At 37.7% G+C, this 115,343-nt stretch carries 90 protein-coding genes and 6 pseudogenes (1 of these 96 running past the window's edge); 60 read left to right on the plus strand and 36 right to left on the minus strand.

Annotated elements, in window-relative coordinates; all coding sequences use genetic code 11:
* Positions 1-940: 940 nt before the first annotated feature.
* The gene (locus COD92_RS10430; RefSeq protein WP_098531898.1) at positions 941-2,095 is read left to right on the plus strand and encodes a ParM/StbA family protein; all 1,155 of its coding nucleotides are present in this window, start codon (positions 941-943) and stop codon (positions 2,093-2,095) included.
* Positions 2,096-2,111: 16 nt separating this feature from the next.
* A complete protein-coding gene (locus COD92_RS10435; protein WP_098531899.1) occupies positions 2,112-2,828 on the plus strand; it encodes a hypothetical protein in 717 nt (238 codons plus the stop codon).
* 255 nt (positions 2,829-3,083) lie between these two features.
* Here COD92_RS10435 and COD92_RS10440 read toward each other — a convergent pair whose 3' ends face one another.
* Positions 3,084-4,496: a PQQ-dependent sugar dehydrogenase gene (locus tag COD92_RS10440; RefSeq protein ID WP_098531900.1), complete on the minus strand. Its 1,413-nt coding sequence runs from the start codon at positions 4,494-4,496 to the stop codon at positions 3,084-3,086.
* 446 nt (positions 4,497-4,942) lie between these two features.
* Between COD92_RS10440 and COD92_RS10445 the strand changes: the two genes are divergently transcribed.
* The 10 genes from COD92_RS10445 to COD92_RS10485 all read left to right on the plus strand — a co-directional run bounded on the left by COD92_RS10445 (position 4,943) and on the right by COD92_RS10485 (position 12,997).
* Positions 4,943-5,491 (plus strand): DUF2179 domain-containing protein, encoded by a 549-nt coding sequence (locus COD92_RS10445; protein WP_098531901.1) that lies wholly within the window; start codon positions 4,943-4,945, stop codon positions 5,489-5,491.
* Positions 5,492-5,523: 32 nt separating this feature from the next.
* On the plus strand, positions 5,524-6,150 hold the full coding sequence (locus COD92_RS10450; protein WP_480254093.1) for a DUF2238 domain-containing protein: 627 nt from the start codon (positions 5,524-5,526) through the stop codon (positions 6,148-6,150).
* Positions 6,151-6,928: 778 nt separating this feature from the next.
* The gene (locus tag COD92_RS10455) at positions 6,929-7,315 is read left to right on the plus strand and encodes an STAS domain-containing protein (protein ID WP_098531902.1); all 387 of its coding nucleotides are present in this window, start codon (positions 6,929-6,931) and stop codon (positions 7,313-7,315) included.
* The gene (locus tag COD92_RS10460) at positions 7,294-7,710 is read left to right on the plus strand and encodes an anti-sigma regulatory factor (RefSeq protein WP_098531903.1); all 417 of its coding nucleotides are present in this window, start codon (positions 7,294-7,296) and stop codon (positions 7,708-7,710) included. The genes COD92_RS10455 and COD92_RS10460 overlap by 22 nt, the downstream gene beginning before the upstream one ends.
* A 3-nt stretch (positions 7,711-7,713) precedes the next feature.
* A complete protein-coding gene (locus COD92_RS10465; protein ID WP_098531904.1) occupies positions 7,714-8,718 on the plus strand; it encodes a PP2C family protein-serine/threonine phosphatase in 1,005 nt (334 codons plus the stop codon).
* Between the two features lie 144 nt (positions 8,719-8,862).
* Positions 8,863-9,462 carry a PP2C family serine/threonine-protein phosphatase gene (locus tag COD92_RS10470; RefSeq protein WP_098531905.1) on the plus strand — a complete coding sequence of 200 codons (600 nt, stop codon included), beginning with the start codon at positions 8,863-8,865 and terminating at the stop codon, positions 9,460-9,462.
* Positions 9,463-9,552: 90 nt separating this feature from the next.
* Positions 9,553-10,374, plus strand: a complete 822-nt coding sequence (locus COD92_RS10475; protein ID WP_098531906.1) for an STAS domain-containing protein — start codon at positions 9,553-9,555, stop codon at positions 10,372-10,374.
* A gap of 225 nt (positions 10,375-10,599) precedes the next feature.
* Positions 10,600-10,776: a hypothetical protein gene (locus COD92_RS31905; RefSeq protein ID WP_176541309.1), complete on the plus strand. Its 177-nt coding sequence runs from the start codon at positions 10,600-10,602 to the stop codon at positions 10,774-10,776.
* A 358-nt stretch (positions 10,777-11,134) separates the two neighbouring features.
* Complete coding sequence (locus COD92_RS10480) at positions 11,135-11,962, plus strand: electron transfer flavoprotein subunit beta/FixA family protein (RefSeq protein ID WP_098531907.1); 828 nt, start codon at positions 11,135-11,137, stop codon at positions 11,960-11,962.
* Positions 11,963-12,997 carry an electron transfer flavoprotein subunit alpha/FixB family protein gene (locus COD92_RS10485; protein ID WP_098531908.1) on the plus strand — a complete coding sequence of 345 codons (1,035 nt, stop codon included), beginning with the start codon at positions 11,963-11,965 and terminating at the stop codon, positions 12,995-12,997.
* 914 nt (positions 12,998-13,911) lie between these two features.
* Here COD92_RS10485 and COD92_RS31550 read toward each other — a convergent pair.
* From COD92_RS31550 to COD92_RS10495, 3 genes and pseudogenes are all read right to left on the minus strand, one after another.
* The gene (locus tag COD92_RS31550; protein ID WP_141561091.1) at positions 13,912-14,058 is read right to left on the minus strand and encodes a BH0509 family protein; all 147 of its coding nucleotides are present in this window, start codon (positions 14,056-14,058) and stop codon (positions 13,912-13,914) included.
* A gap of 171 nt (positions 14,059-14,229) precedes the next feature.
* Complete coding sequence (locus COD92_RS10490; protein WP_098531909.1) at positions 14,230-16,236, minus strand: catalase; 2,007 nt, start codon at positions 16,234-16,236, stop codon at positions 14,230-14,232.
* 493 nt (positions 16,237-16,729) lie between these two features.
* Positions 16,730-17,764: pseudogene (locus tag COD92_RS10495) on the minus strand (LLM class flavin-dependent oxidoreductase).
* A 135-nt stretch (positions 17,765-17,899) separates the two neighbouring features.
* Here COD92_RS10495 and COD92_RS32770 point away from each other — a divergent pair.
* Positions 17,900-18,037 (plus strand): annotated as a pseudogene (locus COD92_RS32770) (electron transfer flavoprotein subunit beta); the annotation flags it as partial.
* A gap of 18 nt (positions 18,038-18,055) precedes the next feature.
* Positions 18,056-18,172: pseudogene (locus COD92_RS31555) on the plus strand (FAD-binding protein); the annotation flags it as partial.
* A gap of 25 nt (positions 18,173-18,197) precedes the next feature.
* On the opposite strand, the gene COD92_RS10510 reads toward COD92_RS31555, so the two are convergent.
* Positions 18,198-19,076: an AraC family transcriptional regulator gene (locus tag COD92_RS10510; RefSeq protein WP_176541310.1), complete on the minus strand. Its 879-nt coding sequence runs from the start codon at positions 19,074-19,076 to the stop codon at positions 18,198-18,200.
* A 256-nt stretch (positions 19,077-19,332) separates the two neighbouring features.
* On the opposite strand from COD92_RS10510, the gene COD92_RS10515 reads away from it, so the two are divergent.
* The 4 genes and pseudogenes from COD92_RS10515 (at position 19,333) to COD92_RS10525 (ending at position 25,308) form a co-directional block, all read left to right on the plus strand.
* Complete coding sequence (locus COD92_RS10515; protein ID WP_098531911.1) at positions 19,333-21,732, plus strand: hypothetical protein; 2,400 nt, start codon at positions 19,333-19,335, stop codon at positions 21,730-21,732.
* Between the two features lie 149 nt (positions 21,733-21,881).
* A pseudogene (locus COD92_RS10520) lies at positions 21,882-23,107 on the plus strand (glycoside-pentoside-hexuronide (GPH):cation symporter).
* Between the two features lie 376 nt (positions 23,108-23,483).
* On the plus strand, positions 23,484-23,624 hold the full coding sequence (locus tag COD92_RS31910; RefSeq protein ID WP_176541311.1) for a hypothetical protein: 141 nt from the start codon (positions 23,484-23,486) through the stop codon (positions 23,622-23,624).
* A gap of 31 nt (positions 23,625-23,655) precedes the next feature.
* Entirely contained in the window at positions 23,656-25,308 is a 1,653-nt protein-coding gene (locus COD92_RS10525) for an ABC1 kinase family protein (protein WP_176541312.1), read from the plus strand.
* Between the two features lie 51 nt (positions 25,309-25,359).
* Here the strand turns inward: COD92_RS10525 and COD92_RS10530 are convergent, their stop codons facing one another.
* Positions 25,360-25,629 carry a DUF2188 domain-containing protein gene (locus COD92_RS10530; RefSeq protein WP_098531913.1) on the minus strand — a complete coding sequence of 90 codons (270 nt, stop codon included), beginning with the start codon at positions 25,627-25,629 and terminating at the stop codon, positions 25,360-25,362.
* A gap of 543 nt (positions 25,630-26,172) precedes the next feature.
* Between COD92_RS10530 and rfbF the strand changes: the two genes are divergently transcribed.
* The 10 genes from rfbF (at position 26,173) to COD92_RS10580 (ending at position 40,361) form a co-directional block, all read left to right on the plus strand.
* Positions 26,173-26,958 (plus strand): glucose-1-phosphate cytidylyltransferase, encoded by a 786-nt coding sequence (rfbF, locus tag COD92_RS10535; protein WP_098531914.1) that lies wholly within the window; start codon positions 26,173-26,175, stop codon positions 26,956-26,958.
* Positions 26,959-26,995: 37 nt separating this feature from the next.
* Positions 26,996-27,919, plus strand: a complete 924-nt coding sequence (locus COD92_RS10540) for an NAD-dependent epimerase/dehydratase family protein (protein ID WP_098531949.1) — start codon at positions 26,996-26,998, stop codon at positions 27,917-27,919.
* Positions 27,920-27,930: 11 nt separating this feature from the next.
* The gene (locus tag COD92_RS10545; RefSeq protein WP_098531915.1) at positions 27,931-29,031 is read left to right on the plus strand and encodes an NAD-dependent epimerase/dehydratase family protein; all 1,101 of its coding nucleotides are present in this window, start codon (positions 27,931-27,933) and stop codon (positions 29,029-29,031) included.
* Positions 29,028-30,281 (plus strand): UDP-glucose dehydrogenase family protein, encoded by a 1,254-nt coding sequence (locus COD92_RS10550; RefSeq protein ID WP_098531916.1) that lies wholly within the window; start codon positions 29,028-29,030, stop codon positions 30,279-30,281. The genes COD92_RS10545 and COD92_RS10550 overlap by 4 nt, the downstream gene beginning before the upstream one ends.
* A 44-nt stretch (positions 30,282-30,325) precedes the next feature.
* Positions 30,326-31,117 (plus strand): DUF707 domain-containing protein, encoded by a 792-nt coding sequence (locus COD92_RS10555; RefSeq protein ID WP_098531917.1) that lies wholly within the window; start codon positions 30,326-30,328, stop codon positions 31,115-31,117.
* Between the two features lie 68 nt (positions 31,118-31,185).
* Positions 31,186-32,160, plus strand: a complete 975-nt coding sequence (locus COD92_RS10560; RefSeq protein WP_176541313.1) for a phosphotransferase — start codon at positions 31,186-31,188, stop codon at positions 32,158-32,160.
* A gap of 432 nt (positions 32,161-32,592) precedes the next feature.
* Positions 32,593-33,666 carry a Wadjet anti-phage system protein JetD domain-containing protein gene (locus COD92_RS10565; RefSeq protein WP_255286742.1) on the plus strand — a complete coding sequence of 358 codons (1,074 nt, stop codon included), beginning with the start codon at positions 32,593-32,595 and terminating at the stop codon, positions 33,664-33,666.
* On the plus strand, positions 33,657-35,168 hold the full coding sequence (locus tag COD92_RS10570; RefSeq protein ID WP_255286744.1) for a hypothetical protein: 1,512 nt from the start codon (positions 33,657-33,659) through the stop codon (positions 35,166-35,168). Before COD92_RS10565 ends, COD92_RS10570 begins: the two co-directional genes overlap by 10 nt.
* Entirely contained in the window at positions 35,168-35,914 is a 747-nt protein-coding gene (locus tag COD92_RS10575; protein ID WP_098531921.1) for a DUF6063 family protein, read from the plus strand. Before COD92_RS10570 ends, COD92_RS10575 begins: the two co-directional genes overlap by 1 nt.
* Positions 35,892-40,361, plus strand: coding sequence for a hypothetical protein (locus COD92_RS10580; protein ID WP_098531922.1), 4,470 nt, complete (start codon positions 35,892-35,894; stop codon positions 40,359-40,361). Before COD92_RS10575 ends, COD92_RS10580 begins: the two co-directional genes overlap by 23 nt.
* An 88-nt stretch (positions 40,362-40,449) precedes the next feature.
* Here COD92_RS10580 and COD92_RS10585 read toward each other — a convergent pair whose 3' ends face one another.
* Complete coding sequence (locus COD92_RS10585) at positions 40,450-41,289, minus strand: AraC family transcriptional regulator (RefSeq protein ID WP_098531923.1); 840 nt, start codon at positions 41,287-41,289, stop codon at positions 40,450-40,452.
* A gap of 136 nt (positions 41,290-41,425) precedes the next feature.
* Here COD92_RS10585 and COD92_RS10590 point away from each other — a divergent pair, with 136 nt between their 5' ends.
* Positions 41,426-43,444, plus strand: coding sequence for a beta-galactosidase (locus COD92_RS10590; protein WP_098531924.1), 2,019 nt, complete (start codon positions 41,426-41,428; stop codon positions 43,442-43,444).
* A gap of 174 nt (positions 43,445-43,618) precedes the next feature.
* Here COD92_RS10590 and COD92_RS10595 read toward each other — a convergent pair whose 3' ends face one another.
* A complete protein-coding gene (locus COD92_RS10595) occupies positions 43,619-43,957 on the minus strand; it encodes a replicative helicase loader/inhibitor (protein ID WP_176541314.1) in 339 nt (112 codons plus the stop codon).
* Between the two features lie 316 nt (positions 43,958-44,273).
* Between COD92_RS10595 and COD92_RS10600 the strand changes: the two genes are divergently transcribed.
* The 6 genes from COD92_RS10600 to COD92_RS10625 all read left to right on the plus strand — a co-directional run bounded on the left by COD92_RS10600 (position 44,274) and on the right by COD92_RS10625 (position 49,908).
* Complete coding sequence (locus COD92_RS10600; protein ID WP_098531926.1) at positions 44,274-45,182, plus strand: AEC family transporter; 909 nt, start codon at positions 44,274-44,276, stop codon at positions 45,180-45,182.
* A 151-nt stretch (positions 45,183-45,333) separates the two neighbouring features.
* Positions 45,334-46,113, plus strand: a complete 780-nt coding sequence (locus tag COD92_RS10605; RefSeq protein ID WP_098531927.1) for a Cof-type HAD-IIB family hydrolase — start codon at positions 45,334-45,336, stop codon at positions 46,111-46,113.
* 251 nt (positions 46,114-46,364) lie between these two features.
* The gene (locus COD92_RS10610) at positions 46,365-47,162 is read left to right on the plus strand and encodes a C39 family peptidase (RefSeq protein ID WP_255286745.1); all 798 of its coding nucleotides are present in this window, start codon (positions 46,365-46,367) and stop codon (positions 47,160-47,162) included.
* 212 nt (positions 47,163-47,374) lie between these two features.
* A complete protein-coding gene (locus COD92_RS10615) occupies positions 47,375-48,355 on the plus strand; it encodes an ABC transporter ATP-binding protein (RefSeq protein ID WP_098531928.1) in 981 nt (326 codons plus the stop codon).
* Positions 48,345-49,118, plus strand: a complete 774-nt coding sequence (locus tag COD92_RS10620) for an ABC transporter permease (protein ID WP_098531929.1) — start codon at positions 48,345-48,347, stop codon at positions 49,116-49,118. Before COD92_RS10615 ends, COD92_RS10620 begins: the two co-directional genes overlap by 11 nt.
* Before the next feature lies 1 nt (position 49,119).
* Positions 49,120-49,908: an ABC transporter permease gene (locus tag COD92_RS10625; RefSeq protein ID WP_098531930.1), complete on the plus strand. Its 789-nt coding sequence runs from the start codon at positions 49,120-49,122 to the stop codon at positions 49,906-49,908.
* Positions 49,909-50,178: 270 nt separating this feature from the next.
* Here COD92_RS10625 and glsA read toward each other — a convergent pair whose 3' ends face one another.
* The 4 genes from glsA to COD92_RS10645 all read right to left on the minus strand — a co-directional run bounded on the left by glsA (position 50,179) and on the right by COD92_RS10645 (position 54,814).
* Positions 50,179-51,108, minus strand: coding sequence for a glutaminase A (gene glsA, locus COD92_RS10630; protein ID WP_098531931.1), 930 nt, complete (start codon positions 51,106-51,108; stop codon positions 50,179-50,181).
* A 232-nt stretch (positions 51,109-51,340) separates the two neighbouring features.
* On the minus strand, positions 51,341-53,092 hold the full coding sequence (locus COD92_RS10635; protein ID WP_098996284.1) for a SulP family inorganic anion transporter: 1,752 nt from the start codon (positions 53,090-53,092) through the stop codon (positions 51,341-51,343).
* Positions 53,089-53,313, minus strand: coding sequence for a hypothetical protein (locus COD92_RS10640; RefSeq protein ID WP_098531933.1), 225 nt, complete (start codon positions 53,311-53,313; stop codon positions 53,089-53,091). The genes COD92_RS10635 and COD92_RS10640 overlap by 4 nt, the downstream gene beginning before the upstream one ends.
* 583 nt (positions 53,314-53,896) lie before the next feature.
* The gene (locus tag COD92_RS10645) at positions 53,897-54,814 is read right to left on the minus strand and encodes an AraC family transcriptional regulator (RefSeq protein ID WP_098996285.1); all 918 of its coding nucleotides are present in this window, start codon (positions 54,812-54,814) and stop codon (positions 53,897-53,899) included.
* A 205-nt stretch (positions 54,815-55,019) separates the two neighbouring features.
* Here COD92_RS10645 and COD92_RS10650 point away from each other — a divergent pair, with 205 nt between their 5' ends.
* From COD92_RS10650 to COD92_RS10670, 5 genes are all read left to right on the plus strand, one after another.
* Positions 55,020-56,003, plus strand: a complete 984-nt coding sequence (locus COD92_RS10650) for an aldo/keto reductase (RefSeq protein WP_098996286.1) — start codon at positions 55,020-55,022, stop codon at positions 56,001-56,003.
* A gap of 36 nt (positions 56,004-56,039) precedes the next feature.
* A complete protein-coding gene (locus COD92_RS10655; protein WP_098996287.1) occupies positions 56,040-56,891 on the plus strand; it encodes an aldo/keto reductase in 852 nt (283 codons plus the stop codon).
* Positions 56,892-57,238: 347 nt separating this feature from the next.
* Positions 57,239-58,462, plus strand: coding sequence for a sugar efflux transporter (locus tag COD92_RS10660; RefSeq protein ID WP_098996288.1), 1,224 nt, complete (start codon positions 57,239-57,241; stop codon positions 58,460-58,462).
* A gap of 346 nt (positions 58,463-58,808) precedes the next feature.
* The gene (locus COD92_RS10665) at positions 58,809-59,219 is read left to right on the plus strand and encodes a helical membrane plugin domain-containing protein (RefSeq protein ID WP_098531951.1); all 411 of its coding nucleotides are present in this window, start codon (positions 58,809-58,811) and stop codon (positions 59,217-59,219) included.
* A gap of 36 nt (positions 59,220-59,255) precedes the next feature.
* Positions 59,256-60,434: an NAD(P)/FAD-dependent oxidoreductase gene (locus COD92_RS10670; RefSeq protein ID WP_098531938.1), complete on the plus strand. Its 1,179-nt coding sequence runs from the start codon at positions 59,256-59,258 to the stop codon at positions 60,432-60,434.
* 181 nt (positions 60,435-60,615) lie between these two features.
* On the opposite strand, the gene COD92_RS10675 is transcribed toward COD92_RS10670, so the two are convergent.
* Positions 60,616-61,491: an AraC family transcriptional regulator gene (locus COD92_RS10675; protein WP_098531939.1), complete on the minus strand. Its 876-nt coding sequence runs from the start codon at positions 61,489-61,491 to the stop codon at positions 60,616-60,618.
* 152 nt (positions 61,492-61,643) lie between these two features.
* Between COD92_RS10675 and COD92_RS10680 the strand changes: the two genes are divergently transcribed.
* The 4 genes from COD92_RS10680 (at position 61,644) to COD92_RS10695 (ending at position 68,217) form a co-directional block, all read left to right on the plus strand.
* The gene (locus COD92_RS10680) at positions 61,644-62,657 is read left to right on the plus strand and encodes a zinc-binding alcohol dehydrogenase family protein (RefSeq protein ID WP_098531940.1); all 1,014 of its coding nucleotides are present in this window, start codon (positions 61,644-61,646) and stop codon (positions 62,655-62,657) included.
* Between the two features lie 62 nt (positions 62,658-62,719).
* The gene (locus tag COD92_RS10685; RefSeq protein ID WP_098996329.1) at positions 62,720-63,985 is read left to right on the plus strand and encodes an MFS transporter; all 1,266 of its coding nucleotides are present in this window, start codon (positions 62,720-62,722) and stop codon (positions 63,983-63,985) included.
* A gap of 520 nt (positions 63,986-64,505) precedes the next feature.
* Positions 64,506-66,431, plus strand: coding sequence for an FUSC family protein (locus tag COD92_RS10690; RefSeq protein ID WP_098996289.1), 1,926 nt, complete (start codon positions 64,506-64,508; stop codon positions 66,429-66,431).
* 316 nt (positions 66,432-66,747) lie between these two features.
* On the plus strand, positions 66,748-68,217 hold the full coding sequence (locus COD92_RS10695) for an NCS1 family nucleobase:cation symporter-1 (protein ID WP_255286746.1): 1,470 nt from the start codon (positions 66,748-66,750) through the stop codon (positions 68,215-68,217).
* Between the two features lie 330 nt (positions 68,218-68,547).
* Here COD92_RS10695 and COD92_RS10700 read toward each other — a convergent pair whose 3' ends face one another.
* Both COD92_RS10700 and COD92_RS10705 read right to left on the minus strand, forming a co-directional pair.
* Entirely contained in the window at positions 68,548-68,985 is a 438-nt protein-coding gene (locus COD92_RS10700; protein WP_255295270.1) for a hypothetical protein, read from the minus strand.
* A 140-nt stretch (positions 68,986-69,125) separates the two neighbouring features.
* On the minus strand, positions 69,126-69,821 hold the full coding sequence (locus COD92_RS10705; protein WP_098996290.1) for a response regulator transcription factor: 696 nt from the start codon (positions 69,819-69,821) through the stop codon (positions 69,126-69,128).
* Positions 69,822-70,101: 280 nt separating this feature from the next.
* On the opposite strand from COD92_RS10705, the gene COD92_RS10710 reads away from it, so the two are divergent.
* The gene (locus COD92_RS10710) at positions 70,102-71,748 is read left to right on the plus strand and encodes a flavin-containing monooxygenase (protein WP_098996291.1); all 1,647 of its coding nucleotides are present in this window, start codon (positions 70,102-70,104) and stop codon (positions 71,746-71,748) included.
* 58 nt (positions 71,749-71,806) lie between these two features.
* Positions 71,807-72,751: an alpha/beta hydrolase gene (locus COD92_RS10715; RefSeq protein WP_176550424.1), complete on the plus strand. Its 945-nt coding sequence runs from the start codon at positions 71,807-71,809 to the stop codon at positions 72,749-72,751.
* A gap of 51 nt (positions 72,752-72,802) precedes the next feature.
* On the opposite strand, the gene ndk is transcribed toward COD92_RS10715, so the two are convergent.
* Together ndk and COD92_RS10725 are read right to left on the minus strand one after the other, a co-directional pair.
* Positions 72,803-73,264, minus strand: a complete 462-nt coding sequence (ndk, locus tag COD92_RS10720; protein ID WP_098996292.1) for a nucleoside-diphosphate kinase — start codon at positions 73,262-73,264, stop codon at positions 72,803-72,805.
* Between the two features lie 201 nt (positions 73,265-73,465).
* On the minus strand, positions 73,466-74,236 hold the full coding sequence (locus COD92_RS10725) for an IclR family transcriptional regulator (protein WP_098996293.1): 771 nt from the start codon (positions 74,234-74,236) through the stop codon (positions 73,466-73,468).
* Between the two features lie 336 nt (positions 74,237-74,572).
* On the opposite strand from COD92_RS10725, the pseudogene COD92_RS10730 reads away from it, so the two are divergent.
* Positions 74,573-75,735, plus strand: a pseudogene (locus COD92_RS10730) (Gfo/Idh/MocA family protein).
* A gap of 159 nt (positions 75,736-75,894) precedes the next feature.
* Here the strand turns inward: COD92_RS10730 and COD92_RS10735 are convergent.
* Positions 75,895-77,376 (minus strand): S8 family peptidase, encoded by a 1,482-nt coding sequence (locus COD92_RS10735; protein WP_255295271.1) that lies wholly within the window; start codon positions 77,374-77,376, stop codon positions 75,895-75,897.
* Positions 77,377-77,838: 462 nt separating this feature from the next.
* Here COD92_RS10735 and COD92_RS10740 point away from each other — a divergent pair, with 462 nt between their 5' ends.
* Together COD92_RS10740 and COD92_RS10745 are read left to right on the plus strand one after the other, a co-directional pair.
* Positions 77,839-79,416, plus strand: coding sequence for a bifunctional metallophosphatase/5'-nucleotidase (locus COD92_RS10740; protein ID WP_098530537.1), 1,578 nt, complete (start codon positions 77,839-77,841; stop codon positions 79,414-79,416).
* Positions 79,417-79,710: 294 nt separating this feature from the next.
* Positions 79,711-80,541, plus strand: a complete 831-nt coding sequence (locus COD92_RS10745; RefSeq protein ID WP_098996294.1) for an alpha/beta fold hydrolase — start codon at positions 79,711-79,713, stop codon at positions 80,539-80,541.
* A 113-nt stretch (positions 80,542-80,654) separates the two neighbouring features.
* On the opposite strand, the gene COD92_RS10750 is transcribed toward COD92_RS10745, so the two are convergent.
* Positions 80,655-81,794, minus strand: a complete 1,140-nt coding sequence (locus tag COD92_RS10750) for an MGDG synthase family glycosyltransferase (RefSeq protein ID WP_098996295.1) — start codon at positions 81,792-81,794, stop codon at positions 80,655-80,657.
* Positions 81,795-81,926: 132 nt separating this feature from the next.
* On the opposite strand from COD92_RS10750, the gene COD92_RS10755 reads away from it, so the two are divergent.
* The gene (locus COD92_RS10755; RefSeq protein WP_176550425.1) at positions 81,927-83,327 is read left to right on the plus strand and encodes an MFS transporter; all 1,401 of its coding nucleotides are present in this window, start codon (positions 81,927-81,929) and stop codon (positions 83,325-83,327) included.
* A 449-nt stretch (positions 83,328-83,776) separates the two neighbouring features.
* Positions 83,777-84,700, plus strand: a complete 924-nt coding sequence (locus COD92_RS10760; protein ID WP_098530540.1) for a phosphate ABC transporter substrate-binding protein — start codon at positions 83,777-83,779, stop codon at positions 84,698-84,700.
* A 318-nt stretch (positions 84,701-85,018) separates the two neighbouring features.
* Here COD92_RS10760 and COD92_RS10765 read toward each other — a convergent pair whose 3' ends face one another.
* Positions 85,019-86,008: a metal-dependent hydrolase gene (locus COD92_RS10765; RefSeq protein ID WP_176550426.1), complete on the minus strand. Its 990-nt coding sequence runs from the start codon at positions 86,006-86,008 to the stop codon at positions 85,019-85,021.
* A 478-nt stretch (positions 86,009-86,486) separates the two neighbouring features.
* On the opposite strand from COD92_RS10765, the pseudogene COD92_RS10770 reads away from it, so the two are divergent.
* Positions 86,487-86,733: pseudogene (locus COD92_RS10770) on the plus strand (alkaline phosphatase); the annotation flags it as partial.
* A 302-nt stretch (positions 86,734-87,035) separates the two neighbouring features.
* Here the strand turns inward: COD92_RS10770 and COD92_RS10775 are convergent.
* From COD92_RS10775 to COD92_RS10810, 8 genes are all read right to left on the minus strand, one after another.
* Positions 87,036-88,640 carry an amidohydrolase gene (locus COD92_RS10775; protein ID WP_255295272.1) on the minus strand — a complete coding sequence of 535 codons (1,605 nt, stop codon included), beginning with the start codon at positions 88,638-88,640 and terminating at the stop codon, positions 87,036-87,038.
* Positions 88,641-88,805: 165 nt separating this feature from the next.
* Complete coding sequence (locus COD92_RS10780) at positions 88,806-90,632, minus strand: hypothetical protein (RefSeq protein WP_098996297.1); 1,827 nt, start codon at positions 90,630-90,632, stop codon at positions 88,806-88,808.
* Between the two features lie 392 nt (positions 90,633-91,024).
* Positions 91,025-92,203 carry an acetylornithine transaminase gene (locus tag COD92_RS10785; RefSeq protein WP_098996298.1) on the minus strand — a complete coding sequence of 393 codons (1,179 nt, stop codon included), beginning with the start codon at positions 92,201-92,203 and terminating at the stop codon, positions 91,025-91,027.
* On the minus strand, positions 92,200-92,973 hold the full coding sequence (gene argB / locus COD92_RS10790) for an acetylglutamate kinase (RefSeq protein WP_098530544.1): 774 nt from the start codon (positions 92,971-92,973) through the stop codon (positions 92,200-92,202). The genes COD92_RS10785 and argB overlap by 4 nt, the downstream gene beginning before the upstream one ends.
* A gap of 16 nt (positions 92,974-92,989) precedes the next feature.
* Positions 92,990-94,219 (minus strand): bifunctional ornithine acetyltransferase/N-acetylglutamate synthase, encoded by a 1,230-nt coding sequence (gene argJ, locus COD92_RS10795; protein WP_098530545.1) that lies wholly within the window; start codon positions 94,217-94,219, stop codon positions 92,990-92,992.
* Positions 94,220-94,231: 12 nt separating this feature from the next.
* Positions 94,232-95,266 carry an N-acetyl-gamma-glutamyl-phosphate reductase gene (argC, locus tag COD92_RS10800; RefSeq protein ID WP_098530546.1) on the minus strand — a complete coding sequence of 345 codons (1,035 nt, stop codon included), beginning with the start codon at positions 95,264-95,266 and terminating at the stop codon, positions 94,232-94,234.
* 78 nt (positions 95,267-95,344) lie between these two features.
* A complete protein-coding gene (locus COD92_RS10805) occupies positions 95,345-97,333 on the minus strand; it encodes a hypothetical protein (protein ID WP_255286655.1) in 1,989 nt (662 codons plus the stop codon).
* 14 nt (positions 97,334-97,347) lie between these two features.
* Positions 97,348-98,568: an ATP-grasp domain-containing protein gene (locus tag COD92_RS10810; RefSeq protein WP_098530547.1), complete on the minus strand. Its 1,221-nt coding sequence runs from the start codon at positions 98,566-98,568 to the stop codon at positions 97,348-97,350.
* Between the two features lie 203 nt (positions 98,569-98,771).
* On the opposite strand from COD92_RS10810, the gene COD92_RS10815 reads away from it, so the two are divergent.
* The 4 genes from COD92_RS10815 to COD92_RS10830 all read left to right on the plus strand — a co-directional run bounded on the left by COD92_RS10815 (position 98,772) and on the right by COD92_RS10830 (position 101,745).
* Positions 98,772-99,335: a GNAT family N-acetyltransferase gene (locus COD92_RS10815; RefSeq protein ID WP_098530548.1), complete on the plus strand. Its 564-nt coding sequence runs from the start codon at positions 98,772-98,774 to the stop codon at positions 99,333-99,335.
* 378 nt (positions 99,336-99,713) lie between these two features.
* Positions 99,714-100,616, plus strand: a complete 903-nt coding sequence (locus COD92_RS10820) for a LysR family transcriptional regulator (protein ID WP_098530549.1) — start codon at positions 99,714-99,716, stop codon at positions 100,614-100,616.
* Positions 100,617-100,832: 216 nt separating this feature from the next.
* On the plus strand, positions 100,833-101,348 hold the full coding sequence (locus tag COD92_RS10825; RefSeq protein WP_098530550.1) for an acyl-CoA thioesterase: 516 nt from the start codon (positions 100,833-100,835) through the stop codon (positions 101,346-101,348).
* Positions 101,349-101,373: 25 nt separating this feature from the next.
* Positions 101,374-101,745, plus strand: a complete 372-nt coding sequence (locus COD92_RS10830) for a hypothetical protein (RefSeq protein WP_098530551.1) — start codon at positions 101,374-101,376, stop codon at positions 101,743-101,745.
* Between the two features lie 113 nt (positions 101,746-101,858).
* Here COD92_RS10830 and COD92_RS10835 read toward each other — a convergent pair whose 3' ends face one another.
* Both COD92_RS10835 and COD92_RS10840 read right to left on the minus strand, forming a co-directional pair.
* Positions 101,859-102,263: a DoxX family protein gene (locus tag COD92_RS10835; RefSeq protein ID WP_098530700.1), complete on the minus strand. Its 405-nt coding sequence runs from the start codon at positions 102,261-102,263 to the stop codon at positions 101,859-101,861.
* A gap of 268 nt (positions 102,264-102,531) precedes the next feature.
* The gene (locus COD92_RS10840; protein WP_141561093.1) at positions 102,532-102,753 is read right to left on the minus strand and encodes an SHOCT domain-containing protein; all 222 of its coding nucleotides are present in this window, start codon (positions 102,751-102,753) and stop codon (positions 102,532-102,534) included.
* Positions 102,754-103,012: 259 nt separating this feature from the next.
* Here COD92_RS10840 and COD92_RS10845 point away from each other — a divergent pair, with 259 nt between their 5' ends.
* From COD92_RS10845 to COD92_RS10855, 3 genes are read left to right on the plus strand one after another with little or no spacing between them, the layout of a single operon-like run.
* Positions 103,013-104,476, plus strand: a complete 1,464-nt coding sequence (locus tag COD92_RS10845; RefSeq protein WP_098996300.1) for a sensor histidine kinase — start codon at positions 103,013-103,015, stop codon at positions 104,474-104,476.
* Positions 104,473-105,162: a response regulator transcription factor gene (locus tag COD92_RS10850; protein ID WP_098530554.1), complete on the plus strand. Its 690-nt coding sequence runs from the start codon at positions 104,473-104,475 to the stop codon at positions 105,160-105,162. The genes COD92_RS10845 and COD92_RS10850 overlap by 4 nt, the downstream gene beginning before the upstream one ends.
* 59 nt (positions 105,163-105,221) lie before the next feature.
* The gene (locus COD92_RS10855; protein WP_098996301.1) at positions 105,222-105,890 is read left to right on the plus strand and encodes a DUF2306 domain-containing protein; all 669 of its coding nucleotides are present in this window, start codon (positions 105,222-105,224) and stop codon (positions 105,888-105,890) included.
* 88 nt (positions 105,891-105,978) lie between these two features.
* On the opposite strand, the gene COD92_RS10860 is transcribed toward COD92_RS10855, so the two are convergent.
* Positions 105,979-110,403, minus strand: coding sequence for a pullulanase X25 domain-containing protein (locus COD92_RS10860; protein ID WP_176550427.1), 4,425 nt, complete (start codon positions 110,401-110,403; stop codon positions 105,979-105,981).
* 417 nt (positions 110,404-110,820) lie between these two features.
* On the opposite strand from COD92_RS10860, the gene COD92_RS10865 reads away from it, so the two are divergent.
* Positions 110,821-111,852 carry a LacI family DNA-binding transcriptional regulator gene (locus COD92_RS10865; RefSeq protein WP_098530557.1) on the plus strand — a complete coding sequence of 344 codons (1,032 nt, stop codon included), beginning with the start codon at positions 110,821-110,823 and terminating at the stop codon, positions 111,850-111,852.
* 95 nt (positions 111,853-111,947) lie between these two features.
* On the opposite strand, the gene COD92_RS10870 is transcribed toward COD92_RS10865, so the two are convergent.
* The 5 genes in view from COD92_RS10870 to COD92_RS10890 are tightly spaced (at most 9 nt apart) and all read right to left on the minus strand, a layout consistent with a single transcriptional unit that may run on beyond the window.
* Positions 111,948-112,967, minus strand: coding sequence for a thiazole biosynthesis adenylyltransferase ThiF (locus COD92_RS10870; RefSeq protein WP_098530558.1), 1,020 nt, complete (start codon positions 112,965-112,967; stop codon positions 111,948-111,950).
* The gene (locus COD92_RS10875; RefSeq protein ID WP_098530559.1) at positions 112,964-113,731 is read right to left on the minus strand and encodes a thiazole synthase; all 768 of its coding nucleotides are present in this window, start codon (positions 113,729-113,731) and stop codon (positions 112,964-112,966) included. Before COD92_RS10875 ends, COD92_RS10870 begins: the two co-directional genes overlap by 4 nt.
* A gap of 1 nt (position 113,732) precedes the next feature.
* Complete coding sequence (gene thiS / locus COD92_RS10880) at positions 113,733-113,936, minus strand: sulfur carrier protein ThiS (protein ID WP_098530560.1); 204 nt, start codon at positions 113,934-113,936, stop codon at positions 113,733-113,735.
* Positions 113,937-113,945: 9 nt separating this feature from the next.
* The gene (thiO, locus tag COD92_RS10885; RefSeq protein ID WP_483295674.1) at positions 113,946-115,073 is read right to left on the minus strand and encodes a glycine oxidase ThiO; all 1,128 of its coding nucleotides are present in this window, start codon (positions 115,071-115,073) and stop codon (positions 113,946-113,948) included.
* A protein-coding gene (locus COD92_RS10890) for a thiamine phosphate synthase (protein ID WP_255295273.1) crosses the window boundary here: on the minus strand, positions 115,057-115,343 show its end. It continues 355 nt past the right edge of the window; the window shows 287 of its 642 coding nt (coding positions 356-642); the start codon falls outside the window, past its right edge — the gene reads right to left on this strand; the stop codon is at positions 115,057-115,059. Before COD92_RS10890 ends, thiO begins: the two co-directional genes overlap by 17 nt.

A 115,343-nucleotide genomic window follows, 5' to 3' on the forward strand; every position in this document is an offset into this window, starting at 1 on the left:
CTTTATGGGTTACAGTTCAAGTCTGGGAGTTCTCTTTTTAATCCTCTTTCCACCAAGAGCAAATTACTCTGCTGATAGTTGCATTATAAAAGCCCTGAAAATCCTTGTTTTATGCGGATTCAGCACACGCCAAGTTCGTTCCATTTCCGTGCTTGTGCGAACTTGAAATTATAATTCATTTTATTACATTTGATGAAATGGCTTAATATCAAGGGTTTGATAGTCTTTTTTATAATTCATTTTATGCCGTTTAAGGCAAAATTAATCAAGTTCGAAATGGAAGGTTCTATTAGGTAACAAAGAAAAAACTTTTTACTACATCAACAGGGTTAAATCTTAACATGTTATTGTGGGTCTTGGTTTCCGCTTTACGGCTGATTGGATAATATTTTTAATGGTAAGAAGTAAATATTTATCCTAAAATGGAGACTGTAGAGGTTGAGGGAAAACGGTCTAAAAAACTATTAAGAGACTGCCGAGACCCCTTGATATTACTGAGGAATTTGAAGCTGTTTTGACCACTGGTCCCATAGACAGTCTTCAAAACTGCTTGAGACCTGCGTGCCAGGTCTGGTGGGTTCGATTCCCACGCAGTCCCGCCAAATAAAAATTAAATCAATTACATAACTTCCCACCTCAACAGCTTTTTATCTCGTTTTTAAGATTTAACTGTGTAAAACCGAGATATGAAACTGTGTGTGTTCAGAGCCTTCAAATTATATATTTGGAGGTTTTTTGTGTGCGCAGAAGTGTGAAGAAATAAGAAGAGTTGTAACAACGTGAAAGGTATCTGAAGGCTTTACAATATGTGAGATTGCTTTTGAATAATAATGTTGCATATTAAATTATCGTAATCTAAAAAAATATCAACATATTTAGACAAATACAAGAGAAGAATATATACTTATTATAAGGAAAAAACATGAAAAGAGGAGAAAAAATGGATATAAAACGTCAGAATGTCGATTTTGGTAATTCTATCTTTCAAACCCTTGTGGATGGTTATTATTTTGAGATTCCTACAAATGTAGTAGAAATAACGAAGGAAAAAGCAGACGGTCACTTTCCGTCTACTTTTAATGACTCCCAATTCCTTCTTCAAAATATGCTCATTCAAACTACAATAGACGGTGTAGAGAAATATTATCTAGTGGGCGATTCAGCAGAAAAACAGGTGTTAGGAAACATTCATATCAACAAGCTTCATGATAAAACACAATCTGAGATTCCCTATGTGATGTTCCTGGCATCAGTTGCCTATTACAATGTATTAAAAGGAAACAGCAAAGAAGATAACCGAGTGAACATTAATTATTTTTCAACCATGCTTCCAATTTGGTTACTTAAGAAAACGAATAAGTTCAGTGATATGCAAAATAAAATGGCTAGCAGATTCGAAGGGGAGCACCAAGTAGCGATTTTAACTCCCGGATTAGAAAGAGTTGTAACCATTCACGTCGAAACAAGCAAATGCCGGATTGAAAGCGAAGTTGCTCGCTGGGCAATAAAAAAAGATTTTGATTTGCAGGACCGTGAGGAAGCAAATTCATTTAAAAACTATGAAACCCTAATTGTTGATTTAGGGGGAGGGACCGTTGATCTTGCCTTGCTCCAAGCAGGACTTCAAGCTCCTAAGAGCAGGGATTCATTGAACTGCTTCACTGACATTTCGTACTTAAAACACATCGAAAAACTGAGAAATGAAAAGTTATTAGAGTACTTTGATGATGTTCGCTCACTAGAAGAATTCATTATCAATAACATAGAGAAAACAAAAATGGAGCAACGGGATGGCAATAGCGGTAAAAAAGTTGATCTTACAGAGCAAATCCATGAGTCGTTAAGGGAGTATACGCAAATTTTATTAACGAAAATTGAAACCACATTCCCATCACCTAAAGATAAGGTCTATAAATATGTTTATATAGGTGGAATTGCCGGAATCCTTAAACGATTCATTGAAGAATCGATTGATACAAGGTATGGCGTCGAAATAAGAGAGCAAAATCATCTATTCCTACCTGATGCAAGAAAGTTAAATTTATATGGTCTAGAAATTTTAAGCAGGCATGAAACAAACGCAGTTTTCGCATAAGAAGGGAGAAGAACGTATGAGCAACAAAGATCATCTTCTGGGTGATAAGTCCGCTTTCGGATTAAACAGTATGTATTCAGATCTGGGTCAACAAATGTTTGCGCCATTTTACGCTCTATCAAACTTTTTTTTAACTGCTTCTAATCTACAAACGGATGTGTTCAAATTAATGAATTTGGAATCTGGACGTAAAAACGAACGTGTAAGGTTGACTTTAAATACATCGAAAATCTCTCCAAAGGTGTATGCATTTCTTGAGCAAAAAGCACAGGCAAATGAGCTGGAGGATTATATTACGAAGCTTGTCGAGCAGGATTTGGATAAATCAGAAAAAGAAGAAACAATTACCTTAATAGATACACTTCGTGAAGAGTTTTTAGGTAAGATCAATTTACTTAAACAAGAATTTGCCTCTGGTCTCGCAGCTGATCCTATTGGGAGGGGGTCCCTCCAAGCAAACGAGATACGGGATTTTATCACGAAACTCGGTGAGAAAAAATTGGATAAGGATCAATTTCAAACGTTATTAAAGTCCTTTCGCAGCGAGCTATTAAGTGAGATTAATCTACTTAAAAATGAACTTACTTCTCGTCCTGTTGATCCTGCTAATTCAAATAACACAAAGCCTGCTATGGAACACACTAAAGAAGTGAACGATTTGAAAGAAGGGCAATTACTTAAAAGTGATCAAGTTACAGGGACTATTAAAGAAGTTATAGATATCGATTTTTAAAATATGAAGTAGCAGAATGATGTTCTGTTACTTTTTTTTTTCGTTATCCTTTTGTTCCAATTTTCTTAGACCTCTCACGTAATTTTTGTTATTGGAAGAGAATTACAAATATTCGGGGCGAAATCAAGGTGTTTAGCTGTTAAATTCCCGAGAAAATAATCAAACGAGGGAGTATGATTATTTTCTTGTTTGTTTAATATTTCGATTCAATAAAATCCAAGAAAGAGGTTTATTGGATTAAGTCGAATATATGAATCATGGAACAATCTCAAAAACAGTACCCTGGTTAAAATCAGTCACTTTCATAGAGCCATAAACCCCTAAATATAGTCTGGTTTGATCCTGATTCGTTCCCAAATTAACATAATAAGCTGATTGAGCTCCAAAATTATAATCCGTTTCAATCACACTAAAATCATTTAGGTTACCATCGGCTCTAACCCTGGTATAAGCTAAAACTCCTCTAACTGGAGGTCGAGCTTCTTCAACACGGGCAAGGTCGGTAAACACAACACTTCCGGTTAAATCGGGGATTCCATTCCCCATAAAGGCTTGCACTCCTGTAAGTGCTGTTCCTGCAAACTTATCGGGGCGGGGATCTTTATGAAAATAACTAGTTAGAGGCTGAAGACGCCTCACAGAAGTGTTTACAGCTTCATTGTAATAAGCAATTGTTTTCTCATCCAAAGTCGGATTTGCAGAACAGCCCCTTATTATCGACGTAGGAAAAGCCCCTTCCCACCCTCGCCAGCCAAAGTTAATAAAGCCTTCTTTGTCAGGTTCAGTGTTTCTTAAGGAAGCTTGAACAAGTTGGGTAACCGGTATTGGTTTATAATGAACGAATGAAAAAATCGACTCTACTAAATCCTGTCCGACATTTCCTACATATTTGATATATTGATTATAAAACTTTTGAAATGAAATGCCTGGTATGTTGCGAACCCCTTTAGCTATGACCGTAAGCGTTTCCTGAGTAGTTGCAGGCAGTTCATTAAAACGTGTGACTACAGGTGGATTATTGATTGTATTCTTACCTACGTCAATTTCAATGATTTTACCGGCAATTTCCAAATTATCCTGGCTTAAATTAAATGGATCATAGCCTGATCCACCATCTCCGGTTGTTAAAACAAGTTTTCCTGTTTCAGGTGAAAAGTTTAAGCTATTGACACCATTATGATTTAAAAAGGGTCTTCTTAAGTTGAGTAATGTACGTCTTTTTTGAGGTTGACCATTCGATTGTAAACTCCATTCTTCCACTGTATCAATATGATCAAATTGAGTTTCTCTATTTATCCACTTTCGGTTTAAGGTTTTGGGATCACATGGGTTAGGACTAAAATTTTCAGAAAGAGCCCCTGGACCTTGTGTTCCAGCTACTGAATAATGAAGATAAAACAGACCATTATAATAAAATTCGGGATGAAACGCTAACCCTAGCAATCCCCGTTCATCATATCCACCACTAGAACCGCCTAGTTTTATGATTTGCGGGCGAATATCTAAAAAAGTTCTTATAACTCCGTCTCCTATGTAAAAAATCTCTCCTACCTGGGTTGCAATAAATAATCTTTCAATTGAGTCACCCGGAAGTATTGTTGTTTTCACAACAGTGGGTAAATTTATCCTACTAACAATGGGCCGTAAACCAACCTTAACTTTTATCACCTAACTTTCCACTCCTTCGTATAGTTTTCTTTTATAAGGATATGATTAGAACGGTTTCATTAGTACCCAAGTAGGGCTGGGGAATCTGATAAGGAAATAGCACCATTTTCCACACCAGCGTCTGAGTACAAAGATTCTCTATACTGCGGAAAGATCTTCAAGCACGTCCCAACTAACGCCCTGGATGATAACTTCAAAAGAACTTAGAAAATATATAAAAGAAAATCAAAAGCACAGTAGTTGTGGTTGTTTTTAGCTGGATTAATAAATCAATTAACCATTGCTCTAGATAAGGTTTTAGATTCAAAGCTTTTTAACCCCTTTAAGGGGTAAAAAGTTGGAATTTTATAATAGATAATGTCTCTTACTTTTTTACATGATAAAATAAATGAGCTGATCATGAAACATGACTACATAAATGATAAATCAACGGAGAGGAGTTACTAATGCTAATGAATATTATTTTAATTTTTGCTCTTCAATTACTGTATGTCCCTATCTTGACACTTCGGACTATTTTTTTAGTGAAGAATATGAGTGTTGCAGCTTCATCATTTGGAATACTGGAGGCCCTAATTTATGTATTCGGTCTTTCCTTAGTTTTTTCGGGTCACCAAAGCATTGCTGAAATGGTCGTTTATGCTGTAGGTTTTGGAGTAGGATTATATATTGGTACACGTATAGAAAATAAGTTAGCCATTGGCTACACTTGTTTAGTTGTGAATTTAATGGAAATGAATGAAGAACTGATTGCTTTATTAAGAAATAAAGGATTCGGAGTTACCGTCTTTGAAGGAATGGGGCGTGATAGTAAAAGATTTCAATTAGAAATACTGACAAAACGAAACCGCGAAAATGAAGTGATGGATTTAATCGAAGAATATGAGCCAAAAGCATTTATCATCTCTTATGAACCGCGTAAATTTAAAGGAGGATACCTCATTAAAGCGATGAAAAAGCATTTGAAAAAAGGTAACACTGTTAAACAAATGTAAGAGAAGTATAATTTTCCACATGGTAAAAGGTGGTGATTTTACTGATCAAGGAGCAACATTACCTGATTGCTTTCTTACTCTTGTTCTCTACTGTGCTCGTTTGGTCTGCCATCAATCCACATGATCAGTTTACATGGTGGCTCGAGGTGATCCCGGCTTTAATAGGAGTATTAATTTTGTTTTTTACCTACAGGTTGTTTCGCTTTACGATTCTTGTTTATTTTTTGGTTCTTATACACTCTGCCATATTATTCATTGGTGGGCACTATACTTACGCTGAAATGCCACTGTTCAATTGGCTAATGGATATTTGGGGCTTAGAGCGAAATTATTATGATAGGCTTGGTCATTTTGCACAAGGCTTTATCCCTGCCATCATAATTCGAGAACTTCTGATTAGGACTTCTCCTTTAAAGGGTTCCAAATGGCTTCCCGTATCAGTGGTATGTATGTGTTTAGCGATCAGCGCAGCATATGAGTTAGTTGAATTTTTGGTTGCTCTCCTAACGGGAGAAGCAGCTGAAGCTTTCCTTGGGACTCAGGGAGATATATGGGATACGCAATGGGACATGCTGATTGCCCTTATTGGTTCCATCATTTCATACATTTCTCTTAGTAAAATTCACTCTCAGCAACTAAACCGTTTAATTAATAATTAAATGAGGAAAACAAAAGAGGTCTTCAAAATTACTTGATACCTGCACAACATGTCTGTTGGGTCCGATTTCCACGCAGTCACTACAAAGAAATTCAATTTTATCCAACGGTTTGAACAATTTTTGAAAACTGTGATTTAACGGTTATTTAAAACCTTTAAACTGCGAAAAAGTAATGACAGCTTTTTGTTTAACTTTTAAAAATGCGGGTATATAATAATTAGCTACTTTCCCCCGTATCCTTATTTTGCTATTAACTTTGACTATCTTAATTGATAGTCCTTTTTTTTGATTACTTTTAGTACCGTTAACCTTGCCTTTGTCGTTCTAGGATAGATTCTCTTTCAGATTTAATATGATGTAAATAGCCTATATAATAATCATATAATACGGTGTACTTTAAATAGATTAAACACATATCTTTTATTATTTTTCTAAAACTAGCGCTTCCTAGAGCCACCGCTTTTCTTAATATTTGTGTTATTGGTATAATACTAAAAAGCGTAATTATCAAAGTAAAGGAGGATTAATATGGGGGAGTACTATATTCTTGAATATATCCCCCAAAATAGGTAGTAGCTGTTCGATGAGTAATTAGATAAACTAAACAGTTTACATAAGAAAAATGTATCAAATATCGGACAAAGGTATATCAATATTTGTAATGAATATATAAATCTATCAATTTATGAAGTAATAAATTTCAAGCTACTGTAGTCTAAGGGGATTATGGCTGTATTAGAAATGACAAATCGAAAGATTGTAACAATGGAGGAATAGAATGAATACAAGAATACCAATTCTAAAATTATATGATTGTCTGTTTGTTTCTATTCAGTGGGAGCTGGATGATAAAACCGCAATAGAATTTCAAGAATCATTGCTTCAAAGAATACATGAAACCGGTGCTAGCGGTGTTGTTATTGATTTAACGTCTGTAGATATGATTGATTCATTTATTGCTAAGGTGCTAGGTGATGTTATTAGTATGGCCAAATTGATGGGTGTAAAAGTTGTTATAACTGGCATTCAACCAGCTGTAGCGATTACTCTAGTTGAACTTGGAATCCACCTCCAAGATGTCCATACAGCATTAGATTTAGAAAAGGGGTTAGAAATATTACAAGGGAGTTGGGGGATTAAAGCATGGAAAACGAATCCTCTGTAAAAATATTATCAGAATGGGATATCGTTGCAGCTAGGCAACTAGGAAGAAACATTGCCAAAGAGCTAGGATTTGGAATAGTTGATCAGGCAAGAATTACCACTGCCATTTCTGAGTTGGCACGTAATATTTATTTATATGCAGGTAAGGGAGAAATTCATTTTGATCCTGTCAATAATTTTGAAAAAAAAGGTTTAAAAGTAATTGCTGTTGATCACGGCCCAGGAATTCCAGATATTAGGAGAGCGATGGAAGATGGGTTTTCAACATCTAATGGTTTAGGGGCAGGATTACCAGGAGTCAGACGTTTAATGGATGAATTCGATCTGATCTCATCACTTGGGGAAGGGACAACCATTCGGGTAGTAAAATGGCTTCGAGAAAGGAAGTTTGGTTAGAAGATGGATTTTAAACTGATTTTAGAATCAAGTTATCGGGAAATACTTCGTAGATATATAGAAGAATCTTCCGAAACTGCACTGTATCAAGGACAAATGTTTAGCAGGAAATCCATTGAACAGCAAGTACCCCCTGAAGAAATTATTAGTATTCATTGTAAAGTCTTAAAGGATCTATTTCCAGATATTAGTGATGAAATTTTAGCTTCGTTTGATTTCCTCATTGAATTTATGATGAACTATGGCTTAGCCTATCAAGAACATCAAAGCTTACGGGACAAGCAATTTGAAATTAAATCTGAAATTGAAATCGCCGCCAGCATACAAGAAAACTTATTGGAAACGCCAATTCCGAAGCTAGATGGAGTAGATATTGGTGCCATAAGTATACCGGCAAAGAAAATGAATGGAGACTTTTATCGCTTTGTTGAGGATGAAAAAAATATTAGTATTGCCATTGCCGATGTAATTGGCAAAGGAATACCTGCTGCACTTTGTATGTCTATGATAAAGTATGCAATGGATAGTTTACCAAAGTCCCGAAATAATCCCAAGGATGTGTTAACAAATTTAAATAGAGTAGTAGAAAATAATGTTGATTCAAGTATGTTTATTACTATGTTTTACGGAATATATGATGTCATTAAGCATTCATTTACTTATGCTGCTGCAGGGCATGAACAAGGGTTCTATTATCACGCCTCTTCTCAGTCCTTTGCGGACCTGGAAACAAGAGGTATGGTGTTAGGTGTAGAACAGAATATTACATATGAGCAATATGAAAAACAGGTTAAACCCGGAGATATGATCGTTTTGCTATCTGACGGTGTGACTGAATCAAGGACGGAAAATGGATTTATCGAACGTTCGGTAATTACCGATTTAATTCAAACCTTTATGCATTTATCCGCACAAGAAATGGTGGAAAACATTTATCGTCATATTGAAAGACTTCAGAATTTTGAGTTAAGGGATGATTTTACGCTAATCATTATAAAAAGAGTTTAAAACTTTCTTAATGGGGTAGTTTTTATTAAGACTTTTGAGTGTAACGTATGCCCAGGTATATAGATAATAGCTAGTATTTAAAGATAACTAAAAAAGAAACCAAAAATTTATGAAAGGCACTTGGTAAAGATGCAGGGTAAAAGAATGCTTGAACTTGACTTTAACCAACATATTCAGGCAATAGCCTATCAGGTTCCAAAGGAAGGTAATGTATTTAACGGGGATAGCTTTTATATGAAAGTAAATGACGATTACTTTATTTGTGCGGTTGCCGATGGTTTAGGGAGTGGGGAGCATGCCTATCATTCGTCAAACGCGATTCGTCAAGAGGTGAAAAATAACCATGATAAAGAGGTAGAGGTATTAATCGATAGTTGCAATCGGGTCCTCAAGAATAAAAGGGGTGCAACGATATCAATTTTAAAGGTACATTTTTTACAAAAGACATTCACCTATAGTTCGGTGGGAAACATTCAATTTGTTCTTTCTTGCCCCTCTGGTCGGTTTATCTATCCACTACCTGTCCTAGGATATTTATCTGGAAAGCCTCAAAAATACCGATGCGAAACATTTTCTTATGAAAAGGGGTCAAAATTTATTCTTCATACGGACGGTATTGCGATTCCCAGTATTAAGTCATTAGTAAGTTCCTCCTGTTCGATTGAAGAAATCTCTAACCATTTGGAGATCTATTCGAAAACAGGAAAAGACGACCTGACGTATATCGTAGGTCAACTTTTTTAACAAAATATGTTTATTTATTTTATTTAACGGGTATTTACATGTTGATACCTCTGTGAAGTGTAAAAGAGACTTACCTTAGGAGGAGCAAAATTGGAAAAGTTCTATAATACTGAAAATATTTCAGAATATATCAACAATCATAAGGATGAATTTCAGGAGAAACTATTATCTGAGGCTGTCAATGTTGCCTCTAATATTGAAGGAATTTTAAAAGAGGGTAATATTGATTTATTGAAAAATGCTCAAAAGCTAGTTCTTTATGTTATAGAAAATAGAAAAGATGATCTTATTGCTTTTGCTAATGAAGAAGGAATTGCATGGGCGAAACATTCGCTAACTCTTGCGTTCAAATTAGAATGGGTACATGCAATAAGACGTTCAATATGGTATTTTATCAAGCTTTATGATCGAATAAATGAGAATATTAATTTTGTTGAAAATTTTTTCGAATTGGAAGAGAGGGTTAATGATGGAATTGATGAGTTTCTAAACTCGTTTTTCATTAGCTATTCCCATTATAAAGATGAATTAATCCTTTCCCAAAGGAAATTAGTCGAACATCTTTCTGTACCGATCATACCAGTTAGCCAAACGGTAGCTGTATTGCCATTGATTGGTACGTTTGATTCTTATCGAATGGAAATTATTGAAGAAAAAGTATTAACAGATATAGCAAAATTCAGGCTTCTAACATTAATTATCGACTTATCAGGAATATCCGATATGGACGAAGTAACCATTGCTCATTTTCAAAAAGTGTTGATTGGTATCACGTTGATGGGAGCTAAATCAGTTATAACCGGATTACGCCCAGAACTTGTTAGGAAAATGGTACATTTAGGAATTGATCTTACTAGTTATACTGAAACAAAAGCTACCTTACAGCAAACATTAAATAATTATCTTGGTTAATATATACATATTTCTAACTGTTAGCGTTAAATAAGAAATTTTTTTACCGGTTTGGATCACAAGGACCAATCCCCCTCCTGTCCGAAGTGGGAGGGATTCTTTAACCTCCTGATATCGGCTGCAATAACTTGCGGCCCTTGATAAATGAGAAGAAGCGCTCATAATTATGGGTGCTTTTTTGTTATTTGGACACACTATGGAAAAGAGGATTAGGTGGGATGTAAATTGTCCAATTGGATCTATTTACACATCATTAACACGAGCTGGTTTATATTATTTGGTATTTCGATGCCTGGTCTATTTGGGTTATTTATTATTTACAAACTTTATATGCTTTCTAAAGAGCAAGGTAATCAAAGTAATCAAGACAATCAAGGGAATCAAGGGAATCAAAGTAATTAAGACGACGGTGCAGTACCAGAGCAATAGTATATTTCTTAAAACAGAGATTGAATTAGTTAGTCTCTGTTTTTTTAGTATCTTGTGTTTATCATCAATATAATCATCTCTTTTTTTATGAAGTGACTTATTTTGCTGCTATCTTTTGACTATCATTTGGATAGTCTTTTTTTGTTTCTAACGTGCCGCTTTTTCTCAGTTGGATTATCATTTGCAACATTTGCATAGATATTTGTCAGAAAATTCGCATGTAAGGACATCTTCTTTAATAAAGTAAATGTAAACGGGCGTAAAAAGGCTTTCAGCCGGAAAGTTTTAAATAAAGGAACCATGTTCTTTTTAATTATTAGGGAGGGGTTAAATGCTGCATATTGTAGCCTGTATCAAACAAGTACCTGACACCAAAATTATCAAGATGAACCCGAAAACAAACACGATGGATCGCAGGACGGCGCCTGCAATATTGAACCCGTATGATGCCCATGCTGTTGAAGAGGCGGTTCGTCTAAAGAATAGGTATGGGGGAATCGTATCTGTTGTAACAATGGGGCCGCCTCCAGCGGTTACCGCAATTAAAAAGTGTATTGAAATAGGCGCCGATGAGGGATATTTAATCACGGACCGGCGGTTTGCGGGAGCGGATACATTGGCAACGAGCTATGCCGTGACAAAGGCGATTGAAAAAATAGCAAAACAACAGCCCGTAGATTTGATCATTTGCGGAAAAATGTCCATTGATGGAGATACCGGGCAAGTCGGACCCGGAATTGCACGAAGGCTGGATATTCCACCGCTGACTTCTGTGAACAAAGTAGCGGAAATTAATCAAGAAGAAGGATATGCCATTGTTCATCGCAAGTTGGAGGACGGATATGAAGTCGTAAGGTCCACATTGCCGTGTTTGTTTTCCGTTGAAAAAACAATCAATGAAGTGCCGTATTCTCCGTTTCCAAACATGATAAAAGCTGCCAGATATAAACCTCATATCTGGTCTGTTGATGACCTGGAAGAGGTTGATGTGAAGCAGCTTGGTTTGAAGGGATCTCCAACGATTGTCTCCAAAGTTTGGGCTCCACAAAAGCCGGCAGGGGGAACGTTCCTTGAAGGAAACCCAATGGCACAAGTAGATCAGTTGGTCTCTGTCCTGATTGATAAGAAAGAATTGTTTGAATCAAAGGAGGAAATGTAATTGGATTTCCGAGATTATAAAGGTGTTTGGGTGTTCATTGAACAAAAAGATGGAGTGGTTGCTTCCGTATCCCTTGAACTATTGGGTGCAGGCAGAAAGTTGGCAGACAAACGGGGAGTGGAATTGGCCGGTATTCTAATCGGAGAAAATGTTAAACATTTAACGAATACCGTTTTTGAATACGGAGCAGATACAGTGTATGTATATGATCAACCCATCTTTCAACATTACAGGACTGAGCCCTACATGAAGGCGCTGCTGGAATGTACGGATAAATATAAACCAGAAATTATCCTCTACGGGGCCACCTCAACAGGAAAAGACCTGGCAAGTGCGGTTGCCACCGATATGCCGACAGGTTTAACGGCGGATACGACGGAGCTGGATGTTGAAGAGGAAACAGGGTTACTATTAGCGAGCAGGCCGGCTTTTGGCGGAAATATTATGGCGACCATTCTATGTAAAAAATATCGGCCCCAAATGGCTACAGTACGTGCCAAAGTCATGAAGGCGCTGACCCCAGAGTCTGGGAGAACTGGCAAGATCATTGAAGAAATAATATCCCTAAAGGAAGAAGATATTCGGACAAAAGTTTTGGAAATTGTAAAGGATACGGTAAAGAAAGTAAGAATCGACGAAGCAGATATCATTGTTGCAGGTGGAAAAGGATTAGGGAGCTTCGAGGGATTTCAGCTAATACACCAATTGGCGGAAACACTTGGGGGAGCGGTTGGTGCAAGCAGGGATGTGGTGGAAGCGGGTTGGATTGAACATGCTCATCAAGTAGGGCAAACCGGTGTGACAGTAACGCCAAAAATTTATTTTGCAATAGGTATTTCGGGTGCAATTCAACATATAGTGGGAATGAAAAATTCCGGTTTAATAATTGCCATTAATAAGGACAAAGAAGCCCCCATTTTTCAGTCCTGTCATTATGGAATTGTTGGCGATGCCTTTGAAATTGTCCCAATTCTAATTGAACAGTTTCAAAAAGCTCTATCCAAAGAGAAGGTAAGCAACACCAGCAAAGGTTGATAAATGATGGCATAGTGGTACCAGCTGGAAATTACCTTAATATGTAAAATTCAGTCTATAATTGAAATCAAAAGAATCCCAGTTTAATAAAATGGGATTCTTTTTTTATGAACAGTCAACCTAACCTAAAAGGAAAAAGCTTATTAATTCAACCTTTTCCTTTTATGCTCCTCATATGCTGTTTCCGATAGTTAAGTGAGCTTAAAAATCGTGGACTAACGGAGAAGTATAATGAGATCAGTTCGTTATGGTCACAGATTGCGCAGAATGTATCTAATGATAGCCATACCTATAAATCGGCAGTAACCGAGCATTTCTATGATAATGCTGGATTTGGCCCGGCAACAGGAGCTTTAGCAAGCACCCATTATATCAATGCAGCCAAAAAATATGGGGAATTAGTCCTTGTAAATATTGACTTTTCAATTGATTTCCGTGCGCAAAGCCCTGATCACTGGTGGGAAGCTTTATTCATATGATTCATTCCTTATGGGGAGGAGTGACAGCTGCAGCATGTTTAAAAGCTTATGAAGAATTACATGATAGTCGATACTTAAAAGCCGCCTTTCGTGCAACTATCGGTATTCTTTACTGCTATGATAAATACAAAAGCTACAGATACGAAACTAACAACTGGGGTAGCAGCTTCAACCTATAGTATAGCAGGACCTCATATCAATAGGCCTGACTCGAAACAGATTCGGCCAGTCGACTTTCTATAAAGATGGGGGCATCTTTACTCGTTTATTTACGAAAGAAAAAGAAGCGGCTGTTTGGGACATGGGCGAAGACCTAGTTGCCTATTTAGATGGATAAATAGGAAAACCCCTGTCAAAAGTTGTAGACCATCCTTCGACAGAGGTTATTGGAACAGCTTCAAGAAGCTGAATTAAAATATTTTAATTTATTACTACTTACATATAATCATACACGGAATCTTCAAAATAGAGCCAATGATAATATTCAATCTGTGAATCTGTCATGACCGCAATTTCTTTCTCACTGAATTTTTGTTTTTCTAATAAATGTTTCACCTTGTAATTTCTTTCGATTTGGCTCATCTTAAATCCTCCTTATATATAGAAGTAGCGAAGTGACTACAATGATAACGCTTTCTTTATTTGATTATATATCTAAAAACAAGATTAAACCAATATAAAATTTAGATAGATTTTTAAGAGTTAATACAAACAATAAGACCCTAAACAATTTAATGTTCAGGGCTTATTGCATTATAACGGACGTTCCCAGAAACGTCCCTGAGCGATTCCCTCTATGAATAGAGGTATATCCGCTTTTGATAAATCATAAACACCAGGTGCTTCTAACTGCACTCTACTTCGTTCTAGTACCTTGTTATCTTTTAAGGCCAGTGCTAAAGGTTTAAAGTGTTTGAAGGTAGTTTCAACAAATTCCAATACAGGCGGCTCGACTTGAGAACTCGTACTAATCAATAGTGCTGCATCAAAAAGACAGGAATCTGCCGTATCAAATGTATCTGTCACTTTTAGGACAGGACTAATCGTAAACACCTTTTTTGCAACAATACTATAATTGATATTAAATTGTGCTAGGGTTCTAATCCAATCGATTAATTTTTCATCATCGGGTTCACCGTTTAATAATATTGCTACGGATTTAGTAGTCGGTTGTCTAACCGTGTTTTCTATACTAAGGGCAGGGGACTTTTTATGTGATTTTACTTCATGATTTTCCTCAGGAAGTTCCGCACCAATATTGTCAGCCACTTCTTCCGCTACTAGCCGATCGATATGATTTAAAAGTGCCACAACGTTATTTTTAACCATATCCGATTTGCATTTCCCAAGCTCGAAGCTTAGTGCTTCTTTCAGATGCTGCTGTTCGATTGGAGTAAGACTGTTATAGAATAACTTCGCTTGAGAGTAGAAATCGAGAAAACTCTTACTTCTGCCTCTAATTTTACGTCCCTCGATTTTTTCCTGATAAGATTCATAGCCTCCTAGTTCAATCGGCGCCGGTTCAGGCTGATTGGCATTTAAACCGTTTCGATGATAGCTTGTTTGCCCTTGATGAATAGTCATTTGATGCATTCCATCCCGTTGATTGTTATGGAATGGACAGACCGGCTGATTAATCGGAATCTGATGGAAATTGGGACCTCCCAGGCGGGAAAGCTGTGTATCTGTATAGGAAAATAATCGTCCTTGTAAAAGAGGGTCGTTTGAAAAATCAATGCCGGGTACTACATGACCGGGATGAAAAGCGACTTGTTCAGTTTCTGCAAAAAAGTTTTGAACATTGCGGTTTAAGGTCATTTTACCAACGATTTTTACAGGTACCTCTTCTTCTGGCCATAATTTTGTTGGATCTAAAATGTCAAAATCAAAGTTGAATTCATCTTTTTCAGGAATGATCTGCAAGCCAAGCTCCCATTCAGGAAAATCTCCTTTTTCAATCGCTTCATACAGATCTTGGCGGTGGAAGTCAGGATTTTTACCTGCAATCCTCTGTGCTTCATCCCAAACTAGTGAATGAACACCAAGTTTTGGCTTCCAGTGGAATTTGACAAAATGTGCTTCACCATCTGCATTGATCAATCGGAACGTGTGCACACCAAATCCCTCCATCATCCGTAAGCTGCGCGGGATGGCACGATCACTCATTGCCCACATAACCATATGGGCTGATTCGTGATTTTGGCCAATGAAATCCCAAAACGTATCGTGAGCGCTCGCCCCTTGTGGAATTTCTGTATGAGGTTCAGGTTTAAGAGCATGTACAAAGTCCGGAAACTTAATCGCATCTTGAATAAAGAAAACAGGCATATTATTACCAACTAAATCAAAGTTGCCTTCATCTGTATAAAATTTGGTCGCAAATCCTCGGACGTCGCGAACGGTATCACTTGACCCTTTAGAGCCCTGTACCGTTGAGAAGCGTACAAAAACTGGTGTCGTTTTGGAGGTATCAGTGAGAAAGTCAGCTTTCGTATATTCAACCAAAGATTCATAGAGTTGAAAGATTCCATGGGCCCCTACTCCACGGGCATGAACCACCCGTTCTGGAATCCGTTCATGGTCAAAATGGGTCATCTTTTCGCGAAAATGAAAATCCTCCATCAATGTCGGTCCTCTTAACCCAGCCTTTAAAGAAAACTCGTCTTCAGACACTTTTAGCCCTTGGTTAGTAGTCAAAGGAGCCTTTTCTTCATTATTAATAGAAAAATTATTTAATTGAACAGCCTTCTTATTTTCCATAGTGATCCTCCTCACGAAAATATGTACACACATAAAAAAGAAAGAGCGGTTAAATGAATTACCCACTCCTTCGGTACCCTTTTTAAAGGTAAGTGAAACGTTTTGAACAAGGCAATTGACAATCTGTTTGGTGAGTTAAGAACCACATAACAGCAGCATTGAAACAGTATATCCTGAAGTAGTAAAAATAAGTCAACAATTAGAAAAGGTGAATTAGTCACTCTTGTTGCTGAAGGGATTGATGAAAAACATGCTTTTCTATCACTAGAAGAATTCCTTCTAAATTATTAGATTAAACCTTGAATATTCTTGATTTAAATAGACAAAATCCCCTTTGGCTATTAAATTGCGGAAGGGGATTTTTATTTTCCAATAGGGATCTATCTACTTAATCGACATGCTGAGAATGCCTCAATTCCTTAGTTCTGTATTTCATAAACACATCGAATTCAATGATAATTTCACAGGAAGAATAAGTATTTTAATAGTAAAATCATTTCCTTGTTTCCTTTCGTATAACAGGCGCAATTTCAGTTGCTAATCGTTCAATGTTCTCAGCAACCTTTTTATAAGGCATACCACCAATATCCATTTGTGCCATAAACCGTTGGTGACCAAACATCTCGTATTGGCGCATGATTTTTTCAATTATCTGCTGTGAGCTGCCAACAAAAAGGGCGGTTTCATTTCCAGAAACCTGTTCAAATTTTGCTCTTGAGAAAGTCTTATTTACCCCATGCTGAAGGTTAAGATGGTGCCAATATGAATGATACAGGTAAAATTCTAATTTTGCCTGTTGATTTGTTTTTGAAATATAAGCGTGTCCTGTAACTGCAACCTTCAAATTTTCTGGAGCATGACCGGATTCAGCAGCTGATTCTCGATATCGGTCAATAAACGGCTTATACAAGCTTGGATCGCCGCCTAGTATCGCTAGTGCCAATCCAGTGCCTAATTTACCCGCTCGTTCTGCACTTTTGAGTGTCCCTCCAACGCCAACCCATATTGGAATCTTCTGTTGAATAGGGCGCGGTGCGATTTCAGCATGCTTTAATGATGGACGATAGCGACCATTCCACGTAACTATTTCCTTCTCATTTAGCTTTAGAAGAAGGTCTATGTGTTCTTGGAATAATTCATCATAATTATTTATATCGTATCCGAAAAGAGGATAGGAGTCTAAAAAAGCTCCCCGCCCTGTAATAATTTCTGCTCGGCCATTTGATATAAGATCTAGTGTTGCAAAATCCTCGAATAAATGAACAGGATCAACGGTATTTAATACGGTCGTAGCACTTGTCAGTTAAATTCGCTTTGTGACTTGTGAAATCGCTGACAAGACGACAGGCGGAGATGACACGGCATAATCTAAACGATGATGTTCTCCTATACCAAATACATCTAGCCCAGATTCATCTGCCATTTTTGCCGCATTAATTATTTCTTCAATTCGCTGCTTTGCACTGATGGTTTTTCCAGTTAGTGGATTTGGGTATAAATCGGCTAATGAATAAACTCCAATCTCCATACTATTTGCAGACTGCAAATTACTCTCCTCCAAATGGTTTAAATTAGCTTTTTGCTTATTTTATTCAGATTTTTTTAAAAAGGAATTATTTAACTCAGAATCTTATTGACTATCAAAAAGTCTTGGTGTTAAATTCAAGTACCGTATTCTCCACTTCCTAACATGCTAAAAGCTGCTAGATATAAGCCTCATATCTGGTCTGTTGATGACCTGGAACAGGTCGATGTGAAACAGCTTGGTTTGAAGGGGTCTCCAACGATTGTCTCCAAGGTATAGGCGCCACAAAAACCGGCAGGTGGAAAAGGATTAGGGAGCTTCGAGGGATTTCAGTTAATACACCAATTGGCGGAAACACTTGGGGGAGCGGTTGGTGCAAACAGGGATGTGGTGGAAGCGGGTTGGATTGAAACCTAAAAGGAAAAAGCTTATTAATTCAACCTTTTCCTTTTACGCTCCTCATATGCTGTTTCCGATAGTTAAGTGGCGAAATACCATAAGTTTTTTTAAAAGCGCTTGAAAAATAGGGGCCAAAACTGAAACCACACTGTTCTGCGATTGATTGAATGGAATAATCTGTTTTTAAAAGCAAAATTCGTGCTTGCTCTAGACGATAAGTATTTAAATAATCTAGTGCAGTTACTTTATAGAATCTTTTCATATACTTAGCGATTGTGTTTTCATGAATATTAAATTGTTCTGCTAACATCGTATTTGTAATTGGCTTATGATAATGATCTCTTATAAATTGGGCCACTTTTTCTGAAATAATGTAACCGCTATCCTTTGCCATTCCTTGAGACTCCAATAGATTGATGAGAGAAAAAAAGCTAATCTGTATATCCCAAAATGATAATTCTTTATTTTCATTCGTCGTAGCCAATAAAAGCTGATCTATTTTTTTGTAAATCTCCTCATAATCTACTAATTTACACTTTTTTTGTAACTGAAGGGTATAGTTGTGATTGTGAAAGTGTAAAGATGGGATTGGAATGTCTGATTTTAGTTTCCTCGGTTCATCACCTTCTGTATAGTAACTATTTGTATAGAAATGCAGCCAATAAAATTCTGTTTCTTCATCTGTCGGGCGGGTCGAAAAATGGTGCTTCAAAGGCAGTAATACTAACATTTCGTTTTTATTTACAGTAAAATCTTTCCCATTCTCCGTTAAGTAAAGCTTCCCCTTTTTTACAAAAATAATATCGAAATACTCCAAATCACTTCTATTCGGATGCGATGTCCCTTTTTCATATTTTGTGATATTCCCTTCTATAAAGATTGGGAAAGGAGGCACTGCAATTGACACGATTTCCATACAAATCACCTCTATTTTTTCATCCTCTAACATTTATCTAAAGGCTTCCATATTTCAACATGTTCATTAGGAAAATTTTAAACCGTGTGAAATATCTTAAAAACTGATTAGAATACTTTATTTTCATTCCATCTATAGTTTGATATATTTTAGTAGCGGTTAACGCTTACAAATTATTATACCTTTGAATACTTATTAAAAACACAGTTAATTAGCCGTTTTCTTTTAGTAAACTTTTGAAAAGGAGGTAATTTTTTTGGAGAATAAACAATTCAGATTAGAAATTTCACCGAGTGGAAATTTGACAAATTTAGTATTAAAAGAGGATATTCATCAAATGAATTGGGTGATGAATTCATCATATCTTGACGATAGTGGATATGAAGAAAATGATAAATTGTTTGGAAATTTTTCTCTAAAAATAGATGGAAAAATACTAAGTAGTGTAGATATGTTCCCGACAATATCACGAGATGATGCACAAGCTACAGTCACTTATGCTTTTGAACAAATAGAAGTCAACATGAAGTACGATTTAACACATTCACAAGATCGTCTTGTTTGGAATATCACTCTAAAAAATAGTACAGAAAACGAATTGAATATTACAGATTTTGCAATATGGTCCTCTTTTTCTTATGTGATGTACCGTATCAATGATCTGAACTTACAAACAAATCATTCTGCTGCTGTCTTTCCTTCGATCTCACACGACTATTCTAAGTTGGCGTGTGTTCGCAGAAGTAATGAGGCACCCCATTTAGGGATGTATCAAACGAAGGGACAAACGTTATCAGTAGGTACTTATTGTTCGTATAATAATCTATTTTTCGAAAGCGTTTCCCCTTCTTTAGATGGGCTGCTATTTCATCAATTAATTCTAGCAGGAGGATATCCAGAGAAGTTCGAAAATGCCGATTGGTTACATGAAAAAAAGGGGTTTATTCTTCCAAGTTTAAGCGAAAAAGAATGGGAATACTCATTAGAGCCTTTTAAAAATCAAAGCGATTTTTATCTGATTGGACAAAAGAATTATGGTCATCCTATTTTTGATTTCGAACCACTTGCCATTGCGGATCAAAATTATAAATTAGCTTTCGAATTACCAAAAGATAAGGATTTAACCGATGCCTATTTCGAATATTTGGATGAGGCTGGTGAAAGAAAAAAAGAAAATATCTTTGCAGATATTAAACATGAAAAGGATAAACATCATGCTAACCTCATCTTCACTACACCTGGGGAGCATAAAATTACGATTGAAGTTGATAATCAAAATTATGATAGCGTTATCCTTAATGTAATGGAACCAATCAAAAGAACAATTGAAAATCGTTCCTACTATATTAGTAATGTGTTGTTTAATGGGGAAAACAGTGAAACCCCTTACAGTTACTCACCTATTTCCAATCAGGGTGAATCTTTAGGGAAATTAAGTCTAGTGTTAAAAAATAATCTATTAGGAACGACGAATATCAAGGAAGTTCAAAAAGTAGAAGCAAGCTGCGTCTATTATATTCGTCAAAAGTGGTTCCAAAACGGTGATTTTACAAAACCAAACAAGTTATATGGTGATTTCTACCGTTGCATGGATTTCGAATATATTGCTCATGTCTTTTACCTTCTTTCACAGTTTGAAGAGAATATTTTACAGTTAAACCATCCGGATACTTACTTATCCTGGGCAGCTGACGTGTTCTCTTTACGGGTGAATCCTGATTTACATGATAACCACCGAGGAAAAGAAGAAGCAGGAATGTTAGGCGTGTTTTTCTTGTACATTGATGAATTAATGGAAGAGCTTAAAACTCGTGGACTAACGGAGAAATATGAGGAAATCAGTTCTTTGTGGTTAAAGATCGCGCAGAATGTAGCTATTAATAGCAAAACTTATAAAGCGGCAGTTACTGAGCATTTCTATGATAATGCTGGATTTGGGCCTGCAACAGGAGCATTAGCTAAGACAAATCATTTCGATGCAGCCAAAAAATATGGGGAATTAGTCATTGCAAATATCGGCTTTTCAAATGATTTCCGTGCGCAAAGCCCTGATCGCTGGTGGGAAGCCTTATCTTATATGATTCATTCCTTATGGGGAGGAGTGACAGCTGCAGCATGTTTAAAAGCTTACGAAGAATTACATGATAGTAGATACTTAAAAGCTGCCTATCGTGCAACTATCGGTATTCTTTACTGCTATGATACAAATGCAAAAGCTACAGATACGATACTAACAACTGGGGAAGCAGCTTCAACCTATAGTATAGCAGGACCTCATATCAATAGGCCTGACTTATCTCGAAACAGATTCGGCCAGTCGACTTTCTATAGAGATGGGGGAATCTTTACTCGTTTATTTACGAAAGAAGAAGAAACGGCTGATTGGGACATGGGCGAAGAACTAGTTGCCTATTTAGATGGATTTGGAAAGAAGACATTCCTATATGAAGAAAATGGAATCGTTTCCATTGTGAATGGCTCTATCGAAGAGACTGACGAAGGACTTTTAATTACTAGTTATGCACCTTACCCGACTGAATATCACTTTTATGACGGAAATTTACATTTTACTTCAGAAAATGGAGAATCTATACCACAGCTATTATTAGTCGATGGGGAATTTAAAAAAATAAAAGAATTACTAACTAGGGAGTGAGATGAATGATGGAGGGAAACACAGCGAAAAAATTAGAAATCGGTATAAATGAAGAGACTAACTCCAAATTGTCTTTAAATCGAGTATTAGCTTACGCTAGTACAGACACGGCTGGTAATTTACTATATTGTACACTTACTAGTTTTATTATGTATTTTTATACGGATGTTTTTGGAATTTCGATCGCTTCAGCCGGATTAATTCTGCTTATTGCGCGTATCTTTGACGCTTTGGATGCACCTATTTGGGGATTAGTCATAGACCACACACGAACAAAATGGGGAAAAATCGTCCCTATTGGCTATGGCTATCCGTTCCTTTTGGGCTCATGGTATTTTTAGCTTTTTTAGCTCCAGATTTATCAGCTAGTGCCAAGTTTACCTATGCTTTAATCACTTACATTCTTGCTGGAGTCGTCTATACAGGTATTGGAACACCTATCACTGCGATTTTACCAAATTTAACAAATAACTCTACTAAACGTGTTCGTTTAAATTCTTGGAGAAGTAATGGTGGAATGATTGGTTATTTAATTACTGCTTCATTCACTTTACCACTTGTCGAGTTTTTTGGTAAAGGGAATGATAAATTCGGTTTTCAAGTCACCGTAGGCATTTCCGCCGTGATTGCGATTGCCTTACTGCTCTTTGCTTTTGCTGGAACGAAAGAAATCAATACAAAAAGTATCAAATCGATTCCTATTAAGCAAAGCTTCGGAGCAGTGAAGGGAAATTGGCCTTGGATTACTTTGGTTCTTGCTTTTATCTTCTATTGGTTAGGTAATACAGCTAGAACTTCAACAGTTATATATTATTCAGAATATAATCTTGGTAATAAAAACTTAGCATCAATCTTAAACGGGCTTGTCGTTTTTCAAATGGTATCGATCACGATTCTCCCATTTATTGTTAAAAGATTTCTGAAAACGCATACCCAGATCATAGGATTTGCGATTGCGGCCATAGGCCAAGTTATTATTGCTTTTGCTGGAAGTAGTGCATCGATGATAATCTTTGGATGGGTAGTAGCATCTCTTGGAACGGGTATTGCTGTAACATTACCATTTGCCATGTTATCTGATACGGTTGATTACGGAGAATGGAAAACAGGTATTCGTGCAAGCGGATTCTTAACTGCCATCGGCAGCTCGTTCTGTATCAAATTAGGATCTGGATTAGGCAGTTTTATCCCTTCTATCATTATGGAAAAAGCAGGCTATGTGGCAAATGTAACTCAATCGGCTACTTCTTTAGCTGCAATTAAATTTTGCTTTACCTGGTTGCCGGCTATCTTCTTTATTGTTGGAGCGATTATTATGCTGAACTACACCAAATACGAAAAGAATGAAGCGAATGTTCGCAATCAGTTGTCATAGGGGATGGCTTTCTGTTCTTTTAGGAGCAGGGGGTGATTCCCTGTTCTTGTTTGAAACATATATTGTAATTCTTGAAAATAATTTGATAACAAATTTGCATATTTAATTTCACTTTTTCTATACTAGTTTTACCTTATGACATGAGAATAGTAATAAAAAACAGACAGAATTTTATTACTTCTGTCTGTTTCTATTCGGCTACTAAGCATTACGCACACATCAGAGATAGAGACTCTACGGCACTCCCCATCAGTTGTTTGAAGATAAATGGAGGGAAAAGGCCCTCCAATTTTATTAATTTTAATACTTATTTTATGATATACCTCCTTCATTTAAGGGTATTTAATAGTAAAACATTCTTAAGGAGGATTTATCAATGCAAGAACTATTTAACTATGGTTTTCTATTCGGACCTGGAGATAATCTATATGGAAAAGATAAACAGGCTGATCAAGTGAAGAATAGGATTGAAAAAGGGATGTTAATCAATAACAAAACAAACGCAGAACAGATATAGGTTGCATATGGGGACAAATGGAATTAGACGTTTGAATCGATATAGAGAAATAGTTTCCTTGTTGGTTAAACACGGGTTTGGTTACATCGTCCAAGAAGTCGGTTTAACCGATACCCTTACGTTAAAAGACCGGTTAATGGCAGATTTTAAACAGGGGAATTCGAAGGAAATGGGATACCGCTTACGCCATTTATTAGAGGAGCTTGGCCCGACGTTTATTAAGTTAGGCCAGCTCCTTAGTATTAGGAGTGACCTATTACCAGTTGAAGTTATTCGTGAATTGGAACTGCTTCAGGATCATGTCAATCAAGTTTCAATTAATGAGATTAAGGATAAAATCCAGCTCGAATTCGGACAGTCGGTGGAGGATGTATTTGTTCGCTTTAATGAAACACCGGTCGGGTCTGCTTCCATCGGCCAAGTTCATGAAGCGGTACTGCCAACCGGCCAGGAGGTAATGGTAAAGGTACAGCGGCCAAAAATAACCGAAACGGTTTTTGCGGACCTTGAATTAATAAAGGACCTATCTAAGATGATGGAAAACCACTACGATTGGGCGGAACAATACCATATAACAGATTTGATGGATGAGCTGTCAGAATCGATCAAAAATGAACTGGATTACATGGAGGAAGGCCGGAATACCGAAACAATTCAGCTTCAATTTGAAAACCATAACGGCATAAAAGTCCCCGAAATTTATTGGGATTACACTACAGCCAAAATACTTACTATGGAACGGATCGAAGGAATAAAAATTACCGAGATCCAGCAGCTTAACCTAAACCAGGAGGAAAAAAGACAGATTGCTGATAGGTTAGTAGAATCGTTTGTTACCCAAATTTTAAGGGAGGGTTTCTTTCATGGAGACCCTCATCCTGGTAACATTCTTTACAATCCTAATACACAGCAGCTGGGGTTCATTGATTTAGGGCAGATAGGCAGATTATCTTCGAGAAAAAGATATGATGTGACCACATTGATGATCGGTCTTATGAACGAAGATACTGATTTAATAGTGAAGGCTATGTACAGGCTTACCTATGTCCCCTTATCGGTGGATGATAAACAATTTTATGATGATATGGACAGAATCAGAAAAAAATTCAGCCATACCCCTTTAGGAGAATTGAATTTTGGTTTGACGATCAACGAACTCTTTTCGGTTGCACATAATCATCAGATTTATATCCCAACTGACTTCATGATGCTGGGTAAAACTTTAATAACGTTAGAGGGAATTGCTTCAGATATTGATCCTTCATTAAACCTGCTTGAACTGGCCAAGCCTTACGCTCAACAACTTTTGGTAGAACGCTATAATCCTGTCAAATTTGGAAAAAGGCTTTTGACCGATGCAGAGGATATGGCTGAAAGCTTTACGAAAATTCCTGGCCAGCTTGAGGAAGTTCTTCAGAAAACTTCCGAAGGGGACTTAAAGGTGAAAATTAGTGTACATGAGCTTGATGATATTTTTACAAAAATTGATCGCTTAAGCAACAAATTTTCGTTTAGTTTAACACTGCTCGCCTTTAGTATCGTGGTTTTGGGTCTAATCGTTGGGGCCACTTTTGGATCCAACACCATTCTAACCAGTATACATGCTCTCGAGGTTGGCTTTGTGATTGCGTTCTTAATGTTTTTATGGATTATTTATTCCATCATTAAAACGGGCCGCTTTTAACTGCTCTTCTTCGCATTAAAATACCCGGGAAGGCTAACTTCCCGGGGCATTTTAAGATTCCATGTAATTATGCTGTTGTTCAATTTTACCGTCATCATCATGAATGTATGCGATTGTTTTAGATTCTTCTGCCATCCGTTTGGCTTCTTTTATAGCCTCACTCTTTGAATCTTTTGTGCAGGCTGGTTCCTGCCTGCCCTCAATCTTCACCGCCCAGCTCTCTTCGTCATGGGGAACTACATGGAACCTTGCATCATCGGTCCCAGCTCTCTCTTTAAAATATTGGTCACGGTCAATTTGGTTATCTCTTTTATTTGTCATGGGTTTACCTCCAAGTATAATTTTTTCTTATACCTTACATTTACCCGATTGACGAAATCAGAAACCTAACCATCATTCCTAAAAAACGATAATAAGGTCAGTTACGATAGAGAATTATGAGTTAAGTCAGGAAATGGGCATTCGGTCTTTTTTCTATTTATTAGTCAAATTGAGTCGTTTAACCTATAAGAGTCCTTGATAATCTTTATTATCAAGGACTTTTTTTATAACAGAAATATTGGGAAGAAATGGCACAGGTGAATAGGTGGCATCTTCTTCTAGTTTATCGTGATCAGATTCCCAAAAGACTTTTTTTAGAATTTGTAAAATTTAAAAGGTTACACACCCATTCAAAATATACAAATAAACATAAAATATATGGAGTTTTTAAAAGAAACTTTTCGAAGTTGTATGAAGACAAGCTGCGATAAAGTATTAAGTAACTATTTACATTCCTTTTGAATTCTTTGAGCAGATATCATCTGGTGTAAAAGATTATTTAATAACATCCACTTTAAGGATGGATGCAAAAGGGGGACGATGATGAAAGTAGTCATTTTAGCGGGAGGATTCGGCACTAGAATAAGTGAAGAAACAAAATTAAAACCAAAACCTATGGTTGAAATCGGAGACAAGCCAATACTATGGCATATTATGAAGTTATACTCCAGTTATGGTTTTAATGAATTTATAATCTGTTTAGGTTATAAAAGTCATGTGATTAAAGAGTATTTCTCCAATTATTTTTTATTTAATTCCGATATTACCTTTGATTTTCAAAAGGAAAACAAATGTACCATTCACCAGCACTCTACTGAACCATGGAAGATTACCTTAGTTGAAACTGGTTTAAATACCTTGACAGGGGGCCGGATTAAGAAAATACAGAGGTTTATAGGGGACGAGCCTTTTATGCTAACGTACGGAGATGGAGTGAGTGATGTTAATTTAAAAGAATTAGTTCAGTTTCATCACAACCATGGAAAGATTGCTTCAGTAACAGCTACACATCCACCAGGCAGATTTGGCATTCTAACTTTGTCTTCTGGACAAAAGGTAGAAAATTTTCAAGAAAAAATAGAAGGGGACATGGACTGGATCAATGGAGGCTTCTTTGTATTACAGCCAGAAGTATTTAATTATTTAAATGGTGGGGATCAAACAGTGTTTGAAAAGGAGCCATTGGAGAACCTTGCTAAGGATGGTCAGCTAATGGCCTTTAAGCACACGGGATTCTGGCATCCAATGGATACTTTAAGGGATAAAGTGTATTTGGAAGAGCTTTGGAATAAGGGAAATGCTCCTTGGAAAATATGGGATAAAAAATAAGCGGCAAAAAGTAATCCTTTTAAACCAGGAGGAAAGTATGAAAATTCTAATTACTGGTTCAACTGGCTTCTTAGGAAGTCATCTAACCAAAGCACTGGTCAATGAAGGTCATGAGGTCATTATTTTAAAAAGAAGCTTTTCAGATACCTGGAGAATTGCAGATATTTTATCAAGTGTGACAGTTTTTGATGTTGACCAAAGTCCGCTTGAGCAACCTTTTACAGAGTGCGGGCCGATTGATGTTGTTATTCACACAGCAACGAAATATGACCGTAATGGGGAAAACGCTTCACAATTACTTCATACCAATGTCTTGTTTCCATTAAAGTTATTGGAAACAGCAGCTGCATTCCAAACAAAAATGTTTATTAACACGGATTCTTTTATTCATAAGAACGATTTAGGCTATCGATATTTACAAGGATATGCATTAACTAAAAAACAATTTTTAGAATGGGGAAAGGAGTTTGGTAATTCAGAAAAAATTCACTTTATTAACGTAAGGTTGGAGCACATTTACGGCTCATTCGATAGCCAGACAAAATTTGTCCCATATATTATGAGAAGCTGTTTAAATAATCTCCCCGAATTACATCTTACTCCAGGGGACCAAAAAAGGGATTTTATTCATATCAACGATGCAGTTACTGCTTATTCACTGTTAATAAGGCAAAAGATTACGGATGTTCCCTGGTTTAAGGAATATGAATTGGGCACCGGAGAAACTGTAACCGTTCGTAAATTTGTAGAAACTATTCATCAAAAGTCTCTTTCTAGAACGGTACTTAAATTTGGCGCCTTGCCTCACCGGGAAAACGAAATAATGGAATCAAAAGCAAATAATGAAGACATTAAAAAATTAGGTTGGAAGAATGTAATTAGTCTCGAAAAAGGAATTGAATTCCTTATAGAGGATGAAAAAAATATTCTTCTACCAGAAAATGATTCTAATAAAGCATAAGGTGGTTAAAAATGGAGCCTGATAAAAAAAATAAAATTTATCAAACAGATCTTCAGTATATTTATCAAAATCTAAGCGATATCGAAAGGGACAAACTTAGGAATTCATCCATTCTAGTAACTGGATGCGGCGGATTTTTAGGTTATTATTTAATGTCTTTTTTAGCTGAATATTCAGACAAACTAAACATCAAAAAAATTATTGGAATTGACAATTTTAAACTTGGAAAACCGAAATGGCTTATAGAATTAAGTAAATTGAGTAATAAAATTGAACTTTACCCTGTTGACATTACTCAATTTTCTTTGTTCGACCATGAGAAAATTAATGACGTTGATTTCGTTATCCACATGGCTTCAATTGCCTCGCCAACATTCTACAGAAAATATCCACTTGAAACTATTGATGCAAATGTATTAGGTTTAAGAGCTTTACTTGAGTTTTACAAAAATAAGGAAATTAAAGGAGTATTATTTTTCTCAAGCAGTGAGGTTTACGGTGACCCAGACCCAAGCTATATTCCTACACCCGAGGATTACAGAGGCAATGTTTCCATGATAGGGCCGCGTGCTTGCTATGATGAATCAAAAAGATTTGGGGAGACACTTTGCTATTTATACGCTGAAAAGTTTCAAATGCCAATTTCAATTGTCAGACCATTTAACAGCTTTGGGCCAGGTATGAGGCTTAATGATAAACGAGTTCCGGCTGATTTTGCAAAAGCAGTAGTTGAAAATAAGAAGTTAGTTATGTACTCCGATGGTAATCCAACTCGAACATTCTGTTATGTGGCGGACGCAATCGTCGGTTATCTAAAAGCCTTACTATATGAACCTTTTGATTACTTTAATATAGGAATGGATACACCAGAAATCTCCATAAAAGAATTGGCTGAAATATATAAAGAGGCAGGTTCAATTATTTACAATTTTAACCAGTCTATAGAATTTAGAGAATCAGAGGAATCAAGTTATTTAACACATAATCCTTCAAGGAGATGTCCAGATATTTCAAAGGCAAAAAAACTTTTAGGCTATGCTCCTTCTATTTCTGTTGTTGAAGGGGTACATCGCTTTTTGTCCTTTTTGAAGGAAGGGGGAGAAATCCATTGATTACTGTAATTGGACTAGGCTTTGTAGGCCTGACAACGGCTCTAGGCTTTAGTGATAAAGGATATAAAGTTTATGGTTACGATATTGATCAAAAGAAAAAAGAGCAGTTAACAAAGGGATATATTCCCTTTTATGAACCATATCTCGATAAGAAACTAAACGAGCACTTAAACAAAAACTTTGTTATGGTTGACGATTTACAACTAGCTGTAGAAAACAGTGAAGTGATCTTCCTTTGTGTAGGAACTCCGAGTAAAACAGATGGAAGTGCTGATTTAGGTTACATTTTGGAGGCAATCAAAAGTGTTGTTGCCTATATAAAAAAGCCGGAATATAAAGTGTTAGTGATTAAATCCACTATACCACCATCTGCAACAAGCAAAAGCATTAAAGCCTTTATCGAAAGCCTTGGTTTTAAGGTAGGTATCGATATAGGATTAACCAATAATCCTGAATTTTTGAGAGAGGGATATGCTTGGGATGATTTTATGAAGCCGGATCGAATTGTTATTGGTCAGGAAGATGATAAAAGTGGACAAATAGTAGAAAAAATTTATCAGTCCTTTGATGCCCCAATTTATAGGGTTACTTTAAATTCTGCTGAATTTATTAAATATTTGTCTAACACCTTATTGGCAACCCTCATTAGTTTTGCAAATGAACAATCATTGATTGCCAGATCAATAGGTGACATTGATATAAAAAAAGCTTTTCAAATTTTGCATCTTGATAAAAGGTGGTTTGGTACACCGGCTAGCATGACTTCGTATGTTTACCCAGGTTGTGGATTTGGAGGATACTGTCTGCCAAAAGATACAGCGGCATTAGTTAACGAGTCGTTAAAGAACTCTTACTCTCCAGAAATACTAATGAGTACTTTAAATGTAAATAAAGGGATAAAAGAGTTTATTGTCAATGATATCGCAGGTAAAGTGAAGGAAAAAGAAAAGATTGGAATTCTAGGGTTAGCATTTAAACCGAATTCAAATGATGTAAGAGATACACCAGCAAAAGCAATAATTGAACTACTTATACAAAGAGGATACAACAATCTAGTTGCTTATGACCCAATGGCAATGGAAGAATTTAAAGAAAACTACACACTTCCGATTGAATATTCGTCTAACTTAAATTCGCTGCTCTCTAAAGTAGATCATGTTGTTATTTTAACATCCTGGGATGAATTTATAAAAAACGAAGAACCAATAAAAAAGAAACAAGTGTTTGACTATCGTTATCTATACAATTAGTTAATTTCCATGTAATTACGATGGGAAAAGGAGTGGTTTAATGTATGACGAAAAAAAAGGACAAATCTAAGAAGGATAAAGTTAATACTGGGGCAAAAGTTATTAAACCTATTCGTTATACGGGAGATAAGCGGTTTCTCGTTATGGCTAGAGTTGGGGATTCCTCGCTCCATAAAGAGTGGTTAGAGCCAATAGAGCATAAAAACTTTGACTTATACCTTGAATATTATGGTGATGGACAAAATGATTACAAAAATGATTGTGAGTTTTATGCTAAGGCAAAAGAGACAAAATGGCCAAGATTTTACGAGGTCATTAAAGAATATGGAGACGAGATTTTTAAATATGATGCTATATGGATGCCTGATGATGATATAAGTACCAATTGTTCAAACATTAATAAAATGTTTGATATCTTCATGCAGTATAACTTATCCTTAGCGCAACCTGCTTTAACAAAGGATTCCTATTATTCTCATAAGATTACAATAAGAAAGCATAAATATTTTCTGCGCTATACAAAATTTGTAGAAGTAATGGTTCCAATCTTTTCAAGAGAAGCTCTGCAATTATGCTGGGATTCATTTCGAAAAAGTAAATCGGGCTGGGGACTAGATAGCATCTGGCCGAAATTATTAGGCTTTCCAAATGATAAAATGGCGATTATTGATGAAATACGTGTAAAACATACTAGGCCTGTTGGAGGGGGGACATTATATAAGGATATTCAAGGTTCTGCTTATGAAGAACTAGATCGTGTTTGTGAAGAATATGGGCTTACTGAACAATATGATTTTAATGTTTATGGTAAGATTCGAAAAGAAAAGGACAAATAATCAAACGAAGTTTTATTATTCCGGGCACAGTTGTCTGCAAAATCAATATGAACATTGGGAGGGATTATGTGTCCAGTGAACAAACGAATACAATAAAAGATATTTATGGATATGAAATAACAGTAGACGAAATTCAATGGGTATGCAAACAGCACGATTTAGGGGATATTAAGAAAATCTATGGTGTTCTTGGTGGAAAAAACAATGTACCGATCTTAGTAGAAACAAATAAAGGAAAATATGTTTTGCGATATGTAACCTATGCTGCCTCTAAGGAACGAATAAATGATATTGAGGATATTATATTATGTCTCAATAAGGCTTCTCTACCTGCTGTAAATGCAATTAAAGATAGATTAGGTGAAAATTATACATTTACTAATAATAGAATGGTTCAGGTGTATCCTTTTATAAATGGTGTAAAATTTAAATTTAGGCCTGAACAGATTAAAGCAAATGCGAAAGTGCTTAAAGAGTTTCATAACGCTCTAAAATTATACAAGCCGGACCCTTTACCCGATAACCCCATCTCCCTTACGGAAGAATACCTCCAAAAAAGATTATGCCGATTATACAAAAATAAAGAATCCATATCAGAATCCTCATTATCTAGAATAAACTCCTTATATTCTACTATAATCAACCATTGGAGGGAGGCTGACAAAAATAATTTAGAAGAAACCATTATCCATTGTGATTGGCATCCTTGGAACCTTCTTTATCATGAGGATGGCTCTGTTGCTTGTATCCTAGACATGGATCATGTTCAGCCCGGAAATCGGATCTATGATGTAGCATATTTTATCTATTGGATTTTAAAATTTAACTCCGATAAACAAAAAAGACAAATATATATGGAGATGTTTTTAGATGGGTATGGCAGATTGACACCTGAAGAAGAGAGAATCTTACCATTAGAAGTTTCAAAAATTGCGTTAAACATTATTATAAAAGACGTATTAAAAGCAGAGAAGGAATTAAAAGAAACTGAGCCTCTCATTCAATATCTCCTTAGTCACATAGGAAAAGGATTCTTACATTAAACACCAATTTCTTATATAGGACTCTATTGAAATGATTTTTAGACTTTGTCAAATACGTCAGCAGAAAAGGTCACTGGTTCATCAACACAGTTCTCCTTTGGGGGGCAAATGGAAGAAAAGGAGGTTTACATAAACCTCTTCAATACTTGTTTAATGCAATAAAAAATGAGAAACTGGTCACTAACCGCACGGTGAATTTATCACTGTGCGGTTATTTATCGATTCATGAAATTTTGGAAAATCAAGAAACATTTCTGTGATATGAAAAAAATTGGGGCGTCCTTGTGCGTGAGTGTATTGGTCTATATGCAGAAAACTATACTTTCATGAAAAAATCATTTACCGAGAAAAACGTAACTAGTTTATAATATAAGGATGCCCAAATTTGATAGTAGGAGTCAATTTCCTACAACGCTTAGTAGATTTAAGAAGGTGATTACAATCAATATCATTGAAACAAGGGTGAGAAGTTTTATTGAAGATATCCAACACCCTAAACAAAAAAAGAAAATAAATATTAATGATTTGGAAATTCAGTTGCGTAAGCTTTTGGATGATTATTTTGAAATGGATGGTTATTCGTTGTTTTATCGTACAATCGAAACATTGCAAGCTGAGGGACAACTGACCCCTATTACAAATAATCAATACAATGGAAGGACACCGGCGCTTGCCTTATACTACTGGGTTAATATTAAAGCTCAGGCAGCCAAATGGGATCGTCTCGCGATGATGAAACTAGGAGATCTGTTTGATTTTTCCTATTATGAACGGCATCCCGAATGGCAAACGGTAGAGGAATGGAGTCGAATCCAGAATCTTTATACTTTTCTAAAGTCCAGTCAGGAACGGGAAATCGTGTCAGTCGAAGAAAGAAGCCTCGAGCTCTTTGGTCATGAAAAATTCTTGCTAGACGGAGATAGTTTCCCTGAAGGAAAAGGTTTTTTAGCTAGAATTGGAGTTTCAGAAGAGCAACTAAAAATGGTGAACTACGGGGAGCCTTTTGTATTTTGGATGAAACAAGGGAAAGAACTAAAAGATATTCAGCGGGTCCTAATTGTTGAAAATTTATCTTTCTTTCATACTTCCATCAAGTTATTGGAAGTAAATGAACTCGATTATGAACCTGAACTGATTATTTACGGTGAAGGGACTAAGATTGAACGGAGCTTCTCTTTTTTCTTCCGAATGTTTCCAACTAAACCCTATCTTTTCTATTACGCAGGAGATCTTGATGCCGCCGGATACGGTATTCTCATTCGCTTAATCGAAAAGTACCCAGATTGCTGTATCCAGCCCGCCTTGAAAATTTACCGCAAAATGCTTGATTGTCTAGAACAAAGGAATGACCAGAAAATGGGCCAGACACAAAACACCCAATACCGTGATCTATTTTTTCAATGGTTTACTGAAGAGGAGCAGGCGCTATTACGGCAATTATGGCAGGACAATAAACGAATAGCTCAAGAAGTATTAACAATCGAATCATGGAGGAGATGGAAGTGAACGAATCATGGGAAGGATTCGCCCAGCGTATGCAACGGTTAAATCCGCTATTTGAGCTCGGGAGGGGAATGGAAGTAGGGGAGCTGAAGCCCTATATCCAAACGATTCTCATGCAAGTGCTCCTCACCATCTTTTATCGAGAATTAAACGATGATGATCATAGACGCAAAGCAGATATCAAGTATATGGTAGGAGATTCCATCAAGCAAATGAGGCTCTTAGCAGACGATAAGCAAATTGAACGGATTACAAGTGGGCTTTTATATCAGGGAAAAGAAGAGTATAGTAAACCGTTTGAAGCCTTATATTACGATGAAATAAGACAATCTTGGGAAACTCAGGTCTTCCGCTATGTCACAATGGATGAATTATATACGAATCTAGAGATGGGCGGGTCAATTGTTTATAAACTCACGGATGTAGCTCAGGAAATGATTTTTATGAGCAGGGAAATGGCTGAGGAGTTCTCCATCACAATTGAACAACTCTATAGTATGCAGCTGATTAAAAACGGTAATTTTCGAAAAGCTACTCGAAACCTCGATCACCTCATTTCACGAGTAAACCGCTTAATGGCAAATGAATTTACCTTTCAAAAGGAAATGATTAACAATCCCAAAATCTTATTGATGGAAGAAGAATGGCAAAGGGCCGACAATCGTGTTGAAATTGAAAAGCAATTTGAAGAAGAAAAAAATCACTTCCGTACAATCACTAGTATGATAGAAAAAACAAAACGAAGGAATGAAAAAGATGATTTGATTCAGAAGGAACTCATTCTTCTTCAAGAAAAAATTGGCCATACAAGGCAATTGCATGATCGTTTTGCTAAGCTAGTTATTCAGAATATCTCCTATGAGATGAAATTAAAAGCGGAGAACCCTTCATTGTTCTGGGAAAACAGCTTGGTTTCATTTCGTGAGCATTTTTATGAAAATTGGTTAATGAAGGAAGGCGTTCAAGGTTTTAACGAAATAGAACGAGTGCTTTCTCCTATATTTTCACCGAAGAATGAGTTTATTTTGCCGCTTGATTGGATTTGGGGTGAACAAGAATTTAATGAAACCCTACAAACGGACATTGTAATCGAAGATGAGGTGGAAGAAACCATTACTCGTAAGCGAGTAACAAATTGGGATTCTGTTATTAAGGCATGGAGTTATGTTTTTCAATATTTACAAACATACGGAGAGTTTTCTTTAGCTGATTTAGTAGAGTTGCCATTAGAAGTACAGGATCTATGGTTTGAGGAATCTGAAACGATTGATTTATGGATGATGTTTGATAAAAAGCCGCTGAAGGTTCAAGTACTGCATCGAAAAGAAGATACATTAAGCGATGAGAGGGAAATTCTTCTTTATAAACTAATGATGGAGTATCCGCAATTTCAAGTGTTTGAAGGCTTAAAGATCTTTACATCATTTGATCATCGGGCTGAACCATTTACCTGGTACAGAATGAAAATAACCCCATTTAAAATATGTGTAGAGGAGGAGAAATGATGAATGCAGAAACGATTAAAAGAGCATCAGCTGTCTATTTCACACTCTTAAAAGATAAAGTAATTGACGAAAATAGTGAACACTTCCAGGCTTATTTTAATCCGGAAGTGAGGCAGACCGTTCTTTTATTAGCGGACGAATCAGGTACATATATCATTGAGTCACCAAAGCGCATCCAATTAGTGGTCCAGCCAACCGGTTCTGTCTTTGCGACGAATTTTACTCATTTGAAAGAAAAACATCGGCAGGTTGAAACGAAGAAACACTTTCATCTTATGAGCGTTGTCATTATGTCATTTTTGGCAGCAATTGACCGTAACCAAGCGGCAAAAATTCGCACAAAGCGGGAAGGAATCAGCTACTACGCATTAGAGCGGCAAGTGAACGATCTAATAATGAATTGGGATAGCATTCTTAAAGCGAAACCTGCCTTTGGGGAAGAAGAAAGAATTGATATGAAAGAAGTAGTGACCACATGGAAATACATGGAGGTCGACACGGAGGATTATGCTGTTAAAAAAGGTAATAGACGAACCAGAATTGGGCTAATTGCAGGTGCGATGCGTTTATTAGAGACGGAGGGGCTAATTGTTATTCTTGACCGGGACGATATTCCAAAGGCGATTCCGAAACAAGAGCTTTTTGAGCGAATTGAGTACTTGTATCACGATTATGATCGTTATGAATTATTTAAAAAATTAATGACTTCAGAGGAGGGTGAGCATGCCGAAAATCCATCGAATTAGAATTGTTGGCCTCAAGTATGATGGCATGCAAAAGCAATATAAAGATACCACTTTTAATTTCCATAATGAGGAGACATCAACAAATGGCCTTATTGCCATGATGAATGGGGGCGGGAAAGGTGTGTTCCTGCAAACGATTTTCCAAATACTCAAACCTGGAACTTCGTGGGGAAAACAAAACAATCGTTACTATCAACAATTCTTCTTTAATAATAAAGAACAATTTATTCCCTATACCTTTCATGTCCTTATTCAGTGGGAATTGGACGGTGCAGATTGCCGGCATCTAGTCACGGGAGGAATGTTTTCGGCTGAACAGCGGATTTCGATGAGTGAAGAAAGTGGAAGTGAAAGTAAAACATTGGAGCAGGAAGCAAAGATCCTTCCTAATATTACATTTTATACAAGAGAATTTGAAAGGAAAGAAGAGGCAGCGCTAGAGCATATTCCACTCTATGAGAATGATGAGGTTGCTGAAACCGAAAGTTTGAAGGATTATTTAAAATGGAATGGATATGACGTTTACCGAGATACGAAGAAGCACTATCGCATCCTTGATACATACGGAATTAACCGTAAAGATTGGGATATTATGAAGGACATAAACAAGGATGAAGGGGGCGTTGGGAAATACTTTGAGGGAGCTGAGGATGATTATTCCCTGTTCCAAAAAAGAATTATTCCGACTGTTAGTCAAGTCTTACATCGAACCGAACATCAAAAGAACGATCTTGTGGAGATTTTTAAGAGCCAGGCCAGTATCGCAAAAGACCTGCCTGTTCTCTTAAAAAGAGAACAAGCCCATAAAGAGTTTTTAGAAGACATTGTTCCATTTGAAGAACACCTTGATAAAGGAATAGAACATAAAGAAATTGTTCAGAAAAGTATACAGGTAGGAAGACAACTGCTTGGTGCTTTAGAGCATTTGAAACAAACGGAAGAGGAAACGCTGCTTATTTTAGAAAAAGATATAGAGAAATTAATATTAAGGCAGGCAGAATTACGTTATCAAAAAGACAACTTAGAGTATGCAAAAGCTCACAGAGAGGTTATGGATTGGGAAAAGAAATTAGTGGAAGAACGGACCAAGCATACTTCTTTACAAGAGATTGTGAAAGAAAAACAGGAACGAAAAGAACAATTGGTGTTTCAACTGTTATTGAAAGAGTGGAGTGAAAACGAACAAAGTATACTCTCACTTTCGCAGCAGATAGAGAAATTGGAACAAAATAGCGGTTTAGAGCAAGTCAGTCAAAGAATGGATGAAATCAAAAAAGAAGCAAGCGTACAATGGGAACATGCCTATCTCTCCATCCAAGAAGCTGTTAAGCAGTATGTGGGGTATCAAAAGTTTCTAAATAAAAAAGGAACGGAGCTTTCTCGACAAGATAAACAAAAGACAAAAGACATTGCACAGCTTAGTACGGAAATTGATTTTCTCTATACGGATATACATAACTTTGAATCAAAGGAAGTGGCACTTGTTCAAGATTTTGGCGACCGCTTAACCTATGACTTAAAGGGGCTGATCGAGAATCTTTTTAAACAAATTGAAGACAGAAAGGCTAAGTTAGAAGAGTTGCAAGCAAAAGAGAGAGAATCGAGCGAAAGGAAAAATCAACTTGCTACTTCACATGGAACTCTCGTCCAATCCATTCAGTTCTCACAAGAAAAATGTGAAGAATTAAAGGTTACAAATGAACAGAAAAAGCAAAAAGAAACAAAACTGCTAGATAAGCTTCATGGTTTATTAGATGGTGTCACAGGGCCGTTTACCCACTCTCTCTTATCGAAGTATGCCACACAGATAGAAGAAATGCTGGTCCATAACCGAGAACAAGGGGAACAAATTAAAAAAGATCTTTGGGAAACACAACTTGATCATTCCTTAAATGATGAACATTTCTGGATTCCCAATAAAGATGTGAAAGAACTAAAGGAATGGATCGATGAGAAGACTGGTATTGATGTGTTTTATGGAACCCATTTTCTTCAATCTTTAAGTTTAGATGAAATGACAAATTATCTCTTGATGTATCCGCTCCTTCCATATGGTTTAGTTGTCAATCAACATCAATGGCAAAAAATTAATCAGCAGGTTCTTTCAGGAAGGATGTTTAAAAGTCCTGTTCCCATTTTCTTGCGTGAGGAAATGAACCGCGAAAATCCCCAACCATCCTTTGTGATTATAAACGGAACAGAGAGAGAGCTATTAACAGATAAAAATCTATTTACTAACTGGAAAATAAAGATTGCTAAACAAATAGACGAGAAGAAAGATACCCTCGTTGAAATGGAAAAAACAGAAACTTCCTTACGTCGTATTTTAAAAGAAATCGATCGTTTTTTATTAGGCGAGCTATCTAGTGATATAGAAAGAGCACTGCATCAAGAACAGAACGCTCTTCTTTCAAAGAAATCGAAATTACAGGAAATCACCACACAGGAAGATAAAGAAAAAGAATTACTGCTTCAGCTCAAAGATCAGATGGAAACTACAAAGCGAAAAATAGGGAAGCTTTCTAAAGATGTTGATGCATTAGAGCTGTTTGACCAAGAAAAGACCCTATATCAAGAAAATAAACGGGTGAGACTGGAGAAAGAGAAACAAAAGGACGCCTTAGGTTCTCTGCAGCAAGAAATAGTAAAAGAGCACCAAGACATCGTTGACCTGCAAAACAAGTGGAATCAAACGTATCTAGAATGGAAACTTACAACCGAACAAAATATCAAGGAGATTTCCTTCTTTATAGAGGGAGCAGCTTTTCCTACTGATGAAAAAGCAGACCAAAGTGAAGAGGTCCCCCGCCTATCCCAACATTTATTAAAAGAGATAAATGGAAGTATTGAAGAGCTAAAACAGCTCCAAAAATCAAAGGAAGAACAGGCTAGAGAACTACTTGTTATTCAAGCAAGAAAAGAAACCGAACAAAAGCAGCAAAAGAAATTAGAGAAAAAACTCGATTCACAAAATAAGGATTGGAATCAAGCTCCAGAACCGGATGAACCTATTAGTATATTAGAAAATATGCTCCAAACCGCACAAAAGGAGGCGAAGACTGCGGAAAAAGAAGAACGGGGACAAGGAACGGCTGTAACCGTAGCAGAAACCTCGTTAAAGCATGCCACTGAACAGCGCGACAAGTCAGGAAAGAAAGTGGAAAAGCATGAAAAACAGCCTGAAGCATGGGAAGACCTTGACTTAGTAATAAAGGATGTAGAAATTAAAGACCAAACAAAATTAGCGAAAGAAGAAGTAAAAAAGGCTGAGAAACGCCAAAAAGAAACTGAAACGAATATTACTGGATATGAAGGGGATTTATTAACCTTATCCGTTATCCTAAAAGAGGAAGCAGCGGCATTTACGGACGATGATGTAGAAAGAATTAAGAGTCAAGGAAAAGCAGGAATCCTGTCCTGGTGTGAAGAACATCAAGCGATTCAGGAAGAAGGCCAAGAGAAGCACGCGAAAATCGAACAATCATTGCGTAATCTAAAGCTTACGATTGAGGGCAAAGATTGGGAGATTCGGTTTAAAAATGAAGTACTAACAACACTAGATCATATGGATACCAGGCATTATACGCATATCCAAAGCACTGTTAAAAATATGAAGCGTTTTTCACAAAGTGGATTGGAACAATTAGAACGAGATAAAGAAAGGGCAGAAAAGGCTCAAAACTTCTGGGCTAGCCGTGCCAGCATGAAAGTGATGAGTATTTCAGAGGCCATTCGTTCCATGATTGCGAAAATGAAGCTAAAAAATGAACGAGGGTCCTTCCCACTTGTCCAGCTCAAAGAAGACATTTTACCTAAAAAGGCAGAAGATATCGAACAACAATTGAAGAATCATTTTGTTGCTGCTATTAACAAAATAACCAAACAATTTGATGTGATAGATGATTTTAATCAATCATTAGACCAAGAAATAAAACAACTCATTAGTGATGAGCAAATTTTATTTGTATCACTTCGAAATCGATATCCTGAGCTGCTCGTCTATAATATGCGAACCGATAATGCCTTTATGTACGGAAAACCGCAAAGAGAGCATTATTCAACATGGCAGACCATTAATCAAGGTTCTAAGACAAAATCCGATGGTAGTGGGGGACAAAAGTTATCGGCTCGAATGGTGATGATGATGATGTTATTATCAGTTAAAAGCGAAACAGACCAAAGCTGGGTTCCTTTAGTCTGTGATAATCCATTCGGACAAGCTGCATCGGCACATGTCCTTGACCCGATATTCGCAGTTGCTGAGAAACTGAAGTTCCAATTCATCGTCGTCACTCCACCCGAACTTGTGAAAACGGAAATCAGCCAAAGATTTGACGCTTATTATAAATTGGATTTCATTCGTGAAAAAGGAAAAGAAATTGTTTCGGATACGATCGTTCCAGCTTTTCGGATTTATCAGGGAGAGGAAGTCTCTGAAGTAAGGTAACACCATGATACAATCGAGGATTAACGTAAAAATCTCACTTTCATATGGAAGGTGGGATTTTTACTTGTAACAGGGAAATTAATCTATTTTAAAGTACACCATTTAGGTTACGATATTTTTCAGGTGGAATCCCGACCATTTTCCTAAACGTAGCCACAAAATGGCTGGTGGAACGGAAACCCACTTGCAGGGCAATTTCACCGACTGTAATGCTATTGTTTTCTAAAAGGAGTTTCTTAGATTGCTGGATTCGTAAATTAACAAAATAGGCATATGGCGTCACGTGAAAGTTTTTTTGAAACAATGAATTCAGATGGCGTTTCGATGCATTGATAAAGAGTGCCATTTCATCAAGGCCGACATCGGGGTTGGAAAGTTGGGACTTCATCCAGTCAATGAGTGAATGTAACGTTACTAAATTACTGGTTTCTTTCAAGCTGTTTTTATTGGTTTTCCCGTATTTTTTTAGAAGCAGGAGAAATTCATAGACATTTGAGGAGGCACTTATGCTAAAGCTGTCTGTTGTCTCATCACTTTCCTTTAGCGCTTTATTTATGTAAGTTGAAATCGGTGCTTCCTGTTCCCAGTGAAAGAAAGCAGATTGATAGAGTCCAAGTGTAATTAGAATCTCTTTAACCATCGTGCCACTGAATGTTACATAGAGTGTTTTCCATGGAGAGGAATCACTTTGTTCATTCTTATACGAATGGGCCATGTGCGGGAGGATGAGGACACCGTTATTTGGCGGGAGATTTATTTTTTGATTTTGAAGCATGATAGATCCTAGTCCGCTAAAGGTTTGAATCCAATGGTAATAAGGATAACCTTTTGGACGTGTGATAGATTCTTGTGCTGGATTATAACCAATAGTTTCAGCAAAAAGCGGCAGTTTACTTTCATTTAAAGGGATTAGGAAATGTTTTTTCATCGTTTCGCTCCTTTCCAGGAACCGGTTTGCAAAATGTTCCTTTTTATTATATCGCTTTCCATTATATTATATTTAATACCGTTTTGTAATCGCATACAATGGAAATATAATGATACAAAGGAAAAAGGTGATTACTATGATAAACGAAAAGCTCCCTAAAATTTGGTATGGCGGAGATTATAATCCAGAACAGTGGGAAAAAGAGGACTGGGATGAAGATGTCCGTATGTTTAAACTTGCAGGAATTGATGTAGCTACATTAAATGTTTTTTCCTGGGCGTTAAATCAAACCGATGAAGAGACTTACAATTTTTCATGGCTGGATGAACAAATTGATCGTTTATATCAAAATGGTATTTATACATGTCTGGCAACTAGTACTGCAGCACACCCTTCCTGGATGGCTAAAAACTATCCAGATGTATTGAGGGTAGATTATCAAGGAAGAAAACGAAAGTTTGGCGGCAGACACAATTCCTGTCCGAACAGCCCAACCTACCGGAAGTATGCAGAACGGATGGCAGACCGGTTAGGAGAAAGATATAAAGATCATCCAGGAGTGTTGATTTGGCACGTGTCTAATGAATATGGCGGTTACTGTTATTGTGATAACTGTGCTGAGAGTTTTAGAGAATGGCTTCAGCAAAAATACGGAAACTTAGATACTTTGAATAAAACGTGGAATACTCGATTTTGGGGCCATACGTTTTATGATTGGGATGAAATTGTGCCGCCCAATGCTATAAGTGAAGAGTGGGGTGGGAGTTCTACTAATTTTCAAGGAATTTCCTTAGATTATCGCATTTTTCAGTCTGATAGCTTACTAGAGTGCTTTAAACTAGAGCGTGATGTCTTGAAAAAGTATACTCCTGATATTCCGGTAACAACGAATTTAATGGGTACCTATAAAGAGCTCGATTATTTTAAATGGGGCAAAGAAATGGATGTTGTTTCTTGGGATAACTATCCCGCCTATAATACACCAGTAAGTTTCACTGCAATGCGGCATGATCTTATGAGAGGCTTGAAAAGCGGACAGCCTTTTATGTTAATGGAGCAGACGCCAAGTCAGCAGAATTGGCAGCCCTATAATTCGTTGAAGCGGCCTGGTGTAATGCGTTTATGGAGTTATCAGGCTGTGGCACGTGGAGCAGATACGATTATGTTTTTCCAATTGAGGAGGTCGGTTGGAGCCTGTGAAAAATACCATGGAGCGGTTATCGAACATGCTGGTCATGAAAATACAAGAGTTTTTCGGGAAACAGCTACACTTGGCAAGGAGCTGGCACATTTGTCCGATACCTTGCTCGATTCTCGTGTACAAGTTAAGGTCGCAATCGTGTTTGACTGGGAAAACCGTTGGGCAACGGAATTATCAAGTGGTCCATCAAAGGCATTAGATTATGTAAATGAAGTTCATAAATATTACGCGGCCTTATTTGGAGAAAATATAGCGGTTGACATGATTGGTGTGGAGGAAGATTTAAGCAAGTACGAAATCGTCCTTGCGCCCGTGTTATACATGGTCAAGTTAGGTTATGCGGATAAGATAAAAGAGTTTGTTCAAAATGGAGGAACGTTTGTGACGACGTTCTTTAGCGGAATCGTGAATGAACATGATCTTGTCACCCTAGGCGGTTATCCAGGAGAACTGCGGAATCTCCTTGGAATTTGGGTGGAGGAAATCGATGCGCTGCCGCCTGAAATGAAAAATCAAATTGTCGTGAAAAAAGAAGCCGGCAGTCTAACCGGCACCTATGAGTGTAGTTTGCTGTTTGATATTATCCATTCAGAGGGTGCAGAAGTACTGGCTGAATATGGTTCGGATTTTTATGTCGGTACACCTGTAATTACGTGTAATTCATTTGGAAACGGAAAAGCGTATTACGTAGGAACATGCCCTGACACAGCGTTTTTAACGGATTTTGTCAAAACGATTTGTGAGGAAAAGGAGATAAAACCATTACTTGATGTTCCTAAAGGGGTGGAAGTGACGCAGAGAAGAAAGGATGGCAGCTCTTACTTATTTGTCATGAACCACAATGCGTCAGCAGTTGAATTCGAGATTAGTGAAGGAACAGACCTGTTAACAAGTAAGGAATTAAACGGGACAACCTCATTAGAGGCATATGGAGTCATGATTGTAAAACAATAGGAAGGAGACTATAGAACATATTTTCAACTGATTTAGGTAGTTTCAAGGAAACTGCAAGTAAAAACATCCTTTTATCAATCAAAGGATGTTTTTTTTGCATAGAATAGCTCCTATGCGATTTCATTAATCAGTGGAGGAGACAAAAAGAACGCTCCTAAAAGGATGCGTTTTGCTTCAGATAGATTTTCTTGTGGAATATTCGGCAAGCCACTCAGGTATTGGAATTCGTTTTGTCTGTTTAGGTTCGCGTTCAATTCTCTCACGTCCTTTTTTCAGCCATTCTTGTAATGTTGCTGGATAATCAGTTTCTTCGCAAGGGAATACGGCAATGTCGGCAATCGCAGGAGGAAAAGGACTTTTTCTAATGTGGTTTTTCAGCTTCGCCATCACCTGTTTATAGTCCATTTCAGAACAAACTTGGAACCATAGCAGAACCGTCTCGTCCTTCACCAAGAAGTGGGAATAAACCGATTCAATTAGTGTTAATAGTTTCACTACCTCTTCTTTCGTCATTGCCATTCCTCCTGTACCACAATTTTACCTTCCTGAAATTTGCGTTCAACTGGTTCAAACATTGAATCTTTGCTTTTGGGGTTGTTTACCTTCTTTCTCCGTCTTTAGTAATGTCCTTATGGACTTTTCGTAATACATTTTTCTCTAATATTTCCATTCTTCTTTCTGAAATCTAAAAAGGACAGAGTCAAAAAAATTTTTATAGTTTGGTTATATTAACTTTTTCTAGATTTCCAAGAACACCAATTGCTTACATCGATGTTAAATTTAAAAAGGTAGTTATGTACAAAAATCAAAAGAGGAGCATACTTTTCAAATGAACCAGAAATTTCTTTATATTATCGTCATCATTGCCCTGGGGTATCTATTAAAACGTTTCAATATTTTACAAGAAAAAGATGGACAAGTTATCTCGAAAATTATATTTAAGATAACTCTCCCTGCATTAGTCATTGTTACATTTGATTCTGTAAAAATAGAAATTTCTTTAATTTTAATTCCTATTATTGTCCTTATATATGGTGTAGTTACCACATGTCTTGGCTTATGGGTATTTAAAAAGGAGGAAAGGGAACTTAAGGGTTCATTTATGATCATGTCTTCAGGATATAATGTCGGCCTCTTTGCTTTTCCTCTTGTCTATGCGATTTGGGGGATGAGTGGATTAACATATTTTAGTATGTTTGATGTAGGAACATCATTCCTTGTCTTTGGAATTGCCTATATTTTAGGAAGTTATTTTTCAGAAGAAGGGTTACGCCTCAGGCCTGTTGAAATTGGAAAAAAACTTAGTAAATCAATTCCTTTAATGACTTATGTAATTGCGAGTATTTTAAATTTCAGTCATATAAAATTACCTGACATGATTATTAATGTGGCGAGTACCATATCGGCAGCCAATATGCCCTTATCCTTATTACTTTTGGGACTCTATTTAAATTTTAAATTTGAGAAAAAATTTATAAAACCGATGTTGAAATTTTTAACTTTTCGATATGGTCTGGGATTACTTGTTGGTTTTACTTTATTTTTTCTTCTTCCAAACGATGATATGTTTCGTTATACGATATTAATCGGCCTCGTACTGCCACTTGCTGCATCATCCATCACCTATAGCGTTGAATTTAAATATAGTATGGAAAGCACACGATTAATAGCAACTATTTCCAACATTACTATTTTAATTAGTATCGTTATCTTGTATATTTTTGCAAACTTTATTTGATGAATCTCTGAGTTCAGGTTAAACTAGTTGAATGATGAACGGATTAATCGTCAGAGTTTTATTTGAGATGAATCTGAGCAGGTCAAAGGGATTTTAATGAAATTGAATTAAATAAGTAAACTAGATTATACATTGAAAGTTGGTAACCAAAATGATGAATCGCAGTATTATTTTTTTTGATATTGATGGAACTTTGCTTAACCATGATAAAAGATTGCCTCTCTCAACGAAAGAATCCATTTTTAAATTAAAAGAACTTGGCCATGAAGTAGCCATTGCAACTGGACGGGCCCCATTTATGTTCGAGGATTTGCGAAAAGAATTAGATATTAATACATATGTTAGTTACAACGGACAATACGTTGTCTTAAAAGGGGAAGAATTATATCGAAATCCATTAAACATTTCATCCCTTGAAAAGCTAACAGAAGCAGCTCTTCATAACAATCATCCTGTCGTCTTTATGGACCATGAGGATATGAGAGCGAACGTGCCAGAGCATACATACATAACAGAGAGCATTGCTACATTAAAAATTGGCCGTTTCCCGACGCATGATCCGCATTATTACAAAGGGCGAGAATTGTTTCAAACGCTTCTTTTTTGTCCAGAAGGGGAAGAAAAACAATACGAGCAGGAGTTTCATGATTTTGATTTTGTGAGATGGCATCCAGTTTCAGTCGATGTACTCCCAAAGGGAGGATCAAAAGCCCAAGGGATTAAAAAGATCGTTGAAAGACTAGGTATTCACCCAGAACGACAATATGCCTTTGGCGATGGACTTAACGATATGGAAATGCTCTCAACCGTACAAAATAGTGTAGCGATGGGGAATGCTGAAGAAAAAGTAAAGTCAGTGGCCAAATATCAAACAAAATCGGTTGAAGAAGATGGAATTTTCCATGGTCTTCAAATGGTGGGTCTTTTATAATTAAATAATGATTAACTTAAAAAAAACGAAAATATATTAGTCAAAAAGTTTCTCAGTTATCACATTGTCCTGTTTTGATTATTAAGTAAAATACATCTCATTAAGGTTAGGCATGAATTCGGTATATACCGGGTTCATGCCTTTTTTTATCATTATACGAAAAAAAATTTTAAGTTTACATTAAGGTTTAGGTGGTAGGATTCGAGTTGTTAGAATGTTTTCGGTTTGGTATAGAGAGAGGGGTATCTTAATTGAAATTAAAAATTCTTGCCGTTTTATGTGCCTTGGGATTACTCATTAGTGTTGGTTATGTGAGAGCACAAAAAACAGATTCTACCACGAATACAACAGAAACTAGTAATGAAACTAAACAAGAAGAACTAAATGGCGCAGTTGAAACTGTTTCCGATACAAATGCAGTCCAGAATGAAGAGCAAGATGAAGTTCAAGTTCAGGATGGAAAAATAGTAATCGATAACGTACCGCAAATCCAACAGATGCCTGAATTACCACGCGGATGTGAGGTAACTAGTCTAGCCATGCTTCTCCAATATGCAGGTGTTTCAGTCGATAAAATGACATTAGCAAAAGAAATAAATACCATTCCTTTCCGTGACCAAAATGGTCTCCATGGAAATCCAAATGTGGGGTTTGTTGGTGATATCTACTCATTTGATAATCCAGGATATGGGGTATACCATAGTCCGATAGCAGATTTAGCTGAATCCTATCTCCCAGGTAGAATAATAGATTTAACAGGTCAAAGTATTGACTCTGTTTATAATATGATAAAACAAGGCTCCCCAGTCTGGGTTATTACCAATTCAAGATTTGCCTCACTTCCTAAAAGTGAATTTTCCGTTTGGAATACGCAATCCGGGAATGTCCAAATTACCTATAGAGAGCATAGTGTTTTAGTTGTAGGTTATGATAACAATTATGTCTATTTGAACGACCCGTTAGCGGATCAACCATATAAGACTGTTTCAAAAGCTAGTTTTGAAGAGTCGTGGATTCAAATGGGGAAACAAGCTGTGAGTTATCAATAGTTATTATTTTAATTAGGAAGAATCTTTATGTGTGAGCAAAAAAAACAAAAAGTATCCTACTATAAATACGAAAGTGCATAACTATTGAACAGTTTATTTAAAAATTACCAACAAGTAGTAAGTAGTTCCTAAATTTTTATGCTTGTAATCCTTCAATTTTAAAACCTATACTTATAGAGTAAATTATTATTTATTTTATCGTTGGAGGAGACATGTCAATTCAAGTTCAAGATTTAAATAAGTCTTTCAGAGTCCATATCAGGCAGGAGGGCTGGACAGAAGCTTTACGCAGTTTATTCAAACGGGAATACCAAACCGTTCATGCAGTGAAGGACGTGTCTTTCAGCATTAATACGGGTGAAATTGTAGGATTTTTAGGGCCAAATGGAGCAGGAAAAACGACCACGATAAAGATGTTAGCCGGTTTGCTGCATCCTACTTCCGGCCAAATCGAAGTGAATGGTTTCAAACCACAGGAACAGAAGAATGAGTACAAAAAAATGATGAGTTTGGTCATGGGGCAGAAAAGTCAATTGATTTGGGATATCCCCCCAATGGAGACTTTTCTAGTAAATAAAAGCGTCTATGAAATTGACGAAAAAGTGTTTCGTCAAACCTTGGATGAACTTGTTGAATTACTAGAATTATCCCCTTTACTTGGTAAACCCGTACGAAATCTAAGTCTCGGTCAACGCATGAAATGCGAATTAGCCGCGTCATTATTACATCGTCCATCGATTCTTTTTTTAGATGAACCGACGATTGGCTTGGATGTGGATACCCAAGAAAAAGTACGCCAATTTATTGCTAAATATAATCGTGAGCACAAAACAACGATTCTACTAACTTCGCATTATATGGGCGATGTCACCGCACTTTGTGAGCGCGTGTTAATCATTAATCATGGGAAACTACTTTATGACGGAGAATTACAAGTTTTAACGGAAAGATTAACTCCATATAAATTGTTAGAGGTTCGTTTTCCTTCAGGCTCACATGGTCGATGGGAGTCATTCGGTGATGTGGTTTCCTTTGAAGATGGGAAATTGACACTTCGAGTCGCACGGGATCGTGTACCGACTATCTCATCTGAACTACTAGCTAATTTTGAAATCAATGACCTAAATATACAAGATCCACCGATGGAAGAAGTGATTACCTTAGCTTTTCAGGAGGAATCACATGATTACTAAATATCGAGCCATTTTACGGATGAAATATGTCGAGATGTTTTCTTATCAGCTATCGACGATGGTCTGGATGTTTGGTACGATGATCCAACCTTTGATTACCATGATGGTGTGGATGAATATTTATCCAGACCAGGGAGATTCTTTTATTTTATATTTTATTTCTTTGATAATGGTAGAGCGCTTGACAAGTGCTTGGGACGTTTGGGAAATGGATCGCCAAATTAGGGAAGGGTCGTTTTCCTATCAAATTGTTCGGCCTTTTCATCCAATTCATTGGGCAATCGCTGAAAATATTGTTTATAAAGGTTTGTTTTTAGTCATTCTTGTGCCTTGTTGGATAATCCTATCCATCTTTATTCCTTCTCTTCAGTTACATCTATCATTCAGCCAATGGGGACTATTTATAGTTGCGCTGTTATTAGGAGCAATTATTCGATTTGCTTTTAGTTTTATGTTTGGCATATTGGGTTTTTGGATGACTAAGGTGACAGCGGTTTATGCCACGTTCGAAACCGTATCCTTATTTATTTCGGGCCGGATTGCGCCGTTTTCTCTTTTACCGCCCCTAGTGAAACAAATCAGTACCTTCTTACCCTATCGTTATATGATTGGATTTCCTTTAGAAATTCTAACAGAAACAGCTGATCGGCAAACCCTGTTGGTAGGATTTATAGGTTCCTCCATTTGGACTGTTCTTCTGATTGTGGCAATAGGTTGGTTATGGAAGGCTGGATTAAAGAAAAATCAGGCGGTGGGAGGATAACATGAGGCGATATTGGCGGATATTTAAAGAATTTTTTCGAACTTGTCTGGTAGAGGAACTTGAATACCGCAGTGAGTTTATAGGAAATCTCTTTTCAAGTTTATTTGGTATTATCGTTTCGATTTTAATGGTGCAAATCTTTTTCTATCAAACGGATCAATTGGGGGGCTGGGCATATGCTGATGTTCTGATTCTTCTTGGTATTTTCAATACTTTGCAAGGGTTGGTTGATTTTGCTCTTCGCCCGAATATGCCGAGACTGCTTTTGCATATTCGAATGGGAACATTAGATTATGTGCTCACAAAACCCGTTGATAGCATGTTTTTCGTGAGTCTGAGGCATCTGGTTTTCTGGCGACTGATTGATGTCCTATTAGGTATTGGACTAATAATCTATGGTCTTGTTCAAAAACATTTTATACCGTCTTTACTTGATGTCGGGTTCTTTTTAATTAGCATCTTTGCTGCTTTATTGATTATTTATTCTTTATGGATGTTATTGATGACCACAGCCTTTTGGGTGATTCGGATGGATGATTTGTCTTTCTTGTTCAGTTCTTTCTTTGAAACAACTAGGTTTCCAATCACCATGTATAAAGGTTGGCTGCGACTGGCTTTAACGTATGTTTTACCCGCCGCATTTCTTACGTTTACTCCGGCAAGTTCTTTAATTGGAAAGTGGAATGGTGGAACAACCGTTGCGTCACTCGTTGTCGCTGTTGTTTTCTTTTGGCTGGCCCGTCGTTTCTGGAAGTTTGCACTGGCGAATTATACTAGTGCGAGTAGTTAAAATAATTGTGGATTATAAGTCCTCTAGGAGAGAGAAAATTGGAGCTACAGGGGTTAAGAACAGTTCATAACCCCTGAAGGAAAAAGATTATTAGAGCTACAGGGGATAAGGACAGTTCTTAACTCCTTAAGGAGATAGTAATTAAGAGTTACAGAGGATAAAAACGGTGTATAACCCTTAAAGGAGAAAAAAATCAGCTGCTACAGCAGTTAAGAGGCACGGATAAACATTCCATGCCTCTTATTTAGCCGTTTTAAGGAAAAACAGCTTTTAAAACATACTCAACCGATAATTTCTAGATAAAAGTTCCAATAGTTTAATTCCAGCCACACTGTTACCTTTTGCATCCAGTGCAGGGCCGAAAATTCCAATTCCAAATTTCCCAGGCACAGCCCCTAGGATACCGCCTGATACGCCACTTTTAGCCGGAATACCAATTTTTATGGCGAATTCTCCTGACGCATTATACATCCCACACGTAACCATAAATGTTTTACAGATTCGTGCTACATCCTCTGGCATAATCTGTTTTCCAGTTAGAGGATCTTTTCCATCCATCGCAAAGATCATTCCGATCCTCCCTAAATCCAGACAATTCATTTCAATGGCACACTGTTTTGTGTATAAATCTAATAATGTTTCAACATCTTCAATGATAATTTTATGCTGCTTAAGAAAATAACATAATGACCGGTTTAAATTAGCTGTTTCGAATTCAGACCGGGCGACTTCCTCACAATAGCCGATGGAAGAGTCGTCGGCCAACTCCCGAATAAAGGCTAATAACCGATTCAACCGATCCTCAACTGAATCACCCTTAATCATGTGGGTGACCACAAGTGCTCCTGCATTGATCATAGGGTTTAACGGTTTGGCTGGTGCCATTGTTTCTAATTTGGCAATCGAATTAAAAGGGTCTCCAGTCGGTTCCATTCCAACCCGTTCAAATACATATTGAAAGCCTCTTTCCATTAAGACAAGAGCCAAGCTTATAACCTTTGAAATACTTTGCAGTGTAATCTTTTTATCAATATCTCCGGCTGAGATACATCTTCCGTCTGGATAATGAATGGCAATGGACAAATCTTCTGGTTTTGCTTTACCCAGCTCGGGAATATAGTCAGCAACCTTGCCATCTTTTGTATATTTTTTTGCTTCATCAACTAATAGTTTTAACTCACCACTTGTTTGACATGGCATAATGCATCACCCATAGTAGTTTTGCCTATGAAATTGCGTTCATACATGATAAAAATTGTTCAATGTATTCATGTTTTATAGAAAATGATTTTTCTGAATGAATTAGATTAAATGACATTAGACAATTTGAGGGATACAAAATTTTATAAACGTGAAGAATTAAAAGACATCCCCTTCCTAATATTACAAGGAAAGGGATTATTGAACTTGAAACCCAGGGCATTAAATCTTATTAGGTTGTTGGTGCCACGATTGAATTTTTAGCTTGTGTTGTCTTTATTGGCTGGTAAGATAATTTTGCGCATTCGCTGAAAGCAAATTGTTTACAGCCTTTACACTTATTAATCTCTAGTTGTGTTAGTGCGGCATTGATAGCTTCACCTGTGTGTTCAAAAATATTTTTTTCGCCTATCTTTTTGTTCAGCCCCGTTGCCCAAAGTAATTCTTTCGGCTGTTCCTGGAGGCCGGAAATCATGACATGTTGTTTTTGGTCCTTTAATTGTTTTACGATTTTGGAGAGGAGTGCTTCTCCTGATGTATCAATGAAGGAAACCTTGCTCATTCTTAATAGAAGAACTCGCGGTTTCGAACAAAGAATCTCTTCAATTTCTTCTTCCAATCGTTCAGTGGTTCCAAAAAATAATGGTCCTTCTAATGTGTAAATATGAATTTGCGGACAGTTAGAACCTTGCTGTACGATTTCTTTTTTCACCAATTTATCAGCCGGGTCCGGCAAAACCTTCGACACTTTCAAAGTCCCGCTCATTTTCCGAACGAATGCCACTAGCGCTAAAATAATTCCTCCGCCGACACCGGTGGTCAGGTCGACAACAACGGTTAATAAGAAGGAAGTGACTAATACAAGCGAATCCATTGTTTTGGTTTTTAAGATATGGAGAAACTCTTTGCGTTCACTCATGTTCCATGCAACAAACATAAGAATCGGTGCCATACTGGCTAATGGAATGGCCGAGGCATATGGTGCGAGCATGACTAATACCATCAATACGACAACTCCGTGTATGACACCGGATAAGGGTGAGAACGCGCCGTTTTTAATATTAGTTGCTGTTCGTGCAATAGCACCTGTAGCTGGGATTCCTCCAAATAAAGGGGTTATCATGTTGGCCAGTCCTTGCGCCATAAGCTCCTTATTACTATTGTGCTTTTCGTTGGTCATACTGTCCGCCACTAAAGCAGATAATAGGGATTCAATTCCACCAAGCATGGCAATAACCAGAGCGGCAGGCAGAAGTTCAATGACTAAACTACCGGTAATCTGTGGAAATTCAAAATTTGGTAGCCCAGTAGGAATGGCTCCATATGTGGAACCAATAGTTGCAACTTGATTCGGAAAGCAATAGGAAGCAATTAAAGTTGAGACAATTATCCCCAACAGTGCTCCAGGAATTTTTGGCATATATTTTGTTGCCAAAAGTAAAATGGCTAGACTAATAAAAGCTACCAAAACACTGTAGACGTTAATGGTATGCAGGTTTAAGAGAATTTCTTTCATGTTTAAGTGAAATGCTTCTTCTTTTTTTAAGTTACTCAGCCCTAAGAAATTGGCAATTTGGCCAGAAAAGATAATCACTGCAATTCCAGCTGTAAACCCGATGGTCACAGGCCGTGGAATAAACTTGATAAATCTCCCTAATTTGAACGCACCCATTAGAAAAATAATCACGCCTGCCAGAAAACCGGCAATCAATAATTTTTCATAACCAAACTGCAGCACCACTCCCAATAATACAGGAACAAAGGCTCCAGTCGGTCCTGCAATTTGATATTTGGATCCGCCAAAAAGAGAGACCAAAATCCCGGAAATGATCGAGGTATAAAGCCCGTATTCCGGTCTTACCCCCGAAGCAATTGCAAAGGCCATTGCTAAAGGAATCGCTACAATTCCAACAATCAATCCAGCAACTACATCTTTTTGAACATGGCCAAGATTATAGCCGTTAAATCGGTTATAATCGATCATTTAAACACCCCGCTTTCAAGATTAGGTGAGTTTGTCCCGTTCGAATGGACCTCATTACGTTTTTTAATCCCATCGCTTTTGGAAGCAATTCTAGTAACCGAGTATTCATACATGAAAGTATGACGTTTTTTTTCTGGAGAATTTGTCGTTTGAAATTCCTGATACTTGTGTTGATTAGCGAGCTCCTTGTTTAAATCTAAGATTCTTGAAATGGTAGACATAGATTTCCCTCCTATTTTTACAAAATAACTTGGCGTAAAACATAACATTCGATGTAATGTTATGTCACACGTATTTACTATAATGGAAAAATGTGAAAAAAATGTTAATAATTTGTAGGTAAATTGTTGCCTTTTTATGTCATGACTATAGTGTTGGGAATCTTAAAAGTAGTTGTTAAATCCCGCTTTAGCTCTAGTACATGACTTGGTATTTTTGAGGAAATTCTACTAGGAATGTTTGGATAGAGAGCACCTAATACGAGTGTATACTGGGGGGGATGCCTATGATCGAGGTAATGAAAGACAAAATGAGAGGTGGCTAGTGGACAAGCGTCCTTCATCGGATCAGGAAAGACAAATAAGAGTAAAGAATTAAGAAGTTGTTAAAACTGGTGAAATTATTAAATTACCAAAAGAAGAAAAAGAAATAAAGAAAATGCAAAGCAACGAGATTAGGAGGGGTTACTGTGAATATCTTCCTATATCGTTGCTTTTTGTGTTCATCAAATGAATAAGCTCCACTTGTTATTCGCTCAACTATAAAGTAAACAATCTTCGGTTAGGGTGCCCCATAACTAGGGAATCAACCATTAATCCTTTGGTCATATTCCATTCTCAAACGTTTGATATCTTCTATAGGCGGAAACCCAAACATACGGGAATATTCACGGCTGAACTGTGACGGACTTTCATAGCCTACCCGGAATGCGACATCCGTTGCATCAGTTGTTTCAGACAATAATAGATGACGGGCCTCCTGCAGTCTCAATTGTTTTTGAAATTGAATCGGGCTCATAGTGGTTACCTCTTTAAAGTGACGATGAAGCGAAGACTCACTCATATTCGCTATTTCCGCAAGTTTCTCAATGCGAATAGACTTAACATAATTTTTCATGATGTGTTCAATCACGTCCTTGACTTGATTGGTAGAGCTTCCTTCGATGGCCATTTGTTCCAACGTGACACCATGCTGCCCTTGCAGAACCCTATAGAGAATTTCCTTCGTGAAGAGAGGAGCAAGCACCGGGATATCTTCTGGATTGTCTAATAAACGAGCTAACCTAATTACTGCTTCCAATAAAGGTACTTCAATGCGGATGACAAACATCGCTCGTTTAGCATTTTCTTTGGGGCCAACTCGAATTCCCATATCCCTTATAACCTCAATGATTTGATTCGGTGTAAATTCAAGTTTGATAGCCAGATATGGAACGTCAGCGGATGCTTCCAAGACTTGTCCTGTAACCGGCAAGTCAACTGATGTAACAAGGTAATCGGAAGGGCCGTAACGAAATTGCTCAATCCCTAGCAAATTCTCCTTCACACCTTGAACAACAATGCACAAGGAAGGCTTATAAACTTTGTGTCTTGGTCCGATATCAGTAGATTGGCGAATGAAAAATAGAGACGGAATTGTGGTCTCGTGAATACCGTCCCGGCCTGTATGCTGCTCTATGAGTTTAGCGAGCTCATCCTGTTTTTTATAGATTTGTTCAGACATAAGTTCCTCCTTACTCCTTCATTCTTGATTGTTCCATTATAATGCATATCCTTCTGGTGCGTAAGTGGGTGTGAGAGGAATAGGCAATCATTTAGGAGGATTTGGATAACGGTTGCTTTTTCATTTGTTGCATAATAAGGAGGAGCTAGAAACAAAAATATTTGGAATTAGAGTACCAATAAGATAAACGAAAGGAAGATTCATAATGCAAAAGCGTAAATTAGGAAAAAACGGCCTGGAAGTTTCTGCTGTCGGGCTTGGTTGCATGGGAATGAGTCATGGTTATGGTCCGGCATCAGACAAGAAAGAAATGATTTCGATGATCCATGAGGCGATTGACCGAGGTGTTACTTTCTTCGACACTGCCGAAGTGTATGGTCCATATGTAAATGAGGAGTTGGTAGGCGAGGCGCTTGCTCCATTCAAGGAAAAAGTGGTCATCGCTACTAAATTTGGCATCCAAATAGTAGATGGAAAACAGGTGCTTGACAGTAACCCGGAGTGTATTAGGAAATCAGTCGAAGGATCGCTAAAACGCCTTAAGATTGATACCATTGACCTTTACTATCAACATCGGGTTGACCCAAATGTACCGATAGAAGAAGTTGCTGGAGTAGTACAAGACCTAATCAAGGAAGGCAAGGTTAAGCATTGGGGACTTTCTGAAGCAGGGGTGAACACCATTCGGCGTGCACACTCGGTTCATCCGCTTACTGCCATTCAGAGTGAGTACTCTATGATGTGGAGAAGTCCTGAAGAAGAACTACTGCCTGCACTTGAAGAGCTTGGAATTGGCTTCGTTCCGTTTAGTCCGTTGGGTAAGGGATTCCTTACCGGAAAAATTGACAAAAATGCCACATTCGATAGTTCCGATTTCCGCAGCATCGTGCCTCGTTTTAAACCTGAGAATATCGAAGCAAATCAGGTTCTGGTCGAACTAATAAAGGAGATCGCAGCAGGGAAGGACCTAGCGCCGGCTCAAATCGCACTAGCATGGGTACTTGCCCAGAAGCCATGGATTGTTCCGATTCCCGGTACACGCAAATTGAAACGTCTGGAAGAAAATCTTGGCGCGGCTGAGGTTGAACTGACCCCCGGGGAACTAAGTGATTTGAACAATGCGCTCTCGAAGATTGAGATTTCCGGAGATCGATATCCGGCAGAATACGCAAATAGAGTGGGCAAATAATAGCTTGTTTAATAAAAATAAACTGGAGGAATTCAAATGCAAAAAGTAACTTTGAACAATAGTGTAGAAATGCCTATACTTGGTTTCGGTGTTTATCAGATTCAAGATGCAAATCAATGTGAACAAAGCGTTTATGACGCTATTTATGCAGGCTATCGACTAATTGATACCGCTGCCTCTTATCTGAATGAAGAAGCAGTTGGCAGAGCAATCAAGCGGAGTGGTGTACCAAGAGAGGAATTGTTTATTACTACAAAACTCTGGGTTCAAGATACTGGTTATGAGAGCACAAAGAAAGCTTTCGGAAAATCACTGGAAAGACTGCAATTGGATTATTTGGATTTGTATTTAATTCATCAGCCGTTTGGTGATATATACGGTTCTTGGCGTGCGATGGAAGAATTGTACCGTGAGGGAAAAATCAGGGCCATTGGTGTTAGTAACTTCCAGAATGATCGTCTGGTAGATTTGATTATTCATAATGAAATCACCCCAGCCGTAAACCAGGTTGAAACGCATCCTTTCTGCCAGCAAATAGAAAGTGCTAAACTGATGAAAGAGCACCATGTTCAGATAGAGTCCTGGGGACCTTTTGCTGAAGGAAGAAATAACATGTTCCAAAACGAAGTTTTAGTATTATTAGCCGAAAAGTATAATAAATCAGTTGCCCAGGTGATTTTACGTTGGTTGACCCAAAGAGAAGTAGTGGTGATTCCAAAGTCTGTTCATAAGGAAAGAATCATCGAAAACTTCGATATTTTTGACTTTGAATTAAGCCAAGAGGATATGGAGACAATTGCTACATTAGATACGAATAAGAGCCTGTTTTTCTCCCATAACGATCCCGAAATTGTAAAATGGATCGGTACCCGTAAAATAGATATTTAATGTTTTTTCTTTTGTAAAACAACGATATTTTTCTATCACATTATAGATTGTGTTAGTCCACTACCAGAAGATAATTAACAATTATGATTAATTTGTTTAAAAATGAACAAATTGAGGTCATTTAACAATTGTAAGGATCTAAGTACTATTTATAATGTAGTTATATGAAATTAATAATGTGAATTCAGGATTGTTACTGGTGTACTCAGGCAAAACCCGATTGGATTGTTACTGGTTATCCAGGCAAAACCTAAATCGCTAAAATTAAGGGCTTTTTAAGCCTTCAATTTTAGTGGTTTAGGTTTTTCTTTTAGGAAAGAATCTCGAATTTAAGGGGGGACTAAAATTTGTACACACGGTTAAAAAAACTGTTTGATATTAAAGATTATAGTTTATTCGTTATTTGTATGCTGCTGGTCGGTATCGGAATTTCGATTACCATGCCGTATCTTTCCCTGTATTCTACAGAAGATTTGGGAATGAGTGCGGCAGCCTTTGGAGTTTTCATGGCTGTGAGTTCAATAAGCGGCTTGGTGGTAAACTCGCTTATTGCTAAACGGTCCGATAGTGGTCTTAATCGAAAATGGATTATTATTGTAGCCATGCTTTCATCTGCTTTGGGATATACTTCTTATTTAGTATTTCATAACTACTTTATTCTGCTTATGACCGTCTCTCTCTTTAATGGATTAGGAGCTGCTGCTATGCCGCAAATCTACGCCTACGCACAGGAGTCGGCAAATGCAAGCAAATCCGATGACATTACGTTTGCAATGTCAACATTACGTTCGCTTGTCTCACTTGGATTCCTTGTGGGGCCATTAGGCGGTACCTTCATTTTGGGGGTTTTTGGATACAAAGGACTCTTTCTGGGAACATCCGCCATTTTTCTAACCATCGCATCGCTTGTATTCATTTTTCTGCAAAAACGAAAGGTGGTTCCAAGCAAAACTAGGAAGAAACAAAGTCCAGTAAGTACTTCTTCACTGAAAAACAGACAGATTAGACAGCCGCTTCTCGCATTTATTTTTCTGTTTGCTGTAAATGCGATTAACGGGATCAACACACCTTTGTTTATTGTCAATGAACTCCATGGCACACATACAGATGTGGGATTGGTGGTTAGTGTTTGTGCTGGTATGGAAATTCCGATTATGCTTGTGCTCGGTGCCATGAGCAAAAAAATATCGAATCATGCCCTTATGATGATTGGCTGCTTGATTGCAGTTATCTACTATACGATCTTAAGCGTATCGAACCATTCCTGGCAGCTGATAGCAGCCCAGCTTTTGCAAGCTACCTATGTGGCTATTGTTATGGGAAATGGATTAAGCTATTTTACGGATCTTCTGCCCAATTCACCAGGCCAATCTGCGACTATTTATTCAAACGGCTCTACAATGGGGAGGTTAGTGGGGAATTTGGGAGGTGGAATGATAGCCCAGCTTGCGGGATTTCGTTCTGTTAATTTGGTGTGTCTCGTTATCGTAATTGTCTCGTTCATTATCTTATGGCGAGCAAGACCTCACAGGGACATGGAAGTGAAAACAGGACACACCCAATCCATATAGTTATAGACTAGCAATTTAAAGGGATAAGAACAAGATAGACGGATGGGTTAACCATCCGTTTTTATAGTGTTTCTATGGTTGTTTAGACTATTATTCAGAAAGTTATGAAATAATTGTAAAAGGATGAATCCTTGAAAAAAATCCTAAATTACTCTATCATAATAACTTGTTAGTTAATAATTTTAATATAGTGTTTATATTGTTTAGGAGAAAAAAGCTGGCAGGAATAGATAATTAAATCTAATGGTCTTTTATTTATTGTACATATCGGCCATTCTATTAATGGGATATTACTAGCCAAATTCTTAACAGCCTATCGAAAGGGGAATAAGATATGTTAGAAGTTATGGACAGACCAAAGTCAGAACCAACTAAAGCAGAACAACTTGATGTACTCGATCAGTTGCTAAAGCCGGAGGTTCAGGAATCATTGACCGCATTAGTAGAACAGCTTCCAAAATTGACCGAACTTGTGAATATATTAACAAAGTCATACGACTTCGCTCAGTCAGTTGCAACAGATGAAGTATTAAAAAATGATACAATTGGAGCCATTACAGAGATTGTAGAACCTATTAAAGATACAGTGAAAAACGTAGCTGCTACTGCAATTGAAGCAAAAGATCGTGCTGAAGAAAGTAATGAAGTGATCGGTTTATTTGGACTTTTGAAAATGATTAAAGACCCTCAAGCTCAAAAACTTTTCCGTTTCATTAACGCTTATCTTGAGGTTTCGGCAGAACGCTCAGCGAAATAATTTTAACAGTACATCCATAGAGACGGGGGAGAGACTATGTCAAAGAAAGTTGTTATTTTAGGTGCCGGATATGGCGGACTATTAGCTGCTATTAATATTCGTAAATATTTAAATAAAGATCAAGCACAAGTTACTGTGGTTAATCAGTACCCTACACATCAAATTATCACAGAACTTCATCGTTTGGCAGCAGGAAGTGTTGCAGAACAGGCAGTGGCCATGCCTTTAGCGAAGCTTTTCAAAGGAAAAGATATTGAGCTTAAAATCGCAAAGGTTGAGTCATTTTCAGTAGATCAAAAAGAAGTAAAACTTTCAGATGGATCTACTTTATCCTATGATGCGTTAGTCGTGGCTTTAGGAAGCAAAACAGCTTACTTCGGTATTCCAGGATTAGAAGAAAACAGCATGGTGTTAAAATCAGCTGAGGATGCGAATAAAATCTATCAACATATCGAAGAACGGATCGCTGAATATGCAAAAAAGAAAAATGAAGCAGACGCAACGATTCTTATCGGCGGCGGTGGTTTAACCGGTGTTGAGTTGGTTGGAGAAATCGCTGATATCATGCCTAAACTTGCTAGAAGCTATGGTGTGGATCCAAAAGAAGTAAAGCTGCTTTTAGTAGAAGCAGGCCCTAAAATCTTACCTGTTTTACCAGATCCATTAATTGAACGAGCTACTGCGAGTTTAGAAGCACGTGGTGTTCAATTCTTAACTGGACTTCCTGTAACTAATGTAGAAGGAAATGTCATTGATTTAAAAGATGGACAAAAAATTACCGCTAATACGTTCGTTTGGACTGGCGGAGTACAGGGTAATCCTCTAGTAGGTCAATCAGGACTTGATGTGGATCGTGGACGCGCAACCGTTAACGAATATCTTCAATCTACTTCACATAAAGACGTATTTGTTGTCGGTGACAGTGCGGTTGTCTTTGGTCCTGAAGGACGGCCATTCCCGCCTACGGCCCAAATTGCTTGGCAAATGGGAGAACAAACAGGCTATAATGTCTTTGCCTTTTTAGAGAACAAAGCTTTTAAAGAGTTCTCTCAAGTTAACTCTGGAACACTTGCAAGCTTGGGACGTAAAGATGCGGTAGCTACCATTGGTGCGAACTCTATTCCACTAAAAGGGATGCCAGCGTCATTAATGAAAGAAGCTAGTAATGTTCGATATTTATCACATATTAAAGCATTGTTCAGTTTAGCTTATTAATACTAACGAAGCTATTTAAGATACTGTTTATAAATACGGGTTTCTCAAAGTAAAGCACCACAGTGTTTCGTCACACTGTGGTTTTTTCTATTTTTTAAATAGAATCTTCGCGCCCGTCCTAAAATAGGTCCTGTACTACTTAAAAAGGTTAAACATTTTTGATAATCAAGTGCTTCAAATGTTATGAATGTGGTATCTTATTCTCTTTTCGATAAGTCGCTGGGGTCATTTCCATATATTTTTTAAAGATTCTATGAAAATGGGTTATGCTTTCAAATCCACACATTTCGGCAATCAAGGAAACTTTTTGATTTGTTTTTAGTAATAGTTCTTTAGCCTTGATAACTCTTTTATGATTCAAATAAACGGTCAATCCCATCCCAGTTGTTTGTTTAAATACTCTACTAAAATGGGAAGTACTGACTAGGGCCTCGTTGGCAAGTTCGGTCAGGGTTAATGGATGACTTAAATTGTTATTAATATAGACTAAAATTTCTTTAATCCAATCTGGTCCATAAGTGTTAGATTCCACTATGTGTTGTTTATTGTCGATGTGGGCGCGATATAATTCAAGTATGATTTGGTGAACAATTAGCAATGAGGCATGCCTAGAACCCAGTTCATTTTTTATAGTTTCTTGAGATATGTTTAAAAGTTGTTGTTCTATTTTTTTTTGATGCTCAATTTGCAGGGATATTTTATAATGTTTAATTTTCGCTGCCATCTCAAACAAATTTAAATAAGAAAAAGAATCATCAAGTAAGACATTATAAAGTAATGTTGGGCTAAAAAATATAATGGTAGATGTCACAGGTTCATCCTTATCAGGCATTGCACGATGGATGGTATTGTTTGGGATAAGGAATATATCACCCTTTTTCATGTCATAGAAAATGTCATCGATGAAAAAAGCCCCTTTTCCACTATAGACATAAACAATTTCATAATAATCATGAATATGGTCAGGCAGTTCTTTTTGTGGGCTTTTGGTATCTTGGTAGATAAAAGAAAAAGGAAATAACAAGTTATTGTTTGAAAATTTTTGAACGCTTTTCATTAGATATCACCTAAATAAATCGTACGTCAAAAAAGGGTATAAATAAAGCAATAAATGTAATTTTTATTTCAAATATTGATGATAAGATGGAGGGGAGTTCAAAATGAAAAGGCTTTCTAATTTTTAAAATTAAAAGGAGTGTTACCCCCAAAATGAAAAGTATAGTCTGTAACCAACCAAATCAATTTAAAATGGTAGAAGTGGAACCTCCTGTACTTAAAACGGGAGAAGCTTTAGTTCATATTCGCCGCATTGGCATTTGTGGAACTGATTACCATGCATACAGAGGCAACCAACCCTTTTTTAGCTATCCTCGTGTACTCGGTCATGAACTTTCTGGTCAAATTGAATCTATAGGGGAAAACTCTTGTGGATTAAAGGAAGGAGATCAAGTTTCAGTTATTCCCTACATGGAATGTGGTGAATGTATTGCTTGTAGAAATGGCAAAACAAACTGCTGTACGGATATGAAAGTATTAGGTGTCCACATTGAAGGTGGAATGAGTGAATGGATTACAGTTCCTTACAATCATTTAATTAAAACCAATGGGCTTACACTAGATCAATCTGCAATGATTGAACCTTTAAGTATAGGTGCACATGCCATTAGACGTTCTTCACTTAAAAAAGGGGAATACGTTCTAGTAATTGGTGCCGGACCTATTGGATTAGGGGTAATGGCTTTTGCTAAGCAAGAGGAAGCTAAAGTGATAGCAATGGATGTAAACCAAGAACGTTTGGAGTTTTGTCGTAAATGGGCCAAAGTAGATTTTACAGTGAACGCATTGGAAAATCCATTGGAGACTATAAATGAAATAACAAGAGGAGAAATGCCAACAGCTGTATTTGATGCAACCGGAAATGGTAATTCCATGACGGATGCGTTTAACTATCCTGCACATGGTGGAAAATTAATCTACGTTGGTTTAACTAAAGGTAATATTTTATTCAATGATCCTGATTTTCATAAAAAAGAACTTACATTAATGGGAAGTCGTAACGCTACTCGAGAAGATTTTGAATATGTAGTAAATGCAATAAAAAGTGGTGGAGTGGATATTGATTCGTATATTACCCATCGTGCAAGCATTGATGAGATGATCAATCAATTTGAAGGGTGGTTAGCCCCTGAGGCCAAAGTAATAAAGGCTATTGTTGAAGTATAGTTAAATTATGAATTACGTGAAAGCGGTAACAAAATAATAGGGGGTATATGATGCTATCAAAAATGTTCTCAAAAGATAAACTACCTGTACTGATTTTATTATTCGTAGCTGGCGTAATTAATTATCTTGACCGATCTGCCTTATCCATTGGTGCTCCTTTTATTAAGGAAGATTTACATTTATCAGCAACCCAGATGGGAATTATTTTTAGTAGTTTTTCAGTTGGATATGCAATTTTCAATTTTATAGGCGGGATGGCTTCTGATAAATATGGTGCCAAACTTACTTTGTTCGTTGCAATGATTGTTTGGTCATTATTTAGTGGTGCTATTGCATTAGCAGTCGGATTTACTAGTTTAATTGTCATTCGTGTTTTATTCGGTATGGGGGAAGGGCCGCTTTCGGCAACCATCAGTAAAATGGTCAATAACTGGTTTCCAGCTGACCAACGTGCGTCTGCTGTTGGTTTAACGAATAGTGGAACACCACTTGGCGGTGCCATTTCAGGTCCGATTGTAGGGTTTATCGCCATTACATTCAGCTGGAAAATATCATTTCTTTTAATAATGTTTATTGGTCTTGTTTGGGCGGTTTTTTGGTGGAAATTTGTGAAGGAAAAGCCCGCCGCCTCTAAAGAAAAGTCATCTGTTGTAAATATCAACCATGTTTCACAGCAAAGACGCCCATTAACTTTTTATTTGAAACAAAAAACGGTATTATTTACTGCATTTGCGTTCTTTTCCTATAACTATATTTTATTCTTCTTCTTAACCTGGTTCCCAAGTTATTTGGTAGATTCCCGCCATATGGATGTAAAGGACATGAGTGTTATTACAATGATTCCATGGATTGTAGGATTCATCGGTCTTGCCTCTGGCGGATTTGTTTCAGATTTTGTTTTTAAAAAGTTTACCAACAAAGGTGTTTTATTCTCAAGAAAAGTTGTGCTAGTCACTTGTCTATTTATTTCAGCTGTTTGTATTGGCTGTGCCGGCCTTGTAACAACCACAGTCAGTGCCGTAACATTAGTTGCCCTGTCCGTCTTTTTCCTTTACTTGACAGGAGCCATTTACTGGGCAATCGTCCAGGATGTTGTGGAGCAAAGCAGTGTGGGTTCAGTCGGTGGATTTATGCACTTTTTAGCCAATACAGCTGGGATAATTGGACCTGCTTTAACAGGGTACCTTGTGGATCAATCTGGTTCGTTCACATCAGCCTTTTTATTAGCAGGCGGGTTGGCTATTTTTGCTTCCTTATCAGTAATCCGTTTTGTTCGTCCAATTAAGTATGCAAGTCCTAACAAGGAATCTGTAAAGATCACAGTTTAAATACTAAAAGTTTAGTTTTTATCTTTTTTAAAATTAAAGCAAGCGCTTTAAATTTGACTCGATGGAAAGAATGGTCAGCTCCTCTAATTTTTATTCTGTAAATTAAATCTGCTTAAGAAGCGAATTTTGTACCTAAACACTCTTTTTGAAGAGTAAATCAGTGCAAGCTATGGCTATAAGAATAGAAGTGTCTAACAAACCGGCTATCCATTGGGCAGTCGGTTTTGTTTATATATGTTTAGAAGGTATGAGGCATTACTTTGTAGGCTAGATATGTCTGACTGCAAATCCACAGGATTGGTGGAATTTTTTAATTCTCTCTAACAGTTTAATTTTTAAAACCTTTATTTTACAAAAAATAATTTGGGAAATATTGACATGAAAAAGGCCGAGGAAGAGACTTCACTTGGGTTTTATTTCTAGTTGGGAGATAATAATCTAGGAGTAGCATTTTAACTTAATTAAATAATAATAATGAAAATCGTATTTTGTATTAGTTATTAAGAAAGAAGTGAAAAGTATGCAAGAAAAGTCCTTTAAATCCCCATCCATGATAAACCAGGCTTTGTCTGTTAATAAAAAGCCTTTTCCTTGGTTAAAGGCATTTTCTGCAGGGATAGCAGCATCATTGCCAATTCTAATTGGATTACTATTAGATCAATTAGAATATGGGTTGATAGCTGGCATGGGTGGTTTTACCTATCTTTACGTTTTTAATATACCCTATGCTCAACGGGCTAAAAAGATTTTTATTATTGTACTTGCTTTATCATTACTTACTGCACTAGGTACACTTGTTGCTCCATATCCACTTGCAATTGCTATTTTAATGGGGGTAATTGGAGCTGTTGCCATATTTATTTTTGGAGCTTTAAGAATTGCAGGTCCTTCGGCAATCTTTCTTGTACTCGTTTTTGCAATGACAACTGGTATGCCTGTTGATCCAGGATCTGCTCCTTTACGAGCAGGACTTGTTTTCCTTGGCGGGAGTCTGTCTTGGATCATAGCGATGGTTGGTTATTTCTTTCATCCGCATGGTCCAGAAACTGGTGTTATGAGAAGGGCTTTAATTGAACTGTCTGCCTTTATCGATTCAGTTGGAACGGAGCGTTTTAATGAGTCAAGACATCGTGTGATGTCAGTCTTAAACGAAGCGGATGAAACACTTGCATCAGGTTATATCTCTTGGAGACAAACAGACCTTTTTAAACGATTATATGTTTTAAATACTTCTGCCCATTCGATTTTTACTTACATACTTGAAAATTTTTCAGAACATGATACGAAATTACCACCAGAATTAGGGCAATCTCTCCGAAAAACGGCTCTATCGTTAGACGGGAAGAGTAAGATAAAAATCGTTGCAGGGGAAATCTTGCAACCAGATGAGATGGATGATCGTATTGCTTACTTGTTTAAATTAATTTATGATGCAGATGCTATCATGAACGAACCAACTTCCAAAATAAATAAAGTGGTTGAATTCTCTAAGCCCTCCATTAAGACGGTCCTTGGGGGTGCATTTGATAAGAATTCCATCATTTTTATTGCTGCTTTTCGGTTTGGTATCATAACGATTATTGCGGCTATTATCGCTTTCCAGTTTGGATTTGTACGGTCTTATTGGGTCCCATTATCCTGTGTAGCTGTGATGTCAGGATTCTCCATTGTCGCCACCTTTCATCGTGCCATTCAAAGAGGTATTGGTACATTGCTGGGGATCTTGATTGCCAGCATCATTCTTTCCCTGCATCCTGACGGCTATATTATTGCTTTGTTTGTATTATTATTAACGTTTATTACAGAACTGTTTATTGTAAAAAATTATGGGTTAGCCGCATTGTTTTTTACACCAAATGCTTTACTCATGGCTGAAAGCACGAGTTTGGGGGATTTTGATTTTACTTATTTTGCTTCTGCAAGAATTTTGGATGTTTTGATTGGTAGTATCATTGGACTTATGGGTGTATGGTTAGTGGGAAGAAGATCTGCGTCGAGTCGTCTTCCTCATTTAGTTGCGAAAACCATTCGTAGTCAGGCCCAATTTTTACTTATTTTATTTTCTGATCAAGGAAAGGGATTTAATGCGAGAGAGAGCAGAGAGTTAAAAAAGATGAAAACGAATATCAATAATTTAAAAACCTTGTATAACACAGCATTAGGTGAGATTCCAGCTGATCGAAAAGCATTAGATTATTACTGGACTGTAGTTTTTTCGATTGAACAGCTAGGATATTTACTGGAAAATTGTGCGAAATCAGATAGCCGTCCGTTGCTTTATGAAGATACACTTTCCCAATTACTTTATGTTTGTGAAACAACCGCAATCGCAGCGGGTTTGCAAAGGTCCCCATCTATTAGAAAAGTTCCGGAAATAGAATCTTTCCCAACTATTCAAAAAGAGCTTATTAACTTACAAAAAACACTCCAAAACAGCCCGAAATAATTTTGTAGGACGGAAGATATTGCATGAAACAAAGGCCCATCTATTCATATGGGCCTTTGTTTGTGTTACATAATTGATATGATCCAGAGTTACATTTTTTAATTTATTTTATGTTAGCTTTTCTTACCAATTTTGTTACAACTAGCCATTCTTTCAGTAGAATACAATCATGTTAAACAATAAGTTGTACTTGTAAAACCATAAGTCAGTAGGGAAGGGGGATATATTAGTAAAATAGAATTCAGAACATTCAGTTAAAACTTTTTGAGAATCCAATCCACCTTTCTATGGCGTGTCAAAAAAAGGAGTGAATACCATGCGAACGATATCAATGGAAGATCAAGATTCTTTAAAAGTAAAAGATCCCTCTTTATATAATGAGGACCTTGCACCTCTTAATAAGGAAAAGAGGAATTGGAATTGGCTGAACTATACGACAGTGTGGATGGGGATGGTCCATAATATAGTCGCATATGAAACAGCAGGAAGTTTGCTTGGGTTAGGAATGAGTGTCTGGCAGGCTCTAGCAACCGTGATAACGGCCAATATTATTCTTATTATAGCGATGTGGCTAAATAGTGCAGCGGGTGCTAAATACGGGATCCCTTTCCCGGTTCTGATTCGTGCTTCTTTTGGATACAAAGGGGCACAGCTTCCGATCATTATAAGGGCATTTGTAGCGATATTCTGGTTTGCCGTTCAAGCTTACTTAGGAAGTAAAGCAGTAGGAGCTGTTCTAGGTGCATTAATACCAGGCTGGAATAGTTTGTCGTCCATTCATATTTTAGGTATGGGGCTAAATGATGCCCTTGCAGTTGCACTTTTCTGGATATTACATGCATGGGTAATCTCACATGGCATGGAACGAGTTAAATTTTTTGAGCTATGGGCAGGCCCACTTGTAATTGTTTTAGGGTTAGCTCTTGTTATTTGGGCAATAACAGTATCGAATGGATTAGGACCACTTTTTGATGAACCAGCAAAATTAACGGGTGGTGCATTTTGGAGTGCATTTGGAGTTTCGATTACCGGACTGATTGGAACGTGGGCTACCTTAATACTGAATATACCGGATTTTACTAGGTTTGCACGAAGTCAAAAAGATCAAGTTATCGGCCAGGCAATTGGATTACCAGGTACAGCGATTATTTTTGCTATTATGAGTATTATTACAACTTCGGGAACCATCATTGCTTTCGGTAGACCCATTTGGGATCCAGTCGAATTGCTTCAGCAATTTGGAAACCCGTTTGTTTTATTCCTGGGAGCTTTTGCATTGCTCATTGCTACCTTATCTGTAAATGTAGCAGCAAACGTTGTTTCACCTGCCTACGACCTAGTAAACTTATTTCCGCAAAAACTTAACTTTGTAAAAGCCGGACTCATTTCGATAATGGTTGCCTTATTTTTTGCACCCTGGCTATGGTACAACAACTCAGGAACCATTTTTAATGTTCTAGGGGCAATCGGTGGAGCACTTGGGCCTGTCGGTGGAATCATGATTGCTGATTATTTCCTAGTTGCACGCAGGAAATATGATTTAGCTAGTTTTTATAGAAAAGACGGACTATACGAGTATACAAATGGTTGGAATGTTAAGGCACTAATTGCCCTAGTAATAGGGCTGATAGCATCATTTATTGGATTAATTATTCCAGCATTGAAAGAGTTGTACACCTATTCTTGGTTCTTAGGGATTGGTATCGGATTCATTGCTTATATTTTGTTAATGAAATCAGATAAAGTGTCGGAATCGAAGCTTGAAAATGTAGAGACTACGATTTAAATTGTCTTTCAACACTTTCTATTAGTGTAGCAATTGTCCGTGATATTTTTAACTTTACGTGCCAGGTCGCCAAAATTTTTAATAAGTGTCAGCCCATATACTCTTGGATTAACTTAGGTAATTTCTGAAGGTGCGAAACAAACGCCGTACTGTAAGAGACGGGCCTTTGTTGGTTACTATGTGTATTATTTATCCTATTTAATGTGTAAAACCTGCTATTAACTCAAGAACTTAAAAACGTTAATAGCAGGTTTTTAATTTGAAGATGATAGACCGATTTAAATTTTTAGTCGTTCTTTTTTGGGTTATTGGATATAATGTGCCGATACATTATTCGGAGAACTTTTGTTTTCGTTCATGTAATATTTCTTGAATAATTTCAATATGGACGGAAGCCCAAGATTTTTCATGAAAGTGAAGAATCACACTTACAGTAAGAATAGTTATGTAAGCAAAAACAAAGATGACCCAAAGAAAACTACCTTCTTTGAAAAGGAATTCTTGTAATTGTTTTGAAAATAAGAAGAAGAGCCACGGTGCTGAAGATATTAGAATTGGAATGATTCCGGAACCATTTTTTTCTTTTATCATACAATAATAAATTTTTTTTAGTGTTTCGCTATCAATAGAAATATAAAATTTTTGAATATCTTCTACTTCTATAAGTTCTTTTATAGATTTGAAAGGTTTTTTGTTGTTTGAAGCTCTTTTAAGTTTTAGATAGATTTTATGAGCATCCCCACGTAATGAAAACATAGTTTTTTCCATTTTCCTCCATCGAAAAATCATTACTAGAAGGCTTTACAAATACTGTTTCCTCTATACATGGTTCAAAGAAGTTCTGTTGTATGAAATTTGCTTTAATGCTCAAGCACTTGGTCTATAAAGAAGTAGGTACAATTAAGGAATTAGGAAATAATCCCCTGCCGGAACAGTTCCGCAACCGCCTGTACCCTATTTTGTACACCCAATTTCTTAATAGCTGATTTAACATACTGATTGATGGTAACTTCACTAAGGGCCATAGTATCGGCCATTTCCTTTGTACTCTCCCCCCAGGATACCCTTTTCATCACTTCAAGTTCTCTTCTGCTTAATAAATTGGCAGCATCCGGTCCGTTTGTTTTTTCCATAATTTTGCCAACCTGACGACCATATTGGGTAAAAGAAGTGAGTAATTGATCGTTAATGTTTGCGTTATTTTCAAACTCGTTGGTGCAAATATATCCAATTGCTACTGAGCTAAAACAGATGGGGACAACTAAGAAGGAGTTTACATTTGATGAGGTTATGTATTTACTGTTCACTTGTCGAAGGTATTCAATGCCACTACAATACTTTGCCCTCCTTTCATAAAGGGCCGCGTATATAACGGGCAAAGAGCGAATATCATCCCTTATATCCCGAATGTGAAGGAGCCCATCAGGATTAATCGAGATAATACCTTCTCCAAGAAAGCCTAAATGGGAGTACCTAAATAAAAATGAGTTTTTAACAGGAAAAAGGTTCATATAGATTTCGAGTATTTTATAAAGTTTATCTTCATGTGTTTGAGCTTCTTCTAAATCTTGAATATTATCTAAAATGGTAGAATTTAATGTCACATTATCACCTTCATTATAGGGATTTAATACATAGAAAATTAGGAATATTCAAATTATACGAAATATATTAAACTTTAGATAGACTTTCTTAGAGCATTTCTTGAAGATTTTTAAATTTTATATAAGAGGGGGAGTGCTATTAATTTCTGATGTATTTCAATAATTGGAACCGTTTACATTTAATAAGTATTTTAACTCAGGAAAAATGAGCAGACATGTGCTGAATACCTATACTCAGATGTAATCATTAAAGGATAAGAAAATGAGGAGGTAGAGAAAAATGGCATTAACTCAAAAATCGAATTCTCTCATTGAACTGGATGCAGTGATCGTTGGGGCTGGATTTTCGGGATTGTATCTGCTTTACCGCCTGCGTGAAGCAGGTTTTTCAACCCGTATATTTGAAACTGGCGACAATGTTGGTGGTACATGGTATTGGAATCGCTATCCAGGTGCCCGCTGCGATGTAGAAAGCATCTATTACAATTACACTTTCTCTGAAGAACTCCTCAAGGAATGGACGTGGTCCTCTAAATATGCTGAGCAGCCGGAAATCTTAAGCTACATTAATTATGTTTCTGATAAGTTCGATTTGCGCCGGGATATCCAATTCAAGACACGTGTAGATTCTGCGCACTTTGATGAAGAGAAGAATAGATGGGAAGTTCACTTGAATAACGGTCAGACGGTATCAGCTCGTTACTTTATTACAGCAGTTGGTTGCTTATCAGCTTCCAATGTACCGAAATTTAAAGGGCTGGAGAGCTTTAAGGGTGAATGGTATCATACCGGACGCTGGCCACATGAAAAAGTGGAATTTAAAGGGAAACGGGTAGGAGTTATCGGTACGGGATCCAGCGGCATTCAGTCCATACCTGTCATTGCCAAAGAAGCAGAACACCTCACTGTTTTTCAGCGCACTCCTCAATATAGTACTCCAGCTAGAAATGAACCAAACGACCCGGAATATATTAAACAAGTTCGAGAAAATTATAGTGAAATTCGAACCCAAATGCGCTCTTCTCTTACAGGGATACCAGCAGTGCCTCGTGACCGCTCAGCGTTTGACGATACTCCGGAAGAACGGCGCCGGACCTATGAAGCTGCTTGGGAAAAAGGTGGACTTCTTACGATTTCTTATTCTTATAATGATTTAAGTTTAACATCTGAAGCAAATGAAACCGTTGCAGAATTTATTCGCACTAAAATACGAGAAGTGGTAAAAGATCAAGAGGTAGCAGAGAAGTTACTTCCGAACTTTTATTATGGTACCAAACGCCCGATCATTGATACTGACTACTTCGAAACGTATAACCGAGAAAATGTAACCCTTGTTGATGTGAAAAAAGCACAAATTGAGGAAATTACACCAACTGGTGTGCGGACAGCAGATGCTGAATATGAACTTGACATGATTGTGTTTGCAACGGGCTTTGATGCCATGACAGGTCCATTGTTTAAAATAGATATCCGTGGTAGAGATGGAGTGTCACTAAAGGAAAAATGGGCAGGCGGAGCAGAAACAAGGACATACCTCGGAATCGGAACAGCCGGTTTCCCTAACATGTTCATGCTTACGGGACCTGAGAGTCCTTCTGTACTTAGTAATATGATGGTATCGATTGAACAACATGTCGAATGGGTATCGGATTGCATCAACTATATGTGTGATAACAATAAAGAAGTTATCGAGGTGAATGTGGAAGCTGAAAATGCCTGGACCAAGCATTGCAGAGAGGTTGCCGAACCAACTCTTTATGTAAAGACGGACTCATGGTATATGGGTGCAAATATTGAAGGGAAGGCGCGCGGGTTCCAGATTTATCTCGGTGGAGTGGGCCCTTATCGCCAGATTTGTGATGAAGTTGCTGAAAAAGGCTATGAAGGGTTCATGTTGAAAGCTTCAGAAGAAAGTGTTGTTAAGTAATATACTTGAGCATTAATCCTATATCAATCTTTAATAATCTTTAAGGGGGAAACGAATAATGGCATTAGATCAACAAGCGAAATTCTTATTGGAACAAATGGAAGCGATGGGAGCTCCGGCAATGCATACATTAACACCTGAAGAAGCAAGACTGACGACTGATTTTAGTGCTTTGGCTGGAGAGCCTGAGGAAGTAGGGAAGGTAGAGGATAGGACGATACCTGGTCCTGAAGGAGAGATACCGGTTCGTATTTATACACCAGACGGAGATGGTCCTTTTCCTGCATTGGTTTATTATCATGGCGGCGGATGGGTCATTGGTAATTTGGATACAGTAGAAGTGCCTTGCCGAATGCTGGCCAATAGATCAAGCTGTGTGGTAGTTTCAGTAGACTATCGATTGGCTCCGGAGCATAAATTTCCGGCAGCAGCGGATGATTCGTATGCAGCAGCCAAGTGGGTGGTTGAAAATGCTGCCTTCATTCAGGTCGATCCTAATAGAATTGCTGTCGGCGGGGACAGTGCGGGCGGAAACCTAGCCGCTGTTGTAGCGAAAATGGCAAGAGACAAGAAAGAAATTCGATTGGCTTACCAAATGCTGATCTATCCTGTTACCAACCATTCCTATGCAACGGAGTCCTATACTGAAAACGCTGATGGTTATTTACTAACAAAAGATAGCATGATCTGGTTCTGGAATCATTATTTAAGGAATGAAGAGGATGGCAAAAATCCTTATGCTTCTCCTCTGCAAGCGAATGATCTTAGCGGACTTCCTCCAGCATTGGTTTTAACAGGGGAGTTTGACCCCCTCCGTGACGAAGGAGAAGCTTATGCAGAAAGGTTAAGAGAAGCTGGGGTTCAAGTAGAGGAAACACGATATGACGGTATGATTCACGGTTATTTCTGGATGCCGGGTGCACTCGAACAAGGAAAGAAAGCAATAGAGCAGGCTGCATCAGCTTTAAAGCAGGCTTTTCAAGGCAGTGTAGCCTCAAAATAATGTTTTAGAAAGAAAAGGACACTTCCGAGAATGGAAGTGTCCTTTGTGTCATTAAACAGATTTTCGATCTTCGAAAGGAAAATCATCTCTTGAGATTCGTTTCTTCAGGAGCCCAAAGAAATTTTCAATTTCACGTTCTGCGCTAAGAATAGAATCAGAGCCATGGATAACATTTTCTTCTTTTGAAAATGCAAAGTCACCACGGATGGTGCCTGGCATAGCTTCCGATGGGCTTGTCTTTCCTATCATTAGACGAGAAACCTCTACTATATTTTCTCCTTCCCAGACCATGGCAAAAACAGGACCTGAGGTAATGAAATCCACTAATTCACCGAAAAACGGCTTTTCCTGATGCTCCATATAATGATACTCAGCTTTAGTGCGGTCCATTGTCATTAGCTCTGCATTCAATAAGGTAAAACCTTTTTGTTCAAAGCGTCTGAGAATTTCTCCGATTAACCCTCGCTTCACCCCATCAGGCTTTACCATTATAAACGTGCGCTGTAAACTCATACGATCACCTCTTGAAAAATAGATATTTGATGAGAACCACCAGACCAGTACAATATTAGCTGATCGCTTTTTTAATGTGGATTCTTCACATCATCCATTATGGGGAAAAATCTCAGAATTCAAACCATTCATCCTTTAACGAAATAACAACACATTTCAAAAGGTCTATTTAAGCAGCCGCACAACTTGGTTCATTCTTCATTATTTCATTTCAAAGTGCTCGTTGATTTTGTGACAAGTATGAATGAGTGCTTCTGCCAGCCTTTCTTCATGCCCGTAGAATCGGGTGGATGGAAGTGGAATGGAGACCGCACTAATATTTCCCATGTGATCAACAACAGCTGCGCCCACGGCACAAATTCCAGGAATGTGTTCCTCCCTTGCAAAACTAACTCCCTTTTTACGAACCTGTTCCAACTCCCTTAACAGTTCATCCCGAGTCGTTATGGTATGCTCCGTATACTGTTGCATATGCTCAGGTAACAGTTTCTCTACCTCAGCTAAAGGTAAGGAGGCGAGTATCGCTTTTCCATTTGCTGTACAATGCAATGGAAAAGATGCCCCTGGTTGTGAAGTCGCCTGCAATGGATGTGGAGCGATAATCTGATCTACAAACAGTACCTTTCCATTTTCCAATACGGAAAGGTCAACCGTTTCATTGATTTGATGTGATAAGTTTAATAAAAATGGCCGGACTTCTTCTCTTAAATCACTATGGACAGCGCCTGCAAGCATGGCAATCTCTGGTCCAAGACGGAACCCTCCATTAATAGAAGCCGCTGCAATAAATCTCTCCTGTTCAAGTGTATTAACAATTCTTTGAACGGTGGATCTGGCCATGCCCACTTCTTTAGCAATTTGCGATAAGCTTAATCCTTTTGGATGAGCTCTAAGAGTCCTCAGTATATTAGCCGCACGAGAGATTACTTGAACATTAGATGTTTTAGTTTGATCTTTTTTATCGATGTGCATAAGTATGTACGCCTCCCTGTATATCTTATTTATTATAACGGATGTTTGAATTGTTTTTACCGATTAGGAGCAAGAGCTGTATAAATAAAGTGGTTGGTAAATCCCCCGTTGAACCGATGCTCGTTATACTAGCTTTATGTGTGGAAAGATGAATAGATCGTAATTGACATGTAATTTAAACATTCATTATAATGAGTGTAACCACAATATGATACTAGTGTACCACTATGCGGTTATTTATTAAATCTATCATTTGCAAAATTCGAATAAGAATGAAGGTATTATTTCCTAGATTTATATAGTTTTTCAACAAAATTCAAAAAATGAGGGAATTAGATGAGTGTGGTTAAAATTGGTGTAATCGGAATAGGAAATATGGGCAGCTCGCATGTACAAATGATAAATAAAGGTCAAATTAAAGGAGCGGAGTTAACTGCGGTTTGCAGCAGTAATGAGAGCCGAATCGAATGGGTAAAAACCCATATAAAGGGAGAGGTGAAAATTTCAAGGATGTAGAAACCTTTTTCAATGAATCAGGAATCGATGCTGTACTAATAGCAACCCCGCATTACAGTAATCCAGAACTAGCCAAAAAGGCATTTGCGAAAGGGAAACATGTCCTAATTGAAAAGCCGGCGGGCGTCTACACCAAGAATGTGCTGGAAATGAATGCTGCAGCGAAATATTGTGGAAAAGTGTTCAGCATCATGTATAACCAAAGGGCTAATCCACTTTATCAGAAAGTGCGCGACCTTATTCAGTCAGGTGAATTGGGCGAAATTAAACGTACCAATTGGATTGTTACAGATTCTTACCGTCCACAAAGTTATTACAATTCTAGTAAATGGAGAGCCACCTGGAAAGGTGAAGGCGGAGGAGTTCTATTAAATCAGGCCCTTCACCAATTAGATATTTGGCAGTGGACGACAGGTCTTATGCCAAAGAGTATTCGTTCAGTAACTAGTTTAGGCAAGTATCATGATATAGAAGTGGAAGATGATGTAACAGCCTTTGTGGAATACGAAAACGGGGCGACAGGTGTGTTCATTGCTTCAACAGGAGAAGCACCGGGTACGAATCGCCTTGAGATTGTTGGAGACCGCGGGAAAATTGTAGTTGAAAATGAAGAACTTACTTTTTACCAATTAACACAATCAGAACGTGAATTTAATTCTTCGTATACAGGAGGTTTTGGCCAGCCTAAATCTAAAAAAATGAAAATACCAGTAAAAAGTGATAATGCAAATCATGCAATTATTGTTCAAAACTGGATAGATGCCATTGTTAAGAATTCACCTCTACTTTCGCCTGGGGAAGATGGAGTAAAGGCATTAGAAATTTCAAATGGAATCTACTTATCTTCTTGGCTAAACGAAAGGGTAGAGTTGCCGGTAGACGCAGACCTTTATTATGAAAAGTTGCAAGAGAAAATTAACGCTTCCACATTTGAAAAAAAGCAAGTAACAAATACTACATTAGATGTAACTGGGACGCATTAATGACGCATTAATGACAGCAAACTACGCAAAGAATAATAAACTGTTACGATTCAACCGAGTTTACATATGAGATCAAAAATTACCTTTCTACTTTTGGAAATGAACCTTTGACAAGATATAAAGGCCCATCTATTTAACAGAGATGGGCCTTACTTTATGCTATTTACCTGTTAAAGCCGTATAAGCATTTGCTTCACCGGCACCATAGTATTGATCATGACCTGGTTTGCCATAATCTAAAGAGGTCTTCTCAATAAGGGCCTCTACCTGAGTTGGCTTCAGGTCTGGATGGGCTGCTTTGATGACTCCAGCAATACCGGCAACCTTCGGCGAAGCCATGGAGGTTCCATGGAGGTAGGCATATCCAGGATGCTCCGGATCAATGGTAGTGAAATAAGGCTCTAAATAAGTTGGCCATGTTGACAATGCACGGTAAGTAAAGTCACGATCATCTAAATTCCCCGTTAAAGCATATTTAGGACCGTTGTCCCCGCCAGGAGCTGCTACCGTAATAAAGCTATTTCCATAGTTTGAATAGAATGCCAATTGATCTTTCGACCATTGATTTGAGGAAGATACTGTAATGACGCCTGGAACTCCACCTGGTGTTTCAATGGTGACGCCTTTAAAAACAAGGTTCGTATCACCATAATTGGCATTCAAATAATCAGTTAGTGATTTTTTATCAACATAGTTTAACGACTCATTACCGGCAGAAGCCACAATGGTTACATTATTACTCACTGCATATTTTACCGCCCGTTTCCAAAGGAGAACATCTGCAATGTCACTATAATTAGTGCCATTGTATTCATATTTTAAATTGTCATAGCCGCCAATGGACATATTCACAACGTCCACTTTATCTTTAGCTGCTTGAATCATTGCTTTAACAATTGGTGTAGTTGGGGCGCTTCCAGAACTGTCAAATATACGGTAAGCCATGATTCCTAGATCTGGACCGACACCTTTTATTTTTCCATTACCCGCAATGGAACCAGCTACGTGTGTACCATGACCTTCACGATCCAGTACGTCCTTGGGGTTTCCTGTTTCAGTCTTGTCATTTCCAGAATAACCTCCTGCCGGAACGAAACTTTGACCGCCAACATAGTTGGCTTTAAGGTCAGGATGATTGGCATCAATACCTGTGTCGATAACACCGACTACAGCCTTATGAGTAACTTTTCCATTTGCTTCTGTACCGCCTGACTCAATTTTAAAGGATTTACCTTCATTCGTTAAATGACGAATATCCCATTGTGAGCCCCAATATGTACCATTTAGATCAGGGTGAAGTGTTACAGGCTTACCGTCAGCTGCAGCCGGTTGCTCGTCGTCCAACTTATAGTGCATTTCTACGTTTGCCGCAATAATACTAGAATTAGATTTTAAATTGTTTAGAAAATTAGGATTCGATGAGCGGACTTCTAATCCGCCGATTTCCGGAATAGCATTTACCACTACGCCTCCGGCATTCTTAATGTCTGTCTGATAGGTTTTAGGTAAAGATGATTGGTTGTAAGCGATGAGGTAGCTTTTAGATGGTGAAGTTGCAGAAGTGTGCAGATTAAAAGATGAGAGAGAGAGTGCTAAGATACTGCTGGCTGCAATCGCCATTCCTTTTTTTCTCTTTTTCAATAGAAAGACCTCCTAAATAATTAATCTAACAGTTCTATTTTAGTCCTACAGCCACTTATTGGATATAGGAACTTCTCGATAAAGAACGACAATTTTATTAGAGACATTCGACTATTGTGCTAAATTCACTAGTAATAGTTCTATAATGTTATGAAATTAGTAATACTAGAATTAGAACAAAACTCATATTAGAAATGAATTTCCTCATGAACCTGGACAGAAGCTTGTCGAAAAAATAAATTTTTTGGATTCCAATAAGTATTTTTTTATAGTGTAATATGTACAAATTTACTGGTGTAATGTTGAATTCTTTTTTAAGTTGAATCTTATTAAAAATATAATTAACACCATAGTGTAATCTGCCCTAACAAAAAATTTGTAACAAAAACTTTACATGCAATTCAAACAGATATAAAATTCCAGAGTTATCCTTAAAGTACATCATGAGGGAGGGATCGGAAGTTGTTAAAATTTCAGATCATGTCTTCTTTAGTCATCTTAGTCTGTATTACTTTTGGTATCTGTATCTTCACGGTATCTTCACACAATCCATCCACAGTGACGCAATCCACATCCAACCACTACGTTCGAGTACAATTGTTAGGTATTAATGATTTTCACGGTCAACTAAACAAGTATCGAAGGGTTTCAGGGTCCATGGCAGGAGGGGCCGAATACTTGGCTGCTTATTTAAAAGTATATAAACGGGAAAACCCAAATACCTTACTTGTTCATGCTGGTGATATGGTAGGAGGAAGTCCCCCCATTTCTTCTCAATTTCAAGACGAACCCACAATTCAATTTTTAAATCTCCTTCACATTGATGTCGGTACACCTGGTAATCATGAATTGGACGAAGGCGTAGCAGAAATGAAACGTCTCATTTTTGGCGGATTCCATGAAAGAACAGGTTACTTTAAAGGCGCCAATACCTCTTACATTTCTGCAAATATCATCGATAAAAAGACCGGTGCATCCTTGTTACCATCATATGTCATTAAGGATATTGACGGAATAAAAATGGGCTTTATTGGTGTGGTCACAACCGAAACCAACATGTATGTAACCCATGAAAATCGAAAAGAAGTAGAAATAGTGGATGAAGTATCAGCAATTAATCGAACAGTTAAGCAATTAAAGGAAAAAGGGATTAAATCGATTGTTGTACTGGCACATATTTCAGCAAAATCGAATCAGTCAGGAACTAATCCCCAAGAAGCTTTAGTGGAGATGGCCCCAAAAATCGATGACGAAGTCGATGTTATTTTTGCAGGCCATAGCCATCACTATGCCAATACAGTTGTAGATGATAAACTGATTGTTCAAGCCTATTCTTACGGGGAAGCCTTTTCTCAAGTGAACATGGTAATAGATCGTTATACCAATGATATTGTTTGGAAAAAAGCTAAGATTATTGTGACTTCACATCATCAGATAGAACCAGATAAAAATACGGTTACTTTTTTAAAAAAGCTTAAGGGAAAATTGGGTAATCAGTTTAATCAAATTATCGGATTCATTCCTGAAGAAATCAGCCGGAAGCAAGATGTAAATGGTGAATCTCCATTCGCGAAAATGATTGCAGATTCTGAGCGGAAAGCCATGGGGACAGAAATTGCCTTTGTCCATCAAGGAGAAATGCGGGGAAGCTTACAGCGAGGAAATATTACTTTAGAAGACCTATATACACAAATGCCATTTGGCCATAGTATCACTAAATTAATCTTAACAGGGGACCAAATTAAATTAGCATTAGAGCAGCAGTGGAGAAGAGATCAGGTAAATAATATGTTACAAACTGTTGGGTTAACGTATAGGTGGGACCCTAATGCACCAATTGGCAGTCGAATTATTATGCTGAAGGACAGTAAGGGTCAAAACCTTCAACCTGACAGAGAATATGAGGTAGCCGTTAGCAATTATTTAGCTTCGGGTGGTGATAGCTTCTCTGCATTCGAAGAAGGTAGAATTGTAGAAACCGGTCCACAAGTTGTGACTGCCTTTTTACACTATATCGAACAAAAGTATCCCATGAAATGAATGGAGAATGAAAACCGCTTTCCTTTATGGAAGGTGGATTTTTTTTATGTTTAGAAACTAATGGAGCAATTGGTGAAATTACAACTGATATTTTATACTTTTTTCATAATTTTCTTACCAATATTGATACAAATGTTCAGGCTAATTAAAACAGAATAGCCACCAAAAAATATTGAAAAAAGGGCACTTCCCAGTGTGGAAGTGTCCTTAACGTATTTACTTTTAATCTGTATCCTCATGTTCTAATTGATAAATAATAATAACTATAATTTAATTCTTGAGGAGTGGAACACATTGTTTGTTAATAGTTTGAATCAAACCTATATTAAAATTGATAATATCAACTTGTACTGTGAATACTTATTGGAGGATAAACCACCAATTCTTCTAATCCACGGCTTTGCTTCTTCTACTTATACATTTCGTCGTATCATCCCCTTATTACAAAAGAAGTTTTCAATAATCGCAGTTGACCTCCCAGGTTTTGGGAAAAGTGAGAAGTCCACTTCGTTTGTTTATAGTTTTGAAAACTATGCGAAGTTAATGATTGAATGTATCCACAAGTTTGGATTTGCTAACACTCATATTGTTGCTCATTCAATGGGCGGTCAAATTGCTCTAAATATCGCGCGAATCGCACCTGAGAAAATTAACAAACTAATTTTATTAAGTAGTTCAGGATATTTAAAGCGTTCAAAAAAACTTCTGATTATTAGTTCATATTTACCCTTCTTTGAAAAAGTCATTCATTATTATATTGGAAGAAAAGACGTTAAATATCACTTGGGGAATGTTTTTTTTAATCAATCATTGATCAATGATGAATTGGTTCGTGAATTCGGTAGACCACTAGCTGAAAAAGGATTTTATAAAGCTTTAATTCGACTAATTCGTCATCGAGAGGGTGATTTATTACCAAAGCAACTTCAGGATATACAAGTCCCCACATTATTAATTTGGGGAGAGGAAGATCGAGTGGTTCCAGTGGAAGTTGGTAAACAATTAGTTCAGGATTTACCCGATGCCAAGTTAATTACCTATGAAAAAACAGGACATTTAATTACGGAGGAAAGACCAGAGCTTGTTTTTAAGAATATATTGATGCATACAAATTATCAATTGTAGTGAATTTCGCATCTTTTATTAAGAGTAAGGGAGATAAGAAAAGCTGACTCAAAAAGGTTGTTAATCAACGACTTTTTCGAGTCAGCTTATTGTTATTAAAAAAATAATGGAATTTAAGAAAGGTTAACTTGTGCTTCTTCATAATAAGGCTCTCCAACTTTCAGAATAAATTGTAGAATGTCTTCAGCTGCATTTGCATTTATAAAATTCCTTTGACAGTTTATAATTTTATTTAGTTTTTCTCCATCATTCTCAAGTAATTTGGTTATTGTCTGCTTAATTTCCTTTGGATTTTTACATACCACTCCCAAACCGAAATTTTCAGCAAATGCAGGATTATCCTCTTCCTGACCTGGCAATGCACCAGTAATGATTAGCGGTGTATTGGAAGCTATTGCTTCAAACATGACATTAGGACTCCCCCTAGTAAAAGCAATATCAGAAGTTAGCATTAAATCTTGGATATTTTGGGTGAAACCATAAATCTCTACTCTATTACCATATTGGGTCTTCAGGGATCTTTCCAGCTTTGTTTTAAGTTTTTCATTTTTCCCGGCTACAAGTTTAACTGTACAATCAAAATGATCAAGCAGGTTTTCTGCTATTTTCTTCATATTTCCTACACCTTCACCACCGCTCATGATCAAGCAATTTAACGATTGTTCCTCTTTAGAGAATTTTCGTTGATTAAAGTTCTTCAGAAAAAATCGGGATCGAACTGGAAATCCTGAAACCTTTATTTTCTCAACCGGAATCCCAAATTCAATACACTTATTTTGGGCTTCAAAAGTGGGGCTAATAATGTAATTTGCCCTTTTATCAGCCCAAAGGGGATAAATGTTTACAAGATCCGCAATTAGAGTAATGAAAGGGATATTTATATTTTGCTTTTCTAAAATGTTCAAGATTGAGCCATTAAAATTAGGATGAACGGATAAAATCATATCTGGTTTAATTTCGGACAGTAATTTAAGAAAATTATCCCTTATAAGGGTTTCAATAAAATTGTCAACTACAGAGGGTTTCAAAGCTGAGAGTTTCCAAATCATCTTCCATAGATGTTCTGAATTTCTTGTTATGGGTCCATAGGATTTTCCTATTTTTAAAAGTAACTGTTTACCAAGCAAAAAGCCATCTACTACATGAATGTTAACTTCATTATGACTTTTGACTCTCTCACAAAGAGATTCTGTTATACTTTTATGTCCATGCCCTGTATGGTCGGAAGAAATAATCAATAATGTCTTTTTCATAATATCAGCCCTTTTTAAGAATATTAAAATTGTAATTTTCATATTAAGATTTAAAAAAATCCATATAAGAAATAGCAAACTTAGATAATATTGTAGATAAAAATAAAACAATTCAAAGGGGCATTATTAACTATGAAGAGCTTAAAATGGAGAATCAATTATACAATTGCTGTAATAATCATACTTGCTGCCTTTGAACATATTGTAATTGGTTTGTTTCCGCCGCTTATTCAATACATAGCAAAGGATTTAAATATAAAAATAGCGAGTTTGGGTTTTGTATCAGCTGCCAATATTTTGGTTACCTCCATTTCCTCTATTTATTGGGGATACCTATCAGGGAAGTATCCACAAAAGAAGATGCTGATTATAGCTACAATTATTTGGTCCTTATCGATATTCTTAACTTCTTTTAGTAATAGTTATTTTCAAATTTTGTTCTTTCAAATGGTAACCGGATTCGGCTTAGGCTGTATTGCTTCAATTGGTTGCAGTGTTTTAACAGAATATATTCCCTATCAAAAACGCGGTTTGATTTTAAGTTTTTGGGGCATGGCCCAAGGTTTGGGCGGAATAACGGGATCGATTTTGGCTTCTTTAACTACTGCGAATAACAGCTGGAGATGGCCTTTCGAAATACTTGGTTTTATTGGCTTATTTGTTATTTTTAGTTTTCTTTTTATTCAAGAGCCAATCAGAGGTGGATTACAATCAAAACCAAAAGAGTTGTTAAAAAATACTCCACCCTACAACTACAATCTGGAAGACAAACACGTAAAATTTCTTATCTTAAAAGGCAGCAATGTATTTTTGTTTTTACAGACATTCTTGATGAATATTGCAACTGGGAGCCTGATTTGGATTCCGACCTTGTATATATTTAAAATAATGCAGCAAGGCTACAGTATGGGAACAGCTGTAATTGTCTCAGGCTATCTTTATGCGATTTTCCAGCTTGGGGGCATCGCATCATTCTATTTTGGGCATCTGGGAGATAAAATTCAAAGGAAAACCTATAAAGGTAGAGCTTATTTTACCGCTTTTTTCGTTCTTATTACCATACCCCTATATATCTTGTTATTTTTTGTGCCAATGACTAACCTGTCATTACCAAATGGTGATAAAAATGAATTCATTATTTTAATGAGCATTCTAAAGCAAATTTTCATAAATCCTTGGATTACGCTTATGTTTGTTTTATCTCTTTTTGCTTCGGCTGCCCAATCAGCCAATACCCCCAATTGGATGGCACTCTTAACAGATGTAAATCTCCCTGAGCATAGAGGGATTGCCTTTAGTATCGCTAACTTTTGCAATAGTTTAGGAAGAACAGTAGGAAACGCAGGCGTTGGTATTTTGCTTGGAATTTTATCTACTAGGTTCAATGCGCCTTATAGTTATATCTATACTTTATCTATACTGCAAATCTTTCTAATACCATCTGCCTTTTGTTATTTGAAAATGTCCAAAAATAATGTTATTGATATAAAGTATGTTATAAAAAAATTAAAGGAAAGAGCAGGAAAAGTGTAAACGCTAAAGATGACTTACTATTTGAAATTCTTAGAACAAAAATTGTGATAGAGCAGAATGATCAACGACTAAGAATCAATTTCAGCGATGGAACCTCATGATGATATGAGAACACCTGTCTATACAATCACTCCTTATTATTGTTTGACTTTTAAATCTCACAACACTTATACCTATAATATTTTTTTGGTTATGAGCAATGTACAATTTATTAATTGCAATACAACGTCACCCTCCGAAGAATATAACTACAGTAAATTACTCTAAATTATATTAGGAAATAGTAACTTCATTATTAATATATTGTAAAAAGTATGTTTAGATTTCGTATGATATTTTTCTACTAAACTTTACAAACCCTTAATACTGAGTTAACAATTACCCTTTATTCTTAAACATGTGAGGCAGACAACATTGTAATGACCAAATTCGTAGGGGGAATAAAAGGTATGAAAAGCTTAAAAAAAATTAGCCTACTTACTTTATTTGCAGCGTTAATGGTTTTCATGGCTGCATGTGGAGGCAGTACTTCGAAAGACAATACAGAAGGAACCGAGAAAACTACAAAAACAGAAGAAAATAAGGAACTTACCGGCTCATTAGTTGTTTCTGGTTCATCAGCTATGCAACCATTAGTGGCAGCGGCAGCTGAAGAGTTTATGGCTGCAAATCCAAAAGTTGATGTACAAGTAAATGCTGGCGGATCTGGTACTGGCTTATCTCAAGTAGCTGAAGGATCTGTGCAAATAGGTAACTCAGACGTTTTTGCTGAAGAAAAAGAGGGCATCCCAGCTGATCAGCTTGTTGACCACAAAGTAGCGGTAGTGGGTATGACGGCAGCGGTTAATCCTAAAGTCGGCATTACAGATATTAAAAAAGAAGACTTAATTAAAGTGTTTACTGGTAAAATCACTAACTGGAAAGAACTTGGCGGTAAAGACCAAAAGATTGTTCTTGTAAACCGTCCTGATTCTTCTGGTACACGTGCAGTATTTAATAAGTTTGCCCTTGATGGCGCGACACCTGCTGAAGGTATCACTGAAGATTCTTCAAACACTGTTAAGAAGATTATTAACGAAACAGATGGTGCAATTGGTTACCTTGCATTCTCATACTTCACTGATGATTCTGTAACACCACTTGCAATCGACGGTGTAAAACCAACTGCAGAAAATGTACAATCTGGTGATTTCCCAGTTTGGGCTTATCAACATTCATATACTAAGGGCGAACCGAATGAATTAGGAAAAGCATTCCTTGACTTCATGATGTCAGATGAGATCCAAAGCACTTTGTTAAATGAACAAGGGTATCTTCCTGTAACTAAAATGAAAGTTGAACGTGATGCAGAAGGAAATCAAAAAAATCTTTAAGAATAAATAAGATTCATTTTTTGAAGTATAATAGAATAGATAAGCCGGTCAGTAATGGTCGGCTTTTTTTGTATGTTAAGGAAAGTCCATTAAATTAAAAGACGATCAATCTATCATTATTTTCTTAACTTTACCTTAACTTAACGATAAAGCTACTAGAATTACACATAGTCTAGTTAAACTGTTACTAGACAAGATAATAAATCGGATTAGTACCAAGCATCTACAGACCTCTAGCCGTGAGAAGTTACCCCTTCACCTCGAACCTATTAGAGTTTAATCAATTAAAAGATGACCACAAATTGTGGTCATCTACTTTTAATTGATTGATGAGGAGCTATTCGTTAGTTTCCTTACCACTTTCTTATATTGTTTCAAAGAGTTAAATGTCCCGATGTAGCTATTCTTTTTCTGGAAATCAGAGGAGATAAACTGTATGGCAAGTGTAGGGAAAAATCTTTTTGTACGAAAACGAAGATCCTTCCAATAGACCAAATATCCGTTTTTTCTCACATCAACAAATGGATACGCATAATTAGTACAGGCAAGAAAGTCTGAAACTCTATGATCATTTCGACTATTGGAGACCAATAACGGAAAGTCGATTTTTTTGGCAAGGGTATGTTCAATGATTAGACCTCTTAATGTGTAAATGCCAAATAGGAAATCTTCCTTGGTCTCAATGAGAATATCCCATTTAAACAGCGTTATACGAGGGATTAGTTTGATACGTTCTGCATTAATAAAATGACTTTGTAGGTGTTTTTTCGATAATATGGCAGAAAGAGTGCGTATGGCAAGGTAGAAAAATAGGATTATATAAATGATAAGAAAGGTTATGCCTGCTTGATAGTATAAGATTAAACCGAAACCGAGAAAATGGATGAGAAGAATGTAGGGATCTAATAAAGGAACAGCATCAAAGGCAATCCATTTTCGAGAATAAGGCCGCAGTAATTGCGTCCCATGTACATTGAATAAATCAAAAACAACATGGAGGATAACAGCTAAAAAAGTCCATAAAAATAGATGGGAAAATGATAAGCCAGCGAATGGAAATAGAATCCAAGAAACAATAATGGCCCATAAAGGCAGAGCAGGAAATGAATGTGACAGGCCCCTGTGATTCCGGATATAGCTTCCCTTTCCCTTTAAACGATACAGAAAATCAAAATCAGGAGCATTTGAACCAATAACAGTACCTAAAATGACAGCCTGTGTTAAGGTTTCATTAGCTGAGACGACCGGATCCAACTGAGCTAGAGCACCTATACCTAAACCGATCACAACGTGCGAAAAAGTATCCACTTGATCACTCCTTAGTCTTAATTTTGAATTATTCAAAAAACTCAATTCAATTTGGCGTATCCCTCTAAAACCTAAGTTCCCTTTATTTTACTTGAAGATGAGGATAATTCTTCTTGAGATATCGTTAATAAAATGTAAAGATTCTGTATATTGAAAAAGGTACATTTTGGACTTATTGTAAAACTATTATATTCCTCCTTTTGCCAAGCTTTTTATATGTTATAAAAGAATTGTTATGAGTAAATTTATTCTATCCGTAAAAGGAAAGGTTCTATAAAGTGAGGATTATAAAAGAAAGGTGTTGTTAGATTTGTTAAATTCCACCGTTCAACAAAACGATTTTCTTTTGAACTCGTTTCTGCCTATCATGAATTTTAATAGAACGAAGAAAGTAAAAAACGTGATTTTCCTTATTGGAGATGGTATGGGTTTTTCATATACTACTGCTCTTCGTTAAGAGCTTGTTACGAGCAAATCCGAGCAGCTGTTAGGATTATTTGCACCAATAGAACTTCCAAAATAGATTGATCGTGATTCTACTATTCCATCTCTTTCCCAAATGACAAAGGCTGCCATTCATCGCTTACAGCAAAATCCAAATGGTTTTTTTCTTCTAGTAGAAGGAAGCCAAATTGATTGGGCAGGGCATGACAATGATATCGGTGGGGGCAATGAGTGAGATTAAAGATTTCGAAGCAGCATTTAACGAGGCGATTCAGTTTGCCTTAAATGGAGAAGTAGGGTCTAAATAGACATTTGTTCAGTGGAAGAATGGAGAATAGTGATATTTCAAAGATTCTTTTTCAGATTATGGATTAAAAAAGTATATAGAAAGCTAGACTAGACTTATAATAATTATTCGGGTTTAGAGTGTCGATTCCTTACCTTATTGGAGGAATCGATTTTTTTTGCACAGACTGTACCCCTAGGCATTACCACTTATTTCGGATACAGTCTGAAGGGCATGTAAATAAATATCAATTTCCGAACATATTTCACCCAAAGCAATGGAGCATATCGAAGAGACTTATCTTTGGAAAACTATATTTCCTGCCATATAAGTTTCTTTAACCAGAACAGTATCAATCTTGTCATTACAAATTTCCAATATGTCTTGATTAAGCACAATAAAATCGGCATAATTGCCAACGGAAAGCTGCCCAACATGGGGAATCCTGGTGATTTCTTGAGCGGCTTTTGTGTAAAGCATGATGGATGTAATCACATCAATCCTTTGTTTTTGTCCAGTATCTGCACCATTATACGCCACGCGTGTCACAGCAGATTTGATCCCGACAAATGGATTTACGGGATCAGCCCAGGCGGTAGCAGGTGCATCGGAAGAAAACGCCACTTTTATCCCTGCCTCAAGCAAGGCTGGAATCGGATAGGTTTCCTTTGTACGTTCAGATCCGAGGTTTTTATGATAGCTCTCAATTTCTGCAAACACAAAAATGGGCTGTGTCACAAAGGCAATACCCGTTACAGCAGCACGCAGAATAGCCTGAGGTGTGGGCATTGCTGCATGCTCTATCCGAATAGAAGGACCATCGGTAAGCCAGCCTGGTTTGTCAAAGAAGGTGTCAATGATTAATTCAATTGCTTGCTCGCCCATTGCATGGACAACTAATTGAATATCGTTCTGTTCGGCTGCTTTAGCTGCAGCTAATAACTCCTCCTTTGTTGTCGTTTGAATACCGAAATTTTCTTTTTCCCCTAAAAAAGGGGGATTGACCCATGCTGTTTTTCCTGAGACACTTCCGTCTGAAAATAATTTAATACCGCCAATGTGAATTTGATTTTCTCTGTTGATTTTATCTGGTACCAATAAAGGTTTGTCCTTCAAATCTTCCCACAGATAGTATAGAACCGTACGTTGTTTAAGTCCTTTTTTGACAGCTGTTTGATACATTTCTAGGTAATCAATCGGCTCGGTTCTGCTTGAAAGATCGGTAATGGCTGTGATTCCATGTGAAAGCAGGAAAGTACTTAATTCGGCAAGTGACGCAGCGTTTTCTTCAAGAGATTTTGCAGGCATAATGCGATAGACGAGATCTTTTGCATTTTCACGTAAAATTCCTGTTGGTTCCCCATTTAAGTCCCGGTCAATTTTTCCACCTGGTGGATCGGGGGTCTCTCTCGTAATACCTGCCAACTCTAATGCTTTGCTATTAACTACAGCAATGTGGGTACATGTCCGACTGATGAAAATCGGAATATCCACTGAGGCTTCATCTAAATCGCAGCGTGTTGGTGTTCTCCCTTCAGACAATTTCCCTTCATCGTAACCCCAGCCTTCAATCCATTTACCTGTTTCATTGGCCTTGCATGAATTCCGAATTTGTTCAATTAAATCTTCTATCGAATTGACAAATGGAGGGGTGCAGGCGATTTGGGTTGATGCATTTGCAAGCCACAAAGGATGCAAATGGGCATCAATAAGGCCAGGAAGCACTCGTTGACCTTTAAGATCCACACAATCTCCATCAATATTTTCCAAATCTGATTCCTCACCAATCCACGAAATGGTGCCATCTCGCACAATCATGGTGCTTGCAAATGGTTGTTCCGGATTAGCGGTGAAAATTTTCCCATTGATAAAAGTCCGCATAGATTGTTTATGAATTGTCATTGGATATTCTTCCTCTCTAAAAGTTTTAAATCTAGTAAAATAGGATTAAAAGATTTAATAAAAAAATGGCTGGGAGTTATTTTTAAACCCTAGATCGCTCCTTTTAAAGTAACCTAGGGTTTAAAACAAATAATGGAGGATAACTACTGAAACATGTGAGAGGTATCACTCTTGATTTGGAAAGTGAAAAGCATATAAGAAGTAGAGGAAATCTTCAAAAGGGAGGGATGACTCTCCATCACGCTCACCATTCCCAGTAACACTTGTTCTAATGGAGTTTCCCCATACTTGAAGACTATCGTTATTTGGATTATAAAAGTAAACACGAATGCAGCCCTTTGGATCATGGCAGACTCTTTGAATCAGTACTGCATGGGCACCAAGCACTTGACCAGTTTGGTTGTAAATTGTAATCCCGGCCGGCTGGGGAAGTCCTTCATTAACATTTGGATTTTCTAAAGGGTGATAGTGCCGATAGAACCGTGCCTTAAAGTCGGAGTCACTATAGATATCTGAAAACTCGCTCCAAACTCCATTTATATGAAAAGAGGGATTGATCCATTTATGGGGATCCTGACCGCGTCCATTGGCAGCCTTTAACATTTCAAAATAAATAGAATCAAGGTGAGGAATCAAGAGTAGTGAGACGGTATCAATATTATCCTCATCGTCCAATGAGACATGCGGAAGCGCATCTGAAGAGATTGGTCTTCCCTCAAAAGGAATCGTGATTTTTCCATGTTCTAGAAAATTATTAAACAATTTGAGCAGCATGACAGGATTCTTTTGTGACCAATAACTCAGTGCCCTTGTTGATTGGCATGTTGGATTAAAACCTTGGCCAATACCTAGGGGCTGCCCTAAAACATTAATCATTCCTGAAACAACAAGAGAACGAAGTGCAGATAAATCTAATATCTTATAAACGTTTATAAGCCTATTCTTAATCTGATCGTGTATAGGCACTTTTACAAGTTTCTCTACTTCACCTATCAATTCGCTCGTAAAAATATCCCGTTGCAGAAGGCACATTAAACCATAAATGCTTCCCCTAGTATTCATTGTAACGGCTGAAGTGATTAATGAAGTAACAAATGGCAAATTCGAACGGAGGTTTTTTCTGGCTGTTTTGTCCGCAGCCAGTAGGCTCTGTAGCAAATCTGGCTTTTCTTTATTAATAAATTTTAAAAATAACGTATGGAAGGGCGAAACAAGACCGGTATGCTTCATGGATTCACGCAGCTGCTCAGCTTCTTTGATTAATAATAAATCATTACTGGCCTTCAATTTATTTTCATAGCTTTCCCTAGCGGCTGCCAGATTCGATGGAGAATAGACCGCATTTTCGTATCTCATCAGGCTTGAATCTGTAACTTTTTGGTCGTTGGCTAATTTTCTTGCATTGGCTATTAATTTTAGGATTTTGTTGGTTACGATAGGCCTTTGGACAGCGAGATTATCCACTTCCTGATACAAAATTTGAAAAACATGGGAAGAAAAACAATGGTCTGAAATAAATCCTAGAATTTCTGAAGCTTGTTTGTCTTTGTAAAGCTGCGTTACCCGATTTTCCTCCGTTTCTTTCATTAAAAGGAGGTCCAGGTTTAAAGCCATGACTTTTGTCAAGAATTCAGTTGCTTCTGCAGCCGACATTTCAGGATGTACATAATCACCTCTGGCAATGGAGAGGATTCTGAGATTGCTCATTGCCTCAGCTGCTGCCATGATTCCACCGGCATGCAAAGTGCCTCTTACTAGCGGGGGATTAAGCTTGCGGACATTCTCCCAGGGCTTCCCAGCAAATAACCCGGCTTCATCAAAGAGATGCGCATATTTGTGAATTTTTGCCAACCCATTCGGTTCCTTGAGAAGGGCTGCAGCTTCTTCATAAACTGCATGTTGAAATAATCTTTTAGTTAATGCGGAAGTTTTCCATAACTGATAAAAGGCCCTTTGAAATGAATCCTCCGAAGTAAATAGAAAAAGTCCCATATATCCATTCCCTCCTCTGCTTATTGCCTTTACAATATATTATTGACAAAAAATAAAGAGAATAACTGATTAGGAGAAAATAACGCAAATGCAACGTAGATACCGAGAAGGGTACGGCATTTAGCTGGCTAATGATCCTTCAACATTACCAGCTGAGCAGGAGAGATTCAAATGACAGGAGTAGGAATGTTTTAAACGATTAAATCGTAAGAATATTTATTAAATTTAAATTATTATTTGATTAATTTACCACAGGATGGTGAATATTTCAAATAATAAAATCTTCTTTTTTCATCACAAACAGCTTTGGCTAATATGGCCTTTTAATATCTTATTGACTAAGCCCAAAAAACAAGGACCACGAAATTATCTTTCGGGTCCTTAAATTGTTACTATTTAGTAAGCAACGCTTGCATATCGGCTACTAGGAATTCTTTTTCCAGAATTTCTTTTATAATGTAGACACCATATTTCAGTTCTTCTTTTGATACAGTTAACGGCGGCAATAGCCGGATGACCTTTTCTCCTGCTGGCAATGCGATAAGTCCCATTTTTCGAAGCTCACTTAAAAGCGGCGCTGCGGACAATTTGCATTCAATTCCAACCATCAGTCCCATACCTCTGATATCCTTTATAATCGTTAAATGGTTTAGGTTATTCCGGAGTTGCTTAAAGAAAAACTCACTTTTTTCAACAACCTCATCTAAAAATTCCTCTTTAAAAATGGCATCCATTGTAGCAATAGCTGCCGCTAACGAGACAGGATTTCCTCCGAAAGTCGAGCCGTGACTCCCTTGACCAAAAAATGGCTCCAATTTCTCTTTCCCGATGACGGCTCCGATAGGAAATCCGCTTCCTAACCCTTTAGCTGATGTAATAAGATCTGGGTCTAGGTCGAAATGTTGGAAGGCAAATGGTTTCCCTGTTCGGCCAATTCCAGTTTGAATTTCATCAATGATGAAAAGTGTTCCATACTGTTTGCAAAGCTCTTGAACACCCTGTAGAAAATCCTTTTTACCAACATGAATCCCGCCTTCACCCTGTACAGCCTCAATCATAACAGCGGCAACATCATTTCCCATTTCACTATTAACAGCTTCAATATCATTATATGAAACATTTACAAATGTCTCGAGCATTGGTCCAAATCCATGCTTTATTTTGTCTTGGCCTGTTGCTGACATCGTCGCAAAAGTCCGGCCATGAAAGGAATTCTTAAAGGTGATAATTTTTGTTTTTCCTGTTGCTTTACGAGCAAGCTTAATGGCCGCTTCGTTTGCTTCTGCACCGCTATTGGCAAAGAACACCCGATCCAGTCCGGCGGCTTCTGCAAGCTTTTTTGCGGCCGTCTCTTGGTTTTCACTTTGGAAAAGGTTCGATACGTGCCAAAATTGTTTAAGTTGCTTACGAACTGCTTCTTCGACATTATTCGGGCGGTGTCCAAGAATACAGACGCCGATTCCTGAAGTGAAATCCAGATATTTTTTCCCATTTTTATCTGTCAAAGTACTGCCGCTAGCTGATTCAGGTTCAATCTCCCAGCGTGCATAGGTTGGAAATAAGTAACTCAATTCGTGATCGGCTCCTTCTGATAAATTTTAGTACCGTGCCATTGTCCATTTTTAAAAAAAGTTTTTTTACCGGACACAATCATGACGCTTTCGACGCCTTTTTCCACAGCATTAAGCGCCGATTGAACTTTTGGAATCATTCCGCCGCTAATTTCACCATTTGATATAAAACTATGAACCTCTTGTTTGGATAGGGAACAGGCGAGAGAGCCCTCAATGAATACTCCATCCACGTTGGTCACAAATAGGCATTGTTCCGCACGAAGGGCTTTAGCCACCTCTGCTGCAGCATAATCTGCATTAATATTAAGTTTTTCGCCTTTTTCAGTAATTCCTATCGGGGTAATGACAGGGATAAAGTTATTTTTTAGGACTAGTTCTAAGAATTCCGTATTTACTTTGCTGATTTTTCCAACCAGACCAAGCTGCTCACGGTTTATATAATCAGCTTGTAAACAAGAGCCGTCACTTCCATTGAAACCAACTGCGGAGAATTGGTACTGCTGAAGCATTGCAACAAGCTTTCTGTTTGTCTGTCCAGATAAAATCATTTCTGCAATTTTTAGTGTTTGCTCATCTGTTTTACGAAGTCCATTTACAAATTGTGGTTTCACACGAAATAAGTTGAGCATGTCATTAATATTAGGGCCGCCGCCATGAACAAAGACTAGTTTAAACCCACGCTTTTGCAGTTCGGAAAGACTTGTAAAAAAAGAAGGGGTTAACTCATCTAATACACTGCCGCCGCATTTGATAACAAGATATTTCATCCTATTTCACCAATCCTTACGAACGATAGCTTGCATTTATTTTGACATATTTATAAGATAGGTCACAGCCCCATGCTTTTCCTTCTCCATTACCCACATGCAGATCGACTAAAATCTGAATAAAGGGCTGATTTAAATAGCCCCGTGCTTCATTCTCAGAAAATACACATGGGACACTATTTTTAAGCATTTGAATAGGACCGATGGCGATATCGACTCGATGAGGATTTATCACTGCATTTGTCTGCCCAATTGCTCCGATGATTCGTCCCCAGTTGGCATCAGCACCAAATATAGCGGTTTTCACTAAATTTGACCCGACGATTTGTTTGGCAATGAATTTTGCTTCTTCATGATCCTTTGCGCCTAATACCTCGACTTCAACTAGCTTTGTAGCTCCCTCGCCATCCATAGCAATTTGCTTCGCTAATTTTTCACATGCCTTTGTTAAGAGCTCAATAAATGTTTCCCATTCCGGATGATCAGGAGTTAATGGAAGATTTTCTGCCATTCCATTGGCCATAACGAGAACCATGTCATTTGTGGAGGTATCTCCATCTACAGTGATTTGATTAAATGTGTTGTTAGTTACATTTTTTAAAGCTGCAGAAAGATGCTCAGAAGAGATGGCTGCATCCGTAGTTAGGAAACCAAGCATAGTTGCCATATTCGGATGAATCATACCCGATCCTTTTGCAGCACCACCAATTGTAATCGTTCTGCCGTTGATAGAAGCGGTGTATCCGCAGCTTTTCATCACGATATCGGTAGTCAAAATAGCGGTTTGAAAATCAACTGCATCACTGTTTAACTTGCCTGGTGATAAGGATTCAATGCCGTTTGTGATTTTATCCATATCTAAGTACTCACCGATAACACCTGTCGATGCAACGGCTATATAATGTTCTTTGATATTGAATTTCTCAGATGTTAAGGAGCGCATTTTTAATGCATCCATGTATCCTCGATCTCCCGTACAAGCATTGGCACAGGCACTGTTTACCACAACAGCCTGTAAGAGTCCTTCACTAGCAATGCTTTCTTGAGTTACTTTCAAAGGAGCTGCTTGGAATTGGTTTGTCGTATAAACTGCTGCCGATGAAGCCGGGATTTCACTAATAATGACCCCTATGTCCTTTTTAGCATAGCGGAGGCCGGCATGGACCCCTGCTGTTGTAAATCCTTGTGGTGACAAGATATTCCCATTTTCAATCTCAACAATTTTATCCTTTAGCAATAGTGGCATTCCAAATCCTCCTTAAGGGTACATGGGTATAAACTCTAATCCCGTTTTCTCATCTAATCCATTCATTAAATTAGCATTTTGAACCGCCTGACCGGCAGCTCCTTTCATGAGATTATCGATAACAGAAACGATCGTTAACCTTCCTGTTCTCTCGTCAACATGTAAACCAATATCACAATAATTCGAACCAGAGACTTCCTTCACAGATGGGAAATTACCATTCTGCCTAATCCTCACAAACGGACTGTGCAAATATTGTTCATTATATATTTCAATCAGTCTATCAGAATTAATATTGTCTGTAAGCTTGACATAAATGGTAGCCATGATTCCTCTTGTAATCGGCAGCAAATGAGTATTGAAAGTGATTGGTGAAACTCCTGCTTTCCAAAGATTCAATTGCTGTTGAATTTCTGGAATATGCTGATGTTCATTTACCTTGTATATTTGGAAATTTTCATTGATTTCTGGGAATAGCAGGCTTTTAGATACAGATCTTCCCGCTCCGGATGCACCAGATTTTGCATCAATGATAATTAATTCCGGGTCAATCAAACCTTCTTTTACCACTGGTGCAAGACCCAATAACGCTGCTGTAGGGTAACAGCCAGGATTTGCGATTAATTTAGCTTCGGTAATTTTTTCTTTATTCCATTCACTCAACCCATAAACTGCTTTTTTCAATAAACTGCTTTTAACTGGTTCGTGTTTATACCATTTCCTATACACTTCTACATCGGTAAGCCGCAGGTCACCGGATAAGTCAACAATTTGAATACCTGTATCCAAGAAGGCCGGAACAAGCTTACTAGATACACCTGAAGGTGCGGCAATAAAAACGATATCTGAATGCTTCGTTATTTCTTCAACATCGATATGCTCGAGTTTTAAGTCTGTAATTCCGTATAGATGCGGAAACTCTTCATATAATGGGGTCTCATCTCTTGTCGTATGCACTGAGTGTATACTAAATACAGGGTGGTGATGTAACAAGCGAAAAAGTTCACCACCGCCATATCCAGTAGTGCCGATAATAGATACTTTCAAAACGCTCCTCCTCGAGACGATCTGTTTATTTAAAGGTTTAACTTTGAGAACTGTCTAGCTTCAGCGCCTGCGGTTTTCTTAAGCCCATACATAATTTTTGCCCCAGCTGTCTTTTGCCAATGCTTCCACTTCTTCCACAAGGTTATCCTCAACCATATAGATATCACCCTGTTCATATGGATTATAGTGAAAGGCATACATTCTAGATAAAAACTGATGAAACAAAAGGGAGGATTCACCTTCAAGTTCACCGAAACCAGAAACGCTTGGCTCAATGCCTTGTCCCCAATTCTGACCGCTGTCGTTGTTCGGATTGTAAAAATAAATCCGATAATCTCCGTTATGGTCTTTATTAATCCTTTGAACCGATACGGCGTGAAGACCGAGCAGCTCCCCGTGTACGTTGGTGATGAAAATCCCAACTGGATTTGGATAAATCAATTCGTACCCTTCGTTATATTCCGGATGGTGGGTAGCATAGAACAGCCGGACGAACGTGGAATAATTGGCGACTTTTAGCGTGAATGGATTAATTACATTTATAAAGCCCTTAGGAATCCACTCACCGTAAAATTCTGGGTTCACCCACTTATGGCCGTCTTCTCCGCGCAGGAGTGTTCGCTTCATCATTTCGTTATATATTTTATCGAGGTGAGATACAAGAACAATCGATACAGGATCCAAATCCTGGTGGATTTCTCCGGCAACTCCACCAGTAATGAGGCTGGAGTGGATGGTCTCACCCTCAAATGTCATGTCAATATCATGATCACGGGCGGCACGGGCAATGTACTCTAAAAGCTGGCCAATTCCATGCTGAGACCACAGCGATATGGCTCTTGCTGACTGACAAGTAGGATTCAGACCCTGTCCAACACCAAGCGGCTGTCCGAGAACACTAACTACCCCAGCAACGAGCACGCCATTCAGGCTAATACCGCACCGTTCAAATTCAGGCTTCGAAAGGATTTGCTTGACCTCAGAATGGATTGGGAGTTCAAACAAACGGCGAATGGCAGGCAACAGGTGATCTTGTGAAAGAACACCGCGGTCAAGCATTCTTGCCAGGCCATATATTGCTTGCCGAGTTTCAGGATAGATAGACAGTTGAATCATATCGTGAATCAGGTCTCGATTGGCATTAAAGCTAGCAGTCCCTGTTTCTGATAAATCAAGGGCTGCAGGAATCAAGTCAGGGTTCTTCCGGTTCAGGAATCGCAACAGTACGGCGTGATGGGGGGAAACAAGCCCGGTTTCTTTCATTGATCCTGCAAACATCTTGGATTCAGCCTCAAGTTCATCAACAAAGGCCTCCGCTAATCCGAGTCTATATTCCCTTTGATTCGACACATCCTTACTTAGTGGTGTTGGACCATTGGCAGCACGCGAGTACTTTTTAAGAGCTTCTGCAGTTTTTTCATCCTGTACACTTTCAATTAAGGGTTCAAACATGTGAATCATGTTTAAAATCCGTCCAGTCATAATAGGGCGCTGAACGGTAAGGCGGTCAATCTCCTCAGCAATTTTATCAACAATCGCCTTGAACGAAAGTTCTTGACCCAGGTATTGGAACAAGCGCTGTGCTCGAATTATGTGATCATCTAATTGAATGCGGTTTTCTTCAGTTTCTGGCGGGAATAAAAGGTCGAGATTTAGTGCAAGGATTTCATTTAAAAAAGCGCCTGCCTCTTCCGCACTAAAGCTTTCGTGAATGTATTCACTTTTGGCAATTGCAAGCATTCTCATTTCACTTAACAATTCTATAATGGATTGGACACCTTTAAGCTTTAGTGAACCGCCGGCAAGTGGGGGCTGCATTTTTGCAGGGTCTTCCCATGGTCCGCCAAGGAAGACACCCGCTTTGTCAAAGCGAGGGGCATTTGCATAAAGAATGGTAAGTCCATCCTCTGATCCAGCAAGTTCAATCGCCAATTGAAAAACGTCTGTCTGGTACATGCTTTTCGCGAAAGATTTTGCCTCCTCAAGTCTATCTAGGGCAATTTCAAATCTATTTTTTAAGACAGCAGTTAGTTTACTCATCCTTTTCTTTTTTGACTGGGTCGTCATCCTACTGTTCCCTCCTAAAGGTAAAAATCATATTTTTCATATTTTTTCATGAGGGTTCTCATCACTTCGCTGTCATTTCCGGTGAAGAAAATCGTTCCGTAATGGTTCCCAAAGCCCACCCGTTCTGCAACTTTGGAGGTAACAGGAATGAACATATCATGTCTTTCAAAATAAGGATGGTTTTTGAGATCCTCAGGGATATTAAGCTTTTCAATAATTGTTACATTTGGATAGACCATCAAGCTGCCTGCATATCCCTTTGCAGATACCACTTCCTCAGGGAAAAAGGCGTCAAGTTCTTCTTCGGTTGTATCCGGATCGCTGCAAAGAATTTGTGCCTGAAATGCGCTGAATCCGTATGCCTTTTCGATTAATTCAAAGATATGACCACCAGGAACACGAGCGGCCACCTCGCCGAAATTCAAAGTTCCATCCGGGGCAATGAAATATTCAGGGTGTATGACGCCATTTTCGATCTCAAAGGCATCTACAAGCTTTTCAATCGCTTCCCTAATCATCGGCCGCCATTCTTCAAGCGAAGGGGAAGCAGGTACGAAATTGGAATGACCAAGTTTTACATACTCGGTAATATTTAGGAACCTTACTTTCCCATTATGTATAAATGCCTCACAGGAGAATTCCTGACCATCAAGGTGGCTTTCCATAAGGAGCGGAAATTCAGAATCACAAATTTGTTCTATCTCGTGTCGGTCCCGAATCATTCGATGGCCAACTGTACCCGCTTTATTAAATGGCTTCACATGTATAGGGTCATTCAAATCGCCATCAAGCTTAATTAATGCCTCGTTTACTCTATTTAAGAATCGATAGATATCATCCTTGTTTTCAGCTTCCGCAAATACTCCCACACGGATGCCAGCCATCTGGGCTTTCCGCTTCATCAACCCTTTGTCACGGAGTAGCAGGGATTTATGGAAAATGCGTGGGTTCTTGTGTAACTTTGCATTTAAAGCACCAGCCCATTCAACGGTTTCCTCGTAAATCGGTACGGCAACTTTAGTATTGAGATCCTTTAATTTTTCATAGAGTTCTTCTGATCGCATCTGTAAATCTTCAAATACCCATGGGACGAGATGTATACCATGGGTGTCAGCAAATTCTTGAAATTCAGGGGGACCCACAACCACATACGGTCGATTCATTTTGTCAATCGCTTCGATTGCGTGCAGGCTCCAGCCCAGCAATGCCGTTATTTTACCCTTGTTCTGTTTCATCTGAATAACTCTCCCTATTTTTGAATTAATTAAAAGATCATAACAGCCTTATTCTAGCAAAGAATAATATCTAAATTTTCAGATTTACATAAATTGTACAAATACTTCAAACGACTTTAACAAATTATTTACATTGATTTACTAAAATAGGGAAGACGTCAAAATAGATGTTATTTCAAAAACTCGGGCAAAGGGGTAATGTAATGAACAACTGGTATGCTAGATTGACAGACTATTTTCCAGAAAGAGAAATGAAATCGAGAAAGCATTTTGAAATCCTTTTTAACGAAAAACAAGGAATTTATCAAATAGAGGAAAGTCAAGACTTTGTACTTGTTTACTTCGAAATGTCTGATTTTATCTTCATAGATTACATACTAGTGGCCCGAAACAACCGTCGAAATGGGAGAGGCAGTAGGATTCTTGACCAACTGAAACAAAAGGGGAAAGCGATCATACTAGAAGTTGAACCAGTTACTCTTATAGATCCTGACTCAGAAAAAAGAATACAATTCTATAAGAAAAATGGTTTTTTAAAGATGAATTCTATTCGTTATGAACGAATCCATTTGGTTACAAATGAGTTGAATAAAATGGACATTTTTTGTTGGTCTCCAGTTACTAAAACAGAAAAATGGGTTTATGACAAGATGCATGCTATATATGAGGGTGTGCATGCTTATAAAGCCAGAGAATTGTATGGGCGAGATCCCCAGCCTGTGTCAGATGTACTAAGGAAAAAGGAACTAACGTATAGTAAAGCTTAGTTATAGTTTTTTAAATTATTTCTAATTTTGATACTGTGAATCGTAATCATAAGTAAATGAGGTTTTATGAAAAATGCTGGTCTGCCTTTTTGATAAATCACAAGTGAGGGTACTAAAGTAAAAAGTGTGGTAAACTAAGTTATCTTTAAAAAAGTAAGCTTTGTTAAACACTGATGTTGATATGCAGCAGTTTTGACTCATTCGTGCAAAATGACTATTTTGCACGCTTTCAGCAGATGCTGAAAGTGATTGAAACGAAAAGAAAAACTAAAGAGAAAATGAATTTTCTCGACGTTTTCTTTTCGTTTCAGTCAAATGAGTCAAAAATCAACACTAGACTTTAACATAGCCAAAAAGTATATAAGGTGTTTGATAAGAGTGGAAATTAAACATTTGGAGTGTTTTATTGAAGTTACCCGTACTGGCAATTTCACCAATGCAGCTGAAAATCTATTCATTACGCAGCCTGCCCTCAGTAGAATTATCAAATCATTGGAGGATGAACTTGGTACACAGCTATTTATTCGTACAAGAAAAAAGCTGATATTAACAGATGCAGGACTTATTCTAAAAAAACATGCATTAATAATTGAAAAACAGTTGCAGCTATTGGATGCGGAACTTGGTAAGATGTTCATGCTAAAAAAAAGCCATGTCCGTATTGGGCTCCCTGCGATTACCAATTCCATTTTCTTTTCACAACTGATTGCCTCGTTTCATGAAAAATATCCAGAGGTGACATTCCAATTGGAAGAGGATGGCTCTAAGCCGATTGAAGAGAAGGTTGTCAATGGTTTGCTAGATTTTGGGGTTGTCGTTCTTCCTGAAAAAAATGATGATTTCGACTATTATATGTTTGTTAATGAGGAATTAAAACTAGTTGTACCCTCGTCTCATCGTCTTGCCGGGAAACAGGAAGTGTCATTGAAAGAACTTAAAGAAGAGAGCTTTATTATGTTCAACCGGGATTTTGAGTTAAGAAACCTTGTCATCACTGCTTGCAGAGAAGCTGGTTTTCAACCGATAATTATTTCGGAAACATCACAATTAGATTTTATTCAAGAATTGGTTGCTTACAATATAGGTATTACTTTGCTGCCTGAGAATATATGTTTAGAACTAGCAAATGATTTTCGAACTATAACCGTAACCAACCCGACAATCGAATGGAATCTAGCGATGATCTGGAAAAAAGATGCATACTTATCACAGGTTGCGAAAGAATTTATCCGATTTGCCAAAGTAAAGCTGTCGACAGCTAATCATAACCATGATTCATAATCTAGATTGAGTCATATATTAGAAGGCTTCCCCTTGTTAAGGGGAGGCTTTTTTCATTGTATAGGCTAAAGAGCGCTTACATACCGTTTTGTTATGAATTGTATATGGGATTGGCATTGTATCTTTCCACTATAGTCATATTATAATTGTCCTTGTGAAAATGCTAATGCATATGAGGCGAACGCTTCAAATGTATTTTATATAGGGTGGTAATTTATGGAAGCTAAAAAAGTTAAAGAAACGCGTGTTGTTCAAACGGATCAAGTACTCATTAATGATTTGAACAACTATCATACATTATTTGGTGGAGTTCTAATGATGAAGATGGATGCTTGTGCGACGCTTTCCGCTCGCAGGCATTCACGGGTAAAGGAATGTGTTACTGCATCGACCGACTCAGTTAATTTCCTCGAACCGATTCGACAAAGTGATTCGGTCTGTATTGAATCATTTGTCAGCTATACAGGTAAAAAGTCAATGGAGATTTTCTGTAAAGTAATTGCCGAAGATCTTGAAACCGGAAACCGTAGAATCGCAGCTACTGCATTCTTAACTTTTGTTCCTCTAGGTCAAGATAAAAGACCGATAGAAGTGCCAACTGTTCTTCCAGAAACAGAGGAAGAAAAATTTCTCTATGAAACGGGAAAAGAACGTGAAAGAGTTCGCAAGCTAAAAAGACAAAAAAATAAAGAACTCGTGTCCAAACTTTCACTGGATAAACCATGGGACTAATACGAATCAAAAAGGAAGAGATATTATGCTGACAACATCAAGTTACAACCAATTGAAAAATGCGCAAATGGCTATCGAAAAATTAAATACCGCAAAACCATCTATTTATAGAAAATTTATAAATATCATTAAACTGACTCGTCAATTACAGTTTGGATATCAATATATGGGCTCATTAATTATGGATGAAGACCCAGGTAAATTCAATCCGACGTCACAAGATGATTATGTATTGTCTGTCTATTATCAGGAAATCGAAAATTTAAAAACAGATAAAAAATTCCTTGATTTAAAGCAGTTGCTAAAAACGTATAAACAACTCAGCTATGCTAATATTAGCAAGTTGGCATTGGGGGAAAAACCAGAAGCATTAGTTGGTCCAACTTTAGTCCGTTAATAGCCGAAGGGAACCTTTCAAACCTCACTTAGAACTTTTACGGTGAACCGTACCACAAATAGGTGCAGTTTTTATTAATGCATAATAAAAAAGCTGACAATCGTCAGCTTTTTTTAGTTATTTAGATTAAAAAACAAAACATAGTCCCCCGGGCCAATCAAAGCTACGCCAATGACAACAGCAATTAAAACGAGATTATATTCAAATCCGCCGTTAGTCATCCAGTATCCATTTTTGCCATGTACGGTAAAAATAGCATCAATCATTACGATGACAATCATGATCGCACCAATCCATGTAAGAAAACCTGCAGCGAAAAGTAATCCGCCTATCAATTCAAAAAGCCCTGCCAGCGTAGCCCAGACTTTGGCCCCTTTTTCAAGCCCGAGTGTTTCAAGCCAGTTTCCCATGCCGGCTATGCCAGGACCACCGAACCAGCCAAATAACTTTTGTGCGCCATGTCCAAAAAAGGTTAGCCCAATAACCAGCCGAATGATTAATAGACCGATATTAACCAACACCATATTTTCAGTCATACTTTACCCTCTTCCGCTTTAAGTGATTAAAATGTATATCCGTTGAAGAAATGAAAAACTTATTTTGGGTAAATAATCCATTCCTTATTCTAGCCTATTTGTAAGATTACTATTTAAACCACGGAATGACTAGAGTAAAAAGACCTCATCTTAGTCCACACTTAATGGCAAATATTAAATTTCCCCTTATAAAGTTAAAAGCAGTGTGATTTCGATTCTGAAACCCACTGCTCTTATCATTTTATATAGGTTATTTCTTTAATACTTCCTTCAATCGAAGGTATTCTTCCTCATTAATCTCACCATTTACAAGGCGTTTTTGAAGTATAGAAAATGCATCTTCTCTTCCTCCAAAACAACCTTGGTAGCTGTATCTGCGCCACATAAAGAATCTAAGAAAGAAGAAGCTAAGAAGTAAAATAAAGAACAGAATTCCGAAGATCGGATGAAAAGAATGATAGCCCCAAAACATAACATTCCTGCCTTTCATTATTTTTTTGAATGATCCTTACACACCTAAATTTAACCCTTTTTTCTAAACTGCCAATAAACAAATTCTAAAAAAATTATTAATAAATATTAAAGAATGAATTTATAAAAAAAAGTCCTTTTAAACGGTAATAGTCTAAACTAGATATGAACAATTAATAAAAATTTAAGAATTTCATTACTTATTTTTAAGATATAGGAAGTATTGTTGGATAGTAGAAATTAGTTTGAAGGGTGATTTTATGTCCATTCGTAAAAGCCTATTTATTTCAAATGCAGCCATGATAATGATACCTGTTATATTGTTTTTCCTTTATTTTCTATTGCTTAATGTTGTGATTGGCGGGGGGATGAAAAATTGGACCCAAAACTTTCAGCATCACTGGCAAACACAACCTTCCGGAACCAATAATCAAGTATTTACGGATTTAAAGAAAACAGCCTCTCTTGAATCAGAAAAATTCTTAAATCCGTCATTCACCGACTCAATAACAAAGAAATTAACAGGTAAAAACGTTGGAGTTATAATCCGCAAAGATGAGAAGCCGTTGTATATTTCCAATCGAATAAAAGATCTAAAACATGAAAAATTACCTAGTTACGGCAATGAAGGGTACATGGCGGCTACATGGATTGGGGACCACCCATATTCTTTATGGCAGCATGATTTTTACTTTCAGGACGGAACGAAAGGATCCATTCTTTTGTTGGATGAAGGAGTGCCATTTATTCAATTTGCCAGAAAATTCTTTCCAATGATTTTTATTGGATTGGTTATCATTGTTGTTTTTACAAATGCACTCCTTTCTTTGTTTATGTCACGTAGAATTTTAAAGCCAATTGAACAGCTAGCTGATGCGGCTTCCAACATTAGTCAAGGTCAACTGGATTTTAAGCTGGCCTCATCTAGTAAAAACGAATTGGGAAAACTCGTTAATCATTTTGATGAAATGAGACAGAAATTAAAAAATGCAGCGGAATTAAGAGAGCAATATGAAAGGAATCGCAAAGAATTAATTGCTAATATCTCACATGATTTAAAAACGCCCATTACAACCATTCGCGGCTATGTCGAAGGAATTAAGGATGGAGTGGCGAACACAGAAGAAAAGCTAAAAAGGTACCTTAATACCATTCATATTAAGGCAGCGCAGTTAGACCGCTTAATCGATGAGTTGTTCCTATTTTCTAAACTTGATATGAATGGGATTCCATTTTATTTTGAAAATGTCGATATTATCGCTTACCTCAAAGATTATGTAGAGGAACTAAGGCTTGAAATGCGTGAAGAAAACGTACAATTATTTTTAGAGATAAAAGGAGATTCTCGTACAATCGTAGTAATAGATCGAGATCAAATGATTCGGGTCATGAACAATATTATTTATAATAGTGTGAAATATGGGGATAAGGATCAATGCAAGATTTGTATTTCAGTAGAAGAACAAGGAGATATCGTAGAGTTCACGATTGGTGATAACGGACCCGGTGTTCCAAGTGGAGACCTTTCTAGTATATTTAATCACTTTTATAGGGGGGACCCATCCCGTAATTCCACTACGGGTGGAAGTGGAATGGGACTTGCAATTGCTGCTCAAATTATTAAGGCCCATGATGGTGTGATTTGGGCGGAAAGTCCTCCTGGTCAGGGCTTAATTATAAAATTTACGCTCTCAAAACAAACAGAAATAGGTGACCCTCAATGAAACAAATCTTAATTATCGAAGATGAACAGAGTATTGCTGAGTTAGAAAGGGATTATTTGGAAATTGAAGGCTTCCAAGTGGAGATCATTACCGATGGAAAAATGGGACTCAATGCCGCAATAAGTAAACCCTACAGCTTGATTCTATTAGATGTGATGCTGCCTACGGTAAATGGTTTCGAGATTTGCAAACAAATTCGCAAGCAAAAAGATATACCAATCTTAATGGTTACCGCAAAAATGGAAGATATTGATAAAATTCGAGGTTTTGGGCTTGGAGCAGATGATTATATTGTCAAACCATTCAGTCCGAGTGAAATGGTAGCGAGAGTTAAAGCCCACTTGGCAAGGTATGACAGACTGGTTCATAAGAATGTAACTGCTTTGGATGAGATACAAGTTCGTGGACTTCATATAAACAAAACATCCCGGCAACTGTTTATAAACGGAAAAGAGATTGGGTTAACCGCTAAAGAGTTTGATTTGTTAGTGTTTTTTGCTGAACATCCCAACCAGGTATTTAGTAAGGACCATCTCTTTGAACGGATTTGGGGGCTAGATTCAATGGGAGACTTAGCAACTGTTACGGTACATATAAGAAAAATCCGCGAAAAAATAGAATCAGATCCAGCCGCCCCACAATTTATTGAAACGATATGGGGGGCAGGCTATCGATTTAAAGGTTAAATAATTTATTGAGGAAAAGTGATGAATTAAGTGGAATGATGTAGAGGGGAGAGAAGTAAATGAATTCTAATAAAAAATGGTGGCTTTTAGTTATTGTATCATTGGGAGTTATGACTCCTTTTGTCGTTCCTTATTTAACTTTTAATCCTGAAAATAGTCGAATCGTGATAATATCGCCATCCATACAGTTTCCTGTTCTTGTTGCTCATATTGTATTTGCATGCTTCGCATTAATATCAGGCTTTTTACAATTTATAGAACGTATTCGTCTTTATAAACCAAGAATTCATCGGTTTTTAGGCCGGCTTTATGTTAGCAGTATATTTATAAGTGGATTGCTTGCTTTGGTGCTCGTATTCTATGCTGAGAATTATACAAAGGCGATTTCTTTTCTAGTGTTATCTTTGATATGGCTTTATACATGCTGGAAAGGTTTTAGAGCGGCTGTTGGAAAAGAAATGAATGAACATCGACGCTGGATGGTCCGTAGTTATGGTGTTACCTTAGTGGCGGTGAGTGCTCGCTTATTGGTGCCCGTTTTACTTTTAACTTACTATATACTAAACGGGTTTTCTCTGCCATCAGGAAGAGCGAAGATGATTGAAGAAGTGTTAAACGTAAATATTTGGGTAGGACTTATTCTTAATTTTATTATTATAGAGTGGAGGATACTTAACTCTGGCAAAATTAAATCCAACAATGCACAAAGGAACGGGATACAAATTTAAAAGTGTAAACTATAATAATTATGTGGGACTCTAGTGGTTAATAATTATAAGAAAAAGGTCTGCCTGAATGGGCAGACCTTCTTTAATACTAATTTTTTATTTCATTTATTGTTTTTGATTCGACATCAATCGAATAGTTCTTAGTGTTCTTATTAATCGATCCACCGTCACCTTTAAAAATGATTGACTTTGTTTCGGCAGAAGGCTCAATGTGAACTGGTACGGAAGTCTGACCAGCTTGCAGCGTGAATGCTTGAGTGAAATTCATATCATTACCCACCACTACTTTTTCTCCGTTAATGGTAAAGTCTGCGCCTTTAATGGCATTTCCAGTGACGGTCATAGTCGAACCGCTCACACTGATTTGACTCACGACTAATGGAAGATCAATCCAGCGCAGGATGGTATCCTGGACAAGCATTTTGTTATTCCCTTGATTGGCCACCACAATTTTCATATCCGTTCCCTGTGCACCATAGCCATAGTAGCTAATATCGTCATCTGATGGATCGTTTGGCGTATGGTCGGCTAAACCTTCCTGTTCCCAAGAATTGTTTTTTACATATTTATAGGTAAGCTCGGTTCCTTCTTCTAGCTCTAATGTATATTCCCAATCAGGGGTTACCGCACCATTTCGGCTCATCGACCAAGCTCCGGTATTCCATCCATTCAAGCTGCCAGGTATATTGACTTGAGCGGACAATGGAGTGTAGTCAGGTGCATGCACTTTAAAGGTGACCTGAACCATGACAATTTCTGGTGTTACGTTTACGGTGTTTGAATCTACATAGTTTCCTGCCTGATCAAAGATGCGTATTTGGTACTTATAGGCAGTGCCATTGGCTACCTGATAATCACTGTAGGAGGTAGCATCCCCGTTTAATGATGTAAGAACTTGGCCATCACGGTAGATTAACGCTTTATATGGCTGTTCTGGCTCTGATAGTTTCCAAGTTAAATTGACTTGACCCGACTCTTTAACCGGTGTATCCAATACAACTTCTTTAGCAGGCGGGGTCGTATCAGACGTACTATGAGTATAGGTTACTTCTCCAGTTGAAGAGTAAACCCAGGTCGTCCCTAAATCAGGTGTAAAGGCCAACCGGTACTCATAAGTGCCAGCTTCATATGCCGTAAAGCTTCCTTGAAACTCATTTGCTTGGCCATCCTGTGCCTGTCCATTATATAGGGCAGGGGAGGATTGCCAATCTGTTTGGCCTTTTAGCCTTACTTGAAGCTCAGCTGTAACTCCTTCTGCTGCGCCAGCTTCCGTCGCACCAGACAAGTAAAACGTTGCATTTACGTTCGAAGCTTTCGCCAGATTCAGTTCTCCGTTCTCTAATTTTGTCAGATCTTTAATACTTGCCATTGTCACATCGAAATGTGGAACTAAGCCGGTAGTGGCTGCAGGTACCGATTCATTACCATTTCCATCTACAGCTGTAACGGCAAAATAATAGGTACGGCCATTATCTAAATTGGAAATGGTTACAGATGGATTAGTTGTTTCTTTAACTTTTGTCCATAGTCCACCAGAAACAGTAGATTGATAAACATTGTATTTGTCACCATTTCCTGTCCAGCTTATTGTAACATGTTTAGGACCCGCAGCGCCGTTTACATCCTTAACGGATACTGGTTGCCTTACTTCATTAACTGTTAGTAACATCCGGCCTGATTCAGCAGGTACGGTTAATGACAGTTTGCCATCCTTTGTCGTGGATTCATATTTCTTATCTAACTGATCCACAAAACGAAGACCGTTCGCAAGCAACTCTTTTGTATCGACCTCAACTGTCTGTGCGTTTTTCCCTCTGTTAATTATTACAAGGCCGGATTTTGCCCCTTTTGTCCGGACATAAGCCAGTACATCACCTTTCGCATAAATATGGTGCAAATCGCCATAGGCAAATAGGTCGGCATTTTCCTTACGGATTTGCCCAATTTTTTGATAATGGGCAATCAGGGATTTATCTTCTTTACCCCAAGGATACGTTCGGCGGTCATCTGGGTCTTTGGATCCGGTTTGACCTGCTTCATCCCCATAATAGATGGTCGGTGCTCCTGGATAACCCATTTGAAGAATGGAAGCCAGCTTCAGTCGCTTGACACCTTCATTGTAATTGTAGTTCGGATCTTGTTCTGCTCTATAATACGTATCTGTGCCATTGCCTAACAGGAAGATTGCACGAGCTGTATCGTGGGAACCCATTAGGTTCATAAGCGCATAAAATGCTTCCTTTGGATAGTCCTCTTGTACAGCGAGAAGGGTGTTCTGTGCATTAGCGGCATTGCCGTTCTTTAAGTAATCTAAGATGGCGCCGCGGAAACGATAGTTCATTACAGAGTCATATTGATCTCCCAAGAAATACTTGGATGCATCATCCCATATCTCACCTAAAATAAGAGGCGCTTCCTCTTTTTGAAGTGTTTTCCCAGCTCCTGTCATCGTTTTCGATTTCATTTGCTTACGGAATTCCTGCCAGAAGGAACTGTCCACTTCATTCGCTACATCAAGCCTCCAGCCAGATGAACCTTCATCAATCCATGTCTTTGCAACAGAATCCTTATCATAAAAAATATAATTGGCCAATTGTGTGTTGTTAAGTTCACTTGGGTGGTCGACCTTGGTACCATCCACTGATTTAAACACTGGCAGACTATCATAGCCCCACCAATCGTCATACTTATAATGCTGACCTGTCGAAACACCGTTAACTTTTTCATTGTCTACTTTTTCATTTTTGATATCGAACCAGTTTTCAAAACCGTATGGGCTGAAGGTTTGGCCTTGGTCAATAAATTGCTTCTTCGCCTTTTCTTTGGCAGCTGGTTCGGTTAATTTTTCTTGGTTCATCAACTCATAAATACGTGACCAATATTCATAAGCACCTACGGTTTTATATTTGTTATAACGGTCGAAATAGATAGAGTCATCGGAAACATGGTTAAAGACTCCGTCTAAAATGAGGTGCATATGACGTTTTGATAATTCTTTTGCAAAATCCTCGAATTCCTTTTTCGAGCCAAACATTGGGTCGACCTGTTTATAATCGGTCGCATCGTATTTATGGTTGGATGGTGCAAGGGCTATTGGGTTTAAATATAGTGTATTAACGCCTAGAGATTGAAGATAATCTAGCTTTGCTTTGATACCTGCAAGATCACCGCCAAAAAAGTCGTTGGTAAATTCTCCATCCCCTTTATAGGAACCAGTGCCTTGTTCGTATGGATTATCAGGCAATGATGACCAAGTGTCGGGATGTTCAATTGGCTGGCTGCCACGTGCTCCAATCTGATCCTTCGCGGTGTCGTTTGCTTTGTTTCCGTTATAAAAACGATCCGGAAAAATTTGATAGACAACAGCTTCTTTCATCCAATCAGGTGTTTTATAAGCAGGGTCGTAGACCGTCAATTGGAAAAGTCCTGCATTTTTATCCTCTGCTTTTCCTGTATGTCCTTCCTGAGTGTCTTCACCGTACTCAGCTGTTGCATCTTGATCCCCAACGATGAATTTATACCCGTAGATTCCTTTGTCAGCAGGGGTGAATGTAGCTTCCCAGAATTCAACTGCCCCTTTGTCAGCTGTATCAGCCCAGCCGGCATTTTTCATAGAAATAACATTTGAGGTTCCCGTATTATAGTTCTTAACATATAGTCTTGCTCTTGTCAGGTCACCTTTCTTAGCGGACACACGCAAGGTTACTGGTTGATTAGCAGGAATGGCCCCGAATGGTGTCCGGTAGACTTTGTCCCATGAATCATGATAAAGCGCAGACTTATCAATTAAACCATCCGATCCGCTTGGCTTATAATCTGTATATACTTCATTCGTTTCTTGCTTATAGAAAAATGTGATTGTTGTATCAGCTAGTACATTTAGCTTTTCATTTGAAGAAGGGTAAGACTCCGTCCAGTCCTTGCCTAGAACAATCTTGAATTCATAGCTGCCTTTTGGCACCTTTGCAGTGTAAGAGTAGACATTGTTTAAATGATCATCTGTTAGCAAGGCGGTTGATTCTGCAGGGCTCCATGCTGGACCTGCCTGAATTGCAGGCTGAAGGGTTCCAGCTATGCGGGGCTGTCTGTCCCCAGATAATGGAGTGTAATGGGTGCTGTCGGCAATGGAGTGTGTGTTATCATTGTAGTAGAAGGTGACATCTTTTTGTTCATTTAACGATAATTTTATGTTGTTCCCGCTGGGAGTTCCACCCTCTCCGTAATTTTCATCCCAGCTTCCGCCGATGGCGATTTTGTACTCATATGTACCCGCCGGCAATGTCCCTGTAAAGGTGTATAGCCCATTTCCTTGGTCGGCCATTTTCGTTACAGTGGATGATGGATCCCAGTCCCCAGCGTTTCCTAACGCTTTTTGTAAATTCCCTACAAGAACAGCCTGCTTAGTTACAGTTTCTGCTGCATTTACCGATTCGCTTGAGAAACCTGCCAACAGTTGCAGAATTAATCCTGTAATGGTGACAAGCGACAATAGTGTTCGCTGCTTCTTTTTCATAGAAAAACCCCTTTTCCCTATGTTATATTTAGTTGAGAAATCGTTTGCACAAAATGACATAACTATCCTTCTATTACGGATCTAGTAAGATAGCCAAAAAACAAGAAACGGAGTGCAATCGTTTTCACAAACAAATAATACTATTTTTTGCTGGTTAATTCAATAGAAAGTTAGATTAAGAGTCTAATTTTTCTGAAAAAAAATTTTTAGTTAGTTTACTAAGGAAAGGGAAAGTCCATGTACCCTTCATTCAAAGAAGGTCTAATCTTTTAAAACCACCCTATTTCAATGGGGTGAGGATTCAAAGTTATTGAGATAGTAACAAACCCATAATGATTGTACATTTGGTATGTGACCAAAGTACTATTTCTGTTATGATAAAATGAGAGGAAAATCCCTATGAGAAGGGTGGAGTAAATGACTGTTACAATCAAAGAGGTGGCAAAGCTTGCAAATGTTGCGCCGTCAACGGTTTCAAGAGTAATTGCAAATAATCCTAGGATTAGTGAGGCAACGAAACGAAAAGTAAAAAAAGTGATGGAGGAGCTTGGCTACCATCCCAACTTGAATGCTAGAAGTCTTTCGAGTAAAGCAACACAAACCATTGGGCTTGTTATGCCAAGCTCTGGGGATGTTGTTTTTCAAAATCCTTTCTTTCCAACAGTCCTTCAGGGAATTAGCGAAGGGGTACACGAAAAAAAATATGCCTTGCAGATGACAACAGGAAGATCACAACAGGAAATTCTTGAGGCAGTCATTCAAATGGTACAAGGAAAACGAGTGGATGGAATGATTCTTTTAAATTCAAAAGTTGAAGATAAGGTCATTCAGTATTTAAGAGAAATCGATTTTCCTTTTGTGGTTATTGGAAAACCGGCTAAATATATAGAAGAGATCACTCACGTTGATAATGATAATGTTCGTGCCATGAAGGAAGCTACAGAATATTTGATCGACCAAGGGCATAGTCAAATTGCTTTTATTGGGGGAAGCCCAGAACTAATCGTTACTGTCGACCGGTTAAATGGCTATAAACAGGCTCTAGAAAATTCAAATATTCCTATTAAAGAGGAATATATCAAACATGAGGAATTCCTAAGGGAAGGGGGGCAAGAGGCAGTTAATGAGTTAATGGCCCTTCAGCAGCGTCCAACTGCGCTGTTAGTTGTGGATGATTTCATGGCACTAGGAGTCCTTAATAAGCTAGATGAATCTGGAATAAAAGTTCCAGAAGATATCTCTGTTGTCAGCTTTAATAATATCTTACTTTCAGAAATGTCAAAGCCGCCTTTAACCTCTGTTGATATCAATATTTTAAAACTGGGACTTGAAGCATCAAGGGGCTTAATCGAGAAAATTGAAAATAGTTCAGAACCAACCAAACGAATTATCATTTCACATCAATTGGTTGAACGTTCTTCATGTAGTCGACTCCATAAAGAGAAATAAGTGTGAAAAACCTGAAAAGAAAGAGGTGCCTTCCAGAAGGCTGTTTTTTTAAACGGCAGATCTTGAAGGAACCTCTTATTATTTTTCGTATTTTCCTATCCTAAATATCGGTGGTACAACGCTTTTGCTTCAGATAAATCCTTCGTTCCGTGTACTAAAACCCTTCCGTCTTTAAAAACGACTAGTCTGTAAGGATCTAGACTGAAAGATAAAAGGTAAGGATTTCGCTGTACGGTTCCCCCTTGATTCTCTAAAACTTTTTCTAATGCCACTAAATCCCGGACAATTGGAAAAGAAGGGCGTATCTGAACGGAATCTCTTCCACAAAGTACCGCAGTTTTTGTTTGATTTTCAAAAGACAAAAATGGATAGGAGCGATTTTTCCCGCAAGAGGGACAGTCCACTTTTTTCAACTTGTCTACTTTAATAGCACTAAATTGGTTTTTCCATAAATCAAAAGAAACCAGTTTGTTTCGTAACGAATCCAGGTCATCAACCAATATTTTTAATGCTTCACTGATTTGATAGGATACCACCATGTTCACAGCTGGACTAATAATTCCAGCTGTATCACAGGTTAATCCTCCTAGAGGAACTGTTTCTAGTAAACAAGAGAAACAAGGCGTTTTTTCAGGAATAATGGTGTACGAGATTCCATAACCTCCAACGCAAGCACCGTAAATCCAAGGAACTTTATACTTTTGGGAAACATCATTAATCATCATTCTTGTCTCAAAATTATCTGTTGCGTCAATGATGAGGTCTACTTTTTGCGCCCATTCTTCTAGCTCTAAAACCGAGGCATCCGCAATCAATGCCTCTATGGTTACAAAAGAGTTAATAGCTGTTAAGCGGTTTTTAGCGGCAATCACTTTGGGTAGCCTTTTTTCAGCATCTTCTTCTGTATACAGCTGCTGCCGTTGTAAATTTGACCATTCCACATAGTCACGATCCACGATGGTTAACTTACCAACCCCGGCACGGACAAGTGCTTCGGCATTTGCTGAGCCAAGTGCACCACATCCAATAATGAGAACATGTTTAGCTGAAATTTTTTCCTGCCCAGCTTTTCCGATAGCTGGAAATAATTCCTGCCGTGAGTACCGATTATTCACCCGATACTCATTCCTTCCTTTGGACTGCTGGCCGTAGCATACCTCTTTTTCTCGATTCGGCCAGCTTCATATCCTAAACGTCCAGCTTCAATAGCTAAACTCATCGCTTTGGCCATTTTAACCGGATTTTTTGCTGCCGAAACAGCTGTATTTAATAAAACACCATCGGCCCCTAATTCCATTGCCAATGCCGCATCAGCAGGCGAGCCCACACCGGCATCAACAATCACGGGAACTACTGCTTGTTCAATAATAAAACTAAGGTTTACCGGATTGATAATACCCTGGCCAGATCCAATTGGTGAAGCTCCTGGCATGACCGCATGACACCCTGCTTCTTGAAGTTTTCTTGCTAAGACTACATCATCAGAAGTATAAGGGAGAACAATAAATCCTTCCTTTACTAACTCTTCCGTTGCCTTAAGTGTTTCGATAGGATCAGGAAGCAAAGTTTTATCACAGCCAATCACTTCGACTTTAATCATGTCACAGAGTCCTGAAGCCTTTGCTAGTTTGGCAATCCGCACCGCTTCTGCTGCGGTTTTTGCCCCTGCTGTATTAGGAAGTAAAGTATATTTATTGGTGTCTAGCTGCTCTAAAAAATTGGGCTGGCTTGGTTCAAAGATATTCATACGCCGCACAGCAAATGTTAGAATCTCAGCTTTAGAGACTTCTACCGCATCCTTTTGGATTTCAAAGCTCGGGTACTTCCCAGTTCCAAGCAATAAACGAGAATTAAATGATAATGGACCTATTTTTAACATGTCAACCGCCTCCTACAAAATGGACTATTTCAATTCGATCTTTATCTGATAATCTAGTACTTTGGTGATTCTCACTTGTTAAAATTTCTCCGTTAACTTCAACCACGACAACTTTATCATGGATTTCATAATGTTTTAGTAAATCTGAAACTGATCTGATTTCATCAGGTAATTGAATAGATTCGCCATTTAATAAAATTTTCATTTTTACCCCCTAATGCACCATTTCTTTATTTCGATCAATCCGGAAAGCAGAAAGAAGGTTTTCATCTGGTCTGCCTTCCAATAAATCAGCCACAAGCGTACCTGTAACCGGGCTTAATAAAATTCCGTTTCGGTAATGGCCAGCTGCAATGAACAATCCTTTCCATAATGGATGTTCACCAATGTAGGGGAGGCCATCCCCAGTTTGAGGTCTAATGCCGGCCCAAACCCTCTCCCATGGGGCATCCTTAATCTGAGGAACCAGCTGAACAGCTCTTTCTACTAAACTTGCAATTGCTCCGGGAGTCACATTTTTATCAAAAGTATTTTCAACTTGGGTGGCACCAATATAGATTTCACCATTGCGTTTTGGAACTAAATAACATCGTTTATCGGAAAAAATGGTCCTGTTAATGATGGGGGACTCCGTCTTTACAGAAAAACATTCACCTTTAACCGGATAAACTGTCATATCCATTCCTGTTTCATGCATGAGCCTTGAAGCCCATGCGCCAGTTGCAAGAACAACCTGGTTACAATGGATGTTTCCTAAGGTGGTTCTTACCCCGATGACCCTGTCTTGTTCATAGATAAATGAACGGGCTTCGGTATTTTCAAGGATTGTCGCCCCGAATTGTTCAGCTCCCTTTGCAAATGCTAGCGATAATTTTTCCGGTTGGACATGCCCGTCGTTAGGAAGATACATCCCTCCGGCCACACTAGGGGAGAGGGAGGGTTCCAATTCTCGCAGACTATGAGAATCAAGCCATTCGATTTCTGGATCCCACTTTCGTTGGAAGGCTGCCTGTTGGTGAACTTCAGCTGCCATTTCTACTGTTTCGGCAATCTTAATCATCCCTTTTTGGATAAACTCAATATCAATCCCGGTTAGGTCAAATAACTCATTTGAGAGGGCAGGAAACATTGCCTGGCTCTTTAATGCTAGCTGAAAAAAGGGACCATCCTGTTCAATCTCTGCTTGTGCGGCCAGCATTCCGGCAGCTGCACTGGAAGCTTCACAAGCCAAATGGTTCTTCTCAATGACAACCACTCTTTTCCCCATCTTTGATAGTTGATAGGCAATCGAACTTCCGTTTATTCCGCCCCCAATAATCACAACATCATATGAATTTTTCACTTTTTCCATCTCCATCTATTAATGCGTTAACATACGATTTTACTGCTGATAAAGGATCATGAGAATCTAAGACTCCTGACATCACTGCAATGCCGCTTGCACCAGCTTGGATGACTGGTTTCGTATTTTCGGGTGTAATCCCGCCAATCGCAATAACTGGAATATCCAACTGGGTAACCCTTGATAATTCCTCAATACCTTTTGGTGTCTTACCTGGCTTAGATTGGGAAGGGAAGACGTGGCCGAACAGCACGTAATCTGCACCATCCA

It is taken from the genome of Bacillus sp. AFS037270 (assembly GCF_002585305.1).

What these genes read in the sequence shown, in the direction of transcription:
- COD92_RS10430 (WP_098531898.1), top strand. Translation starts at nt 941, where the DNA reads ATGGATATAAAACGTCAGAATGTCGATTTTGGTAATTCTATCTTTCAA.
- COD92_RS10435 (WP_098531899.1), top strand. Translation starts at nt 2,112, where the DNA reads ATGAGCAACAAAGATCATCTTCTGGGTGATAAGTCCGCTTTCGGATTA.
- COD92_RS10445 (WP_098531901.1), top strand. Translation starts at nt 4,943, where the DNA reads ATGCTAATGAATATTATTTTAATTTTTGCTCTTCAATTACTGTATGTC.
- COD92_RS10455 (WP_098531902.1), top strand. Translation starts at nt 6,929, where the DNA reads ATGAATACAAGAATACCAATTCTAAAATTATATGATTGTCTGTTTGTT.
- COD92_RS10460 (WP_098531903.1), top strand. Translation starts at nt 7,294, where the DNA reads ATGGAAAACGAATCCTCTGTAAAAATATTATCAGAATGGGATATCGTT.
- COD92_RS10465 (WP_098531904.1), top strand. Translation starts at nt 7,714, where the DNA reads ATGGATTTTAAACTGATTTTAGAATCAAGTTATCGGGAAATACTTCGT.
- COD92_RS10470 (WP_098531905.1), top strand. Translation starts at nt 8,863, where the DNA reads ATGCTTGAACTTGACTTTAACCAACATATTCAGGCAATAGCCTATCAG.
- COD92_RS10480 (WP_098531907.1), top strand. Translation starts at nt 11,135, where the DNA reads ATGCTGCATATTGTAGCCTGTATCAAACAAGTACCTGACACCAAAATT.
- COD92_RS31550 (WP_141561091.1), bottom strand. Translation starts at nt 14,058, where the DNA reads ATGAGCCAAATCGAAAGAAATTACAAGGTGAAACATTTATTAGAAAAA.
- COD92_RS10490 (WP_098531909.1), bottom strand. Translation starts at nt 16,236, where the DNA reads ATGGAAAATAAGAAGGCTGTTCAATTAAATAATTTTTCTATTAATAAT.
- COD92_RS10510 (WP_176541310.1), bottom strand. Translation starts at nt 19,076, where the DNA reads ATGGAAATCGTGTCAATTGCAGTGCCTCCTTTCCCAATCTTTATAGAA.
- COD92_RS31910 (WP_176541311.1), top strand. Translation starts at nt 23,484, where the DNA reads ATGCAAGAACTATTTAACTATGGTTTTCTATTCGGACCTGGAGATAAT.
- COD92_RS10530 (WP_098531913.1), bottom strand. Translation starts at nt 25,629, where the DNA reads ATGACAAATAAAAGAGATAACCAAATTGACCGTGACCAATATTTTAAA.
- rfbF (WP_098531914.1), top strand. Translation starts at nt 26,173, where the DNA reads ATGAAAGTAGTCATTTTAGCGGGAGGATTCGGCACTAGAATAAGTGAA.
- COD92_RS10540 (WP_098531949.1), top strand. Translation starts at nt 26,996, where the DNA reads ATGAAAATTCTAATTACTGGTTCAACTGGCTTCTTAGGAAGTCATCTA.
- COD92_RS10545 (WP_098531915.1), top strand. Translation starts at nt 27,931, where the DNA reads ATGGAGCCTGATAAAAAAAATAAAATTTATCAAACAGATCTTCAGTAT.
- COD92_RS10555 (WP_098531917.1), top strand. Translation starts at nt 30,326, where the DNA reads ATGACGAAAAAAAAGGACAAATCTAAGAAGGATAAAGTTAATACTGGG.
- COD92_RS10570 (WP_255286744.1), top strand. Translation starts at nt 33,657, where the DNA reads ATGGAAGTGAACGAATCATGGGAAGGATTCGCCCAGCGTATGCAACGG.
- COD92_RS10575 (WP_098531921.1), top strand. Translation starts at nt 35,168, where the DNA reads ATGAATGCAGAAACGATTAAAAGAGCATCAGCTGTCTATTTCACACTC.
- COD92_RS10580 (WP_098531922.1), top strand. Translation starts at nt 35,892, where the DNA reads ATGCCGAAAATCCATCGAATTAGAATTGTTGGCCTCAAGTATGATGGC.
- COD92_RS10585 (WP_098531923.1), bottom strand. Translation starts at nt 41,289, where the DNA reads ATGAAAAAACATTTCCTAATCCCTTTAAATGAAAGTAAACTGCCGCTT.
- COD92_RS10590 (WP_098531924.1), top strand. Translation starts at nt 41,426, where the DNA reads ATGATAAACGAAAAGCTCCCTAAAATTTGGTATGGCGGAGATTATAAT.
- COD92_RS10595 (WP_176541314.1), bottom strand. Translation starts at nt 43,957, where the DNA reads ATGACGAAAGAAGAGGTAGTGAAACTATTAACACTAATTGAATCGGTT.
- COD92_RS10600 (WP_098531926.1), top strand. Translation starts at nt 44,274, where the DNA reads ATGAACCAGAAATTTCTTTATATTATCGTCATCATTGCCCTGGGGTAT.
- COD92_RS10605 (WP_098531927.1), top strand. Translation starts at nt 45,334, where the DNA reads ATGATGAATCGCAGTATTATTTTTTTTGATATTGATGGAACTTTGCTT.
- COD92_RS10615 (WP_098531928.1), top strand. Translation starts at nt 47,375, where the DNA reads ATGTCAATTCAAGTTCAAGATTTAAATAAGTCTTTCAGAGTCCATATC.
- COD92_RS10620 (WP_098531929.1), top strand. Translation starts at nt 48,345, where the DNA reads ATGATTACTAAATATCGAGCCATTTTACGGATGAAATATGTCGAGATG.
- COD92_RS10625 (WP_098531930.1), top strand. Translation starts at nt 49,120, where the DNA reads ATGAGGCGATATTGGCGGATATTTAAAGAATTTTTTCGAACTTGTCTG.
- glsA (WP_098531931.1), bottom strand. Translation starts at nt 51,108, where the DNA reads ATGCCATGTCAAACAAGTGGTGAGTTAAAACTATTAGTTGATGAAGCA.
- COD92_RS10635 (WP_098996284.1), bottom strand. Translation starts at nt 53,092, where the DNA reads ATGATCGATTATAACCGATTTAACGGCTATAATCTTGGCCATGTTCAA.
- COD92_RS10640 (WP_098531933.1), bottom strand. Translation starts at nt 53,313, where the DNA reads ATGTCTACCATTTCAAGAATCTTAGATTTAAACAAGGAGCTCGCTAAT.
- COD92_RS10645 (WP_098996285.1), bottom strand. Translation starts at nt 54,814, where the DNA reads ATGTCTGAACAAATCTATAAAAAACAGGATGAGCTCGCTAAACTCATA.
- COD92_RS10650 (WP_098996286.1), top strand. Translation starts at nt 55,020, where the DNA reads ATGCAAAAGCGTAAATTAGGAAAAAACGGCCTGGAAGTTTCTGCTGTC.
- COD92_RS10655 (WP_098996287.1), top strand. Translation starts at nt 56,040, where the DNA reads ATGCAAAAAGTAACTTTGAACAATAGTGTAGAAATGCCTATACTTGGT.
- COD92_RS10665 (WP_098531951.1), top strand. Translation starts at nt 58,809, where the DNA reads ATGGACAGACCAAAGTCAGAACCAACTAAAGCAGAACAACTTGATGTA.
- COD92_RS10670 (WP_098531938.1), top strand. Translation starts at nt 59,256, where the DNA reads ATGTCAAAGAAAGTTGTTATTTTAGGTGCCGGATATGGCGGACTATTA.
- COD92_RS10675 (WP_098531939.1), bottom strand. Translation starts at nt 61,491, where the DNA reads ATGAAAAGCGTTCAAAAATTTTCAAACAATAACTTGTTATTTCCTTTT.
- COD92_RS10680 (WP_098531940.1), top strand. Translation starts at nt 61,644, where the DNA reads ATGAAAAGTATAGTCTGTAACCAACCAAATCAATTTAAAATGGTAGAA.
- COD92_RS10685 (WP_098996329.1), top strand. Translation starts at nt 62,720, where the DNA reads ATGTTCTCAAAAGATAAACTACCTGTACTGATTTTATTATTCGTAGCT.
- COD92_RS10690 (WP_098996289.1), top strand. Translation starts at nt 64,506, where the DNA reads ATGCAAGAAAAGTCCTTTAAATCCCCATCCATGATAAACCAGGCTTTG.
- COD92_RS10695 (WP_255286746.1), top strand. Translation starts at nt 66,748, where the DNA reads ATGCGAACGATATCAATGGAAGATCAAGATTCTTTAAAAGTAAAAGAT.
- COD92_RS10700 (WP_255295270.1), bottom strand. Translation starts at nt 68,985, where the DNA reads ATGGAAAAAACTATGTTTTCATTACGTGGGGATGCTCATAAAATCTAT.
- COD92_RS10710 (WP_098996291.1), top strand. Translation starts at nt 70,102, where the DNA reads ATGGCATTAACTCAAAAATCGAATTCTCTCATTGAACTGGATGCAGTG.
- COD92_RS10715 (WP_176550424.1), top strand. Translation starts at nt 71,807, where the DNA reads ATGGCATTAGATCAACAAGCGAAATTCTTATTGGAACAAATGGAAGCG.
- ndk (WP_098996292.1), bottom strand. Translation starts at nt 73,264, where the DNA reads ATGAGTTTACAGCGCACGTTTATAATGGTAAAGCCTGATGGGGTGAAG.
- COD92_RS10725 (WP_098996293.1), bottom strand. Translation starts at nt 74,236, where the DNA reads ATGCACATCGATAAAAAAGATCAAACTAAAACATCTAATGTTCAAGTA.
- COD92_RS10750 (WP_098996295.1), bottom strand. Translation starts at nt 81,794, where the DNA reads ATGAAAAAGACATTATTGATTATTTCTTCCGACCATACAGGGCATGGA.
- COD92_RS10755 (WP_176550425.1), top strand. Translation starts at nt 81,927, where the DNA reads ATGAAGAGCTTAAAATGGAGAATCAATTATACAATTGCTGTAATAATC.
- COD92_RS10760 (WP_098530540.1), top strand. Translation starts at nt 83,777, where the DNA reads ATGAAAAGCTTAAAAAAAATTAGCCTACTTACTTTATTTGCAGCGTTA.
- COD92_RS10775 (WP_255295272.1), bottom strand. Translation starts at nt 88,640, where the DNA reads ATGACAATTCATAAACAATCTATGCGGACTTTTATCAATGGGAAAATT.
- COD92_RS10780 (WP_098996297.1), bottom strand. Translation starts at nt 90,632, where the DNA reads ATGGGACTTTTTCTATTTACTTCGGAGGATTCATTTCAAAGGGCCTTT.
- argB (WP_098530544.1), bottom strand. Translation starts at nt 92,973, where the DNA reads ATGAAATATCTTGTTATCAAATGCGGCGGCAGTGTATTAGATGAGTTA.
- argJ (WP_098530545.1), bottom strand. Translation starts at nt 94,219, where the DNA reads ATGCCACTATTGCTAAAGGATAAAATTGTTGAGATTGAAAATGGGAAT.
- COD92_RS10805 (WP_255286655.1), bottom strand. Translation starts at nt 97,333, where the DNA reads ATGACGACCCAGTCAAAAAAGAAAAGGATGAGTAAACTAACTGCTGTC.
- COD92_RS10810 (WP_098530547.1), bottom strand. Translation starts at nt 98,568, where the DNA reads ATGAAACAGAACAAGGGTAAAATAACGGCATTGCTGGGCTGGAGCCTG.
- COD92_RS10815 (WP_098530548.1), top strand. Translation starts at nt 98,772, where the DNA reads ATGAACAACTGGTATGCTAGATTGACAGACTATTTTCCAGAAAGAGAA.
- COD92_RS10825 (WP_098530550.1), top strand. Translation starts at nt 100,833, where the DNA reads ATGGAAGCTAAAAAAGTTAAAGAAACGCGTGTTGTTCAAACGGATCAA.
- COD92_RS10830 (WP_098530551.1), top strand. Translation starts at nt 101,374, where the DNA reads ATGCTGACAACATCAAGTTACAACCAATTGAAAAATGCGCAAATGGCT.
- COD92_RS10840 (WP_141561093.1), bottom strand. Translation starts at nt 102,753, where the DNA reads ATGTTTTGGGGCTATCATTCTTTTCATCCGATCTTCGGAATTCTGTTC.
- COD92_RS10845 (WP_098996300.1), top strand. Translation starts at nt 103,013, where the DNA reads ATGTCCATTCGTAAAAGCCTATTTATTTCAAATGCAGCCATGATAATG.
- COD92_RS10850 (WP_098530554.1), top strand. Translation starts at nt 104,473, where the DNA reads ATGAAACAAATCTTAATTATCGAAGATGAACAGAGTATTGCTGAGTTA.
- COD92_RS10855 (WP_098996301.1), top strand. Translation starts at nt 105,222, where the DNA reads ATGAATTCTAATAAAAAATGGTGGCTTTTAGTTATTGTATCATTGGGA.
- COD92_RS10860 (WP_176550427.1), bottom strand. Translation starts at nt 110,403, where the DNA reads ATGAAAAAGAAGCAGCGAACACTATTGTCGCTTGTCACCATTACAGGA.
- COD92_RS10865 (WP_098530557.1), top strand. Translation starts at nt 110,821, where the DNA reads ATGACTGTTACAATCAAAGAGGTGGCAAAGCTTGCAAATGTTGCGCCG.
- COD92_RS10875 (WP_098530559.1), bottom strand. Translation starts at nt 113,731, where the DNA reads ATGTTAAAAATAGGTCCATTATCATTTAATTCTCGTTTATTGCTTGGA.
- thiS (WP_098530560.1), bottom strand. Translation starts at nt 113,936, where the DNA reads ATGAAAATTTTATTAAATGGCGAATCTATTCAATTACCTGATGAAATC.